The sequence below is a fragment of the Xylanibacillus composti genome (genome assembly GCF_018403685.1).
Lineage (GTDB): Bacteria > Bacillota > Bacilli > Paenibacillales > K13 > Xylanibacillus > Xylanibacillus composti.
Genome location: NZ_BOVK01000003.1, coordinates 1 through 104,237, shown reverse-complemented (window position 1 = coordinate 104,237; position 104,237 = coordinate 1). Strand labels below are relative to the sequence as shown.

Below are 104,237 nucleotides of genomic sequence, written 5' to 3'. Positions count from 1 at the left end.
TGCTGGGCGTACCATAAAAAAAGCACCCTCGCTTACATGCGTGAGTGCTTCAGTCCTGCTTATTTTCTTCTTTCTTCGCCTTCTCCAGATTATCTTTGATTCTCTTTTCAATCTCCGGATCGGGATGGGACATAATCTCGATCCCTTCGCCGTCGTCTTCAAAACGATCCTCATTAATCGCCATCGACTACCACCTCCGCTACGATTTTTAATTTTCCGTTTGATTCATTTGCCTCGATTATACGGTATTCGAGTCCAGAATCAAGTAAGAATTCGTATTCTACATCCTTAAACTCGCTCAACACATTGACAGGTGCGCCCCTTGATTTAGATGGAACCAGAATTTCCATTTCAACCGATCCGTTGAACTTTTTGCCTTCGAGCATTGACGTGCTCCAGAAGCCCTTCTCCTTAAAGCGCAATCCAGGAAGATCTGCAGCATCCACCCCGAAAGGGTTTTTGCTCATACCGCGGAAGACTACTAAATTATCTTTGAGGTCAAACTTTTCGATCCCCGAGCTTATTCGCTCGGCAAGTTCACTAAGTCGCTTATCCCCAATATTTTCACGAAGATTCCGGTTGATATCCCTGTACGCGGGACCAGTATACATCGTTATCGAATTCGCCTCTTGCGCAGTCAATGACTCCAGCCATTGCGGAGTCACAAGCTTTTCCCACTCTTTGACCTGCTCAGGCGCGTTGAATGTTCGATACTCCTTTGTATGAATTATAGCATTTTCCGGTGGTTTCGGCGAATCTACATAATCTGCTCGCCACTGTTCATACGTGATGTCACCCGGCACATAATAGACGTCGCCATCCGCGCTCCGGGCGATCCGTTCGCCTACGTCGATCTCGTCTTCAAAATAGGGCACTGTTGTGCAGCGGCAGCGAGCATGGAAAGGTGGATAGTTTACGCCGACATCTATCTCCGACAATCGGAACACCTTACCGTCTAGCGGCCCGCAAATAGGGCATGTCCGGTCGTCGAGAGTAACCAATACCTCGTATTGATCAAGGATCCCAGATTCCTCGTAAGAACTCATCGTCGCCTGCTCAGCAAAGAAGGCTGTTTCGGTCTGCACTAATGTCCGTGCCCTGTTGTACGAAACTCTCATACGGTCAGCCAACTCTCGGCTCATTCGGTCGACGCTATCGCCTCGGATAAATCCCTGCGACAGTTTGGTGTGCAGCTCCTGCCGCAGCTTCGTGCGATCATCCCAGATCCTCTGCGACCAGTTGCGGCCATCGAGCTTCGTGCCAAGCACCTTTTCCAGCGCCTTGTCATCGATTCGCGCGAACGAGGCGCCGATGCCAGTACCACGCTGAATCTCATACATGGTCCGGTAATAGGTATCTTCATAGGCGCCACCCAGTAGACGTTCCACGCCCACCTGTTTGCTTCCGGCCAGTATTTCAATCTGCTGATTGATCTGCACCTGCAGCGCTTCGAGTCGGCTAACCCGGGTCCTGTAATAGACGTTGTTCAGTTGTTTCGTCCAACGTCCATCGGCGTTATTCTTGGCCTTATCAATAAACTCCTCGAGTGACATCTTAAATTCTTTCAACTCTCCCGAGCTTAGAAGGCGCTGTGCCTCGGCGTAGCTGATATCATTATTCTTAGCATAGCGGCCATAAAACGCTTCAATATCCCGCTGAATGGTACGCTGTGCCCGTTCATATTCACGTTGGAGCTCGTATTCATAGCCGTCGGCCTTGCGGTGCTGCCTGGCCGCGATCTGCCCGCTACGTTTTTGCCAATACGACTTCGGCTTCATTCTTCATCGCCGTCCTGGTCTTCTTCATCCTCCTCAACATTCCTACCGCTAAGTCCAGGGTACAGTTTCATTTCCTTTTCCCGCTGTTCCCTAAGGCGTGAGAGCTCTGCTTTCAAGTCTCTTACCCATGGGTGCTGCGCGACGAGCGTTTCGTCGGACAGTATGCCAAAGCTATCCTTGATACTACGAATGATGCTCTCTTCGTCGATCGGCATGTCCTTGTTAAATATAAACTCTACATCCTCACTGCTGTAATCGACGCCGGTTGTGTTGTACAGGTGCGTGTCCACAAACCAGCGGACCTGCTCCAAAGCTGCCTGGAACTCCGTCTCCATCAGGCTGGCATCCAGATCAAGATCCGAATATAGGAATCGCAAGGCGACGCCGGACGGCGCGCTGCCGAAGTTGGCCGCTTGAGTATCCACTCCGCGCCCGAACTCATAGATGTCCTTTCTCGACTGCTCCATATGCACTTTGTAGGCCTCAGTGTTGATCTCTATATCGACTGTGTCTACGCCCCCATCACCGTCAACAAATGCAATGCGATACTGGGATAAGTTCTTGCGAGCTTCCCCAGGATCCGTGCCAGAATAATTTTCAAACACGTAAATCGATTCTGGCAAGTCCTCGAGGTTGTTCGAGTTGTCCGACTTGTTGCGATCATAATCGTCCACCAATGACTTGACGAGCTCGATCAACGGCTGCTCTTCTTCGTTGTATTTCCATGCTATAAAGGGGACGCGATCCCAATTCATCCCCAAAACATCTTCTTCATCATTTTCTTTAACTGCCACAGTCACATGGGACTCATATTCCCCCGCCTCAACATCCGGGATCAACCCTCCGCTTTCGTACACATATCGCCAAACACCGTTCAGATCCCACCATTCCACCTTAGTGATGGTCTTCTGTGCGCTCCCTTCGTATACTATGACCTCATACCATCTGATCACAGCATCCAACACCGTATGCGCTTCGTCCTGCCAGATCGGAATGACTTCTTGGCTTTTCATCAACTTAAACGATAACCGACCCTCCTGATCGTAGTGAACGAACCACCAAGCGATCCCCTTATTTACTGCTTCCTTGCCGGTACTGGCTAGTTGGCGAAGCCGAGCTGGGGTGAAAATCTCTTTCCAGTGCTGGGCGTAAACGGGCTTGTCTGTCTGCACGCTCAAAGGCTTGCCCAACAAGTAACCAACCTTCTGGTCTGCCAACTTTCGAACAAAGCCATTCGCCAACCTGTTATTGGCCAAGTTCTCTACAGGAACCCTTTTCCCCTGATCGTCAATCGAGGTTCGCTTTCTATCGAGAATGTCGTTCTTGACCCGGTAGTAACGATCACCGATATTCATCCAGGCCAGTTTTTCACTCGCCCACCATTCAGTCAGTTCAATGTTGATGATGTCTTCCAACGATGCTGCTGTTTTCGCACCCCGGACGATAATCTCCGTAATTTCAATTTGCTGATCTTCCGGGAATAATAATGACATAACCATCACCTCTTTCGTTGTCCCGGGAAGTATACGCCGGATCTTCTGCCTGGCGCGAACGACAATACGACTGCATCCGCCCTATCCGGGGAATCCAGCCCGCGTTTTTTCATATCTTCCTTTCGTTCAAGCGCAATCTTGCCTTTCGATGTCATGCGGTACTTCCGCTGCGTTATTTGCGTAATCAAGCGCTCGTCGTTCGGCAACTCAATCTCATCAGGCTTCCCTTGAATGTGCTTCGAAAAAGATTCCTGCATGATATCGCGGAGAATTGCCCACGTTTCCGTTCCCAGGTTCTCGTAATGCTCTTTCCCGTCCCGACTCGAAGAAGATCCATTATTGATCGGGAACACTTCCCAGCCCTGCAAGCCTTCCTCCCGAATAACCTCTTTCAATCGATCAGTCACCCCGCCGCCGACACCGCTGTCATCAACCTTAATCTCAACCGTGCGCAGCTGCGAGTGCTCCCGCAACATTCGCTTGCCGATCGAAATGACCCAGCCGGCTGTAACCATGGTGTCCTGCTTGTTGTATGCTTTGAGTTTGAACACCTTGCCACCGATGCGCGGGGCGATCACCGTCTCGTCATCACCAAAACGTGCCACGTCAACACCTAGATGCAGCACTGTATCCTTAGGCTGCACATTCGATCTCGCGGCCAGTTCGGCCAACTCCAAAGGGATGAAGGCATCCGCCTCGGCCTTGGGGAACTCTCCATATACCCGAACACGCACGACGTCACTTTCGGCGCCGTACTTGTCGATCAACATCTGGATGTTTTCGCGGCTTGTCCGGCTGCTGTCTCGACTGTCCACCTTGTGTGTTCGGAAACGGGCCCGATCGCGGTTGTGGGAATCATAAAAAACCCCGCTCGTTCGAGTGGGGTTCCCGCACATCAATAATTTGTTATCTTCACCGGACAGTGTACCCAGGATCGCTTCCATAATCGAATCTGCGACACCCGATGCCTCGTCAACGATAAAAAGCATGTGGTCTTCGTGAAAACCCTGCATGTTCTCTGGTTTGTTGGCCGTCCTGGCCGTAGCAAACCATCTCTCTTCATGGCCCACCATATAGACCTTCGTCTTTGTCCATTTTAACAGGTTTTTCACCATGGATGTTTCGAGCCACTTGGCCACCTCAGCCCATAGTACGTCATTCAGCTGCTGCTTGGTCGGTGCCGTGCAAACAACGCGAGCATTTGGGCGGCAGCACAAAAACCAGACAGCAAGCGTCGCCTCCACACCTGTCTTCCCAACACCCTGACCGGATCGGACGCTTGTAAGCCGGTGCTGAGCCACGTCCATCATGACCGCCCGCTGCCAGTCATCCGGATCAAATCCAAGCATATCCTGCGAGAAAGCCACTGGATCGTCCCAGTATATGTCCAGCAAATTGATCAGGTCAGCGACAACGTTATGTGGCAGGCTATTCATCGCTGTTCACCCGAGCTTTGCGCCGCTCTGCGATCTTCTTAAGCGCATCTGTCCAACTTTGTGTCGCGCCGGCGCCACCTTGGAGTTGCTGCAACTCGATCTGCAGGATGGCCGTGCGAGCTTCCTTTTCCTCATCCACTGCGATAAGTTTGTTCTTCAATTCAATAGCCTTCAATTTCTTATCTTGGACTCGTGTCAGGGCTTCCTCAATGCGAAGAATGTCTTCGATGGCCCGATATTTCGTCTCCTCAATCTCGGTCGTAACCAGTTCATCCCGGGCGTTGATGATCGTTCTCGTTTGACCAGTCCGCTCGTCGTGTAGAGGAACAGCTTCCTTCTTTGTCCGCAGTTGCTGCAATGTTCGCTTCTGACTTTCGGTAAGCCCGGCCGTGAGCCGCTGTATACGTAGCAGCATGCGCCGCTCCCGAATCGTCAGCAACGTAATCGTCTCGTTTGCCTGCGCGACAGGATCCGTGTCGATGTCGGCCAGCAGCCCCTGCTCGTCCTCGTCAAGCGTATCCCACCAAATCGTCTCATGCTCACCGGTTCGAACGGCCTTCTTGTTACCTGGCGGCCCGCCCTTGCCACCACGGTTCCCCTTGGCATTCTGATTGCCCTTCGGGGCGCCGCCTTTGTTGCCTACGGCGTTCTTGTTACCCTTCGGCGCACCTTTCTTTTTTTGTTGTACAACATTCGAATCTGATTGTTGTACAACATTCCATTTATCACGTTGTTTCCAGACAGCTACCTTCTTCTCATCGACGCCAAGCAACTCAGCTATTCGGCGATTTGTGATCTGGCCACCATGCTGGAGCCAGATCTCTTTGGCTTTATCCCTGTTCGGATCACGAGCTCTCGCCACTACATATCACCACCTCCACAGGTCATAGGTTTAAGGCATGCCGCATACATTGTTATCGAAACAAAATTGAATAAGGATGGTGGACCTCATGAAAGTTATCTATTTCTCCATCAAGCTCTTGGGGGTAGGTATTACATTCATGATGGTCAGATAGCAATATATCTGACCGGGGGTAGGGAGGACCTCCTCCTAACTTCCCGGTTAAAAATAAAAAATTACAACACTCAAGAAGTCTCATCCTTCTGCAGCTCAATATCTAACTCTATCAGTTTCCGCAGGTCATCAACGGTCTGTATTTCAATCCGATTGTCCTGAAAATCCTTCACCCAACGAGCCACCGCAGCCTTGATGATCTTGCGGTACTGTTCCTTGCTCTCCATGATGCCTTGTGCAATCTCAAGCTCATGCTGCAACAACAGATCATCTTTCGAACATTCGTTCGATTTTTCCATTGCGAAACACCCCGCCATCCAGTAATATGGATATGAGATCATGCGTTCGCATAACCGTGGCCACGGCAGTGCATGATCTCGGCCGGGGTGTTCCCTGGTTGCGGAGAGGCGTTAGCGCGCCTCTCTTTTTATTACTTGAACCACTGCAAGTGGATTTGCTCAGCGATCCGTTGCATCATCAGCGGCGGAACGCTCATACCGCATACATATTGGACATCTGTATCCAGAAAATCATAGTCTGCAGGGAACGTCTGTATTCGGATCGCATCCCTTTCACTTATGTGTTGGGGTACATCGACGCGAAGAAAAACCGACGAACTGGCAAGCGTGTTCGCGACCTTTTGGTCTTTTAGCAATATCGTATTAAAGTTGCTCGTCTTGCCTTCCTCTCGCTCAGTCACATCCCCCATATTGAGATCAGACGGGCGTTTCTTCTGCCAACGTTCGTATGTCGCTGAATCGGGATTGATCTTTTTCCCTTCCCCACTACGAATTTCGCCATACAGCACCGGTTGCTCATTAAATTCAAGTTTCAGCGCCGGGAACGGCTGATCATTCCGAGCCGCGATAAAAAAGAGACGCTCCCTCTTCTGCGGAACGCCCATTGTGGCCGAGTTAAGAAGGAACAGTTGCACCCTGTACCCGATCTCTCGGAACCTTGATAATATCAGGCTGACGAACCCACGAGCCTTGCCAACGATCATGCCCTTGACGTTTTCCGCCACGATCACCTTCGGTTGGAGTTTCTCGGCCACGTCCAAAAAATCAAAAAAAAGGTCATCCAGCCGCTGAACGGCCTGACCTTCTCGGAATGCGAACTCGGCACCCCATTTATCCTCACGAGCTCCAGCAGTAGAAAACACACTGCATGGCGGCGATCCGTCTAATATGTCCAGGTTGAACAACTCCGGCGGCAGCTCGCTATCTGGCAGCAACTTAAACTCCTGAATTGGCATCAGGAAAGTGAACCTTGGGCTGTGATTTTGCTGGTAGATACGCATCATTTGCGGATCAATTTCCACATTTCCCAGCACTGTATATCCGGCTAGTTTATAGCCCATCGTAGAGCCACCACCACAAGCGAAACAGCTAAACACGGTCAAGCCGTTCTGCGGCACGCTGGCCAGATCAGACAGCCGCCAGTCCCATGCGGGCCGGGTCACGGTGTATCCTCCGCATCAAAGACGAACCCGCAGCGCGGACACTTACAATCGAAGCGTGATTCGTCGAATTCATCCACGTCCAGCTCCCGGTTCGTGAAGTCTCCGAGCCGGTCGGCGGGCGGTTCCGCGAAGTCAGCCAGGAGTCGCTCAATCTCGTCTGCATCAAAGCCCGACAGATCCAGTTCAGCACCTTCAGCCTGCAGTTCAGTCAATAGTTGCGCCAGTGCCTCCTCATCCCAGCGGCCAGAGACCTTGTTCAGCGCGAGATTCAGCAGCCGCTCCTGCTGCTCGTCCAAGTCAACAACAGACACGTCCAGCTCAGTGTGCCCCTCATTAACCATGATCTTGTACCGCTGGTGTCCGCCGACCATGTTGCCAGTCCGCTCGTTCCAGACGATTGGCTCCACGTAACCGAAAGTCTCGATGCTGCGCCGCAGCTTCTCGTACTCCGGATCGCCGGGCTTCAGATCGACGCGAGGGTTATAGGCTGCTGGATTGATGCGATCAATAGAAATGATTTGAATGTTCATATAGTCTCCCTCCAAAAGAAAAAGCACCGGTTTAGAAGTCTTGAATCCTATTCATATTTCTTCGCCTTACCATCAATTAATTTTACAAGCCTCTTTACTTGATCTGCGGAGTTCGCAACGATTTCTGTAATGTTGAAGGCTTGAGAGAAAGTGAAGAACTCGTCCTCATTCTTTAAATATTTCGAAAAGGTTTGGACCATTATCAATGCATGATACAATTTCTCAAAATCAGCGTATAAATCTGCCGGCGATTCTTTCTCGACGTGCTTTAAATAAAATCCTTTTACATAATCAATGGTTTCGCTTAAAGCTCCGATCAATAGTTCATTTCTTTTAAAGTCCGGCGGATCCAATTCGATGCGTCCTATCAGATCTAGAACTCCCTCGATATGTCTCCTGTAATATGCAACATAATTTCTATAAAATCCCCTAAATTCTTTTCTTCTTTTCCACCTCATATCACGTCTATAAATCAATAATGAAATAGCCCCAGCTAGCAGCGCACCTAAGAAAGCCCCGATAACGGTTCCGATTGATTGTACCCAAGCGTCCGCACTCACTTGCGAAAAGAAATCCTTCATACATGTTCACCCCACTAACATCACACATCATCTTCCAGTATCCGACAATGTATGACTTTGGTCAATCAGAAGCTGCAGCAACACCAACCCCCGCCGCTTGCTCCGTCCAATCCGCTTAAATCCAGCAGACAAAAACAAAAGCCCGGATTTGAGCTCCGGACTTTCGAGGAATCGACGTATGTGATTATGCCTTCAGGCGGCGGCTGGCCCCACTCAGCGATTGTTGCTTCGATCGCAGCGCGGATCATGTCGCTGGATAAGTGAGGCGACTCGTTGCGGAAGAGCGTGCATTCCCAGGCTTGCAAGCCATCATCGCGAATACCCGACCAGGTCACCCACACCACATCGCCAGCGGCCGTCCGCAGCACGAGGTTACGGCCCGGCCGGCAGAACATCGGCGCCCCGACATGCTGCCGCGAGTAATGCCGATCGGCGAGCTGCCGGCAGGCGCGGTCGCCTTTGTGCGTCAGCAGCCATGGGCCGTACTGCGGAATGTCGAGCATGATCTGGGGCATGATGGCCGCCTCCTTGTGTTAAGTTGGTTTTTCATGCATGTATTTCAACCCTATGGATACAATAAATATCGATCCCATAAGAAAGGAGGGATTCTTGCAAATGCGAATTAAACTGAAGCTTGATCTCGTTGCTATTTGGCGGCTGATAAGAGTACGATTTGAAATATCGTATTAAAAGAAGCAAGGCTTTATGAGGTGGCTTGCCTCACAAAGTTCTTGCCAGAACAAATGCAAAATAAAGTAGTAAACCTCAAAATGTCGAGATGACATTCTGAGGCCAGATTAAAAATAAAAATATGCAATACTCGGTGATCATCTATATAATTTCATTCCACGTAATGCTTGCACAGCAGCAGCGTTTTGATCTTCTTTATCCGCTTCATCTTCAAAAGGACTAATGCTGAACGATTTAACATACCTGGAATTTATATACCCATCCCCGTACTCAATCCAACCGTTGTTTCCTTCTGTGATTTCTTGTACAAGAATTTCATACATACTTTCTTTTACGAATTTGATCGTTTCACCATCAGACATTTTGAGCGTGACATTGAATTTATCCATTACAACACCTCCCACCACAATCATACATTACTTTCCAGCATCGGACAATATATGACACTGGAGTGGGGCGTGGAACTTTCGTAAAAAAATCTCAGCCTCACTTGCATTGATTTGGTTTGCAGGCAAATGAAAAAGCCGCTCAAATGAGCGACTGCAAGCTGCAAAGTTATTCTACTCCTGTCTTCAGCAACCCTTCAAAACCACGCAACTCAATGGATTGATAGCTGTATGACGGATCCCATGATTCTATTCCTGCGTTTCGTCCAATGAATTCGTCGTTATTTGCATCAATAATCGTAAAATCAAAAGGCGATTGAATAATGTTAATAGGCTTTTGCAGTTCAAATGATGCACACCACTCACCATGCTTATAAAACGTTATGGATGCATTTTTGACAGGGATAAGTTCACCGTTGATCCTCACGATAACTCCGCCGTTTAAGTTCAGCAATTTTTCATCACCTCATCAATATTGTATCAGCTGATTAATCATCGTCACAAGGAAGGATTCCCCTTCTTTCTTGTCGAAACATGTATCAGGAGGTGCTACCATGAACAAGATATTAAAGCTTATATTCCAACGCATATTTGCACTGGCCATTGTAGCCTCAATCCTGTTCGTTTTTTACCACCTCGGCATGCTGGCTTTCGAATATACGAATGATCAATCCGACAACTTCGAAATCAAGGTGAGTAAATAATACAAAAAGGCTATATCCTCAAATCCCCAGCCGACTTCGATAACGCAGTCTTTTTCCAGATTCCTGTGATCGTCTGGCAAGACGGCGCTATTCTTGATTATGGCGGAGTCATCGAATCCCATAATGATGAAGCTGTAAAGTTTGATAACGGATCCTACTTTCTTAAAGTGAACTGCGAATTCCTGATCCGTTAAGAATGAAATAGCCGCCCCTTTCGGAGCGGCAACTGGAGGAGAGAGGCGATCAACCTCATTAAGCACGATACCAATATACCACGGGAAAAGCGTCAAGTGATATTCAACTTACGGTCAAGTTACAGTCACTTTACAGTCAAAATTCCACTTCATCATGCTCGAAGAATCCGAACAGTTTCAGTGTGTTGGCCACTGACTCCGTCCCCTCCGCAAGTTTACGCCTTACTGTGCTGTCGCTCAGCGATTGACGAAAGAAGAGAACCGTCTCCTTGAACGAAAACCCCTGAATATAACGATAATCAATAGCCCTCCTCGCCTCCCCATCCTGTATCAGCCCGGCCGCGCGTTGGAGCTGGCTCGTATAAAACCTATACTGCTGGTATACCCAGCGCTGTTTTTCCGCGAGCACAGCGGCGTTGGCCGTCTTGTCTGCATGCAAATCTTCGTCATCGATGCGCCTGGAGACCTCACCGTCAACGGCTACCTGGCGCAAGTCAGCCTCGTACCTTTCAAAATCGTCCATAAGCATTCTCATGCTCTTGTACTTGCTGAGCAGGAACTTTGTGCGCCGGATCTCCGCTTCAGACGCTGTTGGGAATAATTCTGTCTGCCATACCATTGCCATTCCCCCTCACCATCCTCCATGTTGTGCTATAATGATGGTGAGATTAGATCAGTGAATCCCCCGCGGTCCGGCCAAGGTGCGGGGGATTTTTTATTTTGACTCCATATAAACTCCTAAATCCCGTAATGTCTGTCGTGCAGCTCCTGCAATAGATTCTTCTGTCGAGGTGTCCGCAATGACTTGCATTTGCTGAATAAGAGTTTCATTCATTGTGGCCAACTCGTCACTGCTTGGCTGCGTCCCCTTGAGTACCCTAATCGTCCGCGGCCCCGCCTCCTCGCGGCTGATGTAGCCTTTCTCCTCCAACTTGTCCAGCAGCGCATGCACCGTAGAACTGCTCTTATACCTGAGTTCTTTGGCCAGCTCCCGGATCGTCGGTGAGTAGCTGTTGCGCTGGATGAAGGATTCGATGCTAGCCAGCGCGGCCGCTTGCTTATGAGTTAGCTGCTTCATATGTACCTCCTTCCCAATTCCAGATCCGCTGCTTACCTTTGGCCGGGATCGGCTCATCCAACTTCCTAACGTCAGTCAATTCCCAGGCATACCGACCTTCTGTGTAATCTCCAAACACTTCTTCTTTTCTTCCGATGTAATGAACCTTATCGAACTCATATTCATCATTTGGGCATCTGACGATATGCACACCATTATCAACTGTGTTGTAAATGCGGTAACAGCCTGATAAGCTAGCCAATGCCACCACCGCTCCCGTCGGCAGATTTTCGGCCGCGTAGGCGTGCTCGGCTAACGCCGACTTGATCGGCTCCCGTTCGCAAGCTTCGCGATCGATATACTTGGCTGCATGGATGGCCAGCGAACCGCGGTAGGACGTCGCCCAACCTCGCGTCTCCAGTCGCTTGAGTCGCAACGCGATCAGCGTCGCCCACGGCTGCCAAACGGTAATCGCCTTCATTGGCAAAATCATGTTTTCTCCTCCATTCGTTTTTTTCTTACGTGCTCGACAGCCTGCTGCAGCGCGCCAATCATTGTTTCATCTTCAAAAACCGATATCCCTCGCGCGTTTGAATCGTCCCAAATTCCAACCAGCCATACACGTTTGACTTGCTTGAGTTGTTCGTCCGGAAGAGCCATTTTGGATAAACGATTGCGATTAACCTGCAATCCCTCATTTGTAGCGGTAATTCCATTCACAGCCGGCACGGATAGGTCAAGCATCGGCTGATCGATCCGGTCTATTCTGTAGCCCAAAAATTCAATACATTCCTCGATGTTCAAGTAAATCACTCCTCACTTGACAATCCAGTTGAATTGGTATAATTTAAATATGCCGAAGGGCATTTACGCAACTTGGCCACCTACAGGTGTGCATTTATTCGCAAAGGGCCGTATTGGCAAATATATTCGCAAGGTAGCCACCGGAAAACGGTGGCTTTTTATTTTCGCAAATCACTTTCCTCCAAATATCGCCTTGCCTCCTCGGCAGCTCGCTGCAAATTTTTGAATGCTGTGCCATCGTCTTTAACAACATCAGGATGATTGCGTTTTGCCAACGCACGGTACCGGTCATTGATCGCAGCAACGTCTGCCGGAAGGCTGCTGAATCCCATATCGCGGAAGCATTCTGGCAGCTCGATCGGCGGCGGGAGGTATCGCATACCCTCAATCCACGTCTGCAGCTTGTAGATGCCTCGCTCGGCCAGACGAGCAAGATCCTCGAGCGCCAGGACAAGCTGTGCGAAAGCATCACTGCCATATTGGATCTTCTGGCCATTCGCGTTCGCCTTGTCCACACTGTGATCAAATCGGTACAGCTGTCCATCGATGCGGAACTCAACCCATCCACCGCGGCGCGACCAATCAAAATTCCATTCCTGGGCACCGAACCGTTCCATAACCTTAGCGAGCTTCCCTTCATAATGCTCAACATCAGCGTATTTTTTACCGGCCAACTTTCACTCCTCCTTCACCTGCCCCATAACACGGTCAAACTCTGTTCCGGTCGTTCCATCCAGCGTAACCGTGGACATACCGTCCCACTGCTCCCGGATCTCTGTCGCTTTGTCGTGGAGAGCTTTCTGATACCGGGGCGGCAGAACAATCTCCGCCGCCTCCGTATAGTGTTGAACTGCTTTAGCGTAAGCCTGACTGTGCAGCCAGTTCATCCACTCCCAAAATTTATCATTGCTGAAGGTCTTCACTCTCTGAAAGATTCGACGTCGTTGGCGATCGTCCATGAAGCATCACCCTTCTCATTGTTTACTCGATTGCCGTTTTCTCTCTCCGATCTTTTGGTATAGATCGGCTATGATGATTCCCGTTTTGGTAAGTTCAGCATCATGATAGAGCAAGCCTTTCTTGTTCAGCGTCGGTAGTTTAGATTGCGGTATCAAAATCAAGTTGTCCAATTCAATGTTTTGCTTATTTTGATCGAGGAAAATCAGTACATGACCTTTTGGAATTGGACCATTGGCACTCTCCCACAAAATTCTGTGTTTATGTCTCCAGCGCTTGTGCCAAGGTCCGTCATCCCGAACTTTGACAAGTACGTATCCGTCACGATCAATTCGTTCGTACCCAACGGGTTTGTAATTCACCGGTCGTTGGCCCGACTTGAAGGACGTCTTGTTGCCTCCGACATTATACAGGCCTCTCGTACCCTTGTTAGGCGGCGCTTTTCCCTCGGTACCTTTTAAGCCACTGGACAGTCCGTGATTCTTTTTCCAGGTCTTCAGTTGTCTTACCGTGATGGATAAATTAAATTCATTATTGATCAGTTCGGCTAGTTCCTGGTTGTGCAATCCGGCTACGTGCTTTTTTATGAATTCTATTTGTTCACAATTGAAAAGACCTTGTGGAACCGTTCTCCTACTCTTCACTCCGCTCCGTATCATGTGATTAGCTTTATAGCTTTTGATTTGACTTGCTGTGACCTGCGCACCAAACTTTTCATTGAACATATCTGCAATGTCTTGATTGTATTGGCCAGGAGCAATCTCACGAATAAAATCCCTTTGTTCGTCCGTGTATTTATGATGCATTGTCATCCTTCCAGCATTTTCGGAAGCTTGGTGTCCGCATTAATTCGATCATCCGCCAGACGTTTCGCTTCCAAGACAAGGGATCCGTTAGCGATAATTTGGGATGCAACACTCGTAACTGCTTTGGCCCTATTAATTTCCTCGTTCAGCTTATCGCCTGACAATTCTTCGTCAGACAAACGTTCCAGCTGAGCAAAGAGATGGTTATTCAAGTCCCCCAACGTATTCCGCATCTCACCCAGCCTCCTGTTGGGCAGTTACGATCTCCATGTGCCGATTATTGTAATAAGCGAAGAATTCACGCACATACCCGGCCACGTTCTTGCCAGGATGCAATTCAGCCAGGTCAGCAGTGATGAAATTGACAGTACGCTGCAGCAGATCAAACAACTCGCTCATTACACGCTCTCGATCAATATCAGCCGCCTCTACACCGTCACTTAACGCTTCCACAGCTGCGTATATACGAGTGCGCTCGGCGTTGGCGATGGCCACGGACGGGATAGGGATGCTCAAGCTAACATCATTGCCTTTTACTCCATATGCTGCAGACCGTTTCATCATCGAAAGAGTATCTTCAAGTTGCTTGATACGTTCGTCTTTCCGGGCCCTTTCCGCCTCCCAGAGAGCTGATGCGGCCCGTAGATTTGCGAGTTCCTTCTCTTGATCAGCAGCACGCTGCTCAACGCGCTGAAGGATTTCATCGCCGGTTTCCTTCTGCTCTGCAGAAGCGTTTTCCCGCGCTTCCGCTTTCTGCTCAAGCTGTTCGGCCACTCGCTGATCGATCCCTTTGGCTGGTTCGACTGGAACCATGAGCTCTAACTCACGGTCTTCTGCGTCTGGCTCTTGAATCCCCCATTCCCGGAGTTGCCTATAAAACACTGTTGTACTCAACCCGAGAGAACGCATAATAGTCGATCTCCCCTCACCGGCCAATCGACGCTGAAGATATTTTTCTTTAGTGATTTCGACTTCCTTTGCCTTTGCTTTTGCCAATTCAATCGCCTCCCCCATCGTGATCCCCCAATCCCGGAGCTGCTTACGCAGCTCTCTTGGATCGTTGTTAAAGTGCTTAAGAGTGATATCCTCCATGCTCCGGCCATCAGCCAAAGCTTGTTGAAACTGATCGAATGACATATTCCGTCTCCACTGGACACGCGGTGTCTCCAATGATTTCAGCTTTTTCTCATACGCCGCCAGTTCTGTTGGCGTAAGCTTGTATTCCCTGTAATTCGTCATGCTGCTCACCCTTGTCAGAATAGTGTCAGTTGCTCAGGAGCCTCTGCTATCATCTCTTGTTCATGCTTATGGGTAGAGGTCAAATGATCTAACTCTCGAAATAGTCGGCGCCAGTGCCATACTTTGTGGAAGTACATCGGTGTATACCAGACCATTGGACTGTCCGGCGGAACGACTGGCTCCGTGAGCGTGTTGGCCACGATGACATAACCAGGGCAACCAAGCAGGGACAATTGCACGTAGCACATGGCCACTGCTGTCAGATCGACATCTTGGCCAACGAAAAGGACATGTTGCTGATAATTGACTCCCTTGGCCTTGGCTGCATTCGCAAAGGCGATCAGCAGAGCCCCCGCCCCACTGGCGCAATCATTGACGCTGACGAATCCTTTTTGGCGAATCCGACGAGGTACATCTATAACCGTTAGGTCCGCCATCGCTCTGCAAAGATTGTACGGGGTAAAAAACTGGCCTTTCCAATGGTTTCCGAGTTCCAATAGCATGAAGAGTGATCCTAAAAAGTCCTGTTCCGGGTTGGCATCCAGTGCCTCCGTTGTGATGGCCAGCAACTCCGGGAAGATTTGGGCCTCCTTTTCGTCATATCGCCCAAACCGCTCCATATACATTTGTTCACGCTGTTCCCAGTGCTGTTGATCCACCTTGTTCGATATCGCGCAAGCAGCCATCAGGACAAAGTCCTCCCAAACCTGCCAACTGTTATGTCGGTGAGTCGCCCTCCGAAACACATCAATGAATTGTTTTTGGTGGTCCTTCAGCCCGCCTGGTGTCTTCCGCATGGGGTTAAGTTGGATTGAGGGAGCAGCTTACGCTGCCCCTCCGTCCCGCATCATTTTGGCTACTAGTTTTTTATAGGCCGTCCACTTGCTGGACAACTGACCCGACGATAACCCTTCGGCATTCGCAATGTTCATCCACGTTTCACCGGAACGCTTCCGCTCCAACAGGGCCGGAAAGTCAATTTCGATATCAGGAAATCCAGGACGCTCCTGCAGGATGAATTGCTCTAGATCTTCTTTCGGGATTTCAGTCAGGTTGATTTCCTCAACCGTACTGAGGTCTGCTTCACGAGTATCATGCTTAGCTGCTGGATCTTCGCCGTTCATGATTGCTTGTTCCCAATCAGAAAGTTGGTCCTTTCGCACATCTCCGTCTGCAGCGTCATCGTCAAGTTCGATCGTGTCATCTGAATCATCCTCGCCGGACTTTTCCAAATCCCTATCCGGATCGTCGGAGCCTGCCCCCGGTTCTGTCGGAAATTCCATTTGTTCTCCCTCAGTCGTGATTCCTTCAACAACGCCACTACGGTCCGTGGTATATGTCATGACCCGGCGCTCTGGCCTCTCATCCAAATTCAATTCCTGCTGTGGATCCTCAAACGAGACAAAAAGTTCCTGACCTTTCATTCGGACGAGTTTACCCAAGATGAAATCCGATGTATTTTCAGGTAATACCAGCGTCACTTTATTCTTTGAGGCCAGATTCAGTCCATCGAATGTTGCCTTAAAATCTACTTGTGCCATTCGCAATCACTCTCCCAGTTGTCTGATTATGACCTCAATGCGAGGCTTGATGCTGTATCGTTTGCGGGCGTAAGCGTCAACCACTTGACTGTCATCGACCCACATCACGCCCTTGAGCGCGTCCTTGACACCTTTCAAGTAGTTGTCCGCATCCGGCTTGGACACCGGGAATATCTCACCTGCTTCTGCAGCCGCCGCCTTCCGCTTGCTGAAGCTTTTGGGGATTGATCGATAGGCGATCACCATCACCGCAAGCGGCCCTTGCAATAATTCAGGCGGTGCATGATCTGCCGCGGCAAGCCGGACGTAATCCTTGTAATCTCGGCTTTTTTTGGGATCATACATCCTGACGAAACCACCCGCTGTGGACGCTCGCGGCCGCCCTTGCGCGACCGGTTCCCCATAAATCGTGAATCGAATCATCGGTGCCTCCTCTTTTTCTTCTGCGGGCGGCGCCAGAGTTGGTAAACCTCGCCGATCACTCGGCCTCTGTCCCGGATCAAAGTCTGCCGCAAGCGCTCCGGTTCTGCGCTCCTTATCTTTTTTTGAGCCTGCATCAGCCTGACCTCCCCCGGTACATATCAGGTATCGGGCGACCGCTCGACTGCGACTGCGGATGAGGCTCAGGGTCAAGTTCGGCACTCATCTGGCGGTCCAGATTCACAAACTTGTTGTAGTTCTTAAGGAACACGAGTTCGACCGTGCCGACGGGCCCATTTCTCTGCTTGGCAATGATGATTTCGATGATATTCTTCTTCTCGGAATCGCTGTTGTAGTAGTCATCGCGATACAAGAAGGCTACCAAGTCCGCATCCTGCTCGATCGAGCCCGATTCCCGTAGGTCGCTCATCATCGGGCGCTTGTCCTGGCGTTGTTCCACACCACGACTAAGTTGCGAGAGAGCAATCACCGGCACATCCAGTTCGCGGGCCAACTGCTTGAGCGCACGGGAAATATCGGATACCTCTTCCTGTCGGTTATTCCGGCGCTTATGGCCAGCGATCAACTGCAGATAGTCGATCAATATAAGATCGAGTCCTTGTTCCTTCTGCAACTGCCGACACTTTGCTCGGATATCCAGTACCGTCATGGACGGACTGTCATCGATAAAAATTCCTCTCTCGCTCAATTGGCCGATCGCCATCGTAACCTTCTCCCAGTCTTCCGGCAGCAGCTTGCCCGAACGCATCCTGCTGGCATCGATGCGTCCTTCCGCACACATCATCCGGATGACAAGTTGCTGCACAGACATTTCAAGGCTGAATATCGCAACAGTGTTCCTGTTCTGGGCACCTACGTTCTGGCCTATATTCAGCGCGAAAGCCGTCTTCCCGACCGATGGCCGGGCTGCCACGATGATAAGATCGCTACGCTGGAAGCCGGATGTAATGCCGTCAAGATCGATGAATCCGCTGGATAGCCCTGTAATATCGGACTTTGAACTTGCCCGCTGCTCCAATCCCTCGAAGGCTGCCATGGCCGCCTGACCAACAGGAATCATCGGCGACTTGACTACAGCCTGGTCAGCGAGTTGCGTGGCCATCTCTTGGATCGACCCTACAATCCCCTCTGCGCTACCTGCTTGGATAGCCTGGCGGAGCTGCCGCTGCAGACTGATGATCGTTTGACGATGCAAATGTTTATCCTTGACAATCTCCACATAGTGGCTGATGTTAGCCGCGCTTGGCACGCTCGACGCCAAATGCGTCAGATACACGATGCCTCCGGCCTTGCTCAATTGTCCATTGTCACGAAGCGTTGATCCCAGGGTAACCATGTCAATCCCTGCGCCGCTCTCGCGCAACTCCAGCATCGCCTCGTAGATCATGCTGTGGCGTTCATCGTAAAATTCCTCCGCTCGCAGCCGATCTTCGGCCTGCTCGATCACTTTCGGGTCAAGTAGGATCGCACCGATCACCGACTGCTCAGCGGACAGATCACAGGGCAACTGTTTCTCACCAGGTGGCTCCGGCGGCATATCCTCAAACGGATCGACCAATGCGTCTCACCCTTTCTCGCTGCTCAGGAGTTGGGCCCGTTGATTCAATCGAGCGGTAACTATCCAGCATCAGCTTTGTCTCAACCACGTTGGGTATGTGGCGTTCTGTTGGTGCCTGCACGGTGCCGCGAATCTCGGCGATCGTCGGCCAGAAGCTTCTGGTCTTGATGTGCTGCTCAACATTTCGTACAGCATCCTCATACGCAATGTCTCGCAGGAATCTGTGCGCATCCCTCATGGCATCCGGCGTTGTATCAAAGTTTGGATAATAGCGCTTAATCATCTTGTAAAGCTTGCCCAGCTCGTTCAGTTCCACGCTGTTTTTCCTCCTCTGCGATGAATTGATCAATAGCCTCAAGTTCCCGTTGATGCTTGCTTGTCTTACTCTTTTGGCGATTATGATCAGGACCAGCTTCGCCTCGCTCCGCATATCCGCGAAGCACACCTTGTATATAAGCCAAAGTACGTTTCTCAGGAGACTGCCTATAGGTCTCCCTCATTGCTTCCAGCAACCACTCGCCACCGTAATCGTCAAACAGCCCACCAAACAACTCCGCTTCCAAGGGTTTGATCTCCCCGTTTTCTGTGAAATTGTCCTGGTAGATTCCGAAAAGATTCTGGAAGCTGGTGCTGTTGTCTTGTTCCGGCTCCTCCGTATCTTGATTAGTATTAAGTATCTTAGTACCACTACTACTTTCTTTATATATTTCTTTAATACTTTCTTTCAGATCCCCGCAGGCCGCGTCATGACTGGGCTCGCGGCTTGTGCCTATTCCCGTTTTGGGAACTCTACTATTCCCGTTTTGGGAACTCTGGTATTCCTGTTTTGGGAACTCTGCATTTTCTATAATTCCCGTTTCGGGAACTCCGGTTCCTGTTTTGGGAATAGTTTTTACTTGATTAAAAGTTCCTGTTTCGGGAACTTTAATTCCCATTTCAGGAACTGTTGCATCATCCAAATTGCGCTTCAGAACCTTATTGAATTTCTCATGGTCGAACATTTTTATCAGGTTGACTCGCCACTGTTCATAGTTCTTGTTCATACCAATGAGGTCGCCATCCACCACCAATACTTTCGCAGATGATAGATACTGCAATTCCTGTTTAACATGGTTCCGACCTACACCCGCAAGCTCAAAATCAGAGGGTCGAAGGATGGCGAATTTTTTCCTACATCCGTAGCTCATGCGCAACACAAGATCGAGGATGTTCCGCTGCCGCTTGGAAAAGTCCGTCTGCATGATGGCTTCATAAAGTTCGTTTGAAATCCGAGTAAATTTATCTGGTTGTGGATTCGCCACCCGCCGATCCCCCTATACCGAAATGATCTTACGAATGGACGTATACCGATGAATCAGGTGCAGTTCACCAGGCAGCGCCTTCTCTACCAACCATACTTTCGGCGACAATCCTGCGTCTATTATCATGAACTTTTGCCGCCGTGTCGGCCGTTTGCCGTTTTTCATGGTATCGCCCTTTCCCTCTTGATTTTCTCCTGCCATTCCTTTGAATACATTGGCGGCCTGCAGAGGCTGGCCAACCGCTCCCAATACCGCCGGCCGAGTACGAATGACACAAACTTCCGGCTGCTCTGCTCGTAGTACATGCCGTTGAGCGGTTTAGGAGCGTCTGCAGCAGGCTCCTGGGCGAACAACTCCATCTGCTCAACTGGCATATCGATTGCTTGTCCCAAAGAGTTTGGCATGCTTCGGCGCCCACTGCGGGGGGCCATATTTACTCAGGTAACCCAAGCGATTGACCCAATCATCAATTGGCTCTTCGGCATGCATAGCCTTAAGCAGTTCCCAGCATCCGATCACATCGTTGAGGGCGCGATGAGCACCAGTAAGCTTGATGCCGTAGCGTGCGGTCATATCAATCAACTTATGCGGATACTCATGGCGCTCCCGCGAAATGGTCATTGTATCGATAAAATCATTGCTGAACGTGCGGCCGCCGGTGCGCTGCATCCAATAGTGCAGAAACGCAAGGTCAAAAGCCGCGTTGTGTGCGACAAGAATACTGTCCTGAGCCATGTTCCGCAGAATCTTGAAGGCCAAGTCCTCTGGCATGCCTTGCGCCAGATCAGCAGCGGTCAGGCCGGTAATCTCCGTGATTTTGTCCGGCAGCTCACCATTAAATTGAACCAGGCTTTGAAACTGGCTGACGATCTGCCCATCGATGCAGCGGATCGCGGCGACCTCAACTATGCGGTCTTGCTTTGGATCGATGCCGGTGGTCTCAAAATCAAAAACAGTAATGTCATCAATCAAGGTTGTCTCCTCCTGTCATCTCGCAACCAAATAGTGCGGTGCTGGTAGCTGGCTTTCACAACCGTCCATCCGGCCATGCCTCGGGCGAAGTATGCCTTAACTTCCCTCTTAAAAGCCGCCGGATCGGACTTGTAGAGCGACCATATACGTTCCCCGACCATAGATTGCATCAATGGAACGCCGTAGTCGTCATACAACGGATCAGTCGACATGAACCTCGACACCGCCGTCCGCATTTTCGAAGCGGATCACTTGATCAAAAGCTGCCTGGGCATCCTCGATATGCGTGATGACTAGGACTCTCTTAAATCGATCCGCCACGGATTTGATAGAATCCAGAACAAGAGAACGATGCTCCGCATCCTGAGAGCCAAGGCCCTCGTCGATCGTCAGCCACTCGACCTTGCTGCCTGCACGCTGTGCAAGCAATTCAGCCAGGGCAAAGCGGATTGCATAGTCGATGCGGAGCTGTTCGCCGCCGCTGAATGTCTCATATGGCCGCTCCGCCGTCCAGTCGCCGATCATGATGTCCAGTGTTTCGGCGACGCCGTCCCGACTCTTCAGCTCTCGTTGCGTCTCGAAGCGGACGTAATGCTTGCCTTTGCTCATCTGGCCAAGGATCTCGTTTGCGATCCGCTCAAGCTGCGGCACCGCATTTTCAATGATTATCGCCGGAATGCCGTCCCTGCCGAAAGCCTTGATCAGCGTCTGATACCGCGTCCAACGCAGCGCCTTCGGCTCCAGTTCGGCTGCCAGGCGACCACGCTCCTGTTGATCGGCATCAAGAGCAGCCAACACCGCCTTGATCCCGCCGATCTGCTCAGCCTGTGTGGCGAGCTGCCTGCGGAGATGCTTCAGTGCATCTCGGGTGGTCGATAGATCCAAGTTAATCGCGTCATATTTGAGCACGTCCAATTCCAAGCCGCCACGCTCCGCCAGCAAGTTGCCCCGATGCTCTTGCTTGCCAGATATCTCCCGATCAATGGCATTGATGCGCTCTCGGGCATTCGTCGAAGATTCGCGTGCCGCGCCGATCGAGTCCTTGAGTTCGGCCCATGGCTGCAGACTGTCGGCGCGCGCCTGAAGCTCCGGCACCGGCGAGAGTGCTGCCTGAAGGATCGTCAATTGCTTGTGCAGATCGTTTCGGCGGATCGATGAGTTCTCCTTGCGAGCCAATTTTTCCTCATGCTGCTGCTCCAATTGTTGCAGCAGCTCCTCTTTGCCGGCCAATTGAGCATAGGCGTTAGCGGCAGCCTGCAGCGCAACAACCTTTGCTTTGCAGACGCGGAATTCCTCGGGATCGTGGTCGATCTCCTGCTGCTCACGCCTCTTTTCGGCGATCAGATCCGCAAGAGCGTTGGCCGCAGAACAGTCCAACTCAGCCAAGCTCCGACGCAAACCCGGTAGCTCTGCCACGGCGACCGCGGCCGCTTGCTGAAACCTGCAGGTCGGCAGGCAGCCACTATCATGGATGTGTGCCTCCTGCTCCTCGAGCGCGGCGATCTTCTCTTTGAGGCGACGCTCCTCGGTATCGAGCCGAAGCAGTTCTCCTGCATGTTGTGCATCGAGCGAACCCAATTCTGCCTCCAACAGGTTCCAACGCTCGGCCTTCTCCTCATATTCCCGCAGCCGCCCCGACTCGCGCTCGTACTCGTCGGCTTCCTGCTTGATCTTCTCACGATCAGCAAGCTGCAGCTTCAGGATGTTGATGCGCTCCGCCAACTTGATCAGGCCCTCATCCATTTGATGCAGATCCGCTTCCGTCGCAGCCAGATCGCGTCGCAGCCTCTCCAACTCCGGTTTCCGAGCCTCCAGGGAGGTCATCGTTTCCTTGACTGCCTCCAATTCGACCGACTTGGCCAAGATCTCGGACTCATGGGCCAGTATCTTCTCGACCCGCTCGAGACGCGCTTGTAAGTCTGCCCGCTCATTCTGCAGGCTGGCGGTCTCCTGGTCAATTACCTGCACGTCCTGATCGATTTGGCGGCAGCGTGCCTGCTTGTTGTCGAGAAGGGTGACTTTCGCCTCCAGCTCACGAACGGACGACTCCTTGTCAGCAAGCTGCTTTTGAGTAAACGCATTCAGTTCCTCGAGACTGCGCAACTCATCCTCCTTGTTGGGGAGGTGGGACAGCCGCTCGTCCAGCGTCAGAATCTTGTCTTTGGTCTTCTCAATCTCAATGTTCAGCAGGTTGGCCCGCTGGCGGGCACGCTCCTGCAACAACTCGTAAACATTAAGGCCAAGAATCTGCGAAAGGATCTCCTTTCGCTTGCCGGCCGTCGCGCCGGTGAAGGCATTAGCCTGGCCTTGCAGGATCATAGAGCTGGCCGTGAACGTCTCGTCGTCCAGGTTGAGCAGATTGCGGATAACGGCCTCTGTATCCGTGATCTTCTCAGCGCTGCGACTCTCCCACTTGTCGCCAACGCGCTCCTGCAGCTCCAACGTCGACTTGCCTTTGCCTTTCGTGCTACGCGTCCGGATCGCTCGGAACAAGCTGCCCTGGTGTTCGAATTGAAATTCAACCGACATCTCTTGCGCACCACGTCGAACAAGGTTGTCCATTGACACGCCATTTATCACGTCACCGAAAAGAGCGAAGCGCGGCGCTAGCGTGAAAGCCGATGACTTCCCGGCTCCGTTCCGGCCGGCTATCGCTGCCAAGGAGACAGCCGACAAATCAATGTCGGCGTGTTCGATGGCGCGGAAATTTTGGATGATGAGACGAAGTGGAATCATGCGCTATCCTCCCCGATAATTGGCATATCAGCATTGACGTAGCATGAAGTGCAATAGAATCGACCAGGTTCAAATGCGTTATAAGTGCCTTCCTCTGACATTACGAACTGTTCCGGAGTCGTTCCCTCTTCTCGTGCCATCTCGATATATTCCTCGATTTGATCGGGTGGCAGGCCGCAGCCGATGCACGTCATGTGGTTGTTACCACAACTTGCAGCCTCGTCCTCATAGTAGGAGCCGAACTCCCGGATCATGTTCCGGAGTGCAAGATAGTGAATGGGCTCGGAATCCTCTTTTTTCATAATCGCTCCGAAGAAGACGTTCCATGCTTGTTCCTTAGTCAAACTTGAATTCACTGTGGAACGTGGTATCTCTGAAACGCCATCGACAGCTTTAGTCGAATTCATATGGTAGAACAGAAAATTCTTCGCTTCTCCAGCTGTAGAATGTTCTGTTAGATCAGCCATTTGCCGTCCCCTCCATCAGTGTGATCGTTATAGCCTGCAAATCGGCAATTTCAGCTGCCTCGTATCCTTGATTAGCTCCCCAAGCAGCCAACGCCGTCAGCGGATTCAGCCCCTCAGTCACTTCGGCGTCACGGATCCGCTCCGTTCGCTCAACCTCTGCCCGGATCTCGGCGACAAAAAAAGCGCCGGCGTCGTACAACGCCTTTTCCAGCGATCGTCGATCAAAGCGCTTCTGCAGCTCCTCGCTGCAGGTGTACCGTACCCGGACGATAACATCGCGAATGCCGAAGAAATCGTCCACTTGGCCATCCATCCATGCCTCAATGTCCATTTCGCACCAGTCAATAGTGTGGAATCGGCGCGCAGGCGTAGGGATAAATTCAGAATCAAATCCGGCGGTAGGTGCATCCTCCATCCACTCATGAATAAAAAATCCTGGAAGGGTTCTTTCGTCGCCGAAATTGTGCCGCTCCGGAGCGCCGGAATAAAATACGTTGCTGCCAGCTTTCTGCGGGCGGTGGATGTGTCCGAGACATACGAGGTCGAACATGCGCGCCGCTTCGTCCGTCAGGATCGGCTCGTTTTGAAGTAACGCGTCCTCAAAGCCTGTGTCGGCCAGATCATAGGTCAGATGCGATAAAAGAATTCGCGGCCCTTCGTCGCTATGGCCAGACATACACTCACACTCATCTGTAATGCTCTCCGTCATCTTGGCATGAAACTCATGCGGGGGGAGTCCAGCGAATTCTGGATCCGTAGCAAAACTGGAACGGTTTATGCCTGGTAGACAACAGATCGTGATGTCACCAAAGGCCGCTGAATCCGGCTCTGTGAACACTTTTACTCTCGGGATCTGCATCTCTCGAATCAAATGATAGGCGCTGATAGCGTCATGCGACGGCGTGCCGCTGATGACGATCACCTCAATGCCGGCATCCGAGAGCCGGCGGAGCCAGGCCACGAACGCCTTGATCTCAGCAGTCGCCCGATCGATATAGACACGGGCATCCTTAAAGGCGTCGCCGGCGAACAAGACAAGCTCACATCCCTCCTCAATGATCCGATCAGCTACCCAGTCCATCGTACGAGTGATGTCTTCAAAGCGAGACGCCGGCGTGGGGCCGGGATACCCGAAGCCCCAATGTGCATCCGCTACATGTGCTATTTTCATACCGGTCCCTCCGGCAGATCAAAATCAAGGTCATGGTCTTCCTGAACGCCACTGTCTTCGAGGTAATCACCTACGACTTTCCAGTCGGCCTCGGTTTGGATGTCCTGGATGACCTTACCGATTTGACGACCAAGCGCCGCGCTGGCTGCCTCGGCCAGGCCATTCCAATCCAGACCTTGCTGCTTCATTAGATTGAGTACGCGATTCTTTTGCTGGGTCCCGCCCCCGCCACGCGCACCATTCCCTGAACGTCCAGCGCTCCCATTTCCGCCACGATTACCACTCTGCTGACGTTTGGGCGGCGGTGCAGCTGGCTGGCCCTCCGGATCTCCATCCGGATCATAACCTTGCAGATAGGCATCAAGCTCCTCTTGCGTTTGAGCGAAAATGCCGCTTGAACGTGTGGCTGAGAGCACCGCATCGACAAGCGCACGCTTTTTCGCCATCTTAAGGACGGTATTCCAGATGGAATGCATGTCGTCGTTCTCAATGCGATACTGAACGTAATTGCCGTATCTTCCGTTACGCTCCTTGGATATGAGATCTTCCTTGTCCATCCCACGAGGCAGGTCTTTCTCGGAAACCCACCGCCAGCGATATCGACTCTCGAATGTGTTCGCATGGCCAACGCCCTCGGCAATAATCGAACCGGTACCGCGGTGGATAAGACGGACAGTCACATCTACAGCGTAATAACCAGTATCATGGCTTTTGTCTTCGACTTTCGATGCTATCGTAGGAGCCAGATTATAAAACTCACAGAGCCCTTCCGCTCCCGCCTTGTATAGTGTGGGCTTGTCCGTCCCTGGGATAATGCCGTAGTCGACGCCTTCCTGCATAACCTCGCGAAAGAACTCTTTTGTCAAGTTCAGCTTCTGTTTCATCGCGTCCAACTTCTTTCTGAGATCGGCGGCACTACCAAACTCAAGATCGACGATAGCCCCTCCCCCGGTGTTTCCACCGGAGGATTGGGGTATGACCTGAAGGTTGCCCTCGGTCAATTACGCCACCTCCTTGAGCAGGTCCACTACAGCCCGCAGAGCTTTGAATTCATCCCGCAACCTGCCCAGCCGAGCTGTTGCGTTTTTCAGTATCAGTTCAGCGTCGGCCAGCGCTTCACGCTCATTCTGCGTATTTTGCCGCATCTGAGCAGCACGGATCTCCGCATTCTTACCGTCGATGACGTTGCCAAGAAGCAAAGAATCCTCTTTCTGCTGTAACATGTCCTTAGCCAAGATCAACTTACCATTCGCCTGCAGCACATCTTCCTCTGCATTGGCGATCTCCGCAGGCAACTCCAGTAATCGATTCATGATTTGCTGTTTATTCATTGGTCATCACCTTTCCGCGTATTTCACCCGAGTGATCATCTAAGGTGTATCCATATCGAGGATCAAAGCCATAGGCAAACAATATTGCAGCTACTTCACTGTTTTCCTCTTCCACTAACCGGTCAAATTCGGCCTTTAATGAAGCCGATTGTTCCGATACTTTGAATGCTTCCCTAGATTCCTTCAAAACAGCTTCACTTTCCTTCGCGAATCTATCAGGGCTAATCGACCACATATATTCAATCAGATTCTGTGTGATCGCCACCTGAATTGTCGTCGCATGTATGAAGCGCTCCATTTTAATAGCGCGTAACCGCGTCAATTTCTCCTCAGGAACGACCGCAACGACTGGTGCTGGGCCTTTCACTATTTCTTTGATAATGCCGACTATGTCCATAGCTCCTCCTTGTAGCCCTCATGAATCCGTGGTATCATAAGGGCGTTCATATGTTTTGAGTGGCCCCTTGGCAGAGGGGCTATTTTTCGTTCTTGCAGTCAACGCAGGACCTCGGATGACCTGGCTCATCGCCGTCGATCAACTGACCACATACCTGGCACAACAGTCCTTCAAGCACCATATCAGCAGCTTCTCCCATGTAGATCCTCCTTTCAAACTCTGGGCGGCCAGTCCCAGCAGCCTACAGCAACACCTGCTGGAACATCTGTGACCCACTTGATGCTGCCATCCGCATGAAACACCTGCAGATCCACTTCCAACTCACTATGCACATTGATGACAATCGCGGCAGCAGGGCCATTCGACGTGTGAAAGTGCACAATCCTTCCTACGCTTGGCTTCATGGTATCCCTCCTTTCCCTATGTATTGAACGCCCGCCGCCGTACAGCCGAGACCATAGCCAGCGGGCGCTTTGGTGCGTGCAGCCGTATTTTCTACGCGCAGCTGCGGACGCGAACCGGTTCAGGTTTTTTGATGAGGGAAAACAGCACCGGAAACGCAAAACCCTCACGATATAAACAGAGTGGGCAAGGATTTGCACCTTGCATGGGAATATATCACCGTAAGTTGGCACTCTTGCGAGGGAATACAGTTTCAGTTTCCAGTGATTTTAACGGCCACCCCGCCTTACACCTTCTCACCCAACTTGTTCTAGGCGGGCATTCGAAAGTATGACCGTCCCTTAACTGCCAATAGCGTCTACCTATTCCGCCACCACTCATGATGCGTCAGCCGCATCTCAGGACGCACAAGCACTATGACAAGAGGGAAGGAGGACCCGCTTGTGCGCCCTGAGACAAGGCCGAGCCTTGTCCATTCATTAAATACCAGCTTTTGCAGCTAGCTGCTGAATCGCCTGCCGGCTGTAAAGCTTACCACCGTACTCAATCAGATCGTCCTGGCTGCCGGTGATCACGCAGCCCGGCTGATACTTGCGAAGTACGATTTGGTCACCATCTACATAGATTTCGAGTGGATCCTTCTCGCCGACTCCCAACGTACGCCGAAGTTCGATTGGAATGACCACTCTACCCAACTCGTCCACTTTGCGTACAATACCTGTTGCTTTCATTGTCCGTTGTCCCCCTTGTACTCCCCCGCCCACTGCGGTACAATGGGAGCGAATAAATTTGATATTTGCATTACCGGATGACCGTCGGCCAGGACGGTCATTCGTCCGTTTCCAGAGGTATGTGCCTCAGCGATTTCCTTCTCCAACTCATCGATCTGAGCCGCCAGCGCCCAGCAAGCCATGTCGTCACCTGTGTGCTTTGCCTGGCGATACATCATCGTGAGCTGCATAACTCTCTGACGTGCTGCGGCAAAGTCATACGCTCTTCCAGATACTGCGCCCATGTGCCCTCATCCACCTTTCTCTTAAATTCGGGAAAACTAAGGCCGTAACGATTTTCTACGTTAAAATGGTTATAATAGCGTTCCAGCTTTTCAAGCCTGCTTACCTCCGGCTCCACGATCACCTACCCTCACCTCCCTTCAACGCGATCAACTGTTGCTCTGCACGGAGGCTAATCTGCTGACCAGAGGAGTCAACCTGCTGCTCCTTCACTCCTTCCGTGATAATGTGTGCCAACACCAGAAACTGTTCAGGCGTTGCATGAATTGTGGTACCTTCGAATGGATCTCCTATTAATAACAATCCCGGCGCTATGAACGCTGCCCTTACGCCCGGACAATCCAATAACGAAATACTTACACTTGTGCTCATGTCATCGCTCCTTCCCTATCGCTGACCATCAGCGATCATCTGTTTTCGCCGAGCCAGCAGCCCGTACAGATCGATGCCAAACTCTTCCGCGAAGGTGCCCTTCATGCCGTCAATCAGCTCCGAAACGTCCTCCAGTTCCATCAGCATTTCCTCAATAAAGGCCTTCTTTTTCTGTGGATCCATCTTTGCCAACACAAGCCCTCCAAGCGTCTGTTTAGCCTCCGTCATCTCAGCTATAAGCCATTGGATCAAACTCGCTGGGTGAAAATCGATATTGCGGTTGCTGTACGTATCCAGTATGTTGCCTATGTAACCGCCGCTCCTCTCTGATGCAATCTGCAGGGCGGCTCTCCAGTTCATTCTAGCGAGCTTCGGCTCGCATTCATCGGGAATCTTCCGGCGGCCCGTGGCAGCCATCCCGATCGCGCTGCGGGACAAGTGTAAATGCTTCGCTACCTCCTGCTGGGTCTTACCTTGCAAAACAAGTTCTAGTGGATTTGTCGACATGTTCTACCCCTCCGTGACCGTGTTCGGTCTTTTGTTCGCTTATTTTGTGACGCCTCCCCGTCTAGATGTGTCACGTGTTGGTGGGGTACAATTTATTTATCAGCTGAAACATACATCCCTCCGGCGCCAAATCTCAGAGCGCCAACTAATACCACGCAGGATGCTCCCCTTGATCGCCCGGTCATATGCCAGTGGCCGGGTCCCTCACCCATACCTGATCTTTATAGCCTCCAACGCTAACTCTGTGTTGAATGGATCCAGTAAATCCATTCCGCTCAGATCGACTTTGTTGGATGGATTGAATAAATGCAGAGCCAAGTCAAGCATGAATTTCTCGCTATCTGACCAAGGCGCAGCATGCTTTTTCAGGGTTCTAGTCTTGAGGCGCTCGTTTGAAAAATCGAAGTACCTGGTGTTAAAGCACATATTCAATCTGGGATGCTCTTTGAATAGGTAGAACACAGCCACCCAATACTTGCTTTTGTATAGATGTTGCGGAATTGTAATAGTCCCCATCGTTTATCACCTCCGTCCATTGATAACTGAATCTATCCTCACGCGGAATGGATCCGATTAAAGTAAGTACTGTTCTCCTCGACCCAATCAGTATGGCTATCAATCCACTTGAGCAATAGATGTGTCGGTACCTTGGGGTGGCCAAATTCCCTAATGACCGGAAAGTCAGCACGATTCATTAATTCTGATGCCTTCGTCTCCTTGATACCCAGGAATTCCATAAGTTTTGTCCTACTAAGAACAGGCGGCCACTTGGAAGATTCGATCTTGTCGCGGAATTTCTCGAATGCCCGGTCGGCAATCTGCGTAGCAAGTGTGTTAATGAATTCATCATCCAGATCGACCTTTAACACCGTTGTCTCCCCTCCTTCGTGAAATGCTTCACTATTTTCGCAGTAGCATTCATAGCAAAAATGTTTGTTTCTTCTCCCTTATCCTGTAAAATGAAAGTGTCATAGCTTGCCATTCTACAGTGGAAGGAATGTGTCATTCATGCTGAACGATCCGCATTATATAAAGAGTTTGATTAGACTCACAGAACAAATGAATAGGGAATTGCGATCTCAGGCTATCATTATGGGCACGATGAGCAATCCCTTCATCGAATCTGCTAGACGATGGGCTATTGAACTCCAGCCGGTCGTCGAAAGCTTCAGGCAAATCCAAGAAAATGCTATGAAAGTATTCGATATGACAATACGAGAGAACTCAATTCTTCAAGTGTCTCAAGAGTTAGTTGCAAAACTCTCAATACAAGATAGGATGGATACATTCGTCCCGCTTTCCTTGTATGAAAACATCGAGAACTTCATCCACATAGCTATTGATCTATTTCCCGACGAAGAATTGATTGATGATATTAACGAACAAACTACTCACGTCGAATCGAAACCAACAGATGTAAAACCAAGGATGACTTGGGACACTGTTAAATGGTTGATCGGAATATTCATGTCCGCCCTGCTAGCACTTTATATTCAAGAACAAGCAACTGAGCAGACAGAGCGTCATCATCAAGAAAAAATGGCTGAGTTACGCGCACAAACGAAGATTCTCGAAATGGATCTAGAACGACGGCAAATGTTTGAAGAATCTTTCGCTGAATTTTTGCAGTCTATTTCAGATCATCTTTCAAATATGGATGAAGAAGATGATCCTGAATCTCCTGATAAAGCTCCTGATAGCCCGCAATGATCTCTTCGAACTGGTCGATGTTCTGCTCATACATCGCATTTAATTCCTTCCTCTCATCGATCAGTTCATTGCTCTGCTTGTTCAGCATCATCATTTCAATTGAGGCCCATAACATGCATGTGATACTAACAAGAGACATAGCCGCCAGTACCCGTTGGAATAATAGTTGTCGGTTCTTCATCTCTGTTCTCCCCCCTCTCATCCCCCATTCTCGCCAAGCGCCTTCTCGGCCAGATCTTGATTGACTGTACGCCACTCCTCTTCCGGATTCTTCCTCCATTTGGTAGAATGTAAGTTGACTAGGCTCACCATTTCTTTGAAAGGAGGTTTCCGATATGAGCGACAAAATAGAACTCAAAACCTTTCCAACAAGCAAAGTTACTGCTTTAACGATGCTTTACCTTGAAAAACAAGATTTATCGGACATCACACCAGAAGAACTTGCTGACAAATACTCTGAAGTGTATATAAGAATTAACAAAAGGTTTTCTGAGCAAAGCAGGGATGCCGTCTCAAAGTGGATTTAACACTTTGTATATCTCAACCATGGCTAAAGTAATTGCAGGCAATTCTTCGTCAATACATTTTTTCGAACGCTCCGCCAGTAATTCCATTTGCTCGCGGAGCAATTCTTCCGGATTCTTTTTGTTATCCATCTCTCTTCTCACCTACCTCTCGATTTGTTTGTTTACTTGTCTCATGGGCGTGTTCTTCCCAGCCAAAACACAAATTGCCATTTCGGTAACTTCATCTTCAAAAAAAAGTTCCTCTATTGGTGTTTCAAGCACATCAGCAACTTTAGCGAGTGTCTCAGCAGGAAACCTTCCTCTACCGATCTCCAGATAGTAGTAACCGTTTGGACTTTCATACCCTACTTTCCTCGCCATTTCATCTAGTGATATATTCTTATTTTTGCGAAGCAGTTTAATTTTGGCGAGGTCTACTCTCTTCAATGTAACCACCTCCTAGTTACCGTATTGGTAACTTACAAATCCGATTATACGTTACCAAAATGGTTATGTCAACAAGAAAATTACCGTTTTGGCAACTATCTATATTTACCGATTTGGTAATGCTAAAATATTGTCATAGCATTTAATTAAGGAGAAGAGCGTATGGCCAATCTTGGCGATCGAATTAAACATTTACGAGAAAAGTTGAAATTTACGCAAAAAGACCTATCGAAGAAAACGGGGTTAACGATTGTACAGGTTTCTCGCTACGAGAATAATGAACGGAAACCCGATCCGGAGGCACTAAGTGCGCTTGTAGATGCATTGGAAACGAACGCGGACTACCTCCTCTGCCGTACAGACGATCCGTCATCTTCAAAACCTTACTACACCCTTACTAAGAAAGATGAGCGCGACATAGCAAAAGACCTCGAACGAATGATGAGTGATCTTGAATCAAATGAAGCCATGGCTTTTAACGGGGAGCCTATGGATGATGAAACAAGAGAGCTCGTGAGGATTTCGTTGGAAAACTCGATGCGACTTGCGAAGGAAATGGCTAAGAAGAAATTTACGCCGAAGAAATATAGAGGTAATGAAGATGAGTGACAGGCTTCTAAAACAATATTGAAGTTCGTGTTCTTAATCGTGCAATTTATGTATATGAAAACGTTGTTTTTCTTAATCGATCAGATCGTGTATCAAAGTTAAACAAATTCAAGGTAAGATTAAAAAAAGCGAAGCAATTCATTAGCAAGGTATAAATCAACAACCCTCCTGATCACCAAGTAATGACATGTAAGGGGGCTTCATTCAATGAATCACATTAAATCCATTGTTGAAACTAAGATTCGCCATTACGGTACCAATGACCCCTCTGTAATTGCATCCCTGAAGAACATCAGAATCCTGTTTAATGATTTAGGCGATACACTCGGATTCTTCAGTACTTATAAGCGAATACGCTTTATTCATATTCACTCTGAACTTGAAGAATCCTTGCAACGTTTCGTATGTGCTCACGAACTCGGCCATGCGATATTACACCCGAATGTGAACACTCCGTTCTTAAAGAAGAATACATACTTTTCGATTAACCGAATTGAACGTGAAGCAAACAAATTTGCAGTCGAGTTGCTACTCCCTGACTCACTCTTGTGCGAAGGCATGACCATATACGAGGCAGCTAGGCTGTGTGGCATTCCCGAAGAGGTTGCTCACCTGAAAAAGCCACTGTAATGATAGGCCCCGTACTTATATCAACATGTAATCTTGCGCTATCCAGTCGCGAGACTGTTTTTATACACCTTTAATCGAACATACGTTCCATGAGGAGGGTTCATATCATGGCTTCTTTCACGAAAGTCAAAGCAAACAACAAACAAGGCTATAAATGGATTTGTGTGAAGGACGGTCCTCCTGACCCAGCTACAGGTAACCGGAAACAGATAGCAAGAAGAGGAGACACGAAAAAAGAGGCAGAAGAGCGTGTTGATGCGGCGATTAAAAAACTTAAGGAGACAAAGCATGACGAGAAGCTCATCAAGAGTTTGAAATTCGAAAAAGTTGCGTCTGATTGGCTCAAAACATATTCGCGAGGAAAACGAAAGAAAAGCACAATTCGTATTCGAGAAAAGGAAATCAAGATCCTGAATCGGTATATCGCAAAAGCTGGGATCGCTGAAATCACTCCACGAAAACACCAAGAGATACTCAATGACTTATTTGATAAAGGGTATGCAAAAAGCACTATTGAAGGAGTTCATGTAACGGCTGGTATGATTTATAAGTATGCGATAAAAGAAAAATATAGGGATGATAATCCGTGCGTGGGGGCAGAAATCCCAGAACGAGAAGTAACCGTTGATGATATTGAAAATGCGTCCATAGAGAACGATTATTTGACAAGAGGAGAGTTATCCGAGTTCCTTGATACCGTCTTGAAACACGGAAAAGATGAAGATAAAGAGATATTCTTCCTCCTCGCCTTCACCGGCATGCGCCCTGGTGAGTTATGCGCTCTTTGGGAATCGGTGTTGAATTTTAAGGAGAACAAAATCAAGATTATCAGGACTATGTACAACCCAGACAATAACATGCGGAAGTATGAACTGACCCCACCAAAGACTAAGGGATCGATCCGGGAAATAGTTGTGGAGCCAGAAATTATGGACATGCTTAAGGCACATGTAAGAAGTATGACGAAGCTAAAAATGAAGGCTAGGTTAGTCGAGGAGGATATTTGTGAGGACAATTTCGTATTCTGCCGTCCAAACGGATATCCTTACATTCAGAAAACATTGATCAATCGAATGAACAGGCTTCTTAATAAGACCACCATCACAAAAGAAGCGACGCCACACATTTTTCGCCATACACACGTCAGTATGCTCGCCGAAGCCGGTGTCGATCTGCCCACAATCATGAAGAGAGTTGGTCATGACGACATGGATACTACCCTCAAGATTTATCTCCACGTGACTGAAAAGATGCAACAAAACGCTTCACTTAAAGTCCAAACAACATACAACGATTTACTACACATGATCGAAGCTAAATAATTTTATTGCAGGAAATGTGATTTTTATGTGATTTTATGAGAAATGGGCCCCCGCCAGGAGGCCCATTATCATTGGTATTCCAAGGTTTTAGAGCAGTGTCTTACATCATGCCGCCCATGCCGCCCATACCGCCCATGTCAGGGGCACCGGCTTTTTCTGGCTCAGGCTTGTCAGCGATGACAGCTTCTGTAGTCAAGAACATAGCAGCAACGGATGCTGCGTTTTGCAGTGCCGAACGAGTAACTTTCGCCGGATCCACGATACCAGCCTCGATCATGTTCACCCATTCGTTCGTTGCAGCGTTGTAACCGATGCCTACTTCTTCTTTCTTCAGGCGCTCAACTACAACAGAACCTTCTTGGCCAGCGTTGGAAGCAATTGTGCGAACCGGAGCTTCCAGAGCGCGAAGCACAATGTTCACACCTGTCTTCTCGTCGCCGTCTGCTTGCACCCCTGCTACGGCTTGGTAAACGTTCATCAGCGCTGTACCGCCGCCCGCAACGATACCTTCTTCTACTGCTGCGCGAGTAGAGTTCAGGGCATCTTCAATGCGAAGCTTGCGTTCCTTCAGCTCTGTTTCAGTTGCTGCACCAACCTTGATAACGGCTACGCCGCCGGAAAGCTTAGCCAGACGCTCTTGCAGCTTCTCGCGGTCAAAGTCGGAAGTTGTTTCTTCCAGTTGCGCTTTGATTTGGCTGACGCGTGCGGAAATATCTTTAGGATCGCCGCTTCCGTCTACGATAATCGTGTTTTCTTTCGTTACGCGAACTTGACGAGCGCGACCGAGTTGATCAATTGTAGCGGACTTGAGGTCCAAGCCAAGCTCTTCTGTAATCACTTGACCACCTGTCAATGCTGCGATGTCTCCGAGCATGGCTTTACGGCGATCACCGAAGCCAGGAGCCTTCACTGCCACGCAAGTGAACGTACCGCGAAGTCTGTTCACGACGAGTGTTGCCAGTGCTTCCCCTTCTACATCCTCAGCAATGATCAGAAGCTGCTTGCCGGATTGCACGATCTTCTCAAGAACAGGCAATACTTCTTGAATATTGCCGATCTTCTTGTCAGTGATCAAGATGTAAGGCTCATCCAATACAGCTTCCATCTTGTCAGTGTCAGTAGTCATGTAAGGAGAGATATAGCCGCGGTCGAACTGCATGCCTTCTACGACTTCCAGCTCAGTAGTGAAGCCTTTGGATTCTTCAACGGTAATAACACCGTCGCTGCCTACCTTCTCCATTGCTTCTGCGATCAGTTGACCCACTTCATCATCGGCAGAGGAAATAGCTGCAACTTGGGCGATCGCGTTTTTATTTTCAACCGGCTTTGCGATAGATTTAAGCTCTTCTACAGCTGCCTTCACCGCTTTGTCGATACCCTTGCGGATGATCATCGGATTAGCGCCGGAAGTAACGTTCTTCAGTCCTTCGCGGATCATGGCCTGTGCAAGAACAGTTGCAGTAGTCGTTCCGTCACCGGCAACGTCATTTGTTTTTGTAGCAACTTCTTTAACAAGCTGCGCACCCATGTTTTCGAACGCGTCTTCCAACTCGATTTCCTTCGCGATCGTGACACCATCGTTCGTAATCAGGGGGCTTCCGAATTTCTTCTCTAATACTACGTTGCGTCCTTTTGGACCAAGCGTAACTTTTACCGCATTTGCAAGGGCGTCCACACCGCGAAGCATGGAACGGCGTGCGTCCTCGCTGAACTTAATCTCTTTTGCCATGGTTGGAATCTCCTCCTCGTCGTAATCGTTAAGTATTCAAACACAAACAACTTTAGCGGAATAGCTTATGCGGAGCGACTTAGCCGATAATAGCGAGAATATCGCTCTCGCGCATGATCAGCATTTCTTTGCCTTCGTACTTCACTTCAGTGCCTGCATACTTGGAGAAAATAATCCGGTCTCCTTCTTTAACTTCCAAAGGAACCCGCTCCCCGTCCTTCAACGCACCGCTGCCTACAGCAACTACCTTGCCCTCTTGCGGCTTCTCCTTTGCTGTATCCGGCAGTACGATGCCGCTGGACGTAGTTTCCTCCTTCTCCATCGGTTCGATGAGTACACGATCGCCTAAAGGTTTGATCATACTAGTGAGCCTCCTCCTAAAGATTTGTTTGAAGTAATGTGTAAGTGTTGGATTGACGTGTTAGCACTCGCACTCTTTAAGTGCTAACAACAATTTTTATATTAATCATTTCCACTCTATTTTGCAAGAGGAAACGTGCATTTTTTTTGATAATTTTTCATGTAGTGAAATTACCTCCATCATTGTTGCCCTAGCGCAAGGAAATATTCACCATGGAGTGTATTTAGTGTCTTGGAGCCGGCCTACTATCCCTTTCCCTGTTCGTTGTTCGCTATCCCCTTCGCTCAGCATGAAAACCATTAGTAGACTGTACCCGCAGTTCCAAAAAACCTGTACGCTCACGCTCTATAGGGATAATTCCAAGGATTTCTCAAGTTCAAAAAGCGACTTTTCTGTTGCACTCTCTGTCATACTGCCAGCACATTGTTTGATTAATAACATTTCCGCACACAAAAACTTGACATGGGAACATATGTTCTGTAAAATACGATTAAATAGGATCATTTGTTCGGTGGTGATTGTTATGAGCCTTGTTAGAGCTGGTTTCAAGAACGATAGTTATTCATATTTCCTCCAACTAAGATGGCCGGAAGGGTTTCGCTGTCCACGCTGCGGGTACAATCAGGCTTACTCACTCCGCACCAGGCAGCTGCCGCTCTACCAATGCCGCGCATGCCGATTTCAAACCTCACTGACTGCCGGAACGATATTGGAGGGCAGCCGCACTAGCCTAGACAAGTGGCGCACGGCAATTGAATGGGTATCTACAGCTTCCAGCATCAACGCCACTCAATTGAAAGATATGATCCAAGTGACGTACAAGACAGCATGGAGAATGCTCCACAAAATTCGCAGCGCAATCAGTATGCTTGATGCTTCCTGCATGCAGACAGGGCAAGTTAGGGCAGGCATGGCATTTTACGGACGTCCGCTCTTTACCTACCAGCAAACCCCGCACGAGCATCCTGTATGGGTGAGCGTATCTGAGGAGCAAACGGTCAGTAAACAGGGAAGTCACGATCACAATTCTCGTGTGTACGTGAAGATAAAGTGTGTCCAGAATAATGAGCTTTGTGGAGAAAAGTTGAATAATCAAGGAAAAAAGCGCATGGCAGACACGCATATGGCGGCAACCGCAAATATAAATTTTCTGTCTAAGTGGGAGTTTGCAAAAGATCCTCTGCTTAAGCAGATTTTTGTGGACGCCAAGGAATGGATAAACAGAACGTTCAAGGGCATCGGCGGCAAGCACCTGCAATCTTATTGGGACGAATACTGCTTCAGAGTTAACTACGCTCATAATGAATTACCTCTTAACCATCGTCTGGCTTGTGTTTGCATATCTCGTTGCTGAAGCAAACTGAATGGCTATTGATCCACCTAACATTTGAACAAAGATATGATATAGCTTCAGAGCTTAGCTGAACGAAGTGGATAGTGTCGATACACCGGACATATGAGTAAAGAATATCCTGACGTGCATACAGCTTCAGAGCTCAGCTGAACCAAGGGGATAGTGTCGATATACACGAATAGAGGTGCAATTGGGAGGCCAATGGCCGGTGGCAGGCATAAGCGGGAGAATCATATAATCCATTGTTTAGCTGAGCCAAGGGGATAGCGAACAGCACGTGTGGCAAACCACCACCCACCCGGCGGACAGATACGAATCAAGCAGTAACGCGTGCCTACAAAAAAACCCGTACGATCCAAGCTCGTACGGGGTGTCTCAAGTTTCCTTCAACGCTGCGGTGTCAGCCGCTTGCTGCTTGCTATAAACAATTCGTGACAAGAGCACGCTAATTTCATAAAGCCCCATCATAGGAATGGTGACGAGTATCGCGCTCAAAATATCGGGCGGTGTAACCAGGGCGCCCAGAACGAACAATATAAAGTAGGCGAACTTTCTGAATTGCCCCAACCTCCGGGGGTTCAACAGCCGAATCTTGGTCAGGAACATCACGACCGCCGGCAGTTCGAAAAGGACCGTGATGGGCAGCACGATATTAAACAAAAAAGAAAAGTATTGGGAGATGCCGAACATCTCCTCCAATCCCAACGAGCCTGATAGCCGCGTCGAAAACAAGATGGCGAACGGAAATACGATAAAATACGAGAAGGCTAGACCGAGCAGTGCGAGCACAAAGACAAACGGCACATATTTGACGGCTGCCACTTGCTCCTCCCGCCGCAACCCCGGCTTGACAAATCCCCAAATCTGCAGCATGGCATAGGGTAGCGCAATTACAAGCGCCACCGCCAAGGCCACATTCATGTAAATCCGAACCGCATCCCAAGGCGAGAACACTTTAAGCGAAAAATCGGCTGCCGGGCCGCTTTCTTGTATATAACGGATGATCGGGTTTGCGATCAGCATCCCCACTATGACGGCCACGGCAATAACGAGGAGGACCCGGATCAGCCTCCGCCGCAGTTCATCCAGATGCGCGACAAATGATTGTTCTTCTGGCATGCGCGTTACTCCTTAATCGGGCAAGCGACGGTTATCCGAAGCATCCTTGCCGCGGTCTCCTTCTGCACTCATCAGGTTGCCGTTCTCTTTGTCGCCCTTCAGTGCTTCTGGCTTCCGCTTTTCTTCCTCTTCATTGATGACCTCATTCGCGCCTTTCTTGAACTCGCGAAGCGTTCTCCCGAATGCTCTTCCAAGTTCCGGAAGCTTGCTCGGGCCAAATAGCAGCAAAGCGATCAAGATGATCAGCACCAAGGTGGTCGGTCCAATATTTCCAAGCATTGACGTTCCTTCTTTCCTCAAGTTAATCGTGCAAAACTCACATGTCTATGACTCAACAGCTGTACAAGCCGCCGTATCCCATATCGGCGATTTCATCTGCCGTGATGCGTTCGCCCGCGCATATACGCGGGAGCAGCACATCAAAGGAAGTATGCGGATCATGCATGACACAGCCTGGCAAACCCAATATCGGCGTATCCTTCAAATAAGCCATCAACAGCATGGAACCGGGAAGCATTGGCGTGCCGTAGCTCACGATTTCCGCTCCGGCTCTTTTGATAGCGCCGGGCGTACGGTCATCCGGGTCTACAGACATCCCTCCGGTCAGCAGGATCATGTCAACGCCTTGTTCTGCAAAATGACGAATTTGCTTCACAATCTCTTCGACATGATCCGGCACAAGTCGCTGTTCGACCACGCGCGACCCAAAAGCACTCAGCTTCTCTTCAACCTTGGGGCCAAATTTATCTTCAATACGCCCATGATACACTTCATTCCCCGTCGTAATCAAGCCTACCCGAAGCGATTTGAAGGGCTTCACCTCAATCGGACCATTTCCTGCGTGTCCCCACGCTTGCCCGTTCTCTATGTCCGCGTTCCTTGATTGGGCAAGCTGTTCAACTTGTATGACTTTTTCCTCTTCGACAAGAAGAGGGATCACTCGGGTACCTGCCAGCTTATCGGAAGGGTGTACAACTGTATTGTTCGGAATGGTGGCCAATGCAATTTCTCCCAAGCGATTCACTTGATCGACAAAGCGCTTATCGATTTTGGCAAGGCCGTGAATTCTAGACACAATATTCGACTTTCCCTCGTGAGGCTCTGTCCATTCGACCAGTTTGCCCGCTGCCGCTTTCGCCAGACGGATGGCTGCATCATCCTCATGCAAATAGCCTTGTTGCACGTCGAGAATATAAATGTGTTCCTTGCCGATGCTGAGCAGTGCAGGAATGTCCTGCTGTTGGATCACGTGGCCTTTTTGAAACAGCCTCCCTTTGAATTTCCCGGGTATAATCTGCGTCAGGTCATGTGCAAGCACCATGCCTATAGCATCTTCCACACGAATTTCCTTCATCATGGCGGCCCTGTCCATCATGCGTCATGATCCCCCATTCGACCAGTCAATACTTGCAGCGCATGCGGCAGTTGATCAATGATAACGCGCAGGCTTTCCAAAACTCCCTTGGGGCTGCCCGGCAAATTGATGATCAGCGTATTGCCTCGCAATCCGGCTGCGCCGCGGGAAAGCATAGCCCGCGGATTCACCTGAATGGAGGCCAAACGCATCGCCTCCGGAAACCCCGGCGCTTGGCGGTCGATCACTTTCAGAGTGGCTTCAGGTGTCATATCACGCGGCGAGAGACCGGTCCCGCCGGTTGTTAGAATCAAGTCGGCTCGATGATAATCGCTCATTTCAATCAATGCGGCCATGATTTCGTCCATTTCGTCTGGCACAATTCGATAATCGACAATTTCACCGTTAATTTCATCCTCCACCAATTCCCGGATCACTTGTGCGCTGGTATCTTCCCGCTCGCCTCTTGATCCTTTGTCACTGGCTGTCAGGATGGCCACTTTCCACTTCATCCCTTACCCCTCCATCCGGATTTATCCGTGTTTATTCCCGGTGATATTCTCCATGTACGCCTCCCGTTTTGCTGAGCAGCCGTGTTTGCTCTATAACCATGCCTTTTTCCAGTGCCTTGCACATGTCATAAACCGTTAGCGCGGCAGCGCTGACAGCCATTAATGCTTCCATTTCAACGCCAGTTCGTCCCTTTGTGCGAACTTCCGCTTCGATACGGAGCTGATCCTTCCCGTTATTCGCAAATTGTATATCCACTCCTGTCAGTGCTATCGGATGGCACATAGGGATGACATCAGCTGTTCGCTTGCAGGCCATGATGCCGGCCACCTGGGCTACAGCCAGTACATCACCCTTCGATACCTGGCCCTCCAAAATAGCCTTCAAGGTTTCGGGCTGCATGCGAATGGTGCTCTCAGCTCTGGCGACACGCTCTGTTTCCGACTTGGCTGAGATATCCACCATTCTGGCGCGGCCATCTTCGTTAAAATGCGTAAATGCCATGATGACGCCACCATCTTTCATTGTAATGGAAACGGGCAAATGAGAGATAGCTCCCTGCTCCTCCCGCTTGTAACAAATTTGTGAATTTTTCAAGCGCTGGCATGCGCGTTCCTCTCAACTGCACGGCTTGATTTCTTCATTCTCCGTCACAATCACATCCACCGACATATCATGCTGCTCGACTGGCAGTCGTTCGAAAACCTGCAGTTCGAAGGCCGGCGCTACTCGAAGAGGATGCTTGCCCGCCTTATCGCCAGCATGAAGCAGCTGCTCGAATTTTTTGTCATAATAACCGCCGCCGTACCCAATCCGGTTCCCCCGTCGATCGAAAGCCGCTCCCGGCACGATGATCAGGTCTGCGGACTCCTCCCTGCTCAGCAATGGCTGTGCAAGATCGGGCTCCATAATCCCGTATGCTCCTAAGCGCAGATCGCCCGGCTCTTTAATTTGGTAAAAAGACATCGTTGCCAGCGAGCGGTCGACACGCGGCGCTGCAACATTCCATGACTGCTTCCACGCCCAAGTGACAAATGGACGGATATCCACTTCCGAACGGAACGGCCAATATACAAGTACGGTCGGCCGAGAATTTCGTTCCTGCATAGCCGCTGTCCATGCGGAACGAATCATTCGGTTGCAGATTTGTTCCGACCTCGCCCTGCGCTCCTCAGCGGGCAGCATATCTCTGCGCTGAAGCGAATAGGCGCGCCACTCTGCTTTCGTACGGGTTTGCATCGTCTCCAACCCTTTTTTGCTTGATATGTATCAGTGTATCATACTCTATCGTGAAATACATAGAGACGGCCTGCTGATTAATCAACAGCCGCCTCCGATATGAAACGGGCTACGACGGGCAGATGGTCAGAAGCAATTGTGACCGGAACGTAAACCTCCTGGACACGCATAGCTGCCGCTTCCGGCCATACCGCATAAATATGATCGATCTCCCGGTTCCCCATAATCGTTCCCCGTTTTTCCGTTTGCTCCAGCTTGTTCCAACGTTCGGGCAGCAGCTGCAGCAACGGATGCGCTGCTTCCATATTGAAATCCCCCAGGAGGAAGGCTGGCTCTTGGGCCCGCTCAAGATGACGAAGCAGCAAGGGCATTTGCCGTTCTCTCTCCTTCTCGCTCAAGCCCAGGTGGGTCGTAAATACTTCTATCTCTCCCCAATCTGTCGCCACGACCGCTTTCAGCAATATCCGATTTTCCCGCAATCCTCCCAGTGACAGGGAGGTTGCCGAAACGATCGGGTAATGGCTTAATATGGCGTTCCCATATGCAAAGCGACCCAGCTTCAGGCTAGGCGCAAAGGCCCAATTCATCCCAAGCTCCCTGGCTAGTTCTTCGACCTGATTTTGAAATCCGCTGCGCCACAAATAGGAATCAACCTCCTGCAGTGCAACGATATTGGCCTGCTCCTGCCGAATCACCTGGGCGATACGACGGATGCTGGTGATGTCGTCGGTGCCTTTAGCGTGCCGAATGTTGTAAGTCATGACGTTCCATGGTACAGGATCTTGTTTTGCGGCCAGGAGCACTTGCGCGGGCTTCTCCCGAACGGAGGAGATGACAGCATGATTATGCTTCCCTGCCAACCCAGCAGCCAGATAAACGGTGCTCGCCGCTGCTATGCATAAAACTGCTGTCCATATCTGCACATGCCTGCTCTTATGTAAGCGGTTGCAACCCTTCATTAGACTCATGCTATCCCCTGCCCTCGTCTATCGGCTGATGGTGAAATCTTGGGTGGTTTCTTCGATTGTAGCACGGAACACAGAAAGGCTAGTAGGGCCAATTCGTTCCAATTTATTGTGTTTTGCCGAATCTGCATCTGTTCATGTAAACTAGAAGGGACTGCATTAAGGAGGATGAACATGCTGCTTCAAGGAATCGGAATAACGAAATCTTACGGCACGACGCCGATATTAACCGATATTCATATACAAGTAGAAGAGAAGGAAAAGATTGGCCTCGTAGGCGTGAACGGTGCAGGGAAATCAACCCTGCTTCGCATTCTGGCGGGGATTGACAGCGCGGATAGCGGCGATATCATTGTGCCCAAGCAAACCAAAATCGGCTACTTGGCACAGCATAGCGGGCTCAATTCCGAGCTTTCCATGTGGGATGAACTGATGACGGTCTATGCGCCGCTGACAGAGATGGAAGAACGAATGCGGCAGCTGGAACAACGCATGAGCGCCCATGACGAAGCCCGCGATCCTCTCGCCATGGAAGCATTGCTGCAGCAATATGATGAGCTTTCTCATCAGTTCCGCATGCAAGGCGGATACGAGATGGAAGCCAATGTGCGGGGCATCCTGAACGGTATGGGATTCGGCGATATGCCGTTTGACACGCCGGTCAGCGCTTTAAGCGGCGGGCAAAAAACCCGCCTCGCACTAGCCAAGATCCTTCTGCAGGCACCGGAACTGCTCATGCTCGACGAGCCGACCAACTACCTGGACATTGCCACTTTGACCTGGCTGGAGGCCTATCTGAAGCAATACAAGGGAGCCATCCTGATCGTTTCGCACGATCGCTTTTTTCTTGACGCTGTGGTTGGCTCTATCTACGAAATCGAGCGAACCAAGGCAAAGCGTTACACCGGGAACTATAGCAAATTTATCGAAACAAAAGCGAAGGACTTGGAAATCGAACAAAAGCACTACGAAAAGCAGCAGCAAGAGATTCAGAAGATGGAGGATTTCGTTCGCCGAAATTTGGCGCGAGCCTCTACAACCAAGCGAGCACAATCGCGCCGCAAAGCGCTCGAGAAGTTGGAACGGCTCGAAAGACCTGCGGGCGAACTGAAGCGGGCATCCTTCTCCTTCCGAGCGGCACGAGCATCCGGCAACGATGTGCTGACGGTCGAGCAGCTGTCGGTAGGCTATCCCGAGCAAGAGCCCCTGTTTCGCCATGCCTCCTTCCACTTGGAGCGCGGCGAAACCGTTGCTCTGATCGGGCCGAACGGGATTGGCAAGTCTTCCTTGCTCAAGACCTTGATGGGCCAAATCCCGGCACGGGAAGGCTCCATTCGCTGGGGAGCAAAAACGGACGTCGCTTATTATGATCAGGAACATACCTCCCTGAATCCGAACAATACGGTGCTCGAGGAGGTATGGAGCGCATTCCCGCATAAGGACGAGCTGTCTATCCGCACCGTGCTCGGCAACTTCCTCTTCAGCGGCGAAGACGTGGAAAAGCCTGTCGGTTCATTAAGCGGCGGTGAACGCGCACGTGTCGCGTTGTCCAAGCTGATGCTGCTCGAGGCCAATGTTTTGATTCTGGACGAGCCTACCAACCATCTCGATTTGTACAGCAAGGAAATTTTGGAGTCTGCTTTGCTTGATTTTGAAGGTACCTTGCTGTTTATTTCACATGACCGCTATTTTCTCAACAAAATGTCGGAGCGCGTCATCGAACTCGGTGTTGACGGCATTCAACATTTCCTGGGAAATTACGATGATTATGTCGAGAAGAAAGCCGAGCTGGCTGAGCTCGCCGAACATACAGCGGGCTCAAGTCAGAGCGGCAAGCAAACCATGTCTGCGCAAGCCGACAAGGGGGCTTCTTCCTACGAAGCGGAAAAGCAAGCCAAGCGCGAAGAGAGAAATCGCCAGCGCAAGCTGGAGCAATGCGAGAAGCAAATTGCAGAGCTCGAGGAACAGCTAACAGAGATGGAGCTGCGCATGGCAGAGCCAGAAGTATTCCAAGACTATGTGAAATTGCAAGAGCTTGAGCAGCAAATATCCGCTGTCAAAAGCAAGCTGCAGGAACTCTACGAGGAATGGGAAGCTTTAGCTGAATAATCCGATGCCTTCTCCTGATTGCTGGCGGACAATTCATGAAGCCGCAGCAGCAGCATCGGAACAGCTACATATACAATCATGGTGGCTGCGGACACGATACCGGAATCATTGACCAGCAGTGCCGTGACCGCACCCGCTACTATGGCGATAAACCCATGCATCAGGTCCGGCACGGCGTGCTGCCACCGGTGAAACACACCGCGCGGCTTAATCAGCAGCACAATCATAACCAGAAGGCTGGCAATGAGCACCTTGCTCCAAGAGGAAACGCCAATCAGGTGCACATTCATCGAGAGCTTGCGATACACCATGGCTGCAATCAGATCAAGCCGTCCCCCTTCTACCAACTCCATCGCCTTGCCGATATGACTTTGGCTTGCAGCATCCATCGGAAGCCATGCGTTCAACCCCCATAAGAGCAGCAAGCCGGACAATCCGGCCGCCGCCGCGATTCCGATCAAGCGCACCATTGCGCGCTTGCCTTCCCACAGCCGGGTAAACAGCCGCGTATACAATATCGCGAATGCGGTTGCCGCTGTCAAAGCTCCGCCCGCGTTCGTACCGCCCGACGGCGCTGCCAAATAAAACAATATGATTAAAAAAGCAGCCAGTGAGAGTACTGCCAACACGCTCCGCCTTCTGCCCCTTGCAGGCGCCCAGTATTGGGCCGCTGCAGCTGTCGCCAGCAGTGCTGAACCGACAAGCACTCCCATAAACTCATTGCCGATCCCGTAATAACGGGCGCCCACCATGGCGTCATAGCCGAGCACTGAATGCTTCATCGCTTCCGCTCCCGTAAGTCCATCCAGGAGGATGGCGGCGGCTCCAGCAGCGCCCAACCACCCCGCTGCCTGTACGGAGCCGGAACAGTTCTGAACATTCTGCTTCCCGCTGGCGCGCCCGAGGTTGCCCGTCATGACCGCGGCCACTGCCAATGCCGCAGTGCCGGTCACAAATAAAGCGCCCAATCCTTCACCAGGCAGATGCGCCGCCCAACCCATGACCAGCAAAACAACCGGTGCAGCCAGCAAGCTTAACAGAAGCGCACCGCCAACCGTTTGCCAAAGCCACGCAGGCATGCGCGCCCTCCAGGCTGAAGGAAACACGACGATAACGAGCAAGCCGAGCAGCACTGTAATTTCGTACGAAACGAATGAATAAAGCAGCGGCGGACGCAGCTCATAGATCTTGCGCATCAGTTCTACCGTTTGCGCAGCTTCCTCCAGCGCATTTTCCTTTGGCTGCGCATGCATGACTGCGCCAATCATCGTAGGAGGTTTCTGCAAGTGCAATTCCGCCAACAATGTCGGAGCGATATCATACATGGACACAACGGCTGCTCTCCGGGTAGTGGCGGAGGTCAGCAAAGCAGAACCTCCGGAACCGTTGTCGGGCCTCCACAGGGTAATCGGCGCCATGCGGTTATAGCTCCGGTAAGCGTCAGCATGCACAGACGGCGAAAACAGCAGCAGGAACGGATACTGCGCACCGCTGCCATTCCGATTGATCAGCTGTCCGACGAATGCATCCATTTCCTGAAGAATCGTATGTTTCAGCATATGAAATTGCTCCGTTTGATACAGGCTGCGTGCGTCATAGAGACGATCCAAGTCACCAAGCTCAACTAGGGCAAGCGATGGACTCGGAAGATGTTGCAGCTGATGGAGCAACGCTTCGTAATTCGTTCGCAAGCCAAACGGCCGCCCGGGGTCTAGGGCATTCGTCCTTGCAGACACATCTCCGGAAGCTGCTCCGTCCCTGTTGATGAGCAGCAAGGGAGCATGCCTGCCCAGCTTGGCAGCATCTGGGGCCAGCTGATCGGGCCAGCCGCGATCCCGATTGCCGAACGCATAAACGGGAACCCCTGCTTGCAGCAGCATGTCGCCCAACCGATGGGCGGTGTCATTCTGCAAGGCAGGCCAGTCCACAATATCGGGCACGACAACTTCCAGCTCCGACATGGCCAGCCCCGTTCGCCTGGCGAGCAGTTCCCCTGCAAAGCCTTGTTCTTTCCCGAACTGAACCCATTCCTGCACATGGTAAGCCTGCAGACTGGCTCCCGCTTCCATGGGCGCTCCGAGGCCGATGGAAGCGTAGACGTCTTCAACGCCGCGAACAGGGGTACGAATGTTCATGGCACCGGTTGCGCCTTCGCGAACAAGCTGACGCAGATGAGGGTACCGGCTCAGTTCAGCCTCATTCCATTCTTGGAACGACAGACCGGGAACAGCTATCAGCAGCATTCGTCCTTGATTCTGCTCCGCAGAAGCCTCCGAAGATCGCTCTCCCGCTTCCGCATATACCTTGTCAGCACTTATTGTTACCAGTGTCGCTATAGTCAGAAATGCCAGATACCCTATCAAACAAGCCCATTTCCCCCATATGCTCCTTACTGCTGTGAGCACTGTTTCATCCTCCCCTCTTGTTCACAACGCTTATTCACATTATTCACAGGCTTATGCACAGCTAATCGTGGACATTTTTCTTTCTCTCGATACATGTTCAAGTCGTTATCCACTTTATCCACATTATCCACAGCTGTTTTTTGAAAAAGTTGTCCTGTTTTTCTACACAACCAAGGTCCTGCATGAACAGGACAAAAGGCTTGTTTTCCACAAAGATACAAGCTTGTGGATAATTTTTATGCACAGTTGGGAGGAATAAAGAATCAGGTACATAGAAGCAAGCGGCCAACACATCTGCATGAACGCAAAAAAACGGCGAATCGCAACCACGATCCACCGTTTCTTGCAAGTTTACTCTTACGCTTTGGCCCAATCCTCCAGCGACAGCATGGGATCAGCTTTCATATCCAGCGCGGTAAAGGACTTTCGTTCCCACTTGAGATAGGCAGCGGCCGCAATCATGGCGGCATTGTCGGTGCATAATGCCAGTGGCGGGATCGCCAGGCGGATGCCTTCACGGCTGCATGCTTCCTCCAAGCTTGTGCGAAGGCCCCGGTTGGCTGCAACACCGCCTGCAACTACAAGCTGCTCCGCTCCAGTTTCCTTCACGGCACGCAGCGCCTTCACCGTCAATACGTCAATGACAGATTGCTGAAAGCCTTTGGCGACATGAGCCGGGTCAAGCGTCTCCTTGCGCATGGCTGCCTGGTTCAATGCATTCAGCACCGCTGATTTCAGTCCGCTGAAGCTGAAATCGTAAGAATCCGGCTCCAGCCAGGCGCGCGGCATCGGGATTTCGCCATCCGCCTCCAGCGCCAGCCTGTCTACATGCGGACCGCCCGGATAAGGGAGCGACAGCGCCCGGGCCACCTTGTCGTACGCTTCGCCGACCGCATCATCGCGGGTTTGTCCGAGCCGCCGGAAGCTGCCATCCGCCTCCATGTGGATAATCTCCGTATGTCCGCCAGACACAACCAAGGCTATGAGCGGGAAATGCAGCTCGCCGCTCAACCGATTGGCATAAATGTGACCGGCGATATGATGCACCCCGATAAAGGGAAGGCCGTGCGACAGAGCCAGCGCTTTCGCAGCGACCACTCCGACGAGGAGCGAGCCGACGAGTCCCGGGCCTTGCGTCACGGCTACTGCCGACAAATCCTTGAGCTGCACGCCTGCTTCCTCCAGCGATGCCTCCATGATTCGCGTGATGGTTTCCACATGCTTGCGCGAAGCAACTTCCGGCACTACACCGCCAAAGCGCTTATGCGTGTCCATCTGGCTGGAGACGACATTGGACAAAATACGCCGGCCATCCTCCACTACCGCCGCCGAGGTTTCATCGCAGCTTGTTTCCAAAGCCAGTATTCGACATGTCATGCTGAGTCCCCCCGATCCGAGTCCGATGACAAATGCGTCCACATAATTAATGCGTCTTCGCGATTGTCGGTGTAATACTCTTTGCGAATGCCTACCCCGTAGAAGCCCAGCTTCTCGTAGAGCCGCTTCGCGCGCAAATTGGAAACCCTGACCTCGAGCGTCATGCGCTTGGCTCCTAGAAACAAGGCGGTCTCCTTCAAGCGAATCATGAGCTTCTCGCCCCAGCCTCTTCCGCGGAATTCCGCCTTGACCGCGACGTTCGTAATATGCGCCTCATCCACAATGAGCCAAAGCCCGCCGTAGCCGGCCAACCGTCCCTCGTGCTCCAGCACGACATAATGGGCATAGTGATTTTGCGTCAATTCATTGCGGAAGGCTTCCGCGCTCCAAGGGGTCGTGAAAGCCTCATTTTCAATCTCGCAGACGCAGGGGATATCGTCCAATCGCATGGACCGAAACCGCGGAGTGGAGACAGCATCGTCAAAAGCTCGATTAGCAGGCAAGTTCATCCACTCCTTTACGTCCGTTTGGCCAGCAGCTTGGCCTCCGCTTCGGCCAACTGCGTATAATTGGGCACGACATCGTGCACCTCTTCCGCATCCCACTCGCGCACCAGTCCGATTGCCCCGATATAAGCGGCATCGATCTGACTCTCCTGCCAGCCAAAGGAGATGCCGCCCTGGCGGGCGCGTTCCTCTGCCGCCTGCAGCTGTGCGGTGAAGCGGCCGGTTTCGCCAACGACCAAAATCTCGGCTGGACGCTCTACAACTGTGCCGTCGAGCTCACCGGCTATGGCGGCCCCGATCAATTCGTCGAGCCATTGCTGCAGCTGGCGGTTGCGGTCGCCGCTCATATTCTGCATATTGGCTGCGCCGTCCCACAGCGCATACAAGCCGGTGTAGACATTTTCGCGGCGTGCATCGAGAATGGGGGCCACCCATACCGGCGCGCCTTGCCCGCGCGCGTAATTCTGCTTGCCGCCAAGCGCCAATGCAGCCAGTGTCGATACGCTAACTAGCGGAAGCTGAAGCGACCAGGCCAGCGTCTTCGCGACGGTCACGGCTATCCGCACACCCGTATACGATCCCGGACCCGAACCGACTGCAATTCCGTCCAGGTCGGCAGCTGTCATGCCAGCCTCAGCCAGCAGTTCCTCAATTGCCGGGACGAGCCGGATCGAATGATTGCGCTCGGCTGCGGAGTGGCGCTCCGCCACCACTTCCCCGTCCACAAGAATGGCTGTGCTGAGAAGGGCCGTGGAAGTATCCAACGCCAATATGCGTGAGGGAGCTTTGCCGTTGCCTTGTCCTGTTTGGCAATCCGCAGAAGCCGCCTGCAAACTGCGCATCCAGCGCTCGCCAAGCGCCGCATAACGCTCACCGATCGCCTCCACAGCAATTTCCCGCGCCTCCTCCTGCTCCCCTCGGCTAATCCGCAGATGCAGCCGCTCTGCCGGAAGCTCGCTGGCAATTCGTTCCGCCCATTCCACCAGCGTGACGCCCTCGCCGTAGAAGTAATCCTCCAGTCCCAGCTCGGCGGCTTCCGCCTCCGAGATCCGGTACACATCCATATGATAGAACGGCAGCCGGGACTCCTCATATTCCTTTATGATTGTAAAAGTGGGACTATTTACCGTCTCTTGAATGCCCAATTCACTGGCGAATGCCTGCGAGAATCGTGTTTTCCCTGCGCCCAAATCTCCATCCAGCGCAATTACAGTGCCAGGACCGCACAAAGGCGCCAATGCAGCCGCCAGCCGATCCGTCTCGGCTGCCTGTTCCACCTGAATACGCCAGCCGCTGTCTGCTCTGTCCATCCGAATCATAATATAGCGAACTCCCTTGTCCTTCATTAATTTCTTAATTATAGCGCTCACCTAGCCAACGGGCAAACACAAAAAACCCCCGCCCTAGCCAAGGCAGCCAGGTTCGGGAGCTGTCATGCGGATGATGCATGCCAAAGACGGGAATGGGGATCAAAGCTCTTGCAGCTCTTCCACAGGAACGGTGCGCCGCTTCTCTTCGTTGTGCTCCACATGGATGTCAGCGACCCCATTCACTTCATCCACACTGTCAATCCATACCGAATCGCCTTCAAAAGCTACGTTCACCTTGTTGACCGAATTCAAAATTTCCTTAGCTCTCTTCGTATCCAATCTGCATTGTCTCCTTTCTCTGCTGCAAATCACTGCATCACGATCTGTATTCAGGCTGTTCAAACGATCGATTGATCTGGGCGAGCACGGAGTTCGGCTCGTCCATCGTATCGGTCGTCGTCTCCCCGATCAGTCCGTTCTGCGCGCTGACCGTACCGCCGCCGAGTCCTTCATTCACCATGCGGTCCTCATCCATTAACGCATCGTCCCGACTTTCGTAAAGCGAATCGCCCTTTTGCTGTTCAGCCATCGTCCGTGCCTCCGTTATTCGATGATTTGGGAATGGTTATCACGTATACTTTGCGCATTTGCACATATTTCTATACTGGATAAGCAGATCGAACAAGCGCATCCTATTGCATAAAGAATTTGAAGGAAGGCGGTGAATGTGGCATGCATACGATTTGGAAAGGCGCTGTCAGCTTCGGGCTGGTTCATGTGCCTGTGAAGATGTTCTCGGCTACCGAGGACAAAGATATTTCCATGCGCATGATCCATCAGCCATGCGGAACTCCCGTGGGCTATGTGCGCCGATGCGCCACTTGCGATACCGATGTGGTATGGGAAGATATCGTGAAGGGATACGAGTATGAAAAGGGGCATTTTGTGCTGTTCAGCAAAGAAGAGCTGAATGCGCTGAATGGCGAGGTCAATAAAGAGATCAAAATCCTGGACTTCGTAGATATCGCCGAGATTGATCCGGTCTATTTCCAAAAAACGTACTATCTCGCCCCCGGCGACACAGGATCGAACGCCTACAGCCTGTTGCTGCAGGCTCTTCGCGAATCCGGAAAAATCGGGATCGCCCAAGTCTCCATCCGTTCCAAAAGCAGCCTGGCCGCCATTCGCGTTGTTGAAGGCTGTCTGGCGATGGAAACGATCTTTTACCCCGATGAAATTCGCCCCGTTGCCCAGGTGCCGAACCTGCCGGAAAAACCAAACGTGGACGAAAAAGAGCTGACCATGGCCAAAATGCTGATCGATCAGCTGACCGTTCCGTTCGAGCCGGAAAAGTATCAGGATGAGACAAGACAGCGCACAATGGAAGCCATTCAGCAAAAAATTGCGGGCGAAGAGGTACAGACAGCGCCGCAGCAGCCTACAGCCAATGTGGCGGATCTAATGGCAGCACTGCAGGCCAGCTTGGCTGCTGTGCAGACCGATCCCGGCGAGGCGCCGGCGCGCAAGCGCAAATCGGCAGCGGGCAAGAAGGAGGAAGCGAAGCAAGCGGCCGGCGCGGAGGAAGCCAAGCCGGCTGCCAAGAAGCGCGCAACCAAGGGCAAGGCCAAGAAGGAATCCTGACGCCGATTCCCGGTCAGCGTCAGGATAGCGTACACTGCGCGGCCGGCGTATCCACGAAAGCCTGGATGCTCGGCTGGCGCATTGTCCCCCCTGGCGTCCACTCCAGAAACTGCACCTTGACGCAGAGCTCGGGCCGCACCCACACCGCATCCTTGCTGCGCTCCGGCTCGTTGGCAAATGGGCTCTCCGCTATGATCATCGGCCGGATTCGCTCGGTAATGTCCCGCCAATCGGCAACGCCAAGCTTGCCGGTTCCGGCATGGCCGATATAACGAAGCCGGCCTTGCTCATAAACCCCCAGCAGCAAGGCATTGACCACGTTGCCGCGGAACGTTGCGCCCCCGATTACAGCGTGCAGGTCCGCATACAGCTTCGTCTTCTGCCAACGGTCGTCCTTTCCGTTAAGCGCATACGTGCTGTCCAGATCTTTGCATACGATCCCTTCCATCTGATGCTGCCTCATAATTTTCAGAAGCAGCTCCGGATCATAGTAGTTTTGCACCAGCTGCACCCGCTCGCCCGGGATAAGCACTTCCTTGAGCAGCTTCTGCCTGTCGGCAAGCTTTTGGCTGGTAACCCAGCTGCCGTTGCAGTACAGAATGTCATAGACCATATAGACGATGGGAACTTGCTTGACTGCACGTTCAATGCTCTGCTGCTTGCGCAGACTGTCCCGCTTCATGACTTCTGCGAAGGACGGGCGCTGATGATTGAAGGCGATAATTTCGCCATCCAATATAAAAGAGCTCGCTTTGCAATACGACTCGGGATCGTGCAATTCGGGATATTGGATCGTGCGATCATTCAGCTTGCGATTGATCAGCCTGAGTTCCTCTCCATCCCAGTAGGCCAGCATTCTGACCCCATCCCACTTGATCTGGGCTGCCCACTTGCCCGCTTGCGGCGGTTGATCAGCCGATACCGGCTCAAAGGGAATGACAGGTTGTAGTTTCATTTCGTCTCCTCACGTCACCATGTTGGATTTCTATTGGCCAGTATCCCCAATATGCACGCGGTTCACGCTTGAGACTGCATATTTATCCGCAAGATCAAGCAAAATGGGAATAGTCGAGGAGGCGATGATAATGCCGGCTGCAAGTAAAGGCACGATCCAGGTAGAAGGCTGCGAAGTAGCCGTATCCAATCCCAATAAGCTGATGTGGGAGGAGCCGCGCATAGACAAAGCGCAGTTTTTGCAAAAGCTGGCGGAGCTGGCCCCTTATTTGCTCCGTTACTGCCGCAATCGATATTTGACCACCATACGCTTTCCGGACGGCGCCCTGGGCAAATCATTCTATCAGAAGAACGCCCCGGAGCCTACGCCCGATTATGTACGTGTCGAGAGGCTCGAGGATACGCATTATGTCGTTTTGGAATCATTGCCGGTCCTGCTGTGGCTGGGGAATTTGGCGTGTCTGGAATTCCACCCCTCCTTCCATGAGGTGGGCAGCACGCTGCCTTGCGAGTGGGTCATTGATCTGGACCCGAGTCTGGAGTATGATCCGAGGATGGCGGAGGCAGCAGTCATCATTGGCGACATCCTGCACTCCCTGCAAATCGAGGCTGTGCCAAAAACGTCCGGGGCTACCGGCATTCAACTGTACATTCCGATCCAACCCGGCTACACGTTCGAACAGCTCCGCGCCATTGGCAAATTTGTTGCAACCTTTGCGGTCCAGCAGCACCCGCAGCTATTTACCATTGAACGGTTCAAAAAAGACCGCGGCGACCGCATCTACTTCGACTACTTGCAGCACTGGCCCGGCAAGACGCTCTCCTCGCCCTATACGCCCAGGGCGCGCAAGGGAGCGCCGGTTTCCACACCGCTCCGCTGGGAGGAGCTGCGCGACGTGTATCCGTTCGAACCCTCGCAGTACAATCTGAGCAATATCGGAGAGCGCCTGCGCCGGCATGGAGACCTCATCGCCGCTTGCCCCAAGCAACGCCTGGATGAAGTGCTCGCCTTTCTGGAGAAGCGGCGGCTGACTTAAATTCCCGGGATCGGCGAACGTTTGTGAGCGGTTTTCAGGTATTGCTTTTCCAGCTTTTCCCGGACTGCCGGATCAATATCCTTCCCTTCCAAATAATCGCTGTTGGCCTCATAAGTAATGCCGAGCTCCGCCTCGTCCGTTTGCCCTTCCCACAGTCCGGCCGTGGGCGCTTTGTCCAGGATGGACTTCGGAACGCCAAGCGATGCCGCCAGCATCCGCACTTGCCGCTTGTTAAGCGAGCTGAGCGGTGTTACGTCGACAGCGCCGTCCCCGTACTTGGTGAAAAATCCGGTGATCGCTTCGGACGCATGATCGGTGCCGACAACGAGCAGGTTCTGCTCGAAAGCAAGAGCATATTGGATGACCATTCTCGTACGCGCCTTGATATTGCCCTTGCCGGGAATACTCACATGACGGTGCACCCCGATCGATTTGAGCGCATATTCTGTCTCCAGCGCAATCTCGTTAACGGCTTCCTCGATATTTGTCTCCACCGTATACTTCAATCCAATCGCACGGGCTGCCGCGTAGCTGTCCTCGATGTCCTCCTGCTTGCCGTAAGGCTGGAACACACCCAAAGTGCGGTAGTCCATGCCGCTTTCTTCGGACAGCTCGTCGGTGGCTTTCTTGCACAGCGCTGCAGTAACTGCACTGTCAATGCCGCCGCTAATGGCAATGAGGAGCCCTGTCGTTCCCGACTTTTTCACATAGGACTTCAAAAAATCAACCCGTCTGCGAATCTCTTCCTCTACATCAATCTCCGGCTTCACGCCAAGCTCTGCAATAATCTCCTTTTGCAAACTCATCGCTTTCGCACATCCTTTTCCGTATGCTCTCTTCAACCTACTTGTGAACTAACCTGACATCTTGCTCTTATTATACAACACTTCTGGCTTTTTACCGAATCCTTTGCTATCGTATGGGCTAAAGAGAGGAGAGAGAGACGCCGATGATAGACATACACTGCCATATTTTGAGCGATTTGGATGACGGAGCGGGTGATATGCGGGAATCCGTCGAGATGGCCCGAATCGCCTTTGAAGACGGCATTCGCCACATTGTCGCGACTCCCCATTTTACATTGGCCTACCGCAATACGGCAGCGCGTGTGCAGCGCAAGGTCCGGGAGCTGCAACAGGAACTGGACCGCCAGGGTATCGCCGTGACGATTCATCCCGGCAACGAAGTGCGCTTGGAATCCAAGGCTTTCATTTACGATCAGGCAAAATCCGACCAGTTCTCCTACCTGGATCCTGCTCAAAACTATGTGCTGCTGGAGCAGCGATGGTCTGACTTTAATCCGGAGACCCTTGAAGTGGTCAAGTGGTTTTTACGTCGCAACACCCGCCCAATTGTTCCCCACCCGGAACGCCACGTATTCTTCCGCAGACAGCCCGAGCTTGTTGAGCAGTTGATTCAGGCCGGTATGTGGACACAGGTGACGGCAGACAGCCTGAACGGCAATAACGGCGAGGAAGTGCGGCGGTTCGCCGAATGGCTGCTGGCCAACGACTATGTTCATGTATTGGCCACAGACGCGCACAACGTGCGGCGCAAGCCGAATCTGTCCAGCGGCTACGATGCCGTACGCAAGCTGGCGGGCAATCGACGTGCCGAGCAAATTATGGAGCGCACGCAGCGAATTCTTTTCCCCAAGAGCTAATCGAGTAATTCCATCCGATTCAGCACCTGCTGGATTCGCTGCACTCCCCGACTGATTTGCTCTTCATGCAGATGCGCAAAGCCGAAGCAGGCAGCGGGCGGATGACCGGCAGTCACATAATAGGCGGCTCCGTCCGTCCATTCCACTCCCGCCTGTCTGCAGGCAGCGAGAACCCGCTTATATTCATCCGCATTTCCGTTCCACCGGGCGAACAGATGCAGGCCGGCATCGGCGGGGAACAGCTTGAAGCGCTGTGAGAGCCTGTCGTTCAACTCCATGCGAAGCAGCTCGCGTCTGCGCGCATAAATCCGTTTCATTCTTCTCAGATGCTTCTCATAGCTCCCCTCATTAAGAAAGGCGGCAAGCGCCCGCTGCTCCGCCAACCCCGAAGCATGGGGCTCCGCAAGCCGCTGCGCCTGCACGAATGGCCGGCGCAGCCCTGGAGGCAGCACCGCGTAGCCTATACGCAAAGCCGCAGGCATCGATTTCGAAAAGCTGCCAATGTAGACGACTCTTCCTTCCGTATCCAATGCCTTCAACGGCTCGACAGGCTTGCCCCTATAGCGGAATTCACTGTCATAATCATCCTCTACAATAAAGGCGCGTGTGCGCGATGCCCAGCGAAGCAACTGCTGCCTTCTCGCCATAGACAGCACCGCACCCGTTGGAAACTGCCGACCCGCTGTAACAAACAGAAGCTTCGCTTCCCAGTCCTTCGGCACCAAGCCTTGTTCATCTACCGGCGCAGCAACCATGTCCGCCCCAGTTGACCTTACAGCTCGGTAGATCCCCCCATATCCCGGTTCTTCTACAATGGCACGGTCGCTAGACTGCAGGAGAAGCTGCGCAAGCAGAAAGATCGCCTGCATGGAGCCATGCACAATCGCAATATCCTGCGCGTCTGCCTGTATGCCTCTGGCGCGTCCAAGCATGCGCGCAATAGCCTCCCGCAGCGGCAGGTAACCGGCCGCCTCGCAGCCGTCTGCTTGGCCGGGCCCGTATACCTCCCGCACCTGTGCATACATCACCCGCTTCCATTCCGTCATCGGAAACATGCTGATATCCGGTCCTTGCAGCGTGAACGAAATCATACTTTTTCCCGCTTCATGCTCCGTACTGGCATCTGCGCCTTCATATGCCGTATTGGCCATGATTTCCCTCTGAGCGAGAGGTGCAGCTTCGGTCATACGTCTGCCCCATTCCGACAGCGGCACATCTGCATGGGTGCCGCTTGCCGGGAAAACCGACTTCCCCACGTCATAAGCCACGAATGTGCCGCGTCCGACGGCGGCCTCGACATAGCCTTCAGCGGCAAGCATCTCATAAACAAGGTTCACCGTCCCCCGCGATAGCCCCAAGCCGACCGCCAATTCCCGCGTTGAAGGCAGACGGACCCCGCGCTTCAATGTCCCTTGAATAATCGCTTCGCGAATCGCTTGATAGACCGCCTCCGTCTCGGATTTCGCTTTTTCCCGATGACGGTGATAATGAATGACAAAATCCATCGCATCCCCTCCCTCATTCACGATGTCCCAGCGTTTGAATCTAATTGGTCTACTAAAAATAATGTAGATTGGATCTTTTTTCATGTCAATCTATCCCGTATTCTATGTATCAAAATAACGCGGAGGCGATGCACATGAGAAGAAAAGACTTCGAACAAAAGAATGAACACGAAGTAAATGAATTTCTGGCAGAAAGGACTTACGGCATCCTGGGCCTGCACGGCGAGGACGGCTGGCCCTATCTCGTTCCCCTCAATTTCGTCTACCATAACGGCCACATTTACTTCCATGGCAGCCGCATTGGCCAAAAGATCCATGACCTTCGCGCAAACGAGAAAGTATCATTCGCCGTCGCAGACGAATACGCCTTGATCCCCTCCTACTTTAGCGATCCCAAGCTGGCATGTCCGGCTACAGCATTTTTCAAATCGGTATTGATCCGCGGCCATGCATCTCTTATAGAGGATGTGGAGGAAAAAGCATCGGTCTTCGGCGCGCTGATGAACAAACTGCAAAAGGAAGGCGGCTATGCCCCCATTTCTGTAAGCGACCCTGACTATGTCCCGCAGCTGAAAGGCACGGCAGTTGTCAAAATCACAATCGACTCGCTGACCGCCAAATTCAAATTCGGCCAAAATTGGAAGCCTGAGCGCCGATGCGAAGTCGAGCAAGCGCTGCAGAAGCGCTCGGCTCCTCGCGACGAGGAGACAATCGCGCATATGCGCAAATATTGCCCTGCCCATAAGGAAGGGTGAAGCTGGTTCATTCTTCTAAAATTCCTTGAAGTCCTTCGAGTTCGGGGATTTTGGCGTCATCGTCGGCAGCTTGGGTAATCTTTTACCTCCTTTTGTTGGCTATCCCCTTCGCTCAGCTTGGACACACTCACACTTGCTTGCACAAGAGATGCCTGCTTACTCAGAGAGAGCCTATCAGTTCGATATAATATTCGAGCAAGGAAACGAAACATCCGGCTCTCTTGCTTCTGAGCCACGGGGTTGGGGCAGCAATATGCATGATGGATGAATGCGCACAGTAGCTGCGTAGAAGGGATAGTGTTAGTCGCTGGCATGCGTAAATTCAGAATAGCTGAGTTACGGGGATAGCGAACAGCTGGGGACCGCACTAACCTCTGGCTGAGTTACGGGGATAGCGAAGAGCTCGGGACCTCACTTACCCCTGGCTGAGTTACGGGGATAGCGAACAGCCGGGGACCGCACTAACCTCTGGCTGAGTTACGGGGATAGCGAAGAGCTCTGTTCTAACTACAACAGGGGACGACGAACGAGATAACAAGACTAGCTCGTATGGCTGAGCTTCGGAATCGGCGCTGCGGAGCAAGCGAGTGACTGCCAACTGAGCGGACATGACAAAAAGCGCTGATCCTCCTAATCGGAGTACCAGCGCTTATACATGGCCGAAGCCTGCTCAGGGCTACTCATCGCGTTTTAAGCTTATCCGCCACAGTGCCCTGCCGCCAGGCCTTCTTCCCCTTCAAGCTCGTTTTACTTGCAGTGCTGATCGAAAGCAGCTGTCAGTTCCGCAGCAATCGCGTCAGCGGAGCGGTCTTCGATTTGGTGCCGCTCGATGAAATGCACCAATTCCCCATCCTTCATCAAGGCGATAGAAGGCGATGACGGAGGGTATGGCGCAAAGTATTCGCGGGCCTTGGCTGTCGCTTCCTTCTCCTGTCCGGCGAATACCGTGAACAGGTGATCCGGTACGGTGTCATGCTGCAGCGCTTTGGCAACGCCCGGGCGGCATTGGCCGGCTGCGCATCCGCATACGGAATTCACAACAACAAGCGCTGTGCCCTTGGATTGTGTCAGCGCCTCTTCCACTTCCTCGGGGGTCAACAATTCCTTGATGCCCAGATTGGTCAGTTCATCCCTCATCGGTTGAACCATATCCTTCATATACATATCAAATGATTGAAACATTTGCTTTCCCTCCCTCATGAGAATCGTTCTTTGAGTCTATTATACATGTCTCAGGAGCGAAAGCAATGCATAGCGGATGCTGCAGTACAGGCTTATTTCTTGGGACGATCCCCCTTGAGATTGTGCTCATCCTCCTGCTGCGGCTCCCCGTCATAATGCTCCAGATTGCTCTCATAGGCCACATCTTTGTCCGGATGCATAAACATGCCGCCCTGGGGAACAATTCCCTTTTCAAAATAGTCCCGGTTCTCTTCAGTCTGAAAGCCGATGTCCTTGTAGGCATGTACCCACTGGTCGCCCGACATGATGGAGGGATCGGTTTCCTTCGACCACTGCTGGAGAGGGGAATGCTCCGATTCGTATTCATGGTCGCCGATGACTACACCGAATTCATTCATAAATGCTTTTTTCGGTCCTCGCCCCTGCTCAAATTCCGGGCGAAAATTGATCTCGTACGGATCGAGCGCTTCATCGCCAAGCGAAGCCAGCCGATCCTCTGCCTCTTTTTTGTGCTGCATCCATTTTTCCAAATCCATGCTGCGCTCGCCCCCTTGCTGTAGCTATTCCGATACTATGATGAATGATGCCATTTTTCCTTGGCCAAGATGAAGGGAACCGCCCAAGCTGAAACGGGCGGCCTTCTTCCCCATTCTTACTCAGGGTTCATTATTCTGCAGGCCGGTTCGGGCCGGAGAGCTTTTTGTCCACGCCCATCGTGAAATCGCGCTGTTCTTTGTTTTCCCTCTCATGCTCCTGTTGAGCCTTGGAATTATTGGACTGGTTGTTCGACATGACAATCATCTCCTTTCCCGATTTATTATGCTTCAATGCGGGCAGGGCTATCCTGATCCAGAACAGTCCCCCGAGCATCATCCCGGCAAACTTCCACTGTGCATAGGACAAGCCAACGAAAACGGCATGGGCGCTTCCTTGGATGGCAAAGAACGAGATAATCATGCTTCCCGCTCCCGCCGCTGCCATCCCCCATCCAAACACCTCTCCCCTACTTCGTCCTCTCCACCTGAACAGCACGCCGGCCATGGCTAAGCCAAACACAACTTGATATAAAAATATGGGATGATAGCCAGTGCTTAATCCAGCGGGTTCCCAGCCTATGGGGGCATTTGTCGGTCGGCCGAGCTCCATGCTCCATCCGGCGTAAACGGCCATGCCGATGACTGCGGCAAAGAGCCAAGCATCCAATGCCTGCAGCACTGCCGAGATCCTGCTCCTCCTCCATTTCCATAACAGGTAAATAACTACCCAGCCCAATGCAAGCCATGCGCTTCTCTGGCTGCCGGGCATGATCAGCGCTGTCAATCCATTGGCCAGTATGGCAGGCTGAAGCAGCAGTTCTCCAAACTTCCATATGATTATGGCTCCCGCTCCTGCATTCCACGTCCATTCGTCAATCTGCTTGGCCTCTTCCTCCTCCGCACTTCGCAGCCAAAGCCGCAGCCCCAGATAGAAGCCAAGAAAAGCAAGCAGCAGCGCCAGCAGCTGGCCGTTAATCGCAAGCGGTCCCAACTGGAAGACAGCTCCGTTCATCACAAGTCCCCCTTTAACGTTCATTTCTGCTTTCATTATAGCGCATAGGCATGTGCCGTGCCCGCTTGTGACGAAAGCCCATAAGGTAAAGAGGAGGTGAGTAAAGTGCGGATCCCGACAGCAGCCGGTTTGCAGAAACTGTACGGGCGGTTCTACGTAGTGCAGTACGGCGATTCTCTCTACAGCATCGCGGAAAAGTTCAATGTGACAAGGGCCAATTTGCTGCAGGCGAACGACCAAATTCAAGAGACGGATGTCATCCATCCCGGCGAGGTGCTTTTTCTCCCAAGCGCTGTGCCGGCTGGCAAGACCAAGGGCAAGACCCATTCCAGGAAAAGCACGGGCAAAAAGAAAAAGTGAAGTTTGCGGACTGGCAGCGCTGCGGGTGAGTGGGCATGAAGCTTTTTCTCCCCCAGCACTGCGGGTTAACGGGGACAAGGCTGCCTGATGTGGCCGAGCGCCATAGCTTTAATCAAAAAAGAAACCGTGTTCCATCCCCGCTCCTATTTCTCCTGCTAAAATAAAGTGTGCTACAATTAGAGAAAATTTCAAGGTGAAGGGAAAGCAGAGTGAAGATGCAGCACGATATCATCATTATTGGCGGCGGCCCTTCCGGACTGATGGCCGCGGTGGCTGCAGGGGAGCGCGGCGCATCTGTCGCGCTGGTGGACAAAGGAGACAAGCTTGGACGAAAGCTGGGCATTTCGGGCGGCGGGCGATGCAATGTCACGAATGCCAAGGAACTGGACGAGCTCATCCGGAACATTCCCGGCAACGGGCGCTTCCTTTACAGCGCCTTCAGCCACTTCAGCAACCGGGATATTATCGCTTTCTTCGAGCAGCTGGGAATTCGGCTGAAAGAGGAAGACAACGGCCGGATGTTCCCGGTCAGCGACAAGGCCAAGACCGTCGTGGACGCGCTCATACGGAAAGTCACAGCGCTTGGCGTGGAGATTTATACGCATGCTCCGGTTAAGGAAGTGCTGTATGAGTACGGGCATACGGCGGGGGTCCGTCTCAATTCGGGAGAAATCCTGCACAGCCGCTGTGTCATTATCGCTACTGGCGGCAAGTCGGTGCCGCACACGGGAAGCACCGGGGACGGCTTCGCTTGGGCGGAGGCAGCCGGACATACGATCACAGAGCTGTACCCGACAGAAGTGCCATTGCGGTCCAGTGAGGCTTTTATCCGCAACCGGGAGCTGCAGGGCTTGTCCTTGCGCAATGTGACGTTGTCAGTATGGAATGAGAAGGGCAAACTCGCGATCAGCCATGAAGGCGACATGCTGTTTACCCATTTCGGCCTGTCGGGACCGGCAGCCCTGCGCTGCAGCCAGTTCGTTGTGAAGGAGCAAAAAAAGGCCGGCGGCAAACCGGTTCAACTGACGATTGATCTGTTCCCTCCTTTCTCCAAGGAGGAGCTGTCTATAGAGTGGCAGCGAGCCTGGAAGAACGAGCCGCGCAAACTGCTTCGCAATATGCTGAAGGTATGGCTGCCTGATCGTCTTGTCCCCTTGCTGCTCGATCGTGCGAAGCTGGATGGCGCCATAACCTGCGATCATCTGCCGAAGCAGCCTTGGCAGGACTTGACGGCGCTTGTGAAAGCTTTCCCGATTGCGATAGACGGAACCTTGTCGATTGAAGAGGCTTTTGTAACGGGCGGGGGCGTGCATCTGAAGGAAATCCATCCGAAAACGATGGGCTCCAAGCTGATGAGCGGCTTGTACTTCTGCGGCGAAATCCTTGACGTCCACGGCTACACGGGTGGATACAACATTACAGCAGCTTTCGCAACCGGCTATACGGCCGGCATGCATGCCGCCGAGCAAGCCGCCCTGGAAAAAGCGGCGTCTTCCACTTCCTAGTCAGGTGCTGATGACCGGAGCAAACAGCAAAAAAACCGGAGCTGGTCAGCTTTCCGGTTTTTTGGGATGCCGTTATTAGGTTTCGGACTCAGGCTGCATATAAAATTCGGGGAAATCCTCGGTCACCAGATGGGCAGGCAGTCGAAGCGTTTCAGCCGTATCTTCTCGCGCTGCAAGCCCTTCCTCGTATCCTTCCTGTATCGGATAAGCCTGCTGAAAAACAGCATGCTGCTGCCCGGCAGGCTCCTCCACCAATGTCCCGCCGGACGCTTGCGAAATCTCCAAAGCCGAAGTCAGGTCATCAGACTCCAAATGTATTTGCACATATTTTCGGTCAGCGGACAGCTTTGGCTTGTACCCCAGCTCCTGCAGCGTATCGAAAGCCAGCTCGGCACCGCTTCGATCCGAAAAGTGGAACAACAGCTCATTCGCCATGCCATGCACCCTTTCCTCAGAATAACCCGTCATTAGCTTATCCGTTTTGCGTTTTTTTACACGATGTCGTCCGCTCATCTTCCAGGCACCTGGGGCAGAAGCAGCATGTTCCCATCAAGCGGCCGGCACATCTCGTTGCATTCCCGATTTTGGTCTGCTACTGTGATAAAGAATAGGAAATTCATTATGGAGGCGTTCATCATGAGTTATGCAATCGGGATCGATATAGGCGGCACCAAGGTCGCCATCGGCATTGTGGATGGCGAAGGACGGGTGATTACGCGGGAGTCGCTCCCTACAGACTTATCCATCTCCCCGGAGGACATGGTCTCGCGCATTGCCGAAGCAATCAAGCGATTAATGGCCGCGAACCGTTTGGAACAGGAGCATATGCTCGGTATTGGCATTGGCGCGCCCGGTCCGCTCGACCCTGCGGGAGGACGCATTACTTGTCCGCCCAACTTGCCTAACTGGCGAGATTTCGCTCTGGTGGCAGAGCTTAAGAAGCATCTGAATCTGTCGATCGTTATGGAGAATGATGCAACCGCTGCCACGCTGGCCGAGCATTGGATCGGCGCTGCCAAAGGGTGTGCGAATTTCGTCTATGTGACGATCAGCACCGGCATTGGCGCCGGCATCTTCATGAATGGCAAGCTGTTGACAGGGGCATCCGGCAATGCCGGCGATGCGGGACATATTGTGATCGACCCTTCTCAAGGCACTTGCGTATGCGGTCAGAAAGGCTGCTGGGAATGGGTAGGTTCCGGGACAGCCATAGCTAGAAAAGCCAGCGAAATCTTGGGCCGCCCAACATCGACACAGGAAGCGTTCGCCAGCGCCGATCAAGGACATGCCGAGCTGAAGAAGCTGATTGAACAGGTGTTCACTTACACTGGCATGGGCTGTGTTTCCCTGATCAATACCTTGGACCCGCAAATGATCGTGATCGGCGGCGGCGTGTCCCAAGTCGGCGAACCGCTGTTCAAGGCTGTTCGCCAGTATGTGTCCACGCTCGCCCTTAATCCGACCGGGCGAATGACACAAATCGTGCCCGCCGCCCTGCAGCAGGATGTAGGTTTGATTGGCGCGGCAGCGTTAGTCCACGTTCCCTATCGCTGACTTGCTGGCCGCTTCAAGGCATGCCCTTCGTTCCTTTATCGGAGCGACGGGCTTTTTTTGTCCTGGCTTAGGTATGAAACCATTCGTTTTGCACACAATGAGAACAGCAATTCTAATACGAATGGAGCCAAATCTTATGTTTGAAACCTTGAGCATGTCCATGTGGATCGTCGCCGGCATCATTGGCCTCGCCTGGGTCATATCGGTGGTCATGATTCAGAAGCAAAAGCGGAGGGAATTGGATAAAGGGACGGAACCGGAACAGGTCAAGCACATGGTTCGCAATAATCCCATCTTCTGGGCCTATATCGCTACACCGATTTTGGTTGCCATCGGGTCGGCGATTCTCATTTTATTATTATTGCGCTAAAGGGGGATTCGCGTGGATAAACGCACATATTATGTTTCCGTTCAAGCCGCCACCATCCTTGAGAATCAGGGAGATGCCGCATATGAATTCGAAATCGAGGCTACTCCCAAGGAGGCTGCCCAATTGGGAGAGCTTATGGAAGTGCAGAAGGATTATGATTTTGAATCGTTCTTCCGGGCGCCAATTCCAGGCATTCCTTACCACTACGACGGACCGAATGACGGGTACGATACTTCCATGAGACAAGTATTCGCGAAGCTCCATGAGCTTGGCACTGCAGAGACGAAGCAGCATATTGAGCAAATGGGCATCCTGGGGTAAAATAAAAGGCATTCTCGCTACCCATGGGAGGGGTTGCCGATGGAATGCCGGATTGGCTGTGCCGCCTGTTGTATCGCCATCTCCATTTCCTCGCCTATTCCCGGCATGCCGAATGGCAAGCCGGCAGGCGTGCGCTGCATTCAACTGACTGAGGACAATAAGTGCCGACTGTTCGGCTTGCCCGAACGGCCCCTCATCTGTTCCGCATTTCAAGCCTCGGAGGAGATATGCGGGCAATCGAATGAAGAGGCCTTGGCGATACTGGCTGCCTGGGAACGCGCCACATCGCACGATCAATAAAAGCCGCCCCCACGATATGGGGCGGCTTCTTTCGATTTATGGCTCTCTGCCAGCCTCGAATTTCGGCATGAATGGCCACCAATTGGCGCGGCCGAACAACCGGACCATGACCGGGATGAAGAGCGGCAGCATGACGAAGGCATAGATCGCCAAGCCGCTAATGATGATCGTGGCGATTTGCAAGAGCGACATGACGCCCGAGGGGAGCATCGCAGCGAACGTCCCCGCCAAAATCGCCGCCGCCGATATGATGACGGCGCCCATCCTCTCCATCGCTTGCATAATCGCTGTTCTCGGAGGAAGGCTTCGGTATTCCTTGAAGCGATCCATCAGAAAGATGCTGTAATCCACGCCCAATGCCATCAGCATTACAAAGCCGAAGAAGGAAACGGACCAGCTCGTTCCGACATAGTTCAATACGTCGACGAAGATCAGCTCCGTAACAGCCATGGAAGCGAAGAACGTCACAATTAAGGAAGCCAGCACATACAGCGGAATGACAAGCGATCGGAACAACACGATCAAGATCAGCGCAATGCCGGCAATCATCAGAACCACGGTGCGCGAATAATCGGCAGACGAGATATCCCGCAGGTCCCGATTCGTGCTCGTCACGCCGCCAACCGCCAAATCCGCTCCCGCATACGGTGTCCCGTCCAGCGCCCGCTTCGCGGCTTCTTCAAGATCATGGATCCGATCCATCGTTTCCTGCGCATAAGGGTCGCCTTCAAAAACAACCTCGAAAGAAGCAATCGTCTGATCAGGCGACAAATATGCGGCCAGCATCGCTTGCAGCTGTCCCTCTTGGGCTTCCTGAAGCCCGCCCAACTGCGCCAGATCCAACGGCACCCCCGTTGGCCTGGAAGCGCTGCGCACGGCCTTCACGCCTTCTACCGCATCAAGCTCAGCCGACACCTGCTCAAGATAGGCCAGGCCGTCCGGCAACGGCAAGGATTGAGGAAATTCCACGACGACCGTTGACGGCAGCGTCTCTCCCGGTCCAAAGCTTTCGGCCACCAGATTAAAGCCTTTGACCGAATCATACCTTTCCCCGATTTCATCCAAGGAGTTGAAGGAAACCCGGTTGTCGTACCCGGCCAATAAAGGCCCCAGCAGCACAACCAATAGCAACAGCGACCAGATAGGACGCTTGAGCGAAAAGCTGCCGAGTGCGCGATACAGCCCGCTTGGCTTGTGCTCAAGCTTCCTGCGCGAAGGCCAGAATACATGCTTGCCCAATACCGCCATAAAGAAAGGAACCAAGGTGACGAGCGCCAGCAGCAGCACGGCTACGCCGACTGCTACGGCAACTGCTGAGCGGTAGAGCGTGAAGGCAGAAAATCCGATCGCAGTAAAACCGACCAAAACGGCAAGCCCGGCTACCAGAACCGTGCGCCCGGCAGAACGATACGTGGCGAGTATCGCTTGGGTTGACTCCCCCTGCTGGACAAGCTCCTCCTTGAACCGACTGATCAACAAGATGCAGTAGTCGGTGCCGATCCCAAACATGACGGCCACCATAAAAATCTGCGTAAACGTCGATAACGGAAAATTCGCCAGATCAACAAGGAAGGCTACGACCGACTGGGCTGCAAGATAGCTCAAGCCAACGGTCAGGAGCGGAATAAACGGCGCCGCGACCGAACGGAAGACGAGAAGCAAGATTGTGACAATCAGCACGACCGTGATGATCTCGGTTTTCTTCAAGCCTTCCTGGGCACTGTAAATCAAATCCTCGTTAATGATCCAGTCGCCAGTGAAATAATGGGCCGCCCTTAAGTGCTCCAGCATGCCAACAAGCGCTTCGTGCACGGCAGCAGGCTCCCTGCCCTCCAGACTTACCTGGAGCAGCACGATCGACGTCCTTCCATCCTCGGCCAGCATTTGCGGCGTGAGTGCCGGTTCCATCAGATGCGTAACCACTGAGACAACGCCGGACCCGTCGGCAATCGAGGCCTGCAGCAGCCTTGCCGCTTCGGCCATTTCCGCAAAATCCGCATCGTTCAGGCCTGCGTCGTTATGGAAGACCAGCAGCGTAGAATGAAGCGCGCCCCCTCCCTCACGGCCATGCAGCTCCTTCAGCATTTCGGCTGCCGCCGTAGAAGGGTAGCCTTCGGGAACTTGAATCTGCCCCTTGTCCCGAACCAAGTCGGCCATACTCGGCGCTGAAAGCATCAGTCCGGCCGCAGCGATAATCCAAATTGCCAATACCAGCCACTTCCATCTTACTACCCATTTCATCATGCATGCGATCTCCCTTCTGTTTAGCTAGGCACCCGATCATTCCTTTCCACTCTTTAGCATACCCCCCTGCAAAGCGGAACTAGAACAGCATGCAAAAAAAAGATCAACCGAGCTCGCAACCCGGTTGATCCATTGCCTCTTATGCTTTTCGAAGCGGCAGCCATTGCAGCACATTTTGAATGTGCTCATCCCAGTATTCCCAGACATGCCCGCCGGGTCCTTCTTGATACGTGAGGGCGCCATACCCGAACTCCTCGCATTTTCTGCGAAACGCCTGATTGTCCTCGTACAGGAAATCCTCTGTTCCGCAGCATTGATACAATGCAGGCTTCTCCTTCATTCGTCCGCTCTGCTCCACGAGCCACAGCAAATCCTCCGGTGTCCCTGCGATGTCCTCTTCGCCATAGATCAAGTGGAAAAATTCAGGCGGCTCCACAGGGGAACGTTGAATATGTCCAGCCATATCCAAAGCGCCCGATAAGCTGGCAGCGGCGGAGATTTGGTCGGGACAACGAAGCGCCCATTTGAACGCACCGTAGCCTCCCATAGACAGGCCGGCCACAAAGTTGTCCTCTCGCTTCTCCGAGAGCGGGAAGAATGAGCGAGCCAGCATAGGCAGCTCCTCAGTCAGGAATGTCCAATACTTGTCTCCGTACTTCATATCCGTATAGAAGCTCTTGTGGACATTCGGCATCACCACTGCCAGACCTAGCGGCGCCACATAACGCTCAATAGAGGTTCTGCGTGTCCAAATGGAGTCGTCGTCGGTATAACCGTGCAGCAAGTACAGTGTCTGATGCTTGCTGTCGCCGATGCCGACGCGTCCTTCCATGCCGATTTGGCTGCGGGTTTGCTGCGGCAAAATAACAGTCATGGACGTACTCAACTTCAACACTTCAGAATAAAACTTGCATTGGATCAAAGCCATCTTATAGGTAACCTCCTTGATGTATGCGAATGGAACACCCACGACAAGCAAGAGCGCTTCTCCTGCCTCCTACCCTCCGCTTCCGTGGAGTTGTCGTTGCTCAACCCGCACGATGTGCCCTTCGTTCCTATTTTGGCTCATATATAACGTAGCTGCAACCACTTCATAATCTTTAGTAAGTGCAAACAGGTCGACTGCATGCAAAGCTGCGCTTGTGCCCAACTCCTCCTTGACCTGCTGCACGCGCTGTTCGGAAGCGGGCTCCGCCATCAGAAATCCGGTCAGCTTGCTTTTGTTTCGCCAGAAGGGATCCTCCGCCCGCATTTCTTCGGAATCAAACCATTGGCTGTGCCTTTCCTCGTCTTCGAAGCTTACAGCGTCCATGTACTGCTTCAGCCAGTCTTGCATTCGAGTATGGAATGCGGGGCTCACTCTCGTATCGAAGTCGTCGCCGAACAGCAGCCGCAAGTTGGAAATATTGCGGAAATACAGCTCTTCCACCGTGCTCGACAGGCGCTTGTTGTCCCTTTTGAGATCGACATTGTCCTTATACGCCGCGACCATACTGTCAATCTTGTCCTGCCGCTCTTTTCTCAAGTTGTCCAGTCGCTGCTCGTAATTCGATTCTTTTCGCTCGTAAGATTCCAGCAATGACTGCAGCTTTCTCAGATCACTGCTCTGCTCGCGATTTTTGATCGCCATGTTGACAAGACCAATCAGCATGAGAATGACCAGGGCAGGATAAAACCACTTGACAAATCTCTTCATTGTCCCTCCCGTGATTCGGCTTAGCTGTTCGCCGAACAAATTTCGAATTCTTTAGTTCAACGTTGTCTATCCCTCCCGTGATGATATTGATAGTATCATATAACAGAAACCGGCGCGATGGCACTATATATGCGGGCCATGCTACCCATATGCGCTCCGTTCCTAGTGCGTTTCTACTACATTCATGGCACGTCTTCTCCGCCTCTGATGCCGAAAATCTGTTGCAGGACCCGTGGCGCCTTTGTATAATCAAAATAGTGGATGACAAAATCCTACAATTTTTCCGCGCGCCATTTTCAGATTATTAGAAATGTTCTTACTCGACAAGGAGGTTCCAGACGTCAATGAGCCGAAAAATTTTGCCGACCGCCGCACCGCCTATTATTTCATACCTGCATCATGCCTACACGCTAGCCATAACTCGTGCCTATCCGCAATCCATCTCGCATTTCTACAATAATTATATCTCGTTGCGCTGCTATCAGGAAATTGCCCAATACCGAAACTACGACTATTTTAATTTTTACAACTTCCATTACTACCCCGGCCTGGTGCGCGAGCAGATTTCCAGAGATTTGTTGTCGGACTACCTGAACGAACATATCGTTGACTTCCTCATTCGTGCTGTTGACAAGAATTTCTATGTCCTTCTCTATGTCGATCAATATTATATAAGCGCTTCCAGACACTATCAGACCACGCATTTCACGCATGATGTGTTCGTTCACGGTTATGACAACGACGAAAGGCAGTTGTATTTGAAAGGTTATTTGAAAAATGGCAGTTTTTCAGACTATCAAGTGTCCTATGAAGATTTTACCGCAGCATACGCGAATGGAAATGATTATTTCTGGTGGCAAGTCTATATTAATCTGTTCCAGTTCGACGACGGCGACTACCCATTCAATGTCGGCTATCTGAAGAAGCAAATCAGCGATTACCTGCAGGCCAAAAATCCGCAGGATGATGTCCTGCAGTTCATCAACCCTTCCGGAAGGTTCCAGCAGCCGACCAACTTCGGCGTCGCCACCTACGATTCCTTGCAGGAGTACTTCCAGCTTATGCGCGATGGGGAGATCGGCAACGACATCCGTCCGCTGCAAGTCGTCTGGGAACATAAGAAAATCATGCTCGATCGTCTCGCGTACCTGCATGAGCAAGGCTATCTCCCCGATCTCTCGCTCCACAATCAATATGAAGAGGTCAAGCAAAAAACCGAAATGGCAAGATCGCTGTTCCTGAAATATGAGCGCCGCCAAGACAAGTCGCTCATTGATATGATGGCCCAGTTCATGGATGAAGTCCGGCAGTCAGAAATCGCCGTGCTGGAAAAGCTACTGGCGGAGCTTCCCTAACTCTGCTTCGCCTTACCCTGCTCTGCTCCCTAGCGATATAGCCGGTACGCCGCATGGCAAGTAGGACCGATTCCTTTCCCTACACCGACCGCATGGGCGATTGCCGCGGAAATGAATGCCTTGCCTGTGCGGACGGCGGCCTCGAGCGAAGCTCCCTTGGCCAATTCGGCGGTAATGGCCGCCGATAACGTACAGCCGGTCCCGTGTGTGTGCAGGGTATGGATGCGGGGATGCGCCAGCTCGATAAAGGAATGGCCGTCGTAGAACAAATCGACGGCTGTTTCTCCTTCCAGATGCCCGCCCTTCAGCAGCACAGCCTTCGCGCCAAGCTCCAGCAACCGACAGCTCGCTTCCCTCATTTGTTCCACATCATGGATCTGATCTCTGCCAAGCAGATGGCAGGCTTCCGGAATATTCGGCGTCACCAGCGTTGCGATGGGAAGCAGGCGTTCCTTCAAAGCTTGAACGGCATCCCGCTGCAGCAAGGGCGCGCCGCCCTTCGCAATCATCACCGGATCGACGACAAGCTGCTTCACCCCATACTGCTTCAGCTTGTCTGCAGTCAGCGCGATAATCTCTGCCGAGAAGAGCATTCCTGTCTTCGCCGCATCAACGCCGATGTCAGCGAGCACTGCATCAAGCTGAGCTTCCACGCAAGCTGCGCTTTGCGGATAAACACCGTGTACGCCCAAGGTATTCTGTGCCGTAAGAGCAGTCACAACACTGGTGCCGTATGCATTTAATTCCTGAAAGGTTTTCAAATCTGCTTGAATGCCGGCGCCGCCGCCGGAATCAGAGCCTGCCACGGTCATCGCCTTCGCCAGTTTCATCGTTCCTCTCCCCTTTTTGCTCTTGTTTTCGTTCCATCACCTGAACCGATCCGGACGGAAAGCATCGAGCTCCAATTCCGGCTTGCGTCCATCAACGATATCTGCGACAACTGCCGCCGTTGCCGGACTGAGCAAGATGCCGTTGCGGTAATGACCGCATGCAAAAATAACACGCGGGTGTTCCGGACTCGACCCGAGCAGCGGATACCCATCCTGAGTCGCCGGTCTAAGACCGGCCCACTTGAGCGTCGGCTGGCGCTCCTTGAGAAAGGGCAGCGTCCTCTTGCTTAACGCCTCCAGTCGATGTATGCCCTTGTCGGTGACGCTAGTCGCGAATCCGGCTATATCTTCCGAAGCCCCGCATACGAGCATGCCATTCGCCTTGCTTACCATGTAGCCTTGACTGGTGAAGAGGATATGCCGAAGCTCCGCTTGCTCCGCGGAATAAGCACAAATCTGTCCCCTGATCGGATAGACGGGTATCGGAAAACCGAACAGCTCTGACCAGCTTCCGCTCCATGCGCCCGTACACAATACGATGCGATCCGCTTCGTAACTTTGGCCTGCGCTGTCCTGAACCCTGACCCCCGCCGTCCAATCTGCGAGTGCAAGCTCCTGCAGCTGCTCCCGGATCTCCACCCCGACCGTGCAGCAGGCCGCTTTCAGCGCCCGAACGTAGTCCGGTGCGTGTACGTGGCTCTCCTCTGGACAATATACGGCTGCCCGTGCTTGCTGCATTTGCGGCTCCAGCTGTTCCAGCCTGCTGCCTTCGACGATGTCCGCTTCGGTGCCGAAGGGGCGCTGCCAAGACAGGCGCGCCGACAGCGCCGACAAATCCGCTTCATGATAGACGGCATACAAGCTGCCGCTCTCCGTATATTCGAAATCCATGCCGGACAACCGCTTGACTTCAGCCTGCCAGCGCGGATAACGCCGCAGGCTGTCCAGGCAAAGCCGGAAGAAGCCGTCCGGATATTCGGGATTTTCCGAGAAGGGAGCCAGCATGCCTGCAGCCGCTCCGGAGGCCTGCCCGCCGCAAGATCCCTTTTCAAGAATGGAGACATCGTGTCCGCGGCTCGCCAGCGCCAGCGCGCAGGACAAGCCGATGACGCCCCCGCCCAATACAATGATGCGCTCTCCCACTATCGTCACAACCTATCTGCTACGAGTTATTTGACGGCCAGATGCTCAAATTCGCTGCTTGCCGACGCGTATCTGCGCTTGGCGATCCGCCCGGCCAAGAAGGCCTCTCTGCCCGCTTCAATCGCAAGGCTCATGGCTCGGGCCATGCGCACCGGATCCTTCGCGCGGGCTACCGGCGTATTCATCAGAATGCCGTCCACGCCAAGCTCCATCGCTTGCACAACGTCTTGAGCGGAGCCAAGACCGGCATCCACAATGATCGGCACATGCGCAGACTCCACAATGAGGCCGATATTGTAAGGATTCAAAATGCCGAGACCTGTGCCAATCGGCGCCCCTCCCGGCATGACTGCGGCAGCGCCGGCCTCCTCCAGCCTCTTGCACAGAATCGGATCGTCGGACGTATAGGGCAGCACGGTAAAGCCCTCTTTCACCAGCTGTTCGGTAGCCTTCAGCGTTTCGATCGGGTCGGGCAGCAGCGTCATGGCATTCGCACTGATCTCGACTTTCACCCAATCGCTCAGCCCGGATGCACGGGCCATGCGTGCAATGCGAACCGCTTCCTCCGCCGTACTCGCACCCGAAGTGTTCGGCAGGAAGGTAAAGGGGCGATCTTGCAAATGCTGCAGGATCGAATCGTCCTCCGGATCATCCAAATTCACCCGACGGATGGCGAAGGTCAGTACTTCTGCGCCAGATGCTTCTATGGCCTGGTTTTGCACGAGCGGATTCGGATATCGGCCCGTCCCGAGAAAGAAGCGGGAAGTCAGCGCCTTCCCGCCTATCACAAGCTGATCCTTGTTCATCCGGCTTACCCTCCCCCGACAAAATGTACTAGCTCAATTCGACTGCCTTCCTGCAGCAGTGTGTCGGACCACGCAGGAGCATCAACCAGTTTTCCGTCGACCTCCGCAATGATCCGCCTTTGCTCCAACCCGTGCTGGCGAATCAGATCCAGCAGTGTTGCGCCCGGAGCGACCGTTTTCCTCTCCCCATTGATTATGCATTCCAATTTGCTCAGCCTCCCTGGTATTCGTTCATCTTCTCCAGAAACTTCCGGCATGTGCCGCGAATATCCGCGCTGCCGACGATTTCGCTTATGGCGCATATGCGGCTGGCGCCGGCGGCGAGCACTTCGTCAACGTTGTGCAGCTTGATGCCGCCGATGGCAACGAAGGGAATGCGTATTTCCGCCGCCGCCTCGCGCACGTAAGCGGTGGTCACCGGGTCCACCACGTCTGCCTTGCTCTTTGTCGGAAATACCGGGCCTACGCCGATATAATCCGCCCCTTCCGCCTCTGCACGGCGCGCTTCCCCGATCACATGCGTGGAGATGCCGATTATCTTATTCCCGACAAGCTTTCGGGCCTCCTGAAGCGGCAGATCGTCTTGCCCAAGATGGATGCCGTCCGCATCCACGGCCAAAGCGATGTCGATATGGTCGTTCACAATAAAAGTCACCTGGTGCTTGCGCGTAAGCTCGCGCAATGCCCGGGCTTTGCGGAGCAGCTCGCGCTTCGAACTGTTCTTGTCCCGCAGTTGGATGATATCGGCGCCACCCAGGATCGCTTCTTCCATCACTGTCACCAGCTCCTTGCCGGGATGAAACTCCTCCCCGGTTATGGCGTACAAGCGAAAATCTCTCATCCCTTTTCCTCCCCCGATTGTTACCCGCAAAGTTCGATGCGTATTCCATCGCTCTCTATAATAAAAAAAAAAACGCACAATGCCTGGTAGACAATGTGCGTTTACGAACAAAAGCTGCTCATTCGCAAACATTCCCTACGCTGGCATTACCCAAACAGGTTCAGATGGTCAACGACGGCCTAGTCGTACTCTCAGCCTGCTTCCGCAAGCCCCCATTTTCCTATTCATTTCGGATGAATCGTGAATCGCCCCTATTATAGACGCTATAGGCTGCAATGACAAGTAAAACCGTCAAATCCTTCTGGACTGCATGCGCGCGAGCCCGGGCCTAATCCAATAACAAAAGCTGCCCGGGTTGCGCAAGCAACCGCTAGCAGCCTCTGTCATCGGCATGTTGTCTCCAGCAACAGCTTTACAATCCCATCATCCCGTCACGGATTCGCAGCGCGGATCGCATTGCGAACCCATCTTCCCGATGCAGACAGCTGCGCATCGGTCCATCCGGAGATGGGCGCACCCGGCAACAACGCAGCCGAAACCTCGGCTTTGTCGGCAAGCGACCAGTTCACCCAGCTGATATTGCGGGCATTCAGGAAATCGATCCACTGCTGGGCTTCTGCCAAGTAAGGACCGCCATCTCCCGAAGCTTGGCTCGTTCCCCATTCGGAGACGAAGATGCCAATCCCTCTATTCCGCGCATAATCGATCCGGTCGCGCAGCCACTGTCCATGTGTGCCCGAATAGAAATGCAGCGTATACATAACATTGTCGAAGGCTAACGGATCATCAGCAGCATGATGAATGTCCTGGCTCCAGGTAGGCGAACCGACCAGGACGACGCCGTCCGGATCAATGGCCCGAATGACCGGAATGACTTCCTCCGCATACGGTTTTACGTCGCCTGCCCAGCTGACATTGCCGTTCGGCTCATTGGCAATCTCGTAGATGACGTTCGGATAGTGACCGTACAAGGCGGCCATCTCCTGGAAGAAGGCCTTCGCCTCCTCTTTGTGTGTATTCGGGTTGCCGTCATACAAAATGTGCCAATCAATAATGACGTAAATGCCGAGATCGATTGCAGCCTCAACTGCTTCCTTGACTTTTTCCTTAACCGATGGATTATCGATATAGCCGTCTTCCTGCGTGTACATGGCAGCGCGGAATACGTTGACATGCCAGTCGTCACGCAGCCACTGAATGGTTTCCTTGTTTACAAATTGCGGGAACCATTGCAGGCCGTGCGAGCTGATTCCTACCAATTGGACATCCTGTCCGTGCTGGTTTTGCAGCTGCGTGCCCGACACCTTCAGCTGTCCCCACTGCGAGACTACATCTCTTGCAGGATTTCCGCTGTTGTCTTGAGGCTGCGCGCTAGCCTGCGAAGAGTTCGCGCTGCTTCCGGCGCTATTGGAAGACGACACGACGTAATAATACGTCGTGCCGTTCGTTACGTTCGTATCGGTGTAGCTTGTTCCCGCTACATTCGCCACGGTCGTGTACGGACCGCCGCTCGTCGCCGCACGCTTCACCGCATAGCTGGTTGCGCCGCTTGATGCGCTCCAGCTCAGGGCGACCTGCCCGTTGCCTGCGACAGCAGTCAACCCTGTCGGTGCGGCCGGGGCCGCGGGGCCCGGCTGACTGCCGCCGGGCTCCGATCCCCATATCAATACGCCATTCCTGTACAGCGCAATCCGCTCGTTCGAGCCGTACGATGTCATCGTGCCGTTATAGGAATAATCGTTCGCTTCATTGTAATTCGACCAATTGCTCTTGTTGATCCGGCTTTGGATGTCGCCGGTGTTCGCTCCAGCCGCCAGCTGGCCCGCTCCTGCGCTGAACGACAGCTCCAAGTAGCTGTCCGCCCCTTCGCCCGAAGCGCTGCCGAAGCTTGCAGAAATGTTCGAGCAGCCTATTTGCGCCCAGTCGCAATTGTACTGGTCGGCTACATTGCCGTCCTTCGAATACCAGTAGCGGATCGTCAGCTCGCTCAGATTCACCGCGCTGCCGCTCTCATTGACAATGCGCAGATGCGGCTTCATCTGATTGTCTGTCGCATTCGTATCCCCTGTCTTGTACTCGACGCGCAATCCGCTCGGCTGCTGCACCGAGCCCGTCGGCGTCGCGCTCGCTTGCGTCGAATTCGCGCTGCTTCCGGCGCTGTTCGAAGCGCTCACTACATAGTAGTACGTCGTGCCGTTCGTCACAGCCGTGTCCGTGTAGCTTGTTCCTGCAACGTTCGCCACAGTCGTGTACGGACCGCCGCTCGTCGCCGCACGCTTCACCGCATAGCTGGTTGCGCCGCTTGACGCATTCCAGCTCAGAGCCACCTGCCCGTTGCCTGCCGCAGCCGTCAAACCTGTCGGGGCTGCCGGAGCCTGCGGCACTTGGACGCCGCTTGGCGTTGCGCTTGCTTGCGTCGAGTTCGCGCTGCTTCCGGCGCTATTGGAGGCGCTTACCACATAGTAGTACGTGGTGCCGTTCGTTACAGCCGTATCCGTGTAGCTCGTACCGTTGACATTCGCAATATTCGCATACGGTCCTCCTGCGGTCGTTGCGCGTTTTACTGTGTAGCTTGTCGCGCCGATCGACGCACTCCAGTTCAGGCTTACTTGCCCGTTGCCCGCTGCAGCCGTCAAGCCTGTCGGAGCTGCCGGCACTTGGATTGAACCCGGGTTGGAAGGAGGAACAGCCGGATACGCATTTCTTACCAGCATCTCGAACTGCTCGTGGAACCAATGACCGGCGAGCGGCGCATTGTCCATGGCGCCTGTCGGGATACCCGCGTTCGCGCCGTTGGTAAACGTTGGATCACAGTTCGGATCGGCGTTCTTACCTTCGTCATTCGGGATATATCTGCTTGCGCCATCGGATTCGCCCGGCGGCTTCACCCATACGAATGCATGAATATGGGAGCCCTCATAGCCGGACGGAGCAGCAGTAGGCGGAGTGCCCATCCCTGCGCCGTTCACGTTGCACCATAGCCCGCGATGCTGTCTGCCGTCGATCTTGCTCTCATTCACATACGTATTCAGGTTCGAAGAAGTCGAGACAGCAGTCGGACGATTCGGTCCGCCCCATCCGTTGCGGGACGTATCAATCAGGAAGCCAATGCTGTTCGGGAAGCCTGCAGCCACGAAGCGGTTATACAATGCCGCAGTGAAGTCCGCCTCGTCGAAAATCGGGTTCCATTCGTAGTAATTCGAGCTGCGCACCGGCTGCCCGCCAATATTCAAGTTCGGGTTTGTCAAGAACGGCTCGGATGTGGGTGTGTAGTTAGAAACATTGGTAATAAAGCCGTCAATGCTATTCAGTCCAGCTGCCGTGCCTTGTACAACTTGTGTATACAGCTGCACGACACCTTGCAGGTTATTGTCCCAACCGAGCCAGCCGGAATGGGCAATATCCATGTAAATATATACGTTCGGGATCGCATGCAGCTCATCGAGCGCATAGCGCACTGCCTCCACCTGAATGCCGCTGGAATTGGCCTGCGCGCATTCCGGATCATTCAAGTTGGTAACCAGATTCGGCAATCCGTCCGGTTCAATAACTGTTACAATGCGAATATCTTGAAATTTCGGCTTGGCAAGCACTTCGGTAATGGCATCGATATACTCGGTCTTGTAACGTTGCAGACCTTCCTGCGTCAGGGGCAGCTCGCCATTGGACGCGAGGGCCGAACAATCCCGCCCTGGCAAATCATAAATGACAATTGTCGCTGTGATCGGCACACCGCTTTGTTTCTGCGCCAGCGCCAGATCCAGGTGATCCTCCAAGCTTTTCCGCCCGGCGTTCGCTGCCCCGCCATGGATGGCGGCTATCCGGTCCAGCCAGACGGCTGTCGGATAAGACTTGACCGTTTCCATACGCGAGGCCAAATTCGGGTCGCTTGTGCGGGCAATAGACGTGTCGATCAGTGCCGCATAGTCTGGATTAATGTAAGCCGTCGCGCCTACAAACGGATTGTTGACACGAGGCTCAGCCGCCTGTGCTTTCGGAGCAAAGGCTGCCAAGAAACTTCCCACTACCATGGAAAGCATGACAAGGTACACCAGTGACTTTCTGCTAATCCCTCTCATACTCAAAATCATTCACCCTTCTTTCCTTTCCGGATTTGTTGACATGGAGATTCGGAAATCGTTTTCCAATGTAACAGTAAGACGTTCCAGCATCACCCCCAGCTCATGGTTACGGCACGTAGGGAGTAGATTTATCGCGCGCGCCCCTACTTGACCGGTCCCGTCTGCTTAATATTCTAGTGGATATCCCCGGCTCATCCGAGGGGGCTATCCTTCGAAATCTGGTTGAAATTCATTGCGTACTTCCGCAATCCGCCGCCCGTTGGTCTGCCCGCTATGCATGACGACCCCGTTAACGGATGGCAGGCTTGTGGACCGCCGAGTCTGCGGAACGGGTCGGTGCAGACTCGGCAGCCAACGAACCGGCAAGCAAGCGCGTGACGCAAATCTGCTTCACGCTATACAGATGGCTTCTCGTAAATTCCCCCCTTGTTCTTGAATGCAGTACGGTATTCTGAAGGTGTCATTCCGACCAGCTTCTTGAAAACCTGCGAAAAATATTTGGGATCCTGATAACCGACCATATGCGACACATTATGGATGCGGGTGTCCGTATTCTTCAGCATGGAGCAGGCCCATTCGATTCGCTGCTTGGTCAAATACTCCAAAAAGGTATACCCGGTTTCTTTTTTGAACAGAACGCAGAAATGGCTGTTGCTCAAGCCTACATGCTCCGCCACTTCATCGATGCTGACATCCTGGTGAAAATACTTGTCGGCATACTGCAGCGCTTTCCGCACTGAGCTTGTCTCTTTCTCCCTCTGCACCTGCTTGGAGACGAGCTCTTGGTATTCGGCAAGCGCTGATGCCATCAATTCATTCATTTCTTCCAATGTCACACATATCGGCATTTCCGAGATCAGAGCGGATAGTCCGGGCAACGGCAGACCGAACAGGTCAGCCAGCCGCTTCGAGACCCCCACCATCAGCTCGATCATCAAGGCGACTGCATCCGGCTGCTTCGCACCGCTTGCCAGCAGCTCGCCCTTCCATTCGCCGAGAAGGGCGGTCACCGCATCCCGATCATAACTGGAGACCGCTGCCGCAAGGCGAGTTTCCCACACATCAAGCTGACTGCCCATGATTCCGGTTGGACCGGATTCGTGCAGAAGGTGAGCATCGGCATCCATATACACGCTTTCCCTCCCCCCGGTAAATCTGGCCATCAATGCATGCTGGGCACTGCGATAGCTCGCATGAAGCGAATCGATCCCCCTGCAGGGCTTGCTGATGCCTATAGAACAGCTGAGCTTCGTAAAGGTCTTGACGCAAACGATGATATGCTCCGCAATCTCTTCAATCTGCTCCTGGGATATTTCCTGCAGCAGCATGACCCATTCCCCGCTGCGAAAAGGAAACACTGTAATGAGCTGCTGGCTCTTGCCAAGCTCGGCCAGCACGTTATTCACCGCAAAGTTCCAGAGCTTCCGCTCCGAACGATCCCACTGCTTCATCTCCCGCGCATCATCGAGTGCGATCAGCAGAAGAAAGTAAGGGTGCTCCAATTCCCACTCCCGCAGCCAGTAGAGGCGGTCATAGGGCTTCTCCGTCCCCTCAAGCATGCTGCAGATTAATCGTTCGCGCACAAGCTCGGTTACCGCCTGGACGGATTGATGCAGGAATTCGCGCTCGCTGCCCTGCATCTCGTCCAATCGAGATTTGGCTCGCCGCATCGTTTGCTCCAGCTCACTGCCGCATACCGGCTTTAGCAGATAGTCGAAGGCCCCGTACCGAAGCGCCTCCCGCAAATTCTCGAATTCGCCGTATCCGCTGAGCAGCACCACAACCATCGACGGTCTTTCCGTCATAACGCGCTTCAGCAGCTCCAATCCATTCATGACAGGCATGCGAATATCTGTAATGACGATATGGGGCTCGAGCTTGTTGATTTGCCACAACGCTTCCTCGCCATTCGAGGCTTTGCCAACTACCTGAAGCCCCAACTTATCCCAAGGAATGACGAAAGACAAGCCGCGAAGAATCATGGGTTCATCATCCACCACAAGCACACGATATTGCTGATTCATCCGTCTCACCTCCGATCTTCTTTTCAGCGAGGACAATCGCCTGCCCAATTTGAGCTGCAGCTTCAGCAATCCCCCCCTGCTATACGAATAATTTCCAGACAAATGCTCCTTCCTCGAAAGCGACAGCGAAGTCTAGACAGGAAAGCACGCAAGCCATACCTGTAATCGCTTCCAAAAAGTAAATGCTAGAAAACTCCTTTCTTTGTGCTGCAGCGCTCAATACCATAGATTAAATGAATTTTCTACCGGTGGTTGGAAGATGCAGGCGACAGAACGGGAAATCGTTTTCCCCATCTGGATACAATCTGGCATAGACAACATCCTGTCTTGGTATTATCCCTGCATATCATTCTCCGAGCACTCCGCACGTGCCACAACTCTCTCTCTTATTCAATTGCAGTGGCGTTTTATCCTTCTTCCTAACGGGGAAGAGCGAAACAGGGCCCCCGGCCGTCCCCATGGCGCGAACCGACTGACTGCCGCTCATCTCTTTAGCAGACGAGTTGCGTTGCCGCGTCCTGCCCATTCCCTCTATCATTCATCACATTCCCCCACCCTCTATAAGATTGCAGCATGAAAAACAAAGCGCTCCCCTTCCTACTCTTATTATAAAACTATTTAATCAAGTTGAAACATTGGGTCACAAGTTGAAAATATTTCGAATCGGGTTTGTGAAAATTAGATGAGGGCAAAAAAAGCGATCAGGCGGGGCATGATGCCCAAGGCCCGCAATTCCCCTGCCTGATCTCCGCGCCTACGCTCCCCTGGACGCTCCTTGGGCATGTACCTTCTGATGCGGACGCTTGGATTGAAGCAGCAGCACCGCCAGCAATGTCACAAGCCCAATCGCGCTGAAAGCCATGTTCGGGATGATCAACAAAATGCCTGCCGGGAACAGCACAAGTCTCTCCCAGGCATGTGCGGGCCGGATCAAAAAGCCGATGACAGCGCTGCTGATGCCCACCATGCCAATTATCGCGGTGAGGACAGCAAATGCGAGCCCTGCAGGACTATAGTCAATTAACAGCAGCTGCGGATTCGTCACAAAGACAAAAGGTACGATGTATGCAGCAGCAGCCAGCTTGAAGGCGGTTACCCCGCTTTGGAAAGGATTAGCTCTGGCCAGTCCTGCGCCTGCATAGGCCGCGAGACAGACGGGCGGCGTAATATCTGCGACGATCCCAAAATAAAAGACGAACATATGCGCAGCCAAAATCGGCACATCCAGGCCCAGTATCAAAGCCGGCGCCGCCATTGTAGCTGTCACTACGTAGTTGGCCGTTGTCGGCAGTCCCATCCCCAGGATGAGACACGCAATCATGGTGAAGAAGAGCGTGAAGAACAACTGGCCGCCGCCCAATGTAATAATGCCGTCGGCTATACGGCCGCCCAGCCCGGTCTGTACGACTACGCCGACGATGATGCCCGCGCAGGCGCATGCCGCAATAACCGGCAGCGCAACGCGCGCTCCCTGCTCCATCGCGCCAAGCACGCTCTTGAAGGACATGCGCGTATCCCGGCGAAACAGGCTGACGAGGAAGGATACGGCTATGCCCAACAGCGCGGCGCGCATCGGTGTCCGGCCGCTGAGCAAAGTATAGAAGATGACAAGAATGGGCAAGAGCAAGTAACCGCGCTCAATCAGCAGACGCCGCAAGTTCGGCAGCGCGCTCTTGGGCAGGCCGACGATGCCCCGTTTTCTCGATTCGAAGTGAACGCCGAGGAAGACGCCGCTGAAGTAAAGCATGGCCGGAATGATGGCAGCCAGCATAATTTGGCTGTAGGGCGTTTCCGTATACGTTGCCATGATAAAGGCGGCAGCGCCCATAATCGGCGGCATAATCTGTCCCCCCGTCGAAGCGGAGGCTTCGGCCGCTGCCGCGAACTCCGGCCGGTATCCGGCCTTCTTCATCATTGGAATCGTGAAGGAGCCTGATCCTACCGTATTGGCTACAGAACTGCCTGACACCATGCCCTGCATAGCGCTGGCAACAACAGCCGCCTTCCCTTGACCTCCGGTGAAGCGCCCCGTCAAGGCAAATGCCAAATCGTTGAAGAACGATCCGATGCCTGTCCGGATTAGCATGACCCCGAACAACAGGAACAAAAAGATGAAGGTCGAGGACACCTGAATCGGCGTACTGAATATTCCCTTTGTCGTCAAATACAGATCAGCTGCCAACTTGCTCCATTCAAATCCCCGGTGCGCGAACAGCTTCGTCGGAATCCAATTGCCATACATGGCGTAGAGCAGAGCGACAACCGAAACCACGACGATCGGAAGTCCTACGCTTCTTCGCGCTGCCTCCAGCACCAGCAGGACTCCCAAACTGGCGACGACATAATCCATCCGCGCGTACCCGATTACGATGGCTTCCGTCACCAGCCGCTCATAGAAGATGACGTTGTAATAGCCGACCGCCAAGGCGGCAAAAGCCAGCACTGCGTCGTACCACGGTACTGTGCGCTGCACCCTCTGCAGGCCTTTGCGAATCGGGTACAGAAGAAAAATCAGACCAAGCCCTGTCCCCAAGTGAATCGGCCCCTGGATTCTCGCCTCATAGGCGCCGCGGTACGCTGTGAACAGGTGGAACAACGTAAGCGAGATAGCGAGGAACGACACTACCCATACCCATTTCCCAAGCTGCTTGCGGTAGGTGCTTTCCCGGTCATACTTCTCCAGTATCTCATCGGCGGACACTGCATCGGATTTCACGGAGTGGGTGGGCGGCACATCCCCGGCAACCGACTGCCGCCTGGCTTGTTCGCGCTCGTTCAAGGGTCTCACCGCCTTCGCTAAGATTTAGTAAGGAGACAAGCTTTCCTATGGGTAAAAAAGGGCCGGGACACCAAGTGTCGAGGCCCTCGTTATATCCAGTTCGCCTTATCCGCCTAATCCATCAATCCGATTTCCTGATAATACTTCTGCGCGCCGGGATGAATCGGCAAGCCATTCGATCCGTTCAGCGCATTCTCTTGTGTCGTATGACTGGACTGCGGATGTGTATTATCCCCGTTATGCTCAATCATCACCCTTGCCAGTTCGTACGCCAAATCCTCATCCACTGTATCCGTATTGGCCACGAGTATCGCAAAGGCTGAAATCGTATGCGCATCGGCTTCCAGCCACTCATAGGAGCCAGCCGAAATGGCAAACCCGGAGTAACCGCTGTTGGCTTCTATATGTGCCAGCGCATCGCCCGTTACTTCCAGAAACTTCACATCCCGTGTTGCCGCCTGCAGCTCATCGATACCGGCGTCCGGCAACCCCAACAGGCCGAACGAAGCGTCGATCGTACCGTCCTGCAGCTTCGCTTTCGCATCGCCAAACCCTTCCTGATAGGCTACATAGTCTCCATCCTGCAGGCCGTATGCCTCCAGAATTAGCTTTGCGGCTGCTTGTGTGCCGCTGCCCGGCGGCCCGATGGCCACGCGCTTGCCTGCCAAATCGGCGATCGTCTCGACCCCTGTCGACTCCCTCGATACGATCTGCATGACTTCCGGATAAATATGACCGATGAACGCGAAATTCTCTACGGGATTTCCTTCGAATTCTCCTTTGCCTTCATAAGCATCGATAGCCGGCAAATTGACAGACATGCCGAGATCAAATTCCCCGCGGCTGATTTTCGCCAGGTTCTCAACAGAAGCACCCGACTCCGTTGAGGTTACGTTAATATGTTCGATCTGATTATTCCACACATTCGCCATCTCTGCACCCAACGGGAAATAGGTTCCCCCTTGGCTGCCCGTTCCCATAAGCAGATCCGTTGTGCCTGCCCCTGAACCGCAAGCCGCCAGCACAGCCACGCTTAAGACAAGGATAAATCCAGATACAATACGACGCTTCACTTGCAACATCCTCCTTATTCAGCATATTGAGGTTCCCAGCTTTCATCATTACAGGCATAGAATGATAGATAGTTAAATAGATTATCGCCCAAGGGAATTTATGTAAGCATTATACCATAAAGTCTGAATTATTTGAATCCTTTATGAATCGCTTGTACATTCTGCGACGTGTCAACGGGCGCCGCTTTTTACTCATATGTATGGCTCTGTGCAGTGAATATGCGAAAAAAAAAAACTGCTTCCCCTGTGAAATCAACATCCTGATGTTGAAACGGCGCCAAGTTTGCCTTCTATTATTTTTGCTTATAAATCGACTGTGCGATGCTCCATTCCACCTATCCCGCATACGTACCGTACCAGCAAAAAGGCTGTCCTGCCATGTCATCACTTGACCGGCGGGACAGCCTTGTTCATGCTCCTGCGAATTTATAGTTTGAACTTGCTGACCATCTGGTTCAATTCCTCTGCAAGCACAGCCAAATGCTCTGCATTGCTTGTAATTTCCTCCATCGAACTGTTCTGCTGCTGGGCCGAGGCAGAGGTCTGTTCGACGCCGGCCGCGCCCTCCTCCGATACGGAGGCAATTTCCTGGCTCGTCGTTCCGATTTTCTCGCCATGCCTGCTGATCGCTTTGAGTCCCATCGACACGCTGCCTATGCGCTCGACCATCTGATTGACGGCTTCCGTAATGCTGTCGAACGTTTCCTTGGTCGCGTTCATGGATTGCGTGCCTTCCTCTACCTCCTGGTATCCGCCCTGCAGCGACTCAACCATCACTTGAGTGTCCTTCTGAATGCCCGCGATAATGCCGGTCACTTCGTTAACAGAACGCTCAACCTGCTCGGACAGCTTCTTCACCTCAGACGCGACTACCGCGAAACCTCTGCCGTGTTCGCCTGCGCGGGCCGCCTCGATCGAAGCGTTGAGCGCTAGCAGGTTTGTCTGCGAAGCAATTTCCTGAATTACCTGCACCAGATTGGAAATATTGCCCGCGCTTTGTTCCAGATTCCGCATCTTGCCGAGCGCATCCTGGACAATGCCATTGATCGCCGTCATCTGCTTGGCCGTCTGTTCCATCTGAACCGTGCCATTCGTCGACTGGGCCAGAACGTTCGCCGATGCGTCATTCAGCGCGTCGCCATCCTGATTGGCCACAGCTACCTGCTCGTTCAATGTTTCAACCAGCTCGGCAATTTCGGTAGCGGAACGAGCCTGTATTTCAGTCCCGGAAGCGAGTTCCTGCATCGTAGTTGCGATTTGCTCGCTGCCTGCCTTGACCTCTCTCGCCATTTGCGTCAATTCCTCGCTCTGGCTGGAAACTGTCTGAGAGATGGATGAGATGCCCCTGACCATCTCGCGCAGGCTGCTGCTCATATAATTAATCGTCTTCGCCAATTGCCCGATCTCGTCCCGGCTTTCATAGCTGATATTCTTCACAGCAAGATTGCCGTTCGCGATTTCGCCGCCAATCTCTATGACTTCCTTAATATTGCGACTGATCAAGCGACTTACAAAATATGTAATGAACAAACTTAGAATCAAGGAAACGATAACGGCACCGATCAGCATATAGAGTGAAAACGCTGCCTGGGCATTGGCGTCCTCTACCGCCGCAATCTGCTCCGCCGAGACAATTTCGATAAGCTCTCCCAAAATGCTGACCGTTTCTGCGCGAAGCGACGCGGTCTCTCCCCGCAGCAGCTCTACTTCTATCATATTGCCGGCATTCAGTGCAGGCACCAGCTTCTCCAGAAACAGCTCGTTATACTTGCTGTCGCTTTCGATAACGCGTTCGAAAATTTCCAGAAACTCCGCCGATTCATCCAGACCAGCCCGAATCTCTTGCTCCAGCTGATTGAATCTCGCACTGCGCTCCTGAAACTCGGAAATCGGAACCGCGCTCCAAGTTTGAATGAAATCGGCAATCCGAATATCCTTGGCCCGGAACAGCGAACCCATTTCGCTCATCTTCAACGCTCGTTCTCCTGTTCTTTCCACCTCATTGATTTCTCTGCCGACATTGTTCAGCAGTATAGCAACCATCACAGTTGAGGCCACGAACAAGACGATCGTGATAGCGAGAGGAATGCCATACTTCTGGCTCAACGACATGTTTTTGAATCTGAACTTGCTTAACCATCCACCCATCCTTTTCATCTCTCCAGTCTTCTCCAAAGTTGTCCAATAGCGCAAAAAAACCGCCCGAATGCGGGCAGTCCTCTTGATCGTGCAGCTGGCTGGCTTTCCTTTAAGGAAGAAGCCCCTATAGCTTTGCGTCCTATTCTTTCGAATAGTTTGCCCTTGTCGCTATCGCTACTAGCATTATAGCAACTCTCATGACGATATTCTACAGGAAGCGACAATTATTACTAACTTCTTCCCCTGTAGAATTGTACAATCCTCCTCTTAATCAGGAATTGCTGCTAATATGCCATTCGGCGGCTCCCGATTGTTGCTAGAACGATAGGCAATATTTGTCTGGCCATGCTACTATACGAGTGAGGGGAATTCAATGAATGAAGGAGGGAATTGATATGAGCAAGAAATTTCGCGTAAGCGCTGTCATGATGCTGATTGTCGTTGCCCTATCGTTATCGCTTGGCGGCTCTGCCGCCCCTGCAACGTACGTGCATGGGATTTTCTCCGAGCGGGCCCTGTATGTGGTCGATGGTTTGACCGGAGATCAGTATCCGGTCAGAGGCAACGCTATTGCCAGTTGGACCGAGCATCCGCTTCAGTCTGGCAATCAAGCATTTTTCAATGCCATAGTCCACAACGCTGCCGGCGACCGTTACGAATTTAGGCTCGTGTCGCTGGGGAACACAACAAACGACTCGATCTACGGGAAATTTGATATTTACAAGAACTACAATCTCGTAGCGCAGGTGACAGGAACCGCCTACGGACTTTCCCTGCCGGTCGGCAACTACTACAAGTTCTATGACTCGCAGCAAAATTGGCATGTTTCCGGCTACATCACAGATCGCCTAGACTATTAATCGTACCGCGGCAGGGCTTCCCCTCAGCCCTGCCGTTCAGCCAACTGCGCGGCAGCGAAATCACAAAAAAAAAGCCATCCTCAAGCTACAATAACTTAAGGACAGCTTTCGTTGACGCCATCTAGCCTTTCACCGAGCCGGCCGCAATGCCTTCTACGATTCGATCACTCATAATGAGAAAGGCGAGCAGAATGGGCAGGATGCTGATCATCAGGGTTGCGCCGATCGCCCCCCAGTCTGTCGAATATTGTCCGACAAAGTTCTGCACCCCTACCGTCAATGTCTTCAGCGTATCCGAGCTGATAAACGTATTGACGAACACAAACTCATTCCAATTGTAAATCATGTTGATAATGGCCGCCGTAACCATCACCGAGGAGGTCATAGGCAATATAATGCGAATGAACATGCGATTGACCGAACAGCCGTCTACAATTGCGGCTTCCTCGATTTCCCGCGGCAAGGCGTAATAAAAGCCTAGCAATATCATAATCGTAATTGGCAGGTTGAACGCTGTGTAGGAAAGTATGATGCTCCATAGATTATCGATCAGCCCAAGAGCCTGAAACAAGATGAACAGCGGGATTAGGGTGGAATGCAGCGGAATCATCAGCCCTACCATGAACAAGCCAAGAACAAGCGGCTGCAGCTTCCAGCGCATGCGCGTGAGCGCAAAGGTCGCGAAGCTCGCCAGCAAAATGGTGAGGACGACAGACACGAGCGTTACGACGATGCTGTTCACAAAATACACATCGATATTCCCCGAAGTCCATACCTTCACATAGTTATTCCAGCGGATTTCCTCTGGCAGCGCCAGTGGCGGCAAATTGAAAATTTCCTGATTGTTCTTTAAGGAAAATAAGAGCAGCCATACGAGCGGGAACAGCTGCATAACGGCTGCAATTGTCAGCAAGAAATACAGGATCAGCTTCCCCGCGATGCCCTTCTTCGAGCCGCCGCCCGTCTGGCTGACGGGCTTTTGTGTTTGTCCGCGTTTGAGCGCCAGTCCATTCGTGCTTTTCACTTGATTTCACTCCTGATCATGAATACTGGATTTTCTCCTTTGAGGCGGTCAGCTTGCGAATGAGCCAGGTAGCTGCCAGACAGATGAGCAGCAAGAAAAATCCGACTGCGCTGCCGTAGCCGAAGTCAAAGGTGCGAAATGCTTTGTGATACATGTAGGAAGCCATGACTTCACTCGCCTGGTTCGGTCCGCCATCGGTCATAATATAGATCAAATCGAAATACTTCAACGAACCGACAACCGCCAATACCACCGTAACTTTGATCACTTCCGAAATTAACGGAATCTTGATGCGGAAAGCGATTTGCCAGGCATTCGCCCCATCGATTCTGGCCGCTTCCACGATGGACTGCGGAATATTCTTCAAGGCCGCATAATAGATCAAGATGTAAAATCCAGCGTATTGCCACAGGATAGGAATAAACAGTGCGCCAAGCACAAGATTGGGATCAGCCAGCCATGCCGGTGTCTTCGCTACACCCAGCGATTCCAGGAACGTGTTCAAGATACCGGATGTCGGATGATACACCTTCAACCACAGCTGTGCAATCGCCACAGAGGAGAGCAGCATGGGAATCAGGTAAATCTTGCGAAAGATATTGACTCCGCGAATGTTGCCGCTCAGCAAAACTGCCACCAATAAATAAGGCAGCAGACTGGCGGTCGACAAGATGGCAAAGTACATAGAATGCTTCGCGCTGTTCCAGAAGGATGAATCGCTCATCAGCTTCTGGTAATTGTCCAACCCGATAAACTTCATATCGCTGATGCCGTTCCATTCCATCAAACCGTAAATGCCGGTATAGACAATGGGCACGTATACAATCCCTAGAAGCAGGCATAAGGCCGGAAGGACATAAAGGGTGAGGACGAGCTTATTGGACATGACTTTATTCATACGGTGGGGTTCCTCCTTCCTTATAAGCGCAGGAAGGGCAGGACCTTTCGGCTGGCGACCCTGCCCTTTTCTTCCCTATGCTTATTTGCCTTCCTGCAGGACGTCCTCTTGCTGTTGAGCGAACTCTTCCGGCGTAACTGCCTTGCCGAGCAGCGCCTGAACCAGGTTGTAGTGCGCTTCCGCAGCTACCGGCTTCATCTGTACGTCCAGATAAAGCGTGACTTTATTGGCTACATTCAGCTCATTCAACAAGTCGATATACATTTGCGGCAGATCAATCGTCTCCGTGTCCACCTTCGTCGCCGGGATTACCCCTGCCTCGGTAACCGAAAGCTCTCCCCAACGCTTCACAAAGTGGCTGGCGAATTGCTTGGCCTCAGCCGGGTGGTCAGAATTTTCAGACACGAACAATCCTACGCCGGGACCGCCTACCCAGTCATCCACGCCGCCTTTTCCGCCTTCCAAGACCGGGAATTTGAAGAATCCTACGCTGTCTCTGAATTCTTGCGGAATTTCTTCGTTCGTCGTGTAATTCGGCACTTCCCAAGTACCCATCAAGAACATGGCTACATTGCCGTTCAGGAATTCTGTTTTGGACTCATCATTGGACAGTCCGTTGAAGCCCTTGATGAAGGCGTTCATATCTACCAATTCCTGAAGCTCGCGTCCGGCTTCGATCAAGTCAGGATGCGTGAACGTGTTCGAAGCGACTGCTTCATCAAGCAGCTCTGGCCCACCGAGTCTTTCCGCCAAATACATGTACCAGAACGATGCCGTCCATGCGTCCTTTGCACCAAGCGTAAATGGCGTCACATTGTTGTCATTCAAGGTTTGAATAATGTTTTTCAGATCCTCGTAAGTTTCCGGAACTTCCAGATTATATTGCTCGAAGATCGCCTTGTTGTAATAGAATGGCACAATGTTCAGCTCAACCGGCAAAGCGTACGTATTGCCATCGAACGAATATGCTTCTGTCGTGCCGCCAACGAACTGATCCTTCAGGTCGCCCTCAAGCAGTTCGTTCAGGTTCGCGAATTCATTTCCGTTCACGTACGGCTCCATAAAGCCCGCTGCCCAAGTGAAGCCGATATCCGGCAGGCTGTTCGATGCGGACAATACTTTGAGCTTGTTTTTGTACTGTTCATTGTCCAATACTTCAATTGTAATTTTGACATTGCCATTGGCTTGCTCAAACTCATCTACGATTTGGTTGACCAGATTATACTGGGCCAAGCTGCTTCCTTCCGGCCACAAATGCATCAGATGCAGTTCGACCTGTTCGCCGGACTGCTCTCCTCCCCCATTTTGCGGTGTCGCATTTCCGCCTGTTCCCGTGTTGGCGCTGCCGCCGCAAGCGGCCAAAATCCAGGCGAGGGATGCGAGCAGCATTAACACTGCCATTGACTTTCGGTTCATAGTGTACTTCCCCCTATGTTTGTCAGATTGAAGGCTGCCGCATGCACCGTTGCCCAATCGGACTCGAATGAATGCGCTTTCCTTCCACTATATTGTAGCGCTCGCAGCCGGTGGAAAATAAGCCCTCTCCGATTAGGTATCCTTCCACTATTTTTAGGTGCTGCTCAATCGGAACGGTCGGACATCCGCTTGCGGTACTGCCCCGGACTTTGCTTTTCATATTCCTTGAACAACTTATTGAAATACTTTGCTGTCTTGTACCCGACCCGCTCCGCAATTTCCACGATCGGCAGCTTCGTCTGCACAAGCAGCTCCTTCGCCCGCTGCAGCCTTCTGCGCGTGACATAATCGCTGAAGGTCAGCTGCATTTCTTCTTTGAACAGGACACTGAAGTAGCTCGGGTTCAAGTGCACATGTGTCGCCACTTCCTTAAGACCGAAAGCTTGATTCAAGTGCTGGTCGATATACCGGAGGGCTTCGGCAACGGAATCGCTTATTCGCCCTTGCTGCGCGTGCGCTTCATGCAGCACTGGATCGAGCAGCCGCTCCATCACGCCTACGCGGCTCCGCTGAGCCTGAATGGAAAGCGCATGCTCGACCGCCTCGATCAGCTTATCGTTGCTGACCGGCTTCAGCAAGTAGCGCACTACCCCCAGTCGAATCGCTTGCTGCGCATAAGCAAATTCTGCATAGCCGGATATCAGAATGACAGGGGGCATATAGGCTTGCAGCTTGTCTGCCATCGCCTGTACAAATTCCAGTCCGTTCATCTCCGGCATGCGAATATCCGTGACCACCAACTCCAATTCCAGCTCCTCCATCATCTGCAGAGCATCACGGGCATTGTCGGCAACATAAATCGGATACCGGCCCGCGCTCCAAACCTCCAGCGCCTTCCGCATGCCTTCCCGTGTCATCGGTTCATCCTCTACAAGCAGCACTGCTCTCTGTCTCATCGCGGCCTCCTATTTGCAAGGAATTCTGATCTGCACACTTGTTCCCTCTCCCTTGCTGCTGCTAATCCTTACACCGCCGGCATAATTGCTGCTGCCGGCATACAATTGAATGCGTCTCTCCACGTTGGCCAGTCCCATGCCTGTGCCTCTGGCAGAGGTATGACGCCCTTCGCGTATCGCTGCCGTTACGGCCTCCAGCGTCTGCTCATCCATACCGGCGCCATTGTCTGTGACTTCAATCAGCAGCTCTTGTTCCCGTTCGCGAAAATCCGCCGCCACCCGAATGCTGCCAGGTCCAAGCTTATCTTCAATGCCGTACACGATCGCATTCTCCACAATCGGTTGGATCAGCAGCTTCGGCATCATCCGGTGCGCATGCTCCTCCGGATAGGCAATCTGCCAATTGAGGCGATCGCCCAGCCGCAGCTTCATGATCTGCAGGTATCTTTCGATATGTGCAAGCTCTTCCTCCAGCGTCACCCACTCTTCCCGGTTATGCGAAGTGATCGTATACCGGTAATATTCGGAAATTGTGATGACGAACTCGGCCAGCCTTAGTTCACCCCGCTCCTGCAGAGATCGGTACAGCGCCTCCATCGTATTGAAGAGAAAATGCGGATTCACTTGTGCCTGAAGCGCTTTCAGCTCCATCCGGCTTTGAATGATTTCCTTCTCATAGACGAGCCGAATCAAATCGTTCATATCGCGGACCATCTCATTGTAGGAACGATTCAGTTCTTGCATTTCTATCGTTGAAGTGGTCTCTTCCACCGGCTTGAGTGCGCCTAGCCGCGCGCTTCGCATCGTCCGCTTCAACTGCAGAATCGGTTTGGTTATAGCCGTGGAGAGGAAGAACGAAAGCAGCGCATACAAGAGAAGACCGATGCCGGCCGCGATCAGGATCGCAGTGCGCAGCACAGATATGCCGCTCATAATCTCGCTGATCGGTGTCAAGATCAACAGGGTCCAGCCTGTAGCCTCCGAGGGCTGCCGAACAACCATATGGGTGACACCGTCAATTTCTACCGCATTTCCGGACGAATGAAGGATGCTGCGAACAGCCGACTGATCCAGTTCCGTATCGTTGACCGCTATCGCAACCCCCTCATCATCGACCAGCAGCATCCGTGAAGGGGTCTCGGTGCTGGAGGGGGAATGCTGCAGGTCGAAAAGCTCCCGCTGCAAATGCACGAGCAAAAAGCCGCCTGGCGCAAATTCCTGATCCATGAGCTTAACGAGGCGGATAGCCATAATCGAATCGGGATATTTCGGATCGAATCGGAACCAGATCAGGCTGCCCCTGCCCCTGATCGTCTGCTGAATCCACGCATCTTGAACTTTGTCCTGGATGTGATTGCCGTCAAGCGGATACAAGCGTCTTCCCTCGAAGCTGTACAGCTCGACCGCCTGCACGCCGCGTCCAAAGATCTGAACCGTATTGATAACAGGCGCAAGCCGCTGCCGATCCGAGAAGGACGCCATATTCCCGTTCGTCTCCTCCATTAGCAGCTGCTGAACATAGGCATTTGTCGCCACTTGCGTGGTAAGCGTATCGACCTGCTGCAGAATGCCCTCCAAGCGACCGTTGGCCTGAATGGCCGTCTGTTGAATATTTTTCTCGGCATTGTTTCTAAGCAGGGTGGATACCGAATGAAAGGTTGCCAGCGCAACTCCGCCCAGTACCACAATCATGACCAGCAGAAAGCCGAACAGCATCTGATTGCGCAGCGTATTATGTTTGGAAACGGGCATAGGGCATTCCTTCTCTTCATCTAGTAGATTAGTTTAATTTTTCATAATAGAGTTTATAGAATAATAGTAATTTTCTGAAGTCTAATTGGCAAGATGCATCCCTCAACTTGTCGTCGATGATTATTCAATAAAAAAGGCCACCCCTTTATCAGATGACCTTCCTGTACGCATATGAAATTGTCCTTACCAACGAGAATTCCCTGTAAATTCGATGAGCTTATTAAACGTTCCTCATCCACATTTCACTCCGATGCACACAATCGGCGTAGGTTTTGAGCAGGCCTGCGTAGTCCTGGGCCTGGCTTTCCAGGTCTGCATGCCGGGAGACATAGTCTCTGGGAGAACCGCCCGCACAAAGGGACAACAGCTTGGGCAAGTGCAGGCGCACGACCTCGCCGTTTGAAACATAATAGTCCTCTGGCAGCTGGCCTTCCTCGAGCTTGACAATCAGCACGAACACGCGCCGCTCCCGCATCTCGCATTCGATCTCGATCGCAACCGTATCCCCGATGTAAGTCATGGTCTCCACTCCTGCATAACGAGCAATACTGGGCCCTTCCATGCCCCACTCGTTGACCAGAAACAGAAAATGGTCTCTCCACTCCTTAAACATGTGTACACCCATCACCTCACCAGCAATCCATGCCAAGCACGCCACCGCTTCTCTTCCCCATTCTTATAAATACTTTACTATACTTCTCGTAGCCCTCCAACTGCTTGCGTTCTATATTGTAAAAAGGGCTTGGATCCGCCCCGGCTTCTCTTCTTGCAAAATCCGGACCAATGTCAATGAATTCCCTGCCCTGCCGCTTCATCTTCAAAATCCACTGACGGTTTCTGCGCAGCGCAGTATCCAGGTCGAACGGCTCCAGCTTCCTCGGCCGATACGTATAGCCCCCCACTTTGTTCGCATAATGCTTGACGCGCCTCATATTTTCACCGATAACGACCGGCATCTTCACCATAACAGGAGTATTCGCCGCACCGCCATCACTATGTTTATTCGCAGCTTCAGGGAAATAGTCCATCGTGGTGACTAAGAATTGTACCGACTGCAAACGGTCTGTGTACATACCTCGTCTCCCCTTTCAAGAGCAGTCCCTATATGCGTGAAAGGCCTTACACTTTTCCTTAGTACATGATATTCATGCTTTTTCAAAATATTGTTCATTTTTTTCTGACATTTCCACACAAAATAAGCCTCGTGCGCGTGCACGAGACTGTTTCATCCCTTTCTGGAGAACTGTCGTTCTTTACAGCCTTATTCGGATAACATTAAGCTACAACTTGGGTGGTCGGCGCAATCTGGATGCCTGCTCATATGCATAACCCAGTTGAATGAGCTTCGCCTCGCTAAATGCGCCTGCAGTCAGCGTGATGCCGAACGGCCTGCCACCCGCGCGAAAGCCCGCAGGCAGTGCAATCGTCGGATATCCAGCTTTGGCGCTGATCGTACATCCTTTGTATGCCGGGAACAATATCGCATCCAGTCGATACGTCTTGAGCGCATAATCGACCCCCTCGTCCTGTGCATAGTAGAGGTCTTCCATCCTTGCACGTAGATATGTTGGATCGGTCAGCGTATTCGCATAGCGCTGCTTCTCCTCCAGCTGATCCTGGCCGTATTTGAGCGCTGTTTCCGCATGCTGTTGATTGTAGGCAATCAGGTCCGCAATCGAGTGAACCGGATAATGAGCAGGCAGTCGCGCCAAATAGTTATCGAGACTATGCTTGATTTCGTGCGGCATTACCGCCCAATTCCAATCACGTTCACAAGCAGGAATCTCGATATTGTCCACAATCTCTGCGCCTGCACCGCGCATCGTGTGAATCGCTTGATCGTAGAGAGCGGCATCGTACTCAACGGATTGCTCCTCGTCCTCTATTCGCCATACGCCGATTCGCGCCCCTTTCAAACCGTCAGGATCGAGACCCTTCGTATAATCTTGCTTCGCCATGCCTTCGCTTTTATAGGTCGCCGCATCTTGTGGATCAATTCCTGTCATAGCTCCAAGCAAGATAGCAGCGTCCTTCACCGTTCTCGCAAGCGGCCCGGCTGTATCTTGGGTATACGTCAACGGAATGATCCCATTACGGCTAATCAGTCCTGTTGTAGGCTTAATACCAACAACGGCATTATTCACGGCTGGACTAAGAATGGAGCCAATCGTTTCGGTCCCTACGGCTACCATCGTCAAATTGGCAGCAACCGCCACTGCCGATCCCGAGCTCGAACCTCCGACAAACCAATCGCGTCCGGGCCCGTATGGATGATCGGTCTGCCCGCCCCTGGCGCTATACCCCGCCCACATGCTTGATGACATACCGTTAGCGAGCTCCGTCATATTGGTTTTACCCAATATAACAGCCCCGGCTTCCCGCAGCTTGCTCACGAGGAAAGCATCCTGATCGGCCAGATGCTGGGCCAACGCCAAAGTGCCGGCACTCGTATGCATATGGTCTCGCGTCTCTATATTGTCCTTCAACACAACGGGAACGCCATGGAGCGGTCCTCTTGCTCCCCTTTTCGCACGTTCATGATCCAGCCCTTCCGCAATAAAGATCGCATCCGGATTTACTTCCAACATCGACTTCAGACATGGACCGGCCTGGTCATATGCGGCAATCCGCGATAGATAATACATCGTCAATTGCTTGGCCGTCATGTCACCTGCATCCATCGCAGCTTGGATTTCCTGAATGGTCAGTTCTTCTTTGAATAAGGATTGGAACGGTATGCTCAACATCATCACCTCATCGCAATACTTCGCCGCACCTCCATACATTCCTCTATTTACCTTAGATTCAACTCACTCCCTGTTCCATTCACGAAACCTACCGCTCTGCCTCCCCCTATGCTATGATAGCCGTATAACAAGGGCTTGCCCCGCACATCAAGGAGGACAATATGACAGCCTATTCCATCGGATCGTGGTCTTTTCATGCACTATTTGAAGCAGGGAAGATGAACGTGTTCGGCTATCTCGAGAGCATCAAATACCGCTACCGCCTGCAGCATGCGGATATCTGGAACGGTATGTTGGCTTCTACCGAACCGGCATACATTGCCAGCATTCATGAAACATTGAAGGAAGAAGAGTTGGTTGTAGCCAACCTTGCCGTAGACGGAGCCGATATCTGGCACGATGACCCTGGGGTTCGCGAGCACAATGCGCAAAAAGCCCGCGCCTATCTGGAAATCGCTCGCAAGTGGGGCGTCCAAGCGCTTCGAATTGACCTTGGCATCCACGACAAAACGATGACTGAGGAACAATTTGAATGTTGCGTCAAGCGCTACCAGGAATATGCGCAGTTCGCTGCCGATCACGGGTTTCGGGTAGGTCCGCAGACACATCAGCTGGCCGCGCAAGTTCCGTCGAATCTGAAGCGTCTGGCCGAAGCTGTATCCTCCCCCGCATTCGGCATTGTGCTGAATGTGAACCGCTGGGAAGCAGAGCATGACAAGGGGGATGAGATCGCAGCCCCGATCACAATGCATGCCCAGCTGGACCGCGCATTCGTGGATTTCACAGGACCTGAGCTCGTTCAGAAGATCGAGCTGCTTCAACAAGCCGGCTATCAGGGATGCTGGTCCCTCGAGTTTCGCGGCGGCAAGGACGAATATATCGAAACCGCGCACGACCTGCTTACGATTCAGCGTGCGGTTCGTACGGCGGCGAACTAGTCTTCACAAAAAGCGGCAGTTCATTGCAACTGCCGCTTTTCTAATAGGTTCACCCGCATCTAGCTGCTTCCGCTGCTGTATCTGGATAATACGTATACGACTTCGATAATGGAGCAACTTCAATAATTGCCATGCTTCCCCTCCCTGCCCAACATTGAGTTGTTGGAACAATCAGATAGTCCAGTTGTGCGCATGATGATCCCCGTTCCAGCTGCCGACATCCACCCTATTCATTTTCTACTGGCAATGCTATCATACAGAACCTTTTGTTTCCTAGTTCAGCTGCAAGGAATGCATTCATCCTGATGACCGATTCGTTCCATGCCAGCGGCCCTCTCATTGCACCGGGTGACAGAGACTGTCGGAATGAGGAGAGACAGGTCATATCCTGTATAATCCCGCCATCCAAGTCACTGGCATGGGAAAGGAATAGTCCTTGCGCATGTAAGACAGGATGAGCCTTATGTTGCAGGCGTCTAGAAAATGCTGTCGAACGAATGAGTCGAAGGGATTATTTTACATTTGGAACTTCTCTAGCTCCGTCCGATTGTGTTACATTAATGATAGGGTGTGACGGGCGACACACTGGTTTTTCATCGCAATGAAGCGATTAGCCTCCTCGACTTTTACTTCCGATTGCCATTGTCCTCCATGGTTCCGCCCTTTTCCTGCAGCCATCAATTCCTGAAACAGCTCATTGGCCTGCTTCTCTGGCCCTTTAACCATTGCGGGCAATAGCTGCCCATCAGGATTGATGATAGAAGTCAGCCAAGATCTCGCTTATCGTTCATCAGAAAGGAGTGGTCACGTTCCAAAAACCATTATGAAAGCGCTCACTTCGGCATATATCCGAGATGCTGCGCTGCCAGACAAGCTTACCTACCCCAAAAAACAAAGGAGGAAAATGAAATGACAGCTTTATTCGCTAAGGAAAGGAAATTGTCCAAAACGAACATGTTGGTAGCGGCAGCCGGGATTGCCTTGCTGCTGTTTGCATGCTCCCTTCTGTTCGCAAACTCTGCAGACGCTCACGGATATGTTCAAAACAGCCGTGCCCATTTGTGTCAGCTAGGGATTAACACCAACTGTGGTCAAGTACAGTACGAGCCATTTAGCGTAGAGGGACGCGGGGACTTCCCGGAAATCGGCGTGCCTGACGGTCGAATTGCAAGTGCGAACGGCGGAACAGGTGCCGCTCCTTTCTACGAGCTGGACGTGCAGACGGCAACACGCTGGTCCAAGATTAATCTGCAGGGCGGTCCGCATACGTTCCGTTGGGTCATTCAAGCCAACCACGCCACGAACAACTGGAAGTACTACATTACCAAAAAAGGCTGGAATCCCAATGAGCCGCTGGCGCGCGCCAATCTTGAACTGTTCTGCGAGTACAGAGACCATGGCGCCAACCCGCCGCTTGATTACTCCAGCGACTGTTTTATCCCGAACGACCGGGAAGGCTATCATGTCATTGTAGCGGTGTGGGATATCTTCGATACGCAAAACGCGTTCTACCAAGCGATTGATGTGAACCTGTCCATTAACCCGTCCGCGCCAACAACTCCGCCTCCGGGACATCCGGGCGACCCGAATCGCTTCGGTGAAATCGAGGAGTGGGTATCCATCAGACCTTACCAAGCTGGTGAAATTGTCCGCTATAACGGCGCAGTTTGGGAAGCCGTCTATTACTCCAGAGGAGTAGTGCCGGGCACCAACAATGCTTGGAGACTGGTTGACGGTTCTCCGAACAACCCGAATCCGGGTCCTAACCCTGGACAGTATCCAGCCTGGAACCCGAACACGGTGTATACCAATGAAATTGTGTCGCACAACGGGCAATTGTGGCAAGCCCAGTGGTGGACGCAAGGGCAAGAACCAGGCACAACAGGCCAGTGGGGACCGTGGAGACTGGTTACCAATTAGCCATCATAATGGAGGAGGGACGCCTGTCCCTCCTCTCCTTTTTATTCGGGGTGTTTAATAGACCGTGTGGGGAAATCTGGTGGATATATAATCTATGGGCGATTGCTTGCATGGCCAGGCAGGGTCAACGTGAAGATCGTACTGCCCGGGCGGCTGCTTGAGAGAACAATTTCCCCTTCTAAGGATCGCGCAATCAAACGACTGAACGGCAGACCCAATCCCAGTCCGCGTACACGCGTCAACTTGTCCTGTCCCCGGTAGAACGGCTCGAACACGTCACTCTGTTCCGCCTCGGGTATTCCTCTCCCCGTGTCCTCAACCTGTATCAGATAGGCCCCGGATGTTGCGGCAAGCCGGATGCAGATTGTGCCGCCCGGATTCAATGCGGCCTGCGCGTTGTTCAGCAGATTGACCATGATCTGCTCCACACGAGCCGGATCCGTAACAGCTCTCCAGTCCGAAACCGCACGCGCTGTATGGACAGTGATTGCCGCCGCTGAATCTTCCTGGGCAATTCTCCACTTCTCAACCACTTCCATTAACAGCTTTTGCAGATCAACCGGCTCCTTGGCTACGGTGACGGCTCCCGCCGCAAAGCTGTTGAAATCCAGCAGGTCTTCGACCATTTTTTGCAGGCGATTGCTCTCCTTCAAGCACCTGTCCAGGAATACGGCGGCCTCTTCCCCTTCGACAATGCCATCTTTCACTGCCTGTACGAGCCCGCTCACAGACGTGATCGGGGTTTTCAGCTCATGCGTCACTCCTGCAAGCAATTGCGTGCGCAGCGACTCCAGCTTCTGCAGCCGGTCAGCCATTTCCTTGAAGGAGGATACCAATTCGTGCACTTCCTTCTCCCGATAATCCTTGCTTAGCTGTATGCGGTAGTCCCCGGCCACGACTTGCCGCGCAGCGCCTGCCACTTCGCGAATCGGCTTGACCAGCCGGCGCGTCAGCATATAGATGATGCCCCAGCCGCTGAGCGCGAGCGTCAGGAGCAGGGTCAGCCGCGGAAGCTGAAATTGCAGCACGCCTTTCACCGTTTCAACCTGTGGCATCATGTACAGCGCATATCCAGCCTCCTCTCCATCGACAAGAATCGGATGCGAGGCCACCAGGAAGGATGGACGATCCTGAAGCGCTTCAAGCCGGATGATTGTCGTCTTGGCTGTCAGGAGTTCGTGCATGCGTGGTGCAAGCTGAGCCGCTTCTTTCGGCGGGGACGAGGGAAATTGCTGAACGGGCCTGCCGTTCCTGCCCACTATGAACATGACAGGTCTGTCGCCCAACCCGAATTGATAGGCGAGATCATCCAGAAAGCGCATCAGGTCCAATTCGTCGGGCAAGCGGCCGCCATGCTCGGCAGCCGTCTGGCTGATCGCGCGAACCATCTTCTCCATTCCGGCGTGTTGGCGGATTTGCCCTTCCTTATGTACAGAATACAACAATACTGTGCTGATTATGGTCATGCTGAGGAGCAGAATGGCAATATAGCGGACGGTCCAATAATAGAGCAAGGACTTACGACTTCGTCCGGACATGGAACTTATACCCCCATCCGCGCAGTGTGACCAGTTCTCCTTCGTGCTTGGGCCAAGCAGCCAGCGATTGGCGAATCCGCTTGACGGCCAGGTCAACGGCGCGGTCGCTGCCGCCGTAATCCGCTCCCCATACGCAGCGAATCAGCTGCTCCCGTTCGAAGGACTGATTCGGATGGATTGCCAGGAACAGCAGCAGCGACAAGTCTCGCGGTGTCAGCCTGACAGGCTGTCCGTTCAAATACACCTCGCGCGACGCATAGTTGATCCTGAGACTGCCGAATATCGCCATATCCTCTGTCACCACCTGCAGCTGCCTGCGCAGCACGGCCTGAACTCGGGCAACCACCTCTTCCCCTATAAACGGCTTGACCAAATAATCGTCCGCTCCGCCTCTAAGTCCCTCCAGGCGGTACGGGATGTCCCCGAGCGCCGTCAGCATGATGACCGGACAAGCGCTGCGTTCGCGGATCTGCTTCAGAATGGACCAGCCGTCCCTTCCCGGCAGCATGACGTCAAGCAGCACTAGCGATGGATTCCTCTGTACGAATTTCTCCATCGCTTGCTCCCCATCGAATGCCTGCTCCACTTCGTAGCCGGCTTTCGCCAAATATGCCTTCAGCACCATCGAGATGCCTGTATCATCTTCCACAACCAGAATCTTCTTCAAGGCCCATACCCCCGTTCGCTTGATTCCATCAAGCCGAAGCAAATGAGAATGCTGTAGCCTCATTCGACAATTGGAGCCGAAATTCCTTGCTCATGCACCATCAACGTGTCCACTTTCTTCCGAATCAACGCTACTGCCGGACGCGCAGCCTTCTCGCCCTCCCGAATGTAGACAGGCGACGCCTTGAACGACAGCTGCGATTCCAGCTTGGGCTGGAGGACAACATCGGCCAGCTGGAGCTCTTCCTGCACGATTTTTTCGCTCATAATCTCAATCGTATGCAGAATCGAAGAGATGAAATGCTTGGGCGCTTTTCTTGTATAGACGGGAGAGCTGAGATCTACCGCTATGACGATATCGGCTCCCATGCTCTTGGCAAGCGCGACAGGCACCGGGTGAACCACCGCCCCATCCACCAGCATCCGGTTCTGGTAACTCACCGGCTTCATAATGCCGGGAATCGCCGTCGATGCGCATATCGCATGGGACACTCTTCCTTTGTTCAGAATATAAGCTTCGCCACTGACGGCATCCGAGGCCATTGCCGCGAAGGGAATGGCGAGGTCCTCGAAGTCGACCGGGCCGATATACTTCTCAACAAAACGCGCCATCGGGCTATTGTTGACGATAGCCTTCGGCGGAATGGCGGCTTGCACAAGCTGTCTCCAGCGGACCGTAGGCAGCACCCGCTCAAATGCGGAAATCGGTTGTCCCCCCGCATAGAGCGCGCCGATAAACGCCCCGACACTGGTGCCGGCGATGAGGTCTATCGGAATTTTCTCCTCCTCCAGCACCTTCAGCACGCCGACATGCGCGGCGCCCCTTGCCGAGCCGCTGCCAAGAGCCAGTCCAATCTTCGGCCTGGTTCCGGGCTTGCGCATGCTCCCGAAACGCAAATGCGCGATTCGGATGATGCTGCCTCTGCTGAGCACAAGCGCGTCCTCTACAACTCGCTTCAACTCTTGAATGTTGCCGCCGAGGTAGGGAAATGCGCAAATCATGTTCATCGCCTCTTGGGAGATCGCTTCCGACGGATGGAGCACACCGGCTTCCGACAGAAAAAAAGCCACAAGCTCCGGGATATCCTCAGCACGCTCTCGAAGCGGAAGCAGGTCCAGCCTATGAACCTTGGCAACAGGCGGCATGCTACGTGCCGTTAAGATCAAGCGCATGCCGTGCCGCGACTGGATCAAGCGATGAAGCAGATCAGCCGGCAGCAAATCCGCTTGTTCCAGAATAAGCGTACCGCCTTGGGCCGCCCGCGCCTTCAATAGCCATTCCTCCTGGTTAAAGCTGGCCCCGTCAATACTCAATAGGGGATGCCCTGCACCGCTGGATTGATGGTGAATTTCGCATGCGGCATGGAACTTGCCGACGCCCTTCTCCCCTATGATGCACACGATTTCGTCCCTACGGGCCCAATCCGCTATGCGCTTGCGAAGCTCATGCATAAATGCGCTGCTTCCCACCATCTTGCCGTAACGAGTCTGGCGTTCCAGCTCCAGCTGCCTCGTCACAGCGAAGCTCCGCGTATATTCCTCCGCCACCCGCTCGTTAGACTCCCCGATTCGCGCGACCATCGCTTCGATCATATGCCTCCGGAACGTAGGGCTCTTGTCCATCAGCCGAAGAATGCCTTCGCGAGGCATCGCCAAAGTCCGAACAGGTTCAATCGCTTGAACCGTCGCACTGACCGCCCCCCCCTGTCAAACAGGACATCTCGCCGACGAATTGCCCCGGCCCCAGGATGGCTACGCTCACTTTCGTCTCCTGCTCTAGATAAACCTCCACCGTTCCGGAGAGGAGAATGTGAAAGCTGTCTCCATGCTGGCCTTGCCGTAAAATAACCGCATCAATCGGATACTCCCGTTCGCGCAGATAAATTTGGATATCTAAGAAATCCTCATGCGATAATTCACCGATCATCGGGTAGTCGCGATAATTGTCGAGCACAGTCACTGCCTCCCCTGATCACTTCCCTTCATCTTATTCGACGAATGTGTCAGGAAGATGTCAATCAGATGCCGGGTATTCTCATTGCCGGAAACCATTATGAAGCCTCTGGAAATAGATTAAAAAGGCCCAAACGCATTCAGGGAATCGAACTCTAAATCTGATCAACTTTTCAGCAACCATTTGAAGACCGGAACACGCAAACTCGCGAAGTTTCGATCTTCTTCCATACCTGAAATCGATAGGCTAAGTCGTATTTTCGCTTGTGAGGAGAAGGTGAGGATTCCTCCTAAGCTTCATGATTTGGGATTGCGCAACGGGAACTTTGTAAGGTTGCTCTGAATGGCGCAGCTTCACCAAGTCATAGCAATCATCGTATCCAATGACGTGATTCAGATTGATCAGATTGCCCCGATCGACTTGTACAAATAATTCATCCGATAGGAATAACTCACTCCATTCGCTAAATGTCCGAAGCGGAAAAACCGACTTTTCCGCTGTGTGAAATAATAGCTTGCCACTCCCCGCCGATTGAATATGGATGATATCCTTCAGGTGGACCCATTCGATTTTTCCTTGTCGCTGTACTGGAACTTGCATATTTCCCCCTCGTCTTGCACAACCTTATTTCGATACGCATATGCGTACCACTCATTTCACTATTCTATGGTACGTTTTGGCGTAAAGTCAATATGCAAACGGGGGAGCCAGAATGACCAGAACAGTCGTTGTCAAAATAGCCGAGTTGGCCAAGAAACGCGGAATCTCGATTCGGGAGCTATCCCGCTTGGCAGACGTGCGCCATGCCGCCTTAAGCGAATTGTCCAACGGCAAACGAACCAGCATTCACTTTGCCCATATCGAACGAATCGCCGAGGCACTGGACATCGAGGATATTCGGGAGATTATTGATTTTAAGTAAAGTTTGAGAGTGTTTGGTTTATTAATGAAGATAGTT

At 52.3% G+C, this 104,237-nt stretch carries 116 protein-coding genes, 1 pseudogene and 2 riboswitches; of the genes and pseudogenes, 23 read left to right on the top strand and 94 right to left on the bottom strand.

All coding sequences use genetic code 11. The annotated features are described in order from the left end of the window. Positions 1 to 49: 49 nt before the first annotated feature. From XYCOK13_RS22105 to XYCOK13_RS01280, 12 genes are all read right to left on the bottom strand, one after another. Positions 50 to 184: a hypothetical protein gene (locus XYCOK13_RS22105; protein ID WP_280520863.1), complete on the bottom strand. Its 135-nt coding sequence runs from the start codon at positions 182 to 184 to the stop codon at positions 50 to 52. Then, on the bottom strand, positions 174 to 1,778 hold the full coding sequence (locus XYCOK13_RS01330; protein WP_213410037.1) for a minor capsid protein: 1,605 nt from the start codon (positions 1,776 to 1,778) through the stop codon (positions 174 to 176). The genes XYCOK13_RS22105 and XYCOK13_RS01330 overlap by 11 nt, the downstream gene beginning before the upstream one ends. Further along, a complete protein-coding gene (locus XYCOK13_RS01325; protein WP_213410036.1) occupies positions 1,775 to 3,271 on the bottom strand; it encodes a phage portal protein in 1,497 nt (498 codons plus the stop codon). Before XYCOK13_RS01325 ends, XYCOK13_RS01330 begins: the two co-directional genes overlap by 4 nt. 5 nt (positions 3,272 to 3,276) lie before the next feature. Then, positions 3,277 to 4,698 (bottom strand): AAA family ATPase, encoded by a 1,422-nt coding sequence (locus XYCOK13_RS01320; protein ID WP_373314290.1) that lies wholly within the window; start codon positions 4,696 to 4,698, stop codon positions 3,277 to 3,279. Position 4,699: 1 nt separating this feature from the next. Then, complete coding sequence (locus XYCOK13_RS01315; RefSeq protein WP_213410034.1) at positions 4,700 to 5,569, bottom strand: phage terminase small subunit-related protein; 870 nt, start codon at positions 5,567 to 5,569, stop codon at positions 4,700 to 4,702. A gap of 224 nt (positions 5,570 to 5,793) precedes the next feature. Continuing rightward, on the bottom strand, positions 5,794 to 6,021 hold the full coding sequence (locus XYCOK13_RS01310; RefSeq protein WP_213410033.1) for a hypothetical protein: 228 nt from the start codon (positions 6,019 to 6,021) through the stop codon (positions 5,794 to 5,796). A gap of 131 nt (positions 6,022 to 6,152) precedes the next feature. Further along, the gene (locus XYCOK13_RS01305) at positions 6,153 to 7,184 is read right to left on the bottom strand and encodes a DNA cytosine methyltransferase (protein WP_213410032.1); all 1,032 of its coding nucleotides are present in this window, start codon (positions 7,182 to 7,184) and stop codon (positions 6,153 to 6,155) included. Next, positions 7,181 to 7,714 (bottom strand): ParB N-terminal domain-containing protein, encoded by a 534-nt coding sequence (locus XYCOK13_RS01300; RefSeq protein WP_213410031.1) that lies wholly within the window; start codon positions 7,712 to 7,714, stop codon positions 7,181 to 7,183. The genes XYCOK13_RS01305 and XYCOK13_RS01300 overlap by 4 nt, the downstream gene beginning before the upstream one ends. Positions 7,715 to 7,761: 47 nt before the next feature. Further along, complete coding sequence (locus XYCOK13_RS01295) at positions 7,762 to 8,295, bottom strand: sulfotransferase family protein (protein ID WP_213410030.1); 534 nt, start codon at positions 8,293 to 8,295, stop codon at positions 7,762 to 7,764. Between the two features lie 65 nt (positions 8,296 to 8,360). Further along, positions 8,361 to 8,810 carry a hypothetical protein gene (locus XYCOK13_RS01290; protein ID WP_213410029.1) on the bottom strand — a complete coding sequence of 150 codons (450 nt, stop codon included), beginning with the start codon at positions 8,808 to 8,810 and terminating at the stop codon, positions 8,361 to 8,363. 312 nt (positions 8,811 to 9,122) lie between these two features. Continuing rightward, the gene (locus tag XYCOK13_RS01285; RefSeq protein WP_213410028.1) at positions 9,123 to 9,374 is read right to left on the bottom strand and encodes a hypothetical protein; all 252 of its coding nucleotides are present in this window, start codon (positions 9,372 to 9,374) and stop codon (positions 9,123 to 9,125) included. A gap of 166 nt (positions 9,375 to 9,540) precedes the next feature. Continuing rightward, a complete protein-coding gene (locus XYCOK13_RS01280) occupies positions 9,541 to 9,825 on the bottom strand; it encodes a hypothetical protein (RefSeq protein WP_213410027.1) in 285 nt (94 codons plus the stop codon). Between the two features lie 100 nt (positions 9,826 to 9,925). On the opposite strand from XYCOK13_RS01280, the gene XYCOK13_RS01275 reads away from it, so the two are divergent. Then, positions 9,926 to 10,075, top strand: coding sequence for a hypothetical protein (locus XYCOK13_RS01275; RefSeq protein WP_213410026.1), 150 nt, complete (start codon positions 9,926 to 9,928; stop codon positions 10,073 to 10,075). A 330-nt stretch (positions 10,076 to 10,405) separates the two neighbouring features. Here XYCOK13_RS01275 and XYCOK13_RS01270 read toward each other — a convergent pair whose 3' ends face one another. The 31 genes from XYCOK13_RS01270 to XYCOK13_RS01120 form a co-directional block, all read right to left on the bottom strand. Beyond that, positions 10,406 to 10,894, bottom strand: a complete 489-nt coding sequence (locus tag XYCOK13_RS01270) for a hypothetical protein (protein ID WP_213410025.1) — start codon at positions 10,892 to 10,894, stop codon at positions 10,406 to 10,408. A gap of 90 nt (positions 10,895 to 10,984) precedes the next feature. Then, on the bottom strand, positions 10,985 to 11,347 hold the full coding sequence (locus XYCOK13_RS01265) for a LexA family protein (protein WP_213410024.1): 363 nt from the start codon (positions 11,345 to 11,347) through the stop codon (positions 10,985 to 10,987). Then, positions 11,328 to 11,819 (bottom strand): ASCH domain-containing protein, encoded by a 492-nt coding sequence (locus XYCOK13_RS01260; protein ID WP_244864923.1) that lies wholly within the window; start codon positions 11,817 to 11,819, stop codon positions 11,328 to 11,330. The genes XYCOK13_RS01265 and XYCOK13_RS01260 overlap by 20 nt, the downstream gene beginning before the upstream one ends. Beyond that, complete coding sequence (locus tag XYCOK13_RS01255) at positions 11,816 to 12,130, bottom strand: hypothetical protein (protein WP_213410023.1); 315 nt, start codon at positions 12,128 to 12,130, stop codon at positions 11,816 to 11,818. Before XYCOK13_RS01255 ends, XYCOK13_RS01260 begins: the two co-directional genes overlap by 4 nt. A gap of 158 nt (positions 12,131 to 12,288) precedes the next feature. Beyond that, a complete protein-coding gene (locus tag XYCOK13_RS01250) occupies positions 12,289 to 12,804 on the bottom strand; it encodes a J domain-containing protein (RefSeq protein ID WP_213410022.1) in 516 nt (171 codons plus the stop codon). Between the two features lie 3 nt (positions 12,805 to 12,807). Beyond that, positions 12,808 to 13,089, bottom strand: coding sequence for a hypothetical protein (locus XYCOK13_RS01245; protein WP_213410021.1), 282 nt, complete (start codon positions 13,087 to 13,089; stop codon positions 12,808 to 12,810). Between the two features lie 15 nt (positions 13,090 to 13,104). Then, the gene (locus tag XYCOK13_RS01240; RefSeq protein WP_213410020.1) at positions 13,105 to 13,893 is read right to left on the bottom strand and encodes an HNH endonuclease signature motif containing protein; all 789 of its coding nucleotides are present in this window, start codon (positions 13,891 to 13,893) and stop codon (positions 13,105 to 13,107) included. A gap of 2 nt (positions 13,894 to 13,895) precedes the next feature. Beyond that, entirely contained in the window at positions 13,896 to 14,126 is a 231-nt protein-coding gene (locus XYCOK13_RS01235) for a hypothetical protein (protein WP_213410019.1), read from the bottom strand. 1 nt (position 14,127) lies between these two features. Continuing rightward, positions 14,128 to 15,030, bottom strand: a complete 903-nt coding sequence (locus tag XYCOK13_RS01230) for a hypothetical protein (RefSeq protein ID WP_213410018.1) — start codon at positions 15,028 to 15,030, stop codon at positions 14,128 to 14,130. A gap of 116 nt (positions 15,031 to 15,146) precedes the next feature. After that, positions 15,147 to 15,818: an N-6 DNA methylase gene (locus XYCOK13_RS01225; protein WP_213410017.1), complete on the bottom strand. Its 672-nt coding sequence runs from the start codon at positions 15,816 to 15,818 to the stop codon at positions 15,147 to 15,149. A gap of 138 nt (positions 15,819 to 15,956) precedes the next feature. After that, on the bottom strand, positions 15,957 to 16,673 hold the full coding sequence (locus XYCOK13_RS01220; RefSeq protein ID WP_213410016.1) for a hypothetical protein: 717 nt from the start codon (positions 16,671 to 16,673) through the stop codon (positions 15,957 to 15,959). Positions 16,674 to 16,679: 6 nt separating this feature from the next. After that, on the bottom strand, positions 16,680 to 17,096 hold the full coding sequence (locus tag XYCOK13_RS01215) for a RusA family crossover junction endodeoxyribonuclease (protein WP_213410015.1): 417 nt from the start codon (positions 17,094 to 17,096) through the stop codon (positions 16,680 to 16,682). Positions 17,097 to 17,229: 133 nt separating this feature from the next. Further along, positions 17,230 to 18,651, bottom strand: coding sequence for a replicative DNA helicase (dnaB, locus tag XYCOK13_RS01210; protein WP_213410048.1), 1,422 nt, complete (start codon positions 18,649 to 18,651; stop codon positions 17,230 to 17,232). A gap of 4 nt (positions 18,652 to 18,655) precedes the next feature. Then, positions 18,656 to 18,988 carry a replicative helicase loader/inhibitor gene (locus XYCOK13_RS01205; protein ID WP_213410014.1) on the bottom strand — a complete coding sequence of 111 codons (333 nt, stop codon included), beginning with the start codon at positions 18,986 to 18,988 and terminating at the stop codon, positions 18,656 to 18,658. Beyond that, positions 18,948 to 19,973, bottom strand: a complete 1,026-nt coding sequence (locus XYCOK13_RS01200; RefSeq protein WP_213410013.1) for a replication protein — start codon at positions 19,971 to 19,973, stop codon at positions 18,948 to 18,950. Before XYCOK13_RS01200 ends, XYCOK13_RS01205 begins: the two co-directional genes overlap by 41 nt. 12 nt (positions 19,974 to 19,985) lie before the next feature. Beyond that, positions 19,986 to 20,138, bottom strand: coding sequence for a DUF6906 family protein (locus XYCOK13_RS01195; protein ID WP_213410012.1), 153 nt, complete (start codon positions 20,136 to 20,138; stop codon positions 19,986 to 19,988). Then, on the bottom strand, positions 20,135 to 20,347 hold the full coding sequence (locus XYCOK13_RS01190) for a hypothetical protein (RefSeq protein ID WP_244864922.1): 213 nt from the start codon (positions 20,345 to 20,347) through the stop codon (positions 20,135 to 20,137). The genes XYCOK13_RS01195 and XYCOK13_RS01190 overlap by 4 nt, the downstream gene beginning before the upstream one ends. Beyond that, positions 20,337 to 20,945 (bottom strand): 3'-5' exonuclease, encoded by a 609-nt coding sequence (locus XYCOK13_RS01185; RefSeq protein WP_213410011.1) that lies wholly within the window; start codon positions 20,943 to 20,945, stop codon positions 20,337 to 20,339. Before XYCOK13_RS01185 ends, XYCOK13_RS01190 begins: the two co-directional genes overlap by 11 nt. A gap of 201 nt (positions 20,946 to 21,146) precedes the next feature. Continuing rightward, positions 21,147 to 23,681: a sbcc family protein gene (locus tag XYCOK13_RS01180; RefSeq protein WP_213410010.1), complete on the bottom strand. Its 2,535-nt coding sequence runs from the start codon at positions 23,679 to 23,681 to the stop codon at positions 21,147 to 21,149. Beyond that, a complete protein-coding gene (locus XYCOK13_RS01175) occupies positions 23,678 to 24,148 on the bottom strand; it encodes a hypothetical protein (protein ID WP_213410009.1) in 471 nt (156 codons plus the stop codon). The genes XYCOK13_RS01180 and XYCOK13_RS01175 overlap by 4 nt, the downstream gene beginning before the upstream one ends. Beyond that, entirely contained in the window at positions 24,141 to 25,319 is a 1,179-nt protein-coding gene (locus tag XYCOK13_RS01170; RefSeq protein WP_213410008.1) for a metallophosphoesterase family protein, read from the bottom strand. The genes XYCOK13_RS01175 and XYCOK13_RS01170 overlap by 8 nt, the downstream gene beginning before the upstream one ends. Continuing rightward, positions 25,316 to 26,320 (bottom strand): hypothetical protein, encoded by a 1,005-nt coding sequence (locus tag XYCOK13_RS01165; RefSeq protein WP_213410007.1) that lies wholly within the window; start codon positions 26,318 to 26,320, stop codon positions 25,316 to 25,318. Before XYCOK13_RS01165 ends, XYCOK13_RS01170 begins: the two co-directional genes overlap by 4 nt. Next, positions 26,321 to 26,650 (bottom strand): hypothetical protein, encoded by a 330-nt coding sequence (locus XYCOK13_RS01160; RefSeq protein WP_213410006.1) that lies wholly within the window; start codon positions 26,648 to 26,650, stop codon positions 26,321 to 26,323. Beyond that, a complete protein-coding gene (locus tag XYCOK13_RS01155; protein WP_213410005.1) occupies positions 26,643 to 27,047 on the bottom strand; it encodes a hypothetical protein in 405 nt (134 codons plus the stop codon). The genes XYCOK13_RS01160 and XYCOK13_RS01155 overlap by 8 nt, the downstream gene beginning before the upstream one ends. Positions 27,048 to 27,259: 212 nt before the next feature. Further along, complete coding sequence (locus XYCOK13_RS01150; protein WP_213410004.1) at positions 27,260 to 27,451, bottom strand: hypothetical protein; 192 nt, start codon at positions 27,449 to 27,451, stop codon at positions 27,260 to 27,262. A gap of 477 nt (positions 27,452 to 27,928) precedes the next feature. Then, the gene (locus XYCOK13_RS01145) at positions 27,929 to 28,180 is read right to left on the bottom strand and encodes an AbrB/MazE/SpoVT family DNA-binding domain-containing protein (RefSeq protein ID WP_213410003.1); all 252 of its coding nucleotides are present in this window, start codon (positions 28,178 to 28,180) and stop codon (positions 27,929 to 27,931) included. Beyond that, positions 28,177 to 28,464, bottom strand: coding sequence for a hypothetical protein (locus XYCOK13_RS01140; RefSeq protein ID WP_213410002.1), 288 nt, complete (start codon positions 28,462 to 28,464; stop codon positions 28,177 to 28,179). The genes XYCOK13_RS01145 and XYCOK13_RS01140 overlap by 4 nt, the downstream gene beginning before the upstream one ends. Before the next feature lie 118 nt (positions 28,465 to 28,582). Next, positions 28,583 to 28,834, bottom strand: coding sequence for a hypothetical protein (locus XYCOK13_RS01135; RefSeq protein WP_213410001.1), 252 nt, complete (start codon positions 28,832 to 28,834; stop codon positions 28,583 to 28,585). 15 nt (positions 28,835 to 28,849) lie between these two features. After that, positions 28,850 to 29,341: a hypothetical protein gene (locus XYCOK13_RS01130; protein ID WP_213410000.1), complete on the bottom strand. Its 492-nt coding sequence runs from the start codon at positions 29,339 to 29,341 to the stop codon at positions 28,850 to 28,852. A 204-nt stretch (positions 29,342 to 29,545) separates the two neighbouring features. Beyond that, positions 29,546 to 29,857: a hypothetical protein gene (locus tag XYCOK13_RS01125; protein WP_213409999.1), complete on the bottom strand. Its 312-nt coding sequence runs from the start codon at positions 29,855 to 29,857 to the stop codon at positions 29,546 to 29,548. Between the two features lie 38 nt (positions 29,858 to 29,895). Beyond that, complete coding sequence (locus XYCOK13_RS01120) at positions 29,896 to 30,210, bottom strand: hypothetical protein (RefSeq protein WP_213409998.1); 315 nt, start codon at positions 30,208 to 30,210, stop codon at positions 29,896 to 29,898. Positions 30,211 to 30,349: 139 nt separating this feature from the next. Here XYCOK13_RS01120 and XYCOK13_RS01115 point away from each other — a divergent pair, with 139 nt between their 5' ends. Together XYCOK13_RS01115 and XYCOK13_RS01110 are read left to right on the top strand one after the other, a co-directional pair. After that, entirely contained in the window at positions 30,350 to 31,051 is a 702-nt protein-coding gene (locus tag XYCOK13_RS01115) for a hypothetical protein (protein ID WP_213409997.1), read from the top strand. Between the two features lie 335 nt (positions 31,052 to 31,386). Beyond that, positions 31,387 to 31,578 carry a hypothetical protein gene (locus XYCOK13_RS01110; protein WP_213409996.1) on the top strand — a complete coding sequence of 64 codons (192 nt, stop codon included), beginning with the start codon at positions 31,387 to 31,389 and terminating at the stop codon, positions 31,576 to 31,578. On the opposite strand, the gene XYCOK13_RS01105 is transcribed toward XYCOK13_RS01110, so the two are convergent. Together XYCOK13_RS01105 and XYCOK13_RS01100 are read right to left on the bottom strand one after the other, a co-directional pair. Next, positions 31,564 to 31,707: a hypothetical protein gene (locus tag XYCOK13_RS01105; protein WP_213409995.1), complete on the bottom strand. Its 144-nt coding sequence runs from the start codon at positions 31,705 to 31,707 to the stop codon at positions 31,564 to 31,566. The genes XYCOK13_RS01110 and XYCOK13_RS01105 overlap by 15 nt on opposite strands. Before the next feature lie 12 nt (positions 31,708 to 31,719). Continuing rightward, positions 31,720 to 32,004 carry a helix-turn-helix transcriptional regulator gene (locus XYCOK13_RS01100; protein WP_213409994.1) on the bottom strand — a complete coding sequence of 95 codons (285 nt, stop codon included), beginning with the start codon at positions 32,002 to 32,004 and terminating at the stop codon, positions 31,720 to 31,722. Positions 32,005 to 32,166: 162 nt separating this feature from the next. On the opposite strand from XYCOK13_RS01100, the gene XYCOK13_RS01095 reads away from it, so the two are divergent. The 3 genes from XYCOK13_RS01095 (at position 32,167) to XYCOK13_RS01085 (ending at position 34,565) form a co-directional block, all read left to right on the top strand. After that, positions 32,167 to 32,613, top strand: coding sequence for a helix-turn-helix domain-containing protein (locus tag XYCOK13_RS01095; protein WP_213409993.1), 447 nt, complete (start codon positions 32,167 to 32,169; stop codon positions 32,611 to 32,613). 207 nt (positions 32,614 to 32,820) lie between these two features. Next, entirely contained in the window at positions 32,821 to 33,243 is a 423-nt protein-coding gene (locus tag XYCOK13_RS01090) for an ImmA/IrrE family metallo-endopeptidase (protein ID WP_213409992.1), read from the top strand. A 107-nt stretch (positions 33,244 to 33,350) separates the two neighbouring features. Then, complete coding sequence (locus tag XYCOK13_RS01085; protein WP_213409991.1) at positions 33,351 to 34,565, top strand: tyrosine-type recombinase/integrase; 1,215 nt, start codon at positions 33,351 to 33,353, stop codon at positions 34,563 to 34,565. A gap of 100 nt (positions 34,566 to 34,665) precedes the next feature. Here the strand turns inward: XYCOK13_RS01085 and groL are convergent, their stop codons facing one another. Together groL and groES are read right to left on the bottom strand one after the other, a co-directional pair. After that, positions 34,666 to 36,294, bottom strand: a complete 1,629-nt coding sequence (gene groL / locus XYCOK13_RS01080; protein WP_213409990.1) for a chaperonin GroEL — start codon at positions 36,292 to 36,294, stop codon at positions 34,666 to 34,668. Positions 36,295 to 36,373: 79 nt separating this feature from the next. Next, the gene (groES, locus tag XYCOK13_RS01075; protein ID WP_213409989.1) at positions 36,374 to 36,655 is read right to left on the bottom strand and encodes a co-chaperone GroES; all 282 of its coding nucleotides are present in this window, start codon (positions 36,653 to 36,655) and stop codon (positions 36,374 to 36,376) included. Positions 36,656 to 37,178: 523 nt separating this feature from the next. Between groES and XYCOK13_RS01070 the strand changes: the two genes are divergently transcribed. Then, the gene (locus XYCOK13_RS01070) at positions 37,179 to 38,009 is read left to right on the top strand and encodes a transposase (protein WP_213409988.1); all 831 of its coding nucleotides are present in this window, start codon (positions 37,179 to 37,181) and stop codon (positions 38,007 to 38,009) included. Positions 38,010 to 38,384: 375 nt separating this feature from the next. Here the strand turns inward: XYCOK13_RS01070 and tatC are convergent, their stop codons facing one another. The 7 genes from tatC to XYCOK13_RS01035 all read right to left on the bottom strand — a co-directional run bounded on the left by tatC (position 38,385) and on the right by XYCOK13_RS01035 (position 43,199). Continuing rightward, positions 38,385 to 39,128, bottom strand: a complete 744-nt coding sequence (gene tatC, locus XYCOK13_RS01065) for a twin-arginine translocase subunit TatC (protein ID WP_213409987.1) — start codon at positions 39,126 to 39,128, stop codon at positions 38,385 to 38,387. Positions 39,129 to 39,140: 12 nt separating this feature from the next. Beyond that, entirely contained in the window at positions 39,141 to 39,407 is a 267-nt protein-coding gene (gene tatA / locus XYCOK13_RS01060) for a twin-arginine translocase TatA/TatE family subunit (RefSeq protein WP_213409986.1), read from the bottom strand. Between the two features lie 52 nt (positions 39,408 to 39,459). Continuing rightward, positions 39,460 to 40,500 carry a molybdopterin-binding protein gene (locus XYCOK13_RS01055; RefSeq protein WP_213410046.1) on the bottom strand — a complete coding sequence of 347 codons (1,041 nt, stop codon included), beginning with the start codon at positions 40,498 to 40,500 and terminating at the stop codon, positions 39,460 to 39,462. Continuing rightward, positions 40,500 to 40,994 carry a MogA/MoaB family molybdenum cofactor biosynthesis protein gene (locus tag XYCOK13_RS01050; RefSeq protein WP_213409985.1) on the bottom strand — a complete coding sequence of 165 codons (495 nt, stop codon included), beginning with the start codon at positions 40,992 to 40,994 and terminating at the stop codon, positions 40,500 to 40,502. Before XYCOK13_RS01050 ends, XYCOK13_RS01055 begins: the two co-directional genes overlap by 1 nt. 31 nt (positions 40,995 to 41,025) lie before the next feature. Further along, entirely contained in the window at positions 41,026 to 41,499 is a 474-nt protein-coding gene (gene moaC / locus XYCOK13_RS01045; protein WP_213410045.1) for a cyclic pyranopterin monophosphate synthase MoaC, read from the bottom strand. Positions 41,500 to 41,610: 111 nt separating this feature from the next. Next, positions 41,611 to 42,231, bottom strand: coding sequence for a 5-formyltetrahydrofolate cyclo-ligase (locus XYCOK13_RS01040; RefSeq protein ID WP_213409984.1), 621 nt, complete (start codon positions 42,229 to 42,231; stop codon positions 41,611 to 41,613). Positions 42,232 to 42,308: 77 nt separating this feature from the next. Continuing rightward, positions 42,309 to 43,199, bottom strand: coding sequence for an endonuclease/exonuclease/phosphatase family protein (locus XYCOK13_RS01035; RefSeq protein ID WP_213409983.1), 891 nt, complete (start codon positions 43,197 to 43,199; stop codon positions 42,309 to 42,311). 171 nt (positions 43,200 to 43,370) lie between these two features. On the opposite strand from XYCOK13_RS01035, the gene abc-f reads away from it, so the two are divergent. Continuing rightward, positions 43,371 to 45,305, top strand: coding sequence for a ribosomal protection-like ABC-F family protein (gene abc-f, locus XYCOK13_RS01030; RefSeq protein WP_213409982.1), 1,935 nt, complete (start codon positions 43,371 to 43,373; stop codon positions 45,303 to 45,305). Here abc-f and XYCOK13_RS01025 read toward each other — a convergent pair. From XYCOK13_RS01025 to XYCOK13_RS00995, 7 genes and pseudogenes are all read right to left on the bottom strand, one after another. Then, entirely contained in the window at positions 45,275 to 47,710 is a 2,436-nt protein-coding gene (locus XYCOK13_RS01025) for a hypothetical protein (protein WP_213409981.1), read from the bottom strand. The two genes, abc-f and XYCOK13_RS01025, sit on opposite strands and share 31 nt — an antisense overlap. Before the next feature lie 357 nt (positions 47,711 to 48,067). Beyond that, complete coding sequence (gene tsaD, locus XYCOK13_RS01020) at positions 48,068 to 49,087, bottom strand: tRNA (adenosine(37)-N6)-threonylcarbamoyltransferase complex transferase subunit TsaD (RefSeq protein ID WP_213409980.1); 1,020 nt, start codon at positions 49,085 to 49,087, stop codon at positions 48,068 to 48,070. Further along, a complete protein-coding gene (rimI, locus tag XYCOK13_RS01015; protein WP_244864926.1) occupies positions 49,084 to 49,536 on the bottom strand; it encodes a ribosomal protein S18-alanine N-acetyltransferase in 453 nt (150 codons plus the stop codon). The genes tsaD and rimI overlap by 4 nt, the downstream gene beginning before the upstream one ends. 68 nt (positions 49,537 to 49,604) lie before the next feature. Then, a complete protein-coding gene (gene tsaB, locus XYCOK13_RS01010; RefSeq protein WP_213410044.1) occupies positions 49,605 to 50,435 on the bottom strand; it encodes a tRNA (adenosine(37)-N6)-threonylcarbamoyltransferase complex dimerization subunit type 1 TsaB in 831 nt (276 codons plus the stop codon). Next, positions 50,424 to 50,912: pseudogene (tsaE, locus tag XYCOK13_RS01005) on the bottom strand (tRNA (adenosine(37)-N6)-threonylcarbamoyltransferase complex ATPase subunit type 1 TsaE); the annotation flags it as partial. The gene tsaB and the pseudogene tsaE, both read right to left, overlap by 12 nt. A gap of 150 nt (positions 50,913 to 51,062) precedes the next feature. After that, positions 51,063 to 51,242: an H-type small acid-soluble spore protein gene (locus tag XYCOK13_RS01000; protein WP_213409978.1), complete on the bottom strand. Its 180-nt coding sequence runs from the start codon at positions 51,240 to 51,242 to the stop codon at positions 51,063 to 51,065. 37 nt (positions 51,243 to 51,279) lie between these two features. Further along, positions 51,280 to 51,492, bottom strand: a complete 213-nt coding sequence (locus XYCOK13_RS00995; protein WP_213409977.1) for a hypothetical protein — start codon at positions 51,490 to 51,492, stop codon at positions 51,280 to 51,282. Between the two features lie 143 nt (positions 51,493 to 51,635). On the opposite strand from XYCOK13_RS00995, the gene ku reads away from it, so the two are divergent. Then, positions 51,636 to 52,544 (top strand): non-homologous end joining protein Ku, encoded by a 909-nt coding sequence (gene ku / locus XYCOK13_RS00990; protein WP_213409976.1) that lies wholly within the window; start codon positions 51,636 to 51,638, stop codon positions 52,542 to 52,544. Positions 52,545 to 52,563: 19 nt separating this feature from the next. On the opposite strand, the gene XYCOK13_RS00985 is transcribed toward ku, so the two are convergent. Next, positions 52,564 to 53,499 carry an ATP-dependent DNA ligase gene (locus XYCOK13_RS00985; RefSeq protein WP_213409975.1) on the bottom strand — a complete coding sequence of 312 codons (936 nt, stop codon included), beginning with the start codon at positions 53,497 to 53,499 and terminating at the stop codon, positions 52,564 to 52,566. A 130-nt stretch (positions 53,500 to 53,629) separates the two neighbouring features. Here XYCOK13_RS00985 and ligD point away from each other — a divergent pair, with 130 nt between their 5' ends. Further along, positions 53,630 to 54,535, top strand: coding sequence for a non-homologous end-joining DNA ligase (ligD, locus tag XYCOK13_RS00980; protein WP_213409974.1), 906 nt, complete (start codon positions 53,630 to 53,632; stop codon positions 54,533 to 54,535). Here the strand turns inward: ligD and nadE are convergent. After that, a complete protein-coding gene (gene nadE, locus XYCOK13_RS00975) occupies positions 54,532 to 55,341 on the bottom strand; it encodes an NAD(+) synthase (RefSeq protein ID WP_213409973.1) in 810 nt (269 codons plus the stop codon). The genes ligD and nadE overlap by 4 nt on opposite strands. A gap of 143 nt (positions 55,342 to 55,484) precedes the next feature. Here nadE and XYCOK13_RS00970 point away from each other — a divergent pair, with 143 nt between their 5' ends. Then, positions 55,485 to 56,198 (top strand): tyrosine-protein phosphatase, encoded by a 714-nt coding sequence (locus XYCOK13_RS00970; protein ID WP_213409972.1) that lies wholly within the window; start codon positions 55,485 to 55,487, stop codon positions 56,196 to 56,198. On the opposite strand, the gene pdxR is transcribed toward XYCOK13_RS00970, so the two are convergent. Next, positions 56,195 to 57,703: a MocR-like pyridoxine biosynthesis transcription factor PdxR gene (pdxR, locus tag XYCOK13_RS22100; RefSeq protein ID WP_213409971.1), complete on the bottom strand. Its 1,509-nt coding sequence runs from the start codon at positions 57,701 to 57,703 to the stop codon at positions 56,195 to 56,197. The two genes, XYCOK13_RS00970 and pdxR, sit on opposite strands and share 4 nt — an antisense overlap. 134 nt (positions 57,704 to 57,837) lie before the next feature. On the opposite strand from pdxR, the gene XYCOK13_RS00960 reads away from it, so the two are divergent. Further along, entirely contained in the window at positions 57,838 to 58,458 is a 621-nt protein-coding gene (locus XYCOK13_RS00960; RefSeq protein ID WP_213409970.1) for a pyridoxamine 5'-phosphate oxidase family protein, read from the top strand. 747 nt (positions 58,459 to 59,205) lie between these two features. Here XYCOK13_RS00960 and XYCOK13_RS00955 read toward each other — a convergent pair. The 3 genes from XYCOK13_RS00955 to XYCOK13_RS00945 form a co-directional block, all read right to left on the bottom strand. Further along, positions 59,206 to 59,640: a BrxA/BrxB family bacilliredoxin gene (locus XYCOK13_RS00955; protein WP_213409969.1), complete on the bottom strand. Its 435-nt coding sequence runs from the start codon at positions 59,638 to 59,640 to the stop codon at positions 59,206 to 59,208. Between the two features lie 92 nt (positions 59,641 to 59,732). After that, on the bottom strand, positions 59,733 to 60,176 hold the full coding sequence (locus XYCOK13_RS00950; RefSeq protein WP_213409968.1) for a DUF3905 domain-containing protein: 444 nt from the start codon (positions 60,174 to 60,176) through the stop codon (positions 59,733 to 59,735). A 130-nt stretch (positions 60,177 to 60,306) separates the two neighbouring features. Continuing rightward, complete coding sequence (locus XYCOK13_RS00945) at positions 60,307 to 61,188, bottom strand: prolipoprotein diacylglyceryl transferase (protein WP_213409967.1); 882 nt, start codon at positions 61,186 to 61,188, stop codon at positions 60,307 to 60,309. A 105-nt stretch (positions 61,189 to 61,293) separates the two neighbouring features. On the opposite strand from XYCOK13_RS00945, the gene XYCOK13_RS00940 reads away from it, so the two are divergent. Continuing rightward, complete coding sequence (locus XYCOK13_RS00940) at positions 61,294 to 61,548, top strand: LysM peptidoglycan-binding domain-containing protein (RefSeq protein ID WP_213409966.1); 255 nt, start codon at positions 61,294 to 61,296, stop codon at positions 61,546 to 61,548. 215 nt (positions 61,549 to 61,763) lie between these two features. Further along, the gene (locus XYCOK13_RS00935; RefSeq protein ID WP_213410043.1) at positions 61,764 to 63,053 is read left to right on the top strand and encodes a BaiN/RdsA family NAD(P)/FAD-dependent oxidoreductase; all 1,290 of its coding nucleotides are present in this window, start codon (positions 61,764 to 61,766) and stop codon (positions 63,051 to 63,053) included. Positions 63,054 to 63,128: 75 nt separating this feature from the next. On the opposite strand, the gene XYCOK13_RS00930 is transcribed toward XYCOK13_RS00935, so the two are convergent. Continuing rightward, positions 63,129 to 63,566: a hypothetical protein gene (locus XYCOK13_RS00930; protein ID WP_213409965.1), complete on the bottom strand. Its 438-nt coding sequence runs from the start codon at positions 63,564 to 63,566 to the stop codon at positions 63,129 to 63,131. Between the two features lie 123 nt (positions 63,567 to 63,689). Between XYCOK13_RS00930 and XYCOK13_RS00925 the strand changes: the two genes are divergently transcribed. The 4 genes from XYCOK13_RS00925 (at position 63,690) to XYCOK13_RS00910 (ending at position 65,598) form a co-directional block, all read left to right on the top strand. Then, positions 63,690 to 64,607, top strand: coding sequence for an ROK family protein (locus XYCOK13_RS00925; protein WP_213409964.1), 918 nt, complete (start codon positions 63,690 to 63,692; stop codon positions 64,605 to 64,607). A 136-nt stretch (positions 64,608 to 64,743) separates the two neighbouring features. Beyond that, entirely contained in the window at positions 64,744 to 64,977 is a 234-nt protein-coding gene (locus XYCOK13_RS00920) for a hypothetical protein (protein ID WP_213409963.1), read from the top strand. A 12-nt stretch (positions 64,978 to 64,989) separates the two neighbouring features. Next, positions 64,990 to 65,298 (top strand): hypothetical protein, encoded by a 309-nt coding sequence (locus XYCOK13_RS00915; protein ID WP_213409962.1) that lies wholly within the window; start codon positions 64,990 to 64,992, stop codon positions 65,296 to 65,298. A gap of 39 nt (positions 65,299 to 65,337) precedes the next feature. After that, on the top strand, positions 65,338 to 65,598 hold the full coding sequence (locus XYCOK13_RS00910) for a YkgJ family cysteine cluster protein (RefSeq protein ID WP_213409961.1): 261 nt from the start codon (positions 65,338 to 65,340) through the stop codon (positions 65,596 to 65,598). Between the two features lie 36 nt (positions 65,599 to 65,634). Here XYCOK13_RS00910 and XYCOK13_RS00905 read toward each other — a convergent pair whose 3' ends face one another. From XYCOK13_RS00905 to XYCOK13_RS00895, 3 genes are all read right to left on the bottom strand, one after another. After that, on the bottom strand, positions 65,635 to 67,839 hold the full coding sequence (locus XYCOK13_RS00905) for an MMPL family transporter (protein WP_213410042.1): 2,205 nt from the start codon (positions 67,837 to 67,839) through the stop codon (positions 65,635 to 65,637). Positions 67,840 to 67,981: 142 nt separating this feature from the next. Beyond that, complete coding sequence (locus tag XYCOK13_RS00900) at positions 67,982 to 68,770, bottom strand: alpha/beta hydrolase (RefSeq protein WP_213409960.1); 789 nt, start codon at positions 68,768 to 68,770, stop codon at positions 67,982 to 67,984. Positions 68,771 to 68,839: 69 nt separating this feature from the next. Then, a complete protein-coding gene (locus tag XYCOK13_RS00895) occupies positions 68,840 to 69,538 on the bottom strand; it encodes a hypothetical protein (RefSeq protein ID WP_213409959.1) in 699 nt (232 codons plus the stop codon). Between the two features lie 344 nt (positions 69,539 to 69,882). Between XYCOK13_RS00895 and XYCOK13_RS00890 the strand changes: the two genes are divergently transcribed. Then, positions 69,883 to 70,893 (top strand): cysteine peptidase family C39 domain-containing protein, encoded by a 1,011-nt coding sequence (locus XYCOK13_RS00890; protein ID WP_213409958.1) that lies wholly within the window; start codon positions 69,883 to 69,885, stop codon positions 70,891 to 70,893. A 29-nt stretch (positions 70,894 to 70,922) separates the two neighbouring features. Here XYCOK13_RS00890 and thiD read toward each other — a convergent pair whose 3' ends face one another. From thiD to XYCOK13_RS00840, 10 genes are all read right to left on the bottom strand, one after another. Then, positions 70,923 to 71,723, bottom strand: a complete 801-nt coding sequence (thiD, locus tag XYCOK13_RS00885; RefSeq protein WP_213409957.1) for a bifunctional hydroxymethylpyrimidine kinase/phosphomethylpyrimidine kinase — start codon at positions 71,721 to 71,723, stop codon at positions 70,923 to 70,925. A 36-nt stretch (positions 71,724 to 71,759) separates the two neighbouring features. After that, complete coding sequence (gene thiO / locus XYCOK13_RS00880) at positions 71,760 to 72,875, bottom strand: glycine oxidase ThiO (RefSeq protein ID WP_308443002.1); 1,116 nt, start codon at positions 72,873 to 72,875, stop codon at positions 71,760 to 71,762. Positions 72,876 to 72,892: 17 nt separating this feature from the next. Beyond that, positions 72,893 to 73,672, bottom strand: a complete 780-nt coding sequence (locus XYCOK13_RS00875) for a thiazole synthase (protein ID WP_213409956.1) — start codon at positions 73,670 to 73,672, stop codon at positions 72,893 to 72,895. A 5-nt stretch (positions 73,673 to 73,677) separates the two neighbouring features. Then, the gene (gene thiS / locus XYCOK13_RS00870; RefSeq protein ID WP_244864920.1) at positions 73,678 to 73,878 is read right to left on the bottom strand and encodes a sulfur carrier protein ThiS; all 201 of its coding nucleotides are present in this window, start codon (positions 73,876 to 73,878) and stop codon (positions 73,678 to 73,680) included. Positions 73,879 to 73,883: 5 nt separating this feature from the next. Then, the gene (thiE, locus tag XYCOK13_RS00865; protein ID WP_213409954.1) at positions 73,884 to 74,513 is read right to left on the bottom strand and encodes a thiamine phosphate synthase; all 630 of its coding nucleotides are present in this window, start codon (positions 74,511 to 74,513) and stop codon (positions 73,884 to 73,886) included. 114 nt (positions 74,514 to 74,627) lie between these two features. Further along, positions 74,628 to 74,739: riboswitch (TPP riboswitch) on the bottom strand. 205 nt (positions 74,740 to 74,944) lie between these two features. Beyond that, a complete protein-coding gene (locus tag XYCOK13_RS00860; protein WP_244864919.1) occupies positions 74,945 to 78,604 on the bottom strand; it encodes a glycoside hydrolase family 6 protein in 3,660 nt (1,219 codons plus the stop codon). 386 nt (positions 78,605 to 78,990) lie between these two features. Continuing rightward, a complete protein-coding gene (locus XYCOK13_RS00855) occupies positions 78,991 to 80,619 on the bottom strand; it encodes a response regulator (RefSeq protein ID WP_213409953.1) in 1,629 nt (542 codons plus the stop codon). A gap of 754 nt (positions 80,620 to 81,373) precedes the next feature. Then, complete coding sequence (locus XYCOK13_RS00850; RefSeq protein ID WP_213410040.1) at positions 81,374 to 83,353, bottom strand: TRAP transporter permease; 1,980 nt, start codon at positions 83,351 to 83,353, stop codon at positions 81,374 to 81,376. 158 nt (positions 83,354 to 83,511) lie between these two features. After that, on the bottom strand, positions 83,512 to 84,480 hold the full coding sequence (locus tag XYCOK13_RS00845) for a TAXI family TRAP transporter solute-binding subunit (RefSeq protein ID WP_213409952.1): 969 nt from the start codon (positions 84,478 to 84,480) through the stop codon (positions 83,512 to 83,514). Between the two features lie 417 nt (positions 84,481 to 84,897). Beyond that, positions 84,898 to 86,619, bottom strand: a complete 1,722-nt coding sequence (locus tag XYCOK13_RS00840; RefSeq protein WP_213409951.1) for a methyl-accepting chemotaxis protein — start codon at positions 86,617 to 86,619, stop codon at positions 84,898 to 84,900. A gap of 77 nt (positions 86,620 to 86,696) precedes the next feature. Beyond that, positions 86,697 to 86,781: riboswitch (cyclic di-GMP riboswitch) on the bottom strand. 224 nt (positions 86,782 to 87,005) lie between these two features. On the opposite strand from XYCOK13_RS00840, the gene XYCOK13_RS00835 reads away from it, so the two are divergent. Next, positions 87,006 to 87,470, top strand: coding sequence for a hypothetical protein (locus tag XYCOK13_RS00835; protein WP_213409950.1), 465 nt, complete (start codon positions 87,006 to 87,008; stop codon positions 87,468 to 87,470). Between the two features lie 121 nt (positions 87,471 to 87,591). Here the strand turns inward: XYCOK13_RS00835 and XYCOK13_RS00830 are convergent, their stop codons facing one another. From XYCOK13_RS00830 to XYCOK13_RS00795, 8 genes are all read right to left on the bottom strand, one after another. After that, on the bottom strand, positions 87,592 to 88,494 hold the full coding sequence (locus XYCOK13_RS00830; protein WP_244864918.1) for a carbohydrate ABC transporter permease: 903 nt from the start codon (positions 88,492 to 88,494) through the stop codon (positions 87,592 to 87,594). Positions 88,495 to 88,510: 16 nt separating this feature from the next. Then, positions 88,511 to 89,392, bottom strand: a complete 882-nt coding sequence (locus XYCOK13_RS00825) for a carbohydrate ABC transporter permease (RefSeq protein ID WP_213409949.1) — start codon at positions 89,390 to 89,392, stop codon at positions 88,511 to 88,513. An 81-nt stretch (positions 89,393 to 89,473) separates the two neighbouring features. Beyond that, positions 89,474 to 90,808 carry an extracellular solute-binding protein gene (locus XYCOK13_RS00820; RefSeq protein WP_213409948.1) on the bottom strand — a complete coding sequence of 445 codons (1,335 nt, stop codon included), beginning with the start codon at positions 90,806 to 90,808 and terminating at the stop codon, positions 89,474 to 89,476. Between the two features lie 164 nt (positions 90,809 to 90,972). Then, on the bottom strand, positions 90,973 to 91,764 hold the full coding sequence (locus XYCOK13_RS00815) for a response regulator transcription factor (RefSeq protein WP_213409947.1): 792 nt from the start codon (positions 91,762 to 91,764) through the stop codon (positions 90,973 to 90,975). Between the two features lie 9 nt (positions 91,765 to 91,773). Further along, positions 91,774 to 93,516 carry a cache domain-containing sensor histidine kinase gene (locus XYCOK13_RS00810; protein WP_213409946.1) on the bottom strand — a complete coding sequence of 581 codons (1,743 nt, stop codon included), beginning with the start codon at positions 93,514 to 93,516 and terminating at the stop codon, positions 91,774 to 91,776. Positions 93,517 to 93,736: 220 nt separating this feature from the next. Next, positions 93,737 to 94,129, bottom strand: a complete 393-nt coding sequence (locus tag XYCOK13_RS00805; protein WP_213409945.1) for a hypothetical protein — start codon at positions 94,127 to 94,129, stop codon at positions 93,737 to 93,739. A gap of 16 nt (positions 94,130 to 94,145) precedes the next feature. Beyond that, on the bottom strand, positions 94,146 to 94,589 hold the full coding sequence (locus XYCOK13_RS00800; RefSeq protein WP_213409944.1) for a hypothetical protein: 444 nt from the start codon (positions 94,587 to 94,589) through the stop codon (positions 94,146 to 94,148). A gap of 207 nt (positions 94,590 to 94,796) precedes the next feature. Then, positions 94,797 to 96,260 carry an amidase family protein gene (locus tag XYCOK13_RS00795; RefSeq protein ID WP_213410038.1) on the bottom strand — a complete coding sequence of 488 codons (1,464 nt, stop codon included), beginning with the start codon at positions 96,258 to 96,260 and terminating at the stop codon, positions 94,797 to 94,799. A gap of 164 nt (positions 96,261 to 96,424) precedes the next feature. Between XYCOK13_RS00795 and XYCOK13_RS00790 the strand changes: the two genes are divergently transcribed. Beyond that, on the top strand, positions 96,425 to 97,201 hold the full coding sequence (locus XYCOK13_RS00790) for a sugar phosphate isomerase/epimerase family protein (protein ID WP_213409943.1): 777 nt from the start codon (positions 96,425 to 96,427) through the stop codon (positions 97,199 to 97,201). Positions 97,202 to 98,110: 909 nt separating this feature from the next. After that, positions 98,111 to 99,121, top strand: a complete 1,011-nt coding sequence (locus tag XYCOK13_RS00785) for a lytic polysaccharide monooxygenase (RefSeq protein WP_213409942.1) — start codon at positions 98,111 to 98,113, stop codon at positions 99,119 to 99,121. A gap of 92 nt (positions 99,122 to 99,213) precedes the next feature. Here XYCOK13_RS00785 and XYCOK13_RS00780 read toward each other — a convergent pair whose 3' ends face one another. From XYCOK13_RS00780 to XYCOK13_RS22265, 5 genes are all read right to left on the bottom strand, one after another. Next, positions 99,214 to 100,659, bottom strand: a complete 1,446-nt coding sequence (locus tag XYCOK13_RS00780) for a HAMP domain-containing sensor histidine kinase (RefSeq protein ID WP_213409941.1) — start codon at positions 100,657 to 100,659, stop codon at positions 99,214 to 99,216. Further along, positions 100,640 to 101,326, bottom strand: coding sequence for a response regulator transcription factor (locus tag XYCOK13_RS00775; RefSeq protein WP_213409940.1), 687 nt, complete (start codon positions 101,324 to 101,326; stop codon positions 100,640 to 100,642). Before XYCOK13_RS00775 ends, XYCOK13_RS00780 begins: the two co-directional genes overlap by 20 nt. 59 nt (positions 101,327 to 101,385) lie before the next feature. Then, positions 101,386 to 102,918, bottom strand: coding sequence for a patatin-like phospholipase family protein (locus XYCOK13_RS00770; protein WP_213409939.1), 1,533 nt, complete (start codon positions 102,916 to 102,918; stop codon positions 101,386 to 101,388). Positions 102,919 to 102,994: 76 nt separating this feature from the next. Beyond that, entirely contained in the window at positions 102,995 to 103,279 is a 285-nt protein-coding gene (locus XYCOK13_RS00765) for a cyclic nucleotide-binding domain-containing protein (protein WP_213409938.1), read from the bottom strand. A gap of 246 nt (positions 103,280 to 103,525) precedes the next feature. After that, positions 103,526 to 103,879, bottom strand: a complete 354-nt coding sequence (locus XYCOK13_RS22265) for a LytTR family DNA-binding domain-containing protein (protein ID WP_213409937.1) — start codon at positions 103,877 to 103,879, stop codon at positions 103,526 to 103,528. A gap of 112 nt (positions 103,880 to 103,991) precedes the next feature. On the opposite strand from XYCOK13_RS22265, the gene XYCOK13_RS00755 reads away from it, so the two are divergent. Beyond that, complete coding sequence (locus XYCOK13_RS00755; protein ID WP_213409936.1) at positions 103,992 to 104,201, top strand: helix-turn-helix domain-containing protein; 210 nt, start codon at positions 103,992 to 103,994, stop codon at positions 104,199 to 104,201. Positions 104,202 to 104,237: the final 36 nt, after the last annotated feature.

What these genes read in the sequence shown, in the direction of transcription:
- XYCOK13_RS00930 (WP_213409965.1), bottom strand. Translation starts at nt 63,566, where the DNA reads ATGAGCGGACGACATCGTGTAAAAAAACGCAAAACGGATAAGCTAATG.
- XYCOK13_RS01190 (WP_244864922.1), bottom strand. Translation starts at nt 20,347, where the DNA reads ATGCCAGTTGAGCAGATGGAGTTGTTCGCCCAGGAGCCTGCTGCAGAC.
- XYCOK13_RS01245 (WP_213410021.1), bottom strand. Translation starts at nt 13,089, where the DNA reads ATGGACGATCGCCAACGACGTCGAATCTTTCAGAGAGTGAAGACCTTC.
- XYCOK13_RS01050 (WP_213409985.1), bottom strand. Translation starts at nt 40,994, where the DNA reads ATGAAGTGGAAAGTGGCCATCCTGACAGCCAGTGACAAAGGATCAAGA.
- tatA (WP_213409986.1), bottom strand. Translation starts at nt 39,407, where the DNA reads ATGCTTGGAAATATTGGACCGACCACCTTGGTGCTGATCATCTTGATC.
- XYCOK13_RS01130 (WP_213410000.1), bottom strand. Translation starts at nt 29,341, where the DNA reads ATGTCGACAAATCCACTAGAACTTGTTTTGCAAGGTAAGACCCAGCAG.
- XYCOK13_RS00785 (WP_213409942.1), top strand. Translation starts at nt 98,111, where the DNA reads ATGACAGCTTTATTCGCTAAGGAAAGGAAATTGTCCAAAACGAACATG.
- XYCOK13_RS01040 (WP_213409984.1), bottom strand. Translation starts at nt 42,231, where the DNA reads ATGCAAACCCGTACGAAAGCAGAGTGGCGCGCCTATTCGCTTCAGCGC.
- thiD (WP_213409957.1), bottom strand. Translation starts at nt 71,723, where the DNA reads ATGAAACTGGCGAAGGCGATGACCGTGGCAGGCTCTGATTCCGGCGGC.
- XYCOK13_RS00950 (WP_213409968.1), bottom strand. Translation starts at nt 60,176, where the DNA reads ATGGATTTGGAAAAATGGATGCAGCACAAAAAAGAGGCAGAGGATCGG.
- XYCOK13_RS00810 (WP_213409946.1), bottom strand. Translation starts at nt 93,516, where the DNA reads ATGCCCGTTTCCAAACATAATACGCTGCGCAATCAGATGCTGTTCGGC.
- XYCOK13_RS01265 (WP_213410024.1), bottom strand. Translation starts at nt 11,347, where the DNA reads ATGAAGCAGCTAACTCATAAGCAAGCGGCCGCGCTGGCTAGCATCGAA.
- XYCOK13_RS00835 (WP_213409950.1), top strand. Translation starts at nt 87,006, where the DNA reads ATGAGCAAGAAATTTCGCGTAAGCGCTGTCATGATGCTGATTGTCGTT.
- XYCOK13_RS01195 (WP_213410012.1), bottom strand. Translation starts at nt 20,138, where the DNA reads ATGAAAAACGGCAAACGGCCGACACGGCGGCAAAAGTTCATGATAATA.
- XYCOK13_RS01225 (WP_213410017.1), bottom strand. Translation starts at nt 15,818, where the DNA reads ATGGCTGCTTGCGCGATATCGAACAAGGTGGATCAACAGCACTGGGAA.
- XYCOK13_RS00790 (WP_213409943.1), top strand. Translation starts at nt 96,425, where the DNA reads ATGACAGCCTATTCCATCGGATCGTGGTCTTTTCATGCACTATTTGAA.
- XYCOK13_RS01150 (WP_213410004.1), bottom strand. Translation starts at nt 27,451, where the DNA reads ATGAAGCCAAGCGTAGGAAGGATTGTGCACTTTCACACGTCGAATGGC.
- XYCOK13_RS00755 (WP_213409936.1), top strand. Translation starts at nt 103,992, where the DNA reads ATGACCAGAACAGTCGTTGTCAAAATAGCCGAGTTGGCCAAGAAACGC.
- ligD (WP_213409974.1), top strand. Translation starts at nt 53,630, where the DNA reads ATGCCGGCTGCAAGTAAAGGCACGATCCAGGTAGAAGGCTGCGAAGTA.
- XYCOK13_RS00925 (WP_213409964.1), top strand. Translation starts at nt 63,690, where the DNA reads ATGAGTTATGCAATCGGGATCGATATAGGCGGCACCAAGGTCGCCATC.
- XYCOK13_RS01275 (WP_213410026.1), top strand. Translation starts at nt 9,926, where the DNA reads ATGAACAAGATATTAAAGCTTATATTCCAACGCATATTTGCACTGGCC.
- XYCOK13_RS01145 (WP_213410003.1), bottom strand. Translation starts at nt 28,180, where the DNA reads ATGAAAGCAACAGGTATTGTACGCAAAGTGGACGAGTTGGGTAGAGTG.
- XYCOK13_RS01290 (WP_213410029.1), bottom strand. Translation starts at nt 8,810, where the DNA reads ATGCCCCAGATCATGCTCGACATTCCGCAGTACGGCCCATGGCTGCTG.
- XYCOK13_RS01310 (WP_213410033.1), bottom strand. Translation starts at nt 6,021, where the DNA reads ATGGAAAAATCGAACGAATGTTCGAAAGATGATCTGTTGTTGCAGCAT.
- XYCOK13_RS00920 (WP_213409963.1), top strand. Translation starts at nt 64,744, where the DNA reads ATGTTTGAAACCTTGAGCATGTCCATGTGGATCGTCGCCGGCATCATT.
- XYCOK13_RS01125 (WP_213409999.1), bottom strand. Translation starts at nt 29,857, where the DNA reads ATGGGGACTATTACAATTCCGCAACATCTATACAAAAGCAAGTATTGG.
- XYCOK13_RS01330 (WP_213410037.1), bottom strand. Translation starts at nt 1,778, where the DNA reads ATGAAGCCGAAGTCGTATTGGCAAAAACGTAGCGGGCAGATCGCGGCC.
- XYCOK13_RS01295 (WP_213410030.1), bottom strand. Translation starts at nt 8,295, where the DNA reads ATGAAGGATTTCTTTTCGCAAGTGAGTGCGGACGCTTGGGTACAATCA.
- nadE (WP_213409973.1), bottom strand. Translation starts at nt 55,341, where the DNA reads ATGAGTTTGCAAAAGGAGATTATTGCAGAGCTTGGCGTGAAGCCGGAG.
- XYCOK13_RS22265 (WP_213409937.1), bottom strand. Translation starts at nt 103,879, where the DNA reads ATGCAAGTTCCAGTACAGCGACAAGGAAAAATCGAATGGGTCCACCTG.
- XYCOK13_RS01115 (WP_213409997.1), top strand. Translation starts at nt 30,350, where the DNA reads ATGCTGAACGATCCGCATTATATAAAGAGTTTGATTAGACTCACAGAA.
- XYCOK13_RS00825 (WP_213409949.1), bottom strand. Translation starts at nt 89,392, where the DNA reads ATGAATAAAGTCATGTCCAATAAGCTCGTCCTCACCCTTTATGTCCTT.
- XYCOK13_RS01085 (WP_213409991.1), top strand. Translation starts at nt 33,351, where the DNA reads ATGGCTTCTTTCACGAAAGTCAAAGCAAACAACAAACAAGGCTATAAA.
- XYCOK13_RS22105 (WP_280520863.1), bottom strand. Translation starts at nt 184, where the DNA reads ATGGCGATTAATGAGGATCGTTTTGAAGACGACGGCGAAGGGATCGAG.
- XYCOK13_RS00780 (WP_213409941.1), bottom strand. Translation starts at nt 100,659, where the DNA reads ATGTCCGGACGAAGTCGTAAGTCCTTGCTCTATTATTGGACCGTCCGC.
- rimI (WP_244864926.1), bottom strand. Translation starts at nt 49,536, where the DNA reads ATGCGATTGGACGATATCCCCTGCGTCTGCGAGATTGAAAATGAGGCT.
- thiE (WP_213409954.1), bottom strand. Translation starts at nt 74,513, where the DNA reads ATGAGAGATTTTCGCTTGTACGCCATAACCGGGGAGGAGTTTCATCCC.
- XYCOK13_RS00970 (WP_213409972.1), top strand. Translation starts at nt 55,485, where the DNA reads ATGATAGACATACACTGCCATATTTTGAGCGATTTGGATGACGGAGCG.
- XYCOK13_RS01240 (WP_213410020.1), bottom strand. Translation starts at nt 13,893, where the DNA reads ATGCATCATAAATACACGGACGAACAAAGGGATTTTATTCGTGAGATT.
- tsaD (WP_213409980.1), bottom strand. Translation starts at nt 49,087, where the DNA reads ATGACATGTCGAATACTGGCTTTGGAAACAAGCTGCGATGAAACCTCG.
- XYCOK13_RS00845 (WP_213409952.1), bottom strand. Translation starts at nt 84,480, where the DNA reads ATGTTGCAAGTGAAGCGTCGTATTGTATCTGGATTTATCCTTGTCTTA.
- XYCOK13_RS00855 (WP_213409953.1), bottom strand. Translation starts at nt 80,619, where the DNA reads ATGAATCAGCAATATCGTGTGCTTGTGGTGGATGATGAACCCATGATT.
- XYCOK13_RS00770 (WP_213409939.1), bottom strand. Translation starts at nt 102,918, where the DNA reads ATGATCGAAGCGATGGTCGCGCGAATCGGGGAGTCTAACGAGCGGGTG.
- XYCOK13_RS00840 (WP_213409951.1), bottom strand. Translation starts at nt 86,619, where the DNA reads ATGGGTGGATGGTTAAGCAAGTTCAGATTCAAAAACATGTCGTTGAGC.
- XYCOK13_RS01220 (WP_213410016.1), bottom strand. Translation starts at nt 16,673, where the DNA reads ATGGCACAAGTAGATTTTAAGGCAACATTCGATGGACTGAATCTGGCC.
- groL (WP_213409990.1), bottom strand. Translation starts at nt 36,294, where the DNA reads ATGGCAAAAGAGATTAAGTTCAGCGAGGACGCACGCCGTTCCATGCTT.
- groES (WP_213409989.1), bottom strand. Translation starts at nt 36,655, where the DNA reads ATGATCAAACCTTTAGGCGATCGTGTACTCATCGAACCGATGGAGAAG.
- XYCOK13_RS01215 (WP_213410015.1), bottom strand. Translation starts at nt 17,096, where the DNA reads ATGATTCGATTCACGATTTATGGGGAACCGGTCGCGCAAGGGCGGCCG.
- tsaB (WP_213410044.1), bottom strand. Translation starts at nt 50,435, where the DNA reads ATGCGCAGTTTGCAGGCGGCTTCTGCGGATTGCCAAACAGGACAAGGC.
- XYCOK13_RS01035 (WP_213409983.1), bottom strand. Translation starts at nt 43,199, where the DNA reads ATGAGTCTAATGAAGGGTTGCAACCGCTTACATAAGAGCAGGCATGTG.
- ku (WP_213409976.1), top strand. Translation starts at nt 51,636, where the DNA reads ATGCATACGATTTGGAAAGGCGCTGTCAGCTTCGGGCTGGTTCATGTG.
- XYCOK13_RS01260 (WP_244864923.1), bottom strand. Translation starts at nt 11,819, where the DNA reads ATGATTTTGCCAATGAAGGCGATTACCGTTTGGCAGCCGTGGGCGACG.
- XYCOK13_RS01055 (WP_213410046.1), bottom strand. Translation starts at nt 40,500, where the DNA reads ATGGACAGGGCCGCCATGATGAAGGAAATTCGTGTGGAAGATGCTATA.
- XYCOK13_RS01090 (WP_213409992.1), top strand. Translation starts at nt 32,821, where the DNA reads ATGAATCACATTAAATCCATTGTTGAAACTAAGATTCGCCATTACGGT.
- XYCOK13_RS00895 (WP_213409959.1), bottom strand. Translation starts at nt 69,538, where the DNA reads ATGAAGAGATTTGTCAAGTGGTTTTATCCTGCCCTGGTCATTCTCATG.
- pdxR (WP_213409971.1), bottom strand. Translation starts at nt 57,703, where the DNA reads ATGGATTTTGTCATTCATTATCACCGTCATCGGGAAAAAGCGAAATCC.
- XYCOK13_RS00905 (WP_213410042.1), bottom strand. Translation starts at nt 67,839, where the DNA reads ATGAAATGGGTAGTAAGATGGAAGTGGCTGGTATTGGCAATTTGGATT.
- XYCOK13_RS01300 (WP_213410031.1), bottom strand. Translation starts at nt 7,714, where the DNA reads ATGAACATTCAAATCATTTCTATTGATCGCATCAATCCAGCAGCCTAT.
- XYCOK13_RS00935 (WP_213410043.1), top strand. Translation starts at nt 61,764, where the DNA reads ATGCAGCACGATATCATCATTATTGGCGGCGGCCCTTCCGGACTGATG.
- XYCOK13_RS01170 (WP_213410008.1), bottom strand. Translation starts at nt 25,319, where the DNA reads ATGAAAATAGCACATGTAGCGGATGCACATTGGGGCTTCGGGTATCCC.
- XYCOK13_RS01070 (WP_213409988.1), top strand. Translation starts at nt 37,179, where the DNA reads ATGAGCCTTGTTAGAGCTGGTTTCAAGAACGATAGTTATTCATATTTC.
- XYCOK13_RS01180 (WP_213410010.1), bottom strand. Translation starts at nt 23,681, where the DNA reads ATGATTCCACTTCGTCTCATCATCCAAAATTTCCGCGCCATCGAACAC.
- dnaB (WP_213410048.1), bottom strand. Translation starts at nt 18,651, where the DNA reads ATGCCGCCGGAGCCACCTGGTGAGAAACAGTTGCCCTGTGATCTGTCC.
- XYCOK13_RS00820 (WP_213409948.1), bottom strand. Translation starts at nt 90,808, where the DNA reads ATGAACCGAAAGTCAATGGCAGTGTTAATGCTGCTCGCATCCCTCGCC.
- XYCOK13_RS00985 (WP_213409975.1), bottom strand. Translation starts at nt 53,499, where the DNA reads ATGAAACTACAACCTGTCATTCCCTTTGAGCCGGTATCGGCTGATCAA.
- XYCOK13_RS01155 (WP_213410005.1), bottom strand. Translation starts at nt 27,047, where the DNA reads ATGGACATAGTCGGCATTATCAAAGAAATAGTGAAAGGCCCAGCACCA.
- XYCOK13_RS00805 (WP_213409945.1), bottom strand. Translation starts at nt 94,129, where the DNA reads ATGTTTAAGGAGTGGAGAGACCATTTTCTGTTTCTGGTCAACGAGTGG.
- XYCOK13_RS01135 (WP_213410001.1), bottom strand. Translation starts at nt 28,834, where the DNA reads ATGAGCACAAGTGTAAGTATTTCGTTATTGGATTGTCCGGGCGTAAGG.
- XYCOK13_RS00960 (WP_213409970.1), top strand. Translation starts at nt 57,838, where the DNA reads ATGAGAAGAAAAGACTTCGAACAAAAGAATGAACACGAAGTAAATGAA.
- XYCOK13_RS01105 (WP_213409995.1), bottom strand. Translation starts at nt 31,707, where the DNA reads ATGGATAACAAAAAGAATCCGGAAGAATTGCTCCGCGAGCAAATGGAA.
- XYCOK13_RS01230 (WP_213410018.1), bottom strand. Translation starts at nt 15,030, where the DNA reads ATGTCATTCGATCAGTTTCAACAAGCTTTGGCTGATGGCCGGAGCATG.
- XYCOK13_RS01095 (WP_213409993.1), top strand. Translation starts at nt 32,167, where the DNA reads ATGGCCAATCTTGGCGATCGAATTAAACATTTACGAGAAAAGTTGAAA.
- XYCOK13_RS00860 (WP_244864919.1), bottom strand. Translation starts at nt 78,604, where the DNA reads ATGATTTTGAGTATGAGAGGGATTAGCAGAAAGTCACTGGTGTACCTT.
- XYCOK13_RS00945 (WP_213409967.1), bottom strand. Translation starts at nt 61,188, where the DNA reads ATGAACGGAGCTGTCTTCCAGTTGGGACCGCTTGCGATTAACGGCCAG.
- XYCOK13_RS00815 (WP_213409947.1), bottom strand. Translation starts at nt 91,764, where the DNA reads ATGAGACAGAGAGCAGTGCTGCTTGTAGAGGATGAACCGATGACACGG.
- XYCOK13_RS01270 (WP_213410025.1), bottom strand. Translation starts at nt 10,894, where the DNA reads ATGGCAATGGTATGGCAGACAGAATTATTCCCAACAGCGTCTGAAGCG.
- abc-f (WP_213409982.1), top strand. Translation starts at nt 43,371, where the DNA reads ATGCTGCTTCAAGGAATCGGAATAACGAAATCTTACGGCACGACGCCG.
- XYCOK13_RS00995 (WP_213409977.1), bottom strand. Translation starts at nt 51,492, where the DNA reads ATGGCTGAACAGCAAAAGGGCGATTCGCTTTACGAAAGTCGGGACGAT.
- XYCOK13_RS01140 (WP_213410002.1), bottom strand. Translation starts at nt 28,464, where the DNA reads ATGGGCGCAGTATCTGGAAGAGCGTATGACTTTGCCGCAGCACGTCAG.
- XYCOK13_RS00900 (WP_213409960.1), bottom strand. Translation starts at nt 68,770, where the DNA reads ATGGCTTTGATCCAATGCAAGTTTTATTCTGAAGTGTTGAAGTTGAGT.
- XYCOK13_RS00800 (WP_213409944.1), bottom strand. Translation starts at nt 94,589, where the DNA reads ATGTACACAGACCGTTTGCAGTCGGTACAATTCTTAGTCACCACGATG.
- XYCOK13_RS01285 (WP_213410028.1), bottom strand. Translation starts at nt 9,374, where the DNA reads ATGGATAAATTCAATGTCACGCTCAAAATGTCTGATGGTGAAACGATC.
- XYCOK13_RS00955 (WP_213409969.1), bottom strand. Translation starts at nt 59,640, where the DNA reads ATGTTTCAATCATTTGATATGTATATGAAGGATATGGTTCAACCGATG.
- tatC (WP_213409987.1), bottom strand. Translation starts at nt 39,128, where the DNA reads ATGCCAGAAGAACAATCATTTGTCGCGCATCTGGATGAACTGCGGCGG.
- XYCOK13_RS01175 (WP_213410009.1), bottom strand. Translation starts at nt 24,148, where the DNA reads ATGGCTGATCTAACAGAACATTCTACAGCTGGAGAAGCGAAGAATTTT.
- XYCOK13_RS00875 (WP_213409956.1), bottom strand. Translation starts at nt 73,672, where the DNA reads ATGAACAAGGATCAGCTTGTGATAGGCGGGAAGGCGCTGACTTCCCGC.
- XYCOK13_RS00890 (WP_213409958.1), top strand. Translation starts at nt 69,883, where the DNA reads ATGAGCCGAAAAATTTTGCCGACCGCCGCACCGCCTATTATTTCATAC.
- XYCOK13_RS01325 (WP_213410036.1), bottom strand. Translation starts at nt 3,271, where the DNA reads ATGTCATTATTATTCCCGGAAGATCAGCAAATTGAAATTACGGAGATT.
- XYCOK13_RS01235 (WP_213410019.1), bottom strand. Translation starts at nt 14,126, where the DNA reads ATGCGGAATACGTTGGGGGACTTGAATAACCATCTCTTTGCTCAGCTG.
- XYCOK13_RS00910 (WP_213409961.1), top strand. Translation starts at nt 65,338, where the DNA reads ATGGAATGCCGGATTGGCTGTGCCGCCTGTTGTATCGCCATCTCCATT.
- XYCOK13_RS01110 (WP_213409996.1), top strand. Translation starts at nt 31,387, where the DNA reads ATGAGCGACAAAATAGAACTCAAAACCTTTCCAACAAGCAAAGTTACT.
- XYCOK13_RS01160 (WP_213410006.1), bottom strand. Translation starts at nt 26,650, where the DNA reads ATGAATAAACAGCAAATCATGAATCGATTACTGGAGTTGCCTGCGGAG.